This is a genomic window from Bacillus sp. WC2507 (assembly GCF_052656125.1).
Map to the genome: position 1 here is coordinate 1823860 of NZ_JBQXPN010000001.1, position 115343 is coordinate 1939202.

Below are 115343 nucleotides of genomic sequence, written 5' to 3' on the forward strand. Positions count from 1 at the left end.
CAAAATTATTTCCAGGGGCACGAGTCATTCGAATGGATGTAGATACGACAAGTCGCAAAGGAATGCATGAAAAATTATTAAAGGCGTTCGGGGAAGAAAAAGCAGATATATTACTTGGAACACAAATGATTGCGAAAGGATTAGATTTTCCTAAAGTAACGCTTGTCGGGGTTTTAACTGCAGATACGATGCTTCACTTACCTGATTTTCGAGCGAGTGAAAAGACCTATCAGTTATTGACGCAAGTAAGTGGACGAGCAGGCAGACATGAATTACCAGGGGAAGTTATAATTCAAACCTATACGCCAGAACATTACAGTATAGAGTTAGCAAAGAACCAACAATATGATGTGTTTTTTGACCAAGAAATGCAAATGAGACGAACAAGACAATATCCACCTTATTACTATGTTGTACTTGTAACAGTATCTCATCCGGAATTATTAAAGGCCGTGCAAGTGACGGAAAAAATTGCCATGTATTTACGGTCGCACTGCACAGAGCAAACGATGGTGTTAGGACCGGTTGCTTCAGCAATTCCAAGGATAAAAGATAGATATCGTTATCAATGCATGATAAAATACAAACGGGAACCAAACTTAAAGAACGTGCTCAAAATGGTAAATGAACATTATCAAGCAGAAATGCAAAAAGAGCTACAAATCTCAATTGATTTTAATCCAACAATGTTAATGTAGCGGAGGGAAATATGGCAGTTTTAGAAATAGTAAAGCATCCAAATGAAGTGTTAGAAACACCATGTGAAAGAGTAATTAACTTTGATAAAAAGTTAGTGAAATTGTTGAAAGATATGCATGAAACAATGTTAATTGCGGACGGAGTCGGTTTAGCTGCGCCTCAAGTAGGTGTAAGCTTGCAAGTTGCGGTAGTTGATATCGGTGATGATACGGGGAAAATCGAGTTAATCAATCCATCGATACTAGAAAAACGTGGTGAACAAGTAGGTCCCGAAGGTTGTCTAAGCTTCCCGGGACTTTATGGTGAAGTAGAACGTGCGGATTATATTAAAGTACGTGCGCAAAATCGCCGAGGTAAAGTATTTTTACTAGAAGCAGAAGGATTTTTAGCACGTGCAATTCAACATGAAATCGATCATTTACACGGTGTGTTATTTACATCGAAAGTGACAAGATATTATGAGGAAAACGAATTAGAATAGGTATTAAAAGGAGCGGTTTTTAAATGATAAAAGTAGTATTTATGGGAACACCGGACTTTTCAGTGCCGGTGCTTCGTCGTCTTATCGAGGATGGATATGACGTAGTGGGTGTTGTAACACAACCTGATCGTCCGGTAGGTAGAAAAAAGGTTTTAACGCCTACTCCAGTTAAAGTTGAAGCGGAGAAACATGGTATTCCGGTGCTACAGCCACTGAAAATTCGTGAAAAAGACGAATATGAAAAAGTATTAGCACTAAAGGCGGATTTAATTGTAACAGCTGCGTTTGGTCAGATTGTACCAAACGAAATTTTAGAAGCACCAAAGTACGGATGTATTAATGTCCATGCATCATTACTTCCAGAGCTTCGCGGTGGTGCACCGATTCATTATGCGATCATGGAAGGAAAAGCGAAAACAGGCATTACAATTATGTATATGGTAGAAAAATTAGATGCTGGTGATATCTTAACGCAAGTAGAAGTGGAAATTGACGAGCGTGAAACGACGGGCTTGTTATTCGATAAGTTAAGTGAAGCAGGAGCACATCTTCTATCTAAAACAGTACCTTTATTAATTCAAGGTAAGCTAGAACCAATTAAACAAAATGAAGATGAAGTAACGTTCGCATATAATATAAAACGTGAGCAAGAGAAAATTGATTGGACAAAAACAGGTGAAGAAGTATACAATCACATTCGCGGATTGAATCCATGGCCAGTTGCTTATACAACTTTAGCAGGACAAGTTGTTAAAGTATGGTGGGGAGAAAAAGTACCTGTAACGAAATCAGCTGAAGCGGGTACAATAGTAGCTCTTGAAGAAGATGGATTTGTTGTTGCAACAGGGAATGAGACAGGTGTTAAAATCACTGAATTGCAACCTTCTGGTAAAAAACGTATGAGTTGTTCGCAATTTTTACGTGGCACAAAACCTGAAATTGGAACGAAGTTAGGAGAAAATGCATGAGACCAAACGTTCGTGAGTTAGCTCTTGATGGCTTAATCCAAGTAGAAAAAAGTGGTGCATACAGTAACTTACTTTTAAATAATCTAATTGAAAAAAATGCAATTGATAGAAAAGATATTGGTTTGTTAACTGAAATTGTATATGGAACGATTCAACGTCGTGACACATTAGATTATTATTTACAGCCTTTTTTAAAAAAGAAGGTTGAGGCGTGGGTAAGAGTATTACTTCGCTTATCTTTATATCAAATGATTTATTTAGACCGAGTGCCCGAAAGAGCGGCTATTCATGAAGCAGTTGAAATTGCAAAGCGTCGCGGGCATAAAGGGATTGCTGGTATGGTGAACGGTGTATTACGTTCGATTCAGAGAGAAGGGGTACCTTCTGTAGATGAAATCAAGGATCCAGTAGAACGTTTGGCAATTGCAACAAGTCATCCAGTTTGGCTTGTTCAAGACTGGGCTTCTGAATATGGTTTAGAGACAGCAGAGAAAATGTGTGAAGTGAACATGTTACCCCCAGTACCAACAGCGCGTGTAAATGTTGATAAAATAACAGTAGAAGAAGCAATTGAGTTGTTGGCTAGTGAAGGTATAGAAGCGAAGCGCGGCGATTTATCAGAGGATGCAATTCAAATTGAAAGAGGGAATGTAGCGCATACAGATGCGTTCAAAAAAGGGTTTCTTTCTATTCAAGATGAAAGTTCTATGCTTGTAGCACGCGTTTTAGAACCGAATGAGGGAGATGTAGTTCTTGATAGTTGTGCTGCTCCGGGCGGAAAAACAACGCACATTGCAGAGCGATTAAAAGGAACTGGTCAAGTCATGTCTCTTGATTTACATGCACACAAAGTACGTTTAATTAAACAACAAGCAGAGCGACTTGGTCTAGAGAATGTCGAAACAAAAGCACTAGATGCTAGAAAAGCACAAGAACAATTTGCGAATGAAACGTTCGATAAAATATTAGTAGATGCACCATGTTCTGGATTTGGTGTAATTAGACGTAAACCTGATATTAAGTTAGGTAAAGATAAAGGCGATAGTGAAAGATTATCGACGATTCAACTTGCAATACTAGAAAAAATAGCACCATTGTTAAAACAAGGTGGTCGCCTTGTTTATAGTACGTGCACAATTGAAAAAATAGAAAATGAACAAGTAATAAAGCAATTTTTAAAAGAGCATCCTGAATTTGAATGGGATACTACGATAAAAGATCGCATGCCAGAAAAGTTAAATCCGTATATTGATGAAGGTCAAGTACGAATTTTACCGCATTATTTTGCAACAGATGGCTTTTATATTGCTTGTTTAAGGAAGAAGGTGTAGCATCGTGGAAACGACTGTGAGAAAACAAAAGAAAAATCTAGAAACGAAAAAACCATCAATTTATTCTTTACAACTTCATGAAATGCAAGATTGGTTAAAGGAACAAGGAGAACCAAAATTCCGTGCAGGACAAATCTTTGATTGGCTATATAAAAAACGTGTAAAAAATTATGAGGATATGTCGAATCTTTCTAAAGGATTACGCGATAAATTGTCGAATTCCTTTGATATTACTACTTTAAATACATTGGTAAAACAAACATCTTCTGATGGAACTATTAAATTCTTATTCCAATTATATGATGGTTATTCTATTGAAACAGTGTTAATGCGACATGAATATGGAAATTCTATTTGTGTAACAACACAGGTTGGATGCCGTATTGGTTGTACGTTCTGTGCATCTACACTTGGTGGGTTAAAACGAAACTTAGAGGCTGGAGAGATTGTAGCGCAAGTAGTAGAAGTGCAACGTGCACTTGATGAAACAGAAGAACGTGTAAGTTCGCTTGTTGTTATGGGAATTGGAGAGCCGTTTGATAATTACGACAACTTAATGTCATTCTTACGCATTGTAAACCATGAAAAAGGAATTCATATTGGTGCAAGACATATGACAGTTTCAACAAGTGGAATTGTTCCAAAAATTTACAAGTTCGCTGAAGAAGATATGCAAATTAATTTTGCGATTTCATTGCATTCTGCAAATACAGAGTTACGTTCAAAATTAATGCCGATTAACCGTGCTTATAAGCTACCAGACTTAATGGAAGCTGTTAAATACTATGTAAATAGAACAGGGCGTCGTATTACGTTTGAATATGGCTTATTTGGAGGGGAAAATGACCAAGTTGAGCAAGCTGAAGAACTTGCTGCGCTTTTAAAAGGTGTAAAATGTCATGTAAACTTAATTCCGGTAAACTACGTACCTGAACGTGATTATGTACGTACGCCACGTGAACAAATTTTCTTATTTGAAAAAACGTTAAAAGATCGTGGAGTGAATGTAACGATTCGCCGTGAACAAGGTCATGATATTGATGCAGCCTGCGGTCAGTTGCGTGCGAAGGAGCGTAAAGAAGAGACGAGGTGACGAGATGAAAGCCGTGTTTCTATCGGATAAAGGAAAAGTTCGTCAACATAATGAAGATAGTGCAGGAGTTTTTCACAATTTAGATGGAAATATTTTAGCGGTAGTAGCAGATGGAATGGGAGGTCATCGAGCTGGTGATGTAGCTAGCTCGATGACCATTCAATTATTCCATGATTATTGGAAGCAAACGCATAATATGAATGAACCAAAAAAAGTAGAAGAGTGGTTACATACGAGTGTTGGGATTATTAATGAGCGTATATATGAGTACTCTAAGCAACATGTAGAATGTAATGGTATGGGAACAACACTTATAATAGCGATTTGTACGCCAAACTTTGTGACAATAGGTCATATAGGAGATAGTCGTTGTTATATGGTATCAGAGGGAGAAATCTCGCTTGTAACGGAAGATCACTCACTTGTAAATGAACTTGTGAGACATGGTGAAATTTCAAAAGAAGACGCAGAATATCACCCGAAAAAGAATGTTTTGTTAAGAGCATTAGGAACAGAAGAAAAAGTCGGATTAGATGTTAAAACATTGGTGCTTGAGGAAGATGATCAGTTACTTCTTTGCTCTGATGGATTATCTAACAAAGTTTCTATTGTGGATATGCAACAAATTTTACAGTTAAATGAACAGCTTGAAACTAAGGGACAATGTCTCATTCAATTGGCGAATGATCGTGGCGGAGAAGATAATATCACCCTTGTTCTTATTGATTATGCGGGTTCGACAAACGAAAGTAGGTGAAGTGCAACGTGCTGATTGGAAAACGCTTAAATGACCGTTATAAGCTGCTGAAAATGATTGGTGGCGGTGGAATGGCCAATGTGTATTTAGCTCATGATGATATACTGGGCCGGGATGTAGCGGTAAAAATATTAAGACTCGACTACTCAAATAACGAAGAGTTTATTAAACGTTTCCATCGAGAAGCGCAGTCTGTTACAACGTTGTCGCATCCAAATATTGTGAATATGTATGATGTCGGAGAAGAAGATGGTATATATTATCTTGTAATGGAGTACGTACCAGGACAAACATTGAAGCAATACATAATTGAGCGAGGAATGTTACCTATAGGAGAAGCTCTTGATATTATGGAGCAATTAACATCCGCCATGGCACACGCCCATCATTTTGAAATTGTGCACCGTGATATTAAACCGCACAATATTTTAATTCGAGCTGATGGAGTAATAAAAGTAACAGATTTTGGAATTGCGACAGCTACAAGTGCAACAACAATTACACATACAAATTCGGTACTTGGTTCGGTACATTACTTATCACCAGAACAAGCGCGTGGCGGGATAGCAAATAAACAATCAGATATTTATTCCCTGGGGATCGTTATGTTTGAGTTGTTAACAGGAAGACAACCGTTTTCTGGCGAATCTGCTGTTGCTATAGCTTTAAAACATTTACAAAGTGAAATTCCGTCTCCAAAAAGATGGAATGAAAATATTCCGCAAAGTGTCGAAAATATTATATTAAAGGCAACTGCGAAAGATCCGTTTCATAGATATCAATCTGCCAATGCGATGAAACGAGATATTGAAACTGCGCTATATCCAGAGAGGATAAATGAGCAGCCATTTTACATACCGGAAGATATGGAAGCGACAAAAGCGATTCCCATTATTCAACAAGAACAATTATTCGAAAATGTAACTGATGAAACGATTGTTTTAAAAGTAAGTAAAATGGATGAACAGGTAAGAAAAGAAGAAACGGAATTAAATAAGAAGAAAAAACGAAGTAATAAATGGCTCAAAGTTTTAATTACGACATTTTTACTTTTAGCGATTGGAATAACGTTAGCGCTTACTGTTATTCCGGGATTCTTCATTCCAAAAGATGTAAAAGTCCCTGATGTGGCTGGTATGAAATATACGACAGCAGTAAATACACTAGTTGAAAAAGGTTTTGAGATTACGGAACCTAATATTGTATATACAGACGATGTTGAAGCCGGTGATGTGATAAAAACAGATCCTGTGGCAGGAAGAGTCGTGAAAGAAAACTCTAAAATTACTATCTATCAATCAGGTGGAAAAAAGAAAAATAAGATGAGTGATCTCACAGGAAAAGATTTTGAGAGTATAAGGAATGAATTAGAAGAAAAATATAAACAAGTTACAATAAATTATATTGAAAATGATAGGCCAAAAGGTGAAATCGTAGAGCAAATTCCAACGCCTGATCAAATGGTAGTAGAGGCGGAACAAGAACTGAAAATTTGGGTAAGTAAAGGTCCTTATCAAATTAGACCAGGTGATTTTTCGGGATGGACTGAAAATAGCGTAAATGGTTATTTGAATGAGAGAAAACTAACTCCAGATATAAAACGAGAGTATTCCGATACTGTTGATAAAGGACTTGTAATTTCGCAATCTCCAAAACCAGGAACGCCGTTAAAAGAAGGAGATAAAGTGACGATTATCATCTCAGAAGGTCTTAAGCCGAAAGTAACGAAAACAGTGAAAGTGGATAATATTTCTATTCCGTATGAGTCTTCTATAATAGGTGAGAAAAAACCGCAAACAATAGAAATTTATAAAGAAGATATGCAACAAAAAATGGATAGACCAATTGAAACTAGAACAATTTCAGAGTCGGCAACTATTTCATTAGAATTTGTAATTCAAGAAGGTACAAAAGGACACTATAAAATTGTACGAGATGGTGTAACGATTATCGACAAAGAAGTACCATACCCAACTCAATAATAATGAATTCCATTTTCTTTCTAGAGAGGATGGAATGTATTACTCTTGCCTGTTATGCTTTCTACATATAGTGGACTGTATAACAGGCAAAAATATATGATTCAAAAAGCTATAAAAGTGATACTGTTATAAATAATATTTTACATTTGATGGTAGATTAAATATATTAACTTGTATATATGACAGGTTTTGAAATAAGTATTTAAAGAATTTTAATCCATTCAATATTAATTACAGCCTCACTTTATACAAAATAAAGGAGAATTATATGCCAGAAGGAAAAATTGTAAAAGCTCTAAGTGGGTTTTATTATGTGCAGCATGAAGAAGGGATTACACAATGTCGCGGGCGTGGTGTGTTCAGAAAAAATAAAATTACACCACTGGTAGGAGACCAAGTTGTTTTTCAAGCAGATAATCCAAGCGAAGGATACGTGCTTGAAGTATTTGATCGAAAAAATGAACTTGTTAGGCCTCCTATTGCTAATGTTGATCAAGCAATTCTCGTTTTCTCTGCAGTAGAACCGGATTTTAATCCGGGACTGTTAGATCGATTTTTAGTGCTGATTGAATATCATAACATTAAGCCGATTATTTGCATTAGTAAGATGGATTTAGTGGATGAAAAAATGAGAGATGCTGTTGAATCTTATGCGAATGACTATCGTGAGATGGGATATGATGTATTATTTACATCTATAAATACCTCGGAAAGTATTGATATTTTAAAACCATTCTTAGAAGGCTGTGTTTCTGTTGTTGCAGGGCAATCTGGTGTTGGAAAATCTTCTATGCTTAACGTTTTACGTCCAGATTTAGAACTGAAAACGAATGATATTTCCTCACATTTAGGACGCGGGAAACATACGACAAGACACGTGGAATTAATTGCGGTTGGAAGCGGACTAGTTGCAGATACACCTGGTTTTAGTTCACTTGATTTCATAGATATAGAGGTAGAAGATCTTACATATTGTTTTCCAGAGTTGAAAGAAGCGAGCCAATACTGTAAATTTAGAGGGTGTACACATCTTTCTGAACCGAAATGTGCTGTAAAGGCTGCGGTTGAAGAAGGGAAAATTACAGAATATCGTTATAAGAATTATAAACAATTCGTAGAAGAAATTAAGAGAGAAAGCCGAGGTATTAGTTATGATTAAAATTGCACCATCGATCTTATCAGCAGATTTTTCAAAATTAGGGGAAGAGATTAAAGATGTAGAAAAAGGCGGAGCGGATTACATTCACGTCGATGTAATGGATGGACATTTCGTACCAAATATTACGATTGGACCATTAATTGTAGAGGCTATCCGTCCGATTACATCGTTACCATTAGATGTACATTTAATGATTGAAAATCCAGATAACTATATCCCGACTTTCGCAAAAGCGGGAGCGGATATTATTACTGTTCATGTAGAGGCGTGCCCTCATCTGCATCGTACAATTCAGTTAATTAAATCTCATGGCATTAAAGCGGGAGTTGTGTTAAATCCGCATACGCCAGTTTCAACGATTGAGCATGTATTAGAAGATATAGATATGGTATTACTTATGACAGTAAACCCTGGATTTGGTGGACAGAAATTTATCCATTCTGTATTACCGAAAATTAAACAAGTTGCAGAAATGGTTAAAGAGCGCAATCTAGAAGTGGAAATTGAAGTTGATGGTGGTGTAAACGCTGAAACAGCAAGACTTTGTGTTGAATCAGGAGCAAATGTACTTGTAGCTGGATCAGCAGTATACAATCAAAAAGACCGCGGTGAAGCAATTCGTGTCATTCGTGGATAATGAATGAACGAGTCTTTATCCCAGTGAATCTTCTAGTGTAGTAAGTGTTCACTATTTACAAAGGATAGAGAAAAAATATGTAAAAAGGCAATCTACCGAATGGCAGATTGCCTTTTTACAATAGAAGGGGAAGGAAACATGATTATTCATATTTTAGCGGGCGGACCTGCGGAATATTGTGCAGATTTTTCTCGATATGAAAATGAGAAAGTAGTGTGGGCGGCAGTTGATAGAGGAGTATATCGTTTATTAAAAGGAGGAATTACTCCAGCTGTTGCGTTTGGGGATTACGATTCGGTCACAGAAGAGGAATTAGTATGGATGGACCAGCAAACAAATGACTTACATATTGTTCCTCGTGAAAAAGATCAAACAGATTTAGAAATTGCGATTAACTGGGCGTTAGAACAAAATCCGACATTGATTCGTATTTTTGGTGCCACCGGTGGAAGGCTGGATCATGGTTTAGCAAATATACAGATGCTTTTAAGAGGGTTAGAAGTAGAGATAGAAATGTGTATTGTAGACAATAAAAATGAAATAAGCGTGAAAAAAGTGGGTACACATATAATTGAAGACAATAAAAATTTCCCTTATGTATCTTTTGTGCCAGTTACTGAAATAGTGGAAGGGATTACATTACTTGGTTTTAAATATCCTCTAACTAATAAAACAATAGAATGGGGATCAACACTTTGTATTAGTAATGAACTCGTTGAGGAAAAAGGTACTTTTTCATTTACTTCTGGCATATTAATGGTGATAAGAAGCACTGATTAAAGAAACAATTTTGCTCCTTACATCATATAGTGAACAAGTGGAGTAATGGGGATTAGGAGGGAAACCATGAGATTTTATACAATTAAGTTACCTAAATTTCTTGGTGGAATTGTTCGTGCCATGTTAAATACCTTCAAAAAAGATTAAAAAAAGCACCTATTACCGGGTGCTTTTTCCATTGTCATAGTAAAAAAAGAGCCTAGCGGCTCTTTTTTTTATTATTAAACACGTTCGATTTTGCCAGATTTTAATGCTCTAGCAGAAACGTAAACACGTTGAACTTTTCCGTCGATGCGTACGCGAACTTTTTGAAGGTTAGCGCCCCATTTACGTTTTGTAGCGTTCATTGCGTGAGAACGAGAGTTACCAGAACGAGCTTTTCTTCCAGTGATAGCACAAACACGAGCCATTTATATTTCCCTCCCTTGATACCTTACCATACGTAATTTTTCAATGTTAGTCTTTTTTGCGATGCTAAAAACACTACTATAATTTAACACAACTAAAAAGAGAATGCAACACCGTAGAAAAAAGAAATCAAGAAAAATTACTTGACACCATATGTCGATGATGAAAAGTTGAAATCAAGAAAAATTACTTGACATATTATAGTGGTACATGTTGTATAATAACAATGGACTATTTTGCTCATCATAAAAAATGTGATTTAAAACATAAAATATGAGAGTGAAAAGAAAGAACGATGGAATTTTCTTTAAAAAGATTATATGATAGTAACTAAAGTAGTCTAGCTCACTTTCACCATTTATGAAGGGGGAAACGAGATGTCAATTGAAATTAAAACGAAGTATGGTCAAATTGATATTAGTACAGATGTAATTGCAACAATTGCTGGAGGTGCCGCAGTAGATTGCTACGGTATCGTAGGTATGGCATCAAAAAATCAATTAAAAGATGGTTTAACAGACATTTTACGAAAAGAAAATTTCACTAGAGGTGTTATTGTTCGTAAAGATGAAGATGAAGTACATATTGATATGTATATTATTGTGAGCTATGGTACGAAAATTTCAGAAGTAGCACATAACGTGCAGACGAAAGTGAAATATACATTAGATCAAACTGTAGGACTAGCAGTAGATTCTGTAAACATCTACGTACAAGGAGTTAAAGTAATAAACTTGTAATGTGCATTAAGGAGGAAAATCTGTGTCAATTCAAAAAATTGATGGGAAACGTTTATCACAAATGATCATGCAAGGAGCGAATAATTTAACAAATAATGTTCAGCTTGTTGATGCATTAAACGTATTTCCAGTTCCAGATGGCGATACCGGTACAAACATGAACTTATCGATGACTTCAGGCGCACGTGAAGTGAAAGAAAACCCTTCACAGCACGCTGGTAAAGTCGGTGTAAGTTTAGCCAAAGGATTATTAATGGGAGCTCGTGGTAACTCTGGTGTTATTTTATCTCAGTTATTCCGTGGTTTCTCTAAATCCATTGAACAAAAAGAAGAATTAACAACAGTTGATTTTGCTGCAGCTTTAGATGCTGGGGTAGAAGCGGCTTACAAAGCGGTTATGAAACCGATTGAAGGAACGATTTTAACGGTTGCAAGAGAAACGGGTAAATATGCAGTGACAGTTGCGAAAAAACAGCGCGACTTTGTTTTGTTTATGGAAGACGTTGTGAAAGAAGCGAATGCATCGTTAAATCGTACGCCAGATTTATTACCTGTATTAAAACAAGTTGGCGTTGTAGATAGCGGTGGTAAAGGTCTTGTTGTTGTATATGAAGGATTTTTAGCTGACTTAAAAGGAGAAACGATTTCTTCTAATGTATCTGCCCAACCATCTATGAATGACATGGTACGCGCAGAACATCACCGTAGTGTACAAAGCCAATTGAGTACAGAAGATATAAAGTATGGATATTGTACGGAATTCATGGTGAAATTAGAGCCTGAAAAAATGAAGGAACATAATTTCTCTGAACAAAAATTCCGTGAAGATATTAGTGTATACGGAGATTCACTGCTTGTTGTATCAGATGATGAGGTTGTTAAGGTTCATATTCATGCGGAACATCCTGGAGATCCTATGAATTATGGACAACGCTATGGTAGTTTAATTAAGATTAAAGTAGAAAATATGCGTGAACAGCATACAGCTTTATTAGATGAGCCTGCTATGATGCCTGAGCCGACTAGCCAGTCTAAAGAGAAACAACCGTATGGTATCGTAACTGTAGCTATGGGATCTGGTATCAAAACTTTATTTGAGAGCATTGGCGCGACGAAAGTAATCGAAGGTGGCCAAACGATGAATCCAAGTACGGAGGATATTGTGAAGGCGATTGAAGAAGCGAACGCTGAAAAAATCATTATTTTACCGAACAACGGAAATATCGTGATGGCAGCAGAACAAGCAGCGTCAGTTGTTGATCAAGAAGTGATTGTTATTCGTTCAAAAACAGTTCCTCAAGGTATGGCTGCAATGTTAGCATTTAATCCAGTTGGAACGTTAGAAGAGAATGAAGAAAACATGAAAGAAGCTTTATCTCATGTGAAAACCGGTCAAATTACGTATGCTGTACGTGATACGGAAATTGATGGTGTAGCAATTCAAAAAGATGATTTCATGTGTATTGCAGATGGAAAAATCGTATCAACAAATGCTGCAAAAGTAGGAGCTGCGAAGCAATTACTAGAAGCACTTATTGATGAAGATTCTGAAATTGTAACGATTCTACAAGGTGAAGATGCAACTGACGAAGAAGTAGCTGAGTTAGTTGAATTTGTAGAAGAGAATTTTGAAGATGCAGAAGTAGAAGTACATGCTGGAAACCAACCGGTGTATTCGTTCATCTTCTCTGTAGAATAAGCAAAAATTCATTTTGAAGATAAATGGATTACTTACTTGCTAATGGATAAGAAGTAATAATATGAAGTTTATTACTAGTTTTTATTCAAAAGGCTAGCATATTGAAGATAAAAAAGAGCCTTGCTGCTAATAGTGAGGCTCTTTTCTTTCGTGTTGCTTATGAGGGATTTGAGTAGTTTCTCTTAGAATGCCTATGATAGAATATATAGGGTGAAAGAGAGCGATTACAGATGTCCATCATGTTAATGGATAATGAATCAAAGAAAATAATGTGACGGAGCGTGAGAATCTTGAATGAAGTTGTACAAGTTCCTGTTACGGATGTAAAGGGAATCGGAGGAGAAACATCTGAATTACTACACGAGATGGGAATTTATACAGTTTCTCATCTATTAGAACATTTTCCGTACCGTTATGAAGATTATGCGATGAAAGATCTTGCTGAAGTAAAGCATGATGAACGTGTAACAGTTGAGGGGAAAGTTCATAGTGCTCCTTTGCTGCAATATTATGGGAAGAAGAAGTCTCGTCTTACGGTTCGTGTCCTCGTCGGTCGTTATTTAATTACAGCTGTATGTTTTAATAGGCCGTACTATAAGCAGAAGTTAAGTTTGGATGAAACGGTAACGATTACTGGTAAATGGGATCAGCACCGTCAAACGATTGCGGTATCAGAGCTTCATTTTGGACCGGTTGTACGTCAACAAGAAGTAGAGCCTGTATACTCAGTAAAAGGGAAACTTACAGTAAAACAGATGCGCCGTTTTATTGCACAAGCGTTAAAGGAGTATGGAGATTCTATAGTCGAAGTGTTACCAGATGGATTGCTAAGTCGATATAAATTATTGCCGCGTTATGAAGCGCTTCGGGCGTTGCATTTTCCAGCAGGGCAGGAAGATTTAAAACAAGCACGTCGCCGTTTTGTATATGAGGAGTTTTTCTTATTTCAGCTGAAAATGCAAACGTTACGAAAAATGGAGAGGGAAAATTCGAAAGGGACGAAAAAAGAAATTCCTTTAGCAGAATTGCAAGAGTTTATCGATGCACTTCCGTTTCCGTTAACTGGCGCGCAACGCCGGGTTGTAGATGAAATTATGAAAGATATGACATCTCCATATCGGATGAATCGTCTGTTGCAAGGTGATGTAGGTTCTGGGAAAACAGTCGTTGCAGCGATTGGCCTTTATGCAGCGAAATTAGCACATTATCAAGGTGCTTTAATGGTTCCTACAGAAATTTTAGCAGAACAACATTATCAATCGCTCGCAGAGACGTTCTCGCACTTTGGTATGCAGGTTGAATTGTTAACAAGTTCTGTTAAAGGTGTAAGACGTCGAGAGATTTTGGCGAAATTAGAACAAGGGGAAATAGATATCCTTGTCGGAACACATGCTTTAATTCAAGATGAAGTTATCTTTCATAGGTTAGGTCTCGTTATTACTGATGAACAACATCGATTTGGTGTAGCGCAGCGACGAGTTTTAAGGGAGAAAGGTGAAAGTCCAGACGTATTATTTATGACGGCGACCCCAATTCCACGTACGTTAGCAATTACTGCATTTGGAGAGATGGATGTCTCTATAATCGATGAGATGCCAGCTGGTAGAAAGGTAATTGAAACATACTGGGCAAAACATGATATGTTAGACCGGGTTCTCGGTTTTGTGGAGAAGGAGATAAAAAAAGGAAGACAAGCATATGTAATTTGTCCCCTTATTGAAGAATCTGAGAAACTTGATGTACAAAATGCTATCGACTTACATAGTATGCTGACTCATCATTATCAAGGGAAATGCCAAGTCGGATTAATGCATGGAAGACTATCATCTCAAGAAAAAGAAGAGATAATGGGACAATTTAGTGAAAATAAAGTGCAAATTCTTGTGTCGACAACAGTTGTTGAAGTAGGTGTGAACGTACCGAATGCGACTGTAATGGTTATTTATGACGCGGAGCGTTTCGGTTTATCACAGCTCCATCAGCTTAGGGGGCGTGTTGGACGTGGTAGTGAACAATCATATTGTTTATTAATCGCGGATCCGAAATCGGAAACAGGAAAAGAGCGAATGCGTATTATGACCGAAACGAATGATGGATTTGTATTGTCAGAAAAAGATTTAGAGTTAAGAGGTCCTGGAGATTTCTTTGGAAGTAAGCAAAGTGGTTTACCAGAATTCAAGGTTGCTGATATGGTACATGATTATCGAGCGTTAGAAACAGCGAGACAAGACGCGGCGTTACTAGTAGATTCAGAAGCGTTTTGGCATAATGATCAGTATGCTGCGCTACGTACGTATCTTGACGGGACAGGTGTGTTCCAGGGAGAGAAGCTCGATTAAAGAGAGGCAACAAAAGTTTTTGTTGCATTCTACTTTTAATGATTATATACTACTGTTAGTACCTAGTCATAAAAAACGGATGGTGCGGTATGAAAAAAAGAAGAAGTAAAAAAGAAAGACAAGAATTATTACAACAAACAATAGAAACGAATCCTTTTATTACGGATGAAGATTTAGCAGAAAAATTTCAAGTGAGTATACAAACCGTACGTCTTGATCGTATGGAATTATCTATTCCTGAATTAAGAGAAAGAATTAAACATGTAGCTACAAAGCAACATGAAGAAGATGTGAAATCTTTACCGTTAGAAGAGGTTGTCGGCGAAATTATCGATATAGAATTAGATAGACATGCGATTTCTATCTTTGAAGTGAAGGTAGAACACGTATTTAAAAGAAATCAAATTGCCCGTGGGCATCATTTGTTTGCACAAGCAAACTCACTAGCTGTTGCGGTTATTGATGAAGAATTAGCTTTAACTGCAAAGTCTACCATTCGATACATTCGTCCTGTAAAATTAGGGGAGCGTGTTGTTGCAAAAGCGCGCGTTGAAGATGTAGAGAATGATAAAGGACGGACCGTTGTCAAAGTGCGTAGCTTTGTTGGAGAAGAACTTGTTTTTACAGGCACTTTTGAAATGTATCGATCTAGTAATTATAGTGAGGAAGGTAACAACTTATGAAAATCGCAATAGATGCAATGGGCGGCGATCATGCTCCGAAGGCTGTCGTATTAGGAGCAATGAAAGCTATTAAAGAATATTCTGATTTACATATTACGTTAGTAGGGAAAGAAGAGGAAATTCGTCAATACTTAACGAATGAAGAACGAATTACTATACTTCATACAGATGAAAAAATCGAATCGACAGATGAACCAGTAAGAGCGGTTCGTCGAAAAAAACAAGCTTCAATGGTACTCGCAGCGCAGCAAGTGAAAGACGGCGTTGCGGATGCTTGTATATCAGCTGGTAGTACAGGAGCTTTAATGGCGGCTGGATTGTTTATTGTAGGTCGTATGGAAGGAATTGAGCGACCGGCTTTATCCCCTACAATGCCAACTGTTGATGGAGAAGGTTTTGTTATGTTAGATGTTGGAGCGAACGTTGATGCAAAACCAATTCATTTATATCAATATGCAGTAATGGGATCTGTATACGCTGAGAAAGTAAGAGGAATTAAAAATCCTCGCGTTGGACTTTTAAATGTTGGAACAGAGGATGGTAAAGGAAACGAGCTTTCAAAACAAGTCTTTGCAATGCTTAAGGATGCCCCAATTCATTTCGTTGGGAACGTTGAATCAAGAGATTTATTGCAAGGTGTAGCAGATGTTGTTGTATGTGATGGTTTTACAGGGAATGTAGCGCTGAAATCATTAGAAGGAACAGCACTTGCATTATTCTCTATGTTAAAAGAGCAGTTAATGAGTTCGTTTACGAGCAAATTAGCAGCAGCGGTATTAAAGCCAAAACTTATGGTATTAAAAGATAAAATGGACTATTCGGAGTATGGGGGAGCGGCATTATTTGGATTGAAAGCTCCTGTCATTAAGGCTCACGGTTCTTCTAATGACCAATCAATATTTAGTGCGATTCGTCAAACGAGAGAAATGGTAGCGAAAGAAGTTATTCCTACTATTTCAAGCGTAATGGAGAAAGAGCCACTCCAATAAGAGGAGGATTTGAAATGGGAAAACTAGCATTTCTTTTTCCGGGCCAAGGTTCACAGGCAGTTGGAATGGGTAAACAGTTAGCAGAGAATAATAAAGAGGTTGCAAATGTGTTTGCAAAAGCAGATGAGGTGTTGCAAGATTCACTTTCAGAAGTGATTTTTGAAGGGCCGCAGGAAAAGCTTACGTTAACGACAAATGCGCAGCCTGCTTTATTAACAACGAGTTTTGCTCTTTTGACAGCTTTAAAAGAGTATGATATTACACCAGACTTTGTTGCAGGGCATAGTTTAGGTGAATATAGCGCTCTTGTAGCAGCGGGTGCATTAACTTTTGAAGACGCTGTATATGCTGTAAGGAAACGTGGGGAATATATGGAAGAAGCTGTTCCTGGCGGAGAAGGAGCAATGGCGGCTATTTTAGGTGCTGATCCACATATGCTGAAACAAGTTACAGAAGAAGTAACAAGTGAAGGATATGCAGTACAAATTGCTAATATGAATAGTGTGAAGCAAATTGTGATTTCTGGAACAAAGCAAGGAGTAGAGATTGCCTCTCAAAGAGCGAAAGAAAATGGTGCAAAGAGAGCAATTCCGCTTAAGGTAAGTGGACCGTTCCACTCTTCGCTTATGAAGCCAGCAGCGGAGAAATTCCAAAGTGTCCTAAATGAAATTACAATTCAAGATACGAATATTCCTGTTATCGCAAATGTAACAGCAGACGTTATTACAAGTGGTGCAGATATTCAAGAAAAGCTAATCGAACAGCTCTATTCGCCTGTCTTATGGTACCCATCCATTGAATACATGGTGAGCCAAGGGGTAGATACATTTATTGAGATTGGACCTGGGAAAGTACTTGCTGGACTTATGAAGTCGATTGATTCATCAGTGAAAGCATATGCGATATACGATGAAGAGACGTTAAAAGATACCATTTCAAATTTGAGAGGAGAAAACTGATGTTAAAAGGGAAAGTAGCATTAGTAACTGGCGCTTCACGTGGGATTGGTCGTGCGATTGCGATTGATTTAGCGAAACAAGGGGCAAGTGTTGTAGTAAATTATGCTGGTAATGAGCAAAAGGCAAATGAAGTAGTTGATGAAATAAAGAAATTAGGCTCGGATGCAATTGCAGTAAGAGCAGATGTTGCAAATGCTGAAGACGTTACAAATATGGTGAAACAAACTGTAGATGCATTTGGACAAGTTGATATTCTTGTGAATAATGCAGGTGTAACAAAAGATAATTTATTAATGCGTATGAAAGAAGAAGAATGGGATACAGTTATTAATACAAACTTAAAAGGTGTATTCTTATGTACGAAGGCAGTATCTCGATATATGATGCGTCAACGTCATGGACGTATTATTAATATCGCTTCTGTTGTGGGAGTAACAGGTAATCCAGGACAAGCAAACTATGTTGCTGCTAAAGCGGGTGTAATTGGATTAACAAAAACATCAGCAAAAGAGTTAGCAAGCCGTAACATTACTGTAAATGCAATTGCCCCTGGGTTTATTGCGACAGATATGACTGACGTATTAGATGAAAATATAAAAGCTGAAATGTTAAAATTAATTCCTGCAGCACAGTTTGGTGAAGCGCAAGATATCGCAAATGCTGTAACGTTTTTTGCTTCTGATCAAAGCAAATATGTTACAGGTCAAACGTTAAATGTTGATGGCGGTATGGTAATGTAATAAAAGAATCGATTTCAACTAGTTTTTTTGGACAATATTTAATATAATATTTGAGGGGAGGTGAATGGAATGGCAGATGTTTTAGAGCGTGTAACAAAAATCATCGTTGATCGTTTAGGAGTAGAAGAAACTGAAGTAGTACCAGCTGCAAGCTTCAAGGAAGATTTAGGAGCAGACTCCCTAGATGTAGTAGAACTTGTAATGCAATTAGAAGACGAATTCGAAATGGAAATTTCTGATGAAGATGCTGAAAAGATTGCTACTGTTGGCGATGCTGTGACTTACATAGAGAGTCATCTATAATGCTTGAGCGAAGTCCCGTTTTTTAGCGGGGCTTCTCGGCTTATATCTGGAGGGACCTATGCCGTACCGAAAATATAGAGAAAAAAAATACGAAACAAAATATCGTGAAGCATTTAAAGTATTTCAAGAAAAGATAGGTATTACGTTTACAGATGAAAAATTATTGATTCAAGCATTTACGCATTCATCGTATGTGAATGAGCATCGAAAAAAACCACATGAAGATAATGAGCGTCTCGAATTTCTTGGAGATGCAGTATTGGAACTTACTGTATCACAGTATCTGTTTCAAAAATATCCGACAATGAGCGAAGGAGAGTTAACAAAACTACGTGCAGCTATTGTATGTGAACCATCTCTTGTTCGTTTTGCAAACGAGTTGTCATTTGGTAACCTTGTTTTATTAGGAAAAGGTGAGGAAATGACAGGTGGACGTGAACGACCAGCTTTATTAGCGGATGTCTTTGAAGCGTTTATTGGTGCCCTTTATCTTGATCAAGGGCTAGAGACAGTATGGGAATTCTTAAAAGAAATTGTATACCCTAAAATTAATGAAGGTGCTTTTTCTCATGTGATGGATTATAAGAGTCAATTACAAGAATTGATTCAGCGTGATGGTAGTGGCAATATTGAGTATCAAATTTTGCAAGAAAAAGGCCCAGCTCACAATCGAGAATTTGTGTCACGTGTTACGTTAAATAACGTGGCTTTAGGTCTTGGTAGTGGCAAGTCGAAAAAAGAAGCAGAGCAACAAGCTGCTGCAGAAGCGTTGAAAAAGTTAAAAGAACAACTATAAGGAATCCCCCTTTGAATGAGGGGGATTCCTTGTGCATAGAATGAAACTTTCCTTTCGCTTGTAAATGAAAGGAAAGGAAATCCGTATAATAGCTTGTTTTTGTATAAACAAGCTATTATAGCAACGGAGAATAGGAGGAAGGCCTTTCGTGTTTTTAAAAAGATTAGAAATAGCGGGATTTAAGTCTTTTGCTGAGCGTGTATCTGTTGACTTTGTCCCAGGTGTAACGTCTGTAGTAGGACCTAATGGAAGCGGGAAAAGTAATATTACTGATGCCATTCGCTGGGTACTGGGTGAACAATCTGCAAAATCATTACGTGGTGCAAAGATGGAAGATATTATTTTTGCAGGCAGTGATACGAGAAGAGCAGTTAATGTTGCTGAAGTAACAATAACTTTAAATAATGAAGATCAACGTTTACCGATTGAATATAATGAGGTGTGTGTAACGCGTCGTGTATCTCGTTCTGGTGATAGTGATTTTTATATTAATAAACAATCATGTAGATTGAAAGATATTATTGATTTATTTATGGACTCTGGTATGGGAAGAGAAGCTTTTTCGATTATTAGCCAAGGGAAAGTTGAAGAGATTTTAAGTAGTAAATCAGAAGAACGTCGTGGTGTATTTGAAGAAGCTGCGGGAGTGCTGAAATACAAACTTCGTAAAAAGAAAGCTGAAGGAAAATTAGCAGACACACAAGAAAACTTAAATCGTGTACAAGATATCATTCACGAATTAAGTAGTCAAGTAGAACCTTTGGAAAGACAAGCTTCTATTGCGAAAGATTATCTCGAGAAAAAAGAAGAATTAGAAAAAGTAGAAGCGGCGCTTATTGTACATGAAATTGAAGAATTACATGAGAAATGGGAAGCGCTTCGAAATCAGTTTGGGCATAATAAAAACGAAGAAGCAAAAATGTCAACGCATTTACAAAAAGGTGAAGAAGAGCTAGAGGAATTACGAGGACAATTACAAGCAGTAGATGAGTCTGTAGATTCCTTACAAGAAGTACTTCTTCTCTCTAGTAAAGAGCTAGAAAAGTTAGAAGGACAGCGTGAGTTATTAAAAGAGAGAAAACAAAATGCAACGACGCATTGTGCACAACTCGAACAGTTAATTGTTGAATTAACAGAGAAAGCTACAAGTTATGATGGCGAAATTGAATCAGGTACAGAAGTGTTGATGCAATTTGTAAATCAAGTAAAAGAGTTGGAGACAAAATTGCATGATAATGAGCAATTGCTTGCAACTTTTGCTGACAATTTAGAGGAACAAATTGAGAATTTAAAAGGTGACTATATTGAACTTTTAAATCAACAAGCTAGTCATCGCAATGAGTTATCTATGATTGAAGAACAATCTAAACAACAAAGCTCTAAAAATGAACGCCTTGATGAAGAAAATGCGAAATATGTAGAAATTCGTATGGAAATTACAGCGAAAAAGACGAAGCTTGTGGAAAGTTATGAACAAGTGAAAGAAAAAGTAGCTGGTATCCTTTCGAATATACAAAAGACCGAAGTGGCACTTGGGAAATGCAAGACGCAGTATAGCGAAAATGAAACAAAACTGTATCAAGCGTATCAATTTGTACAACAGGCACGTTCTCGAAAAGAAATGCTAGAAGAGATGCAAGAAGATTACTCTGGTTTCTATCAAGGAGTACGTGAAGTATTAAAAGCTAGAGAAAATAGTTTGCAAGGTATTGAGGGTGCTGTTGCAGAACTGCTAACGGTGCCGAAAGAATATGAAATTGCAATGGAAATTGCTCTAGGTGCAGCGATGCAGCATATTGTCGTACAAAAAGAAGAACATGCTCGTAATGCAATTGCGTTTTTAAAACAAAATAAACATGGACGAGCAACGTTTTTACCGCAAGCTGTAATTAAAAGTAGATCGTTATCATTTGAACAATTACGTATTGTAAATCAACATCCATCGTTTGTAGGTGTGGCGGCAGAACTTGTACAATATAACAATAAATATGAAAATGTAGTTTCGAATTTATTAGGTACTGTTATTGTCGCGAAAGATTTACGCGGGGCGAATGAGTTGGCGAAACAACTGCAATACCGTTATCGCATTGTAACAATCGAAGGTGATGTAGTGAACCCTGGCGGTTCTATGACAGGTGGAGCGGTAAAACAGGCGAAATCTTCTTTATTAGGACGTCAACGTGAACTAGAAGAGTGGACGAACAAGTTAACTGATATGGAAGAAAAAACAACGAAGTTGGAAAACTTTGTTAAAGCAGTAAAGCAAGAGATTCAAGAAAAAGAAGTGCAAATACGTGAACTAAGGCAAAGTGTAGAAACAGAGCGTGTAGATGAACAGAAATTAAGAGAAGAAATTAATCGCTTAGAATTAGAGGAACATCGTATTAATGATCGATTATCTATTTACGATTTAGAGATTGAAGGATTCTTACAAGATCAAGTGAAGATACAAGGGCGTAAAGAAGAGCTAGAAAAGATTTTAGCAAATCTTCAAGCGGAGATTACGGAATTAGATAATAAAATTGTCGCTTTAACAAAACAAAAAAGTGAGCAACATTCTTCGAAAGAAAAAGTTCAAAAAGAAATGACTGAGTTAAAAGTGTTGGCAGCTGAAAAGCAACAACGCTTATCTAATCAAAAAGAAAAAGTTGAACGATTGACGAAGGAAAAAGAAGAAACGGATGCAACGCTTGTCAAAACGAAAGAGGATTTAGCATTCTTAAAACAAGAAATGACATCGAATTCAAGTGGTGAAGAACAAATTACAAATATGATTGAGAAGAAAGCATATGATCGTAATCAAACTTCAGAGTTAATCCGCTCTCGTCGTGAACAACGAGTATCGTTACAAGAGAGAGTAGAACATTTAGAGCGTAATCTGAAAGAAACAACAGGTAAACATAAATACATTCTTGAGATGTTGAAAGATCAAGAAGTAAAAATAAACCGACTTGATGTAGAGTTGGAAAATAGATTACAACATTTACGTGAAACATATACGATTTCATTTGAAGCAGCAAAACTGAAGTATACAATGATGATGCCTGCCGAGGATGCGCGTAAAAAGGTGAAACTAATTAAACTATCCATTGAAGAGCTAGGCACAGTGAATTTAGGAGCAATTGATGAGTATGAGCGTGTAGCAGAGCGTCATACATTCTTACTAGAGCAAAAGGATGATCTAGAAGAAGCGAAAACGACATTGCACCAACTTATTACCGAAATGGATGAAGAAATGAAAAAACGCTTCTCTACTACGTTTGAAGGAATTCGAATGGAGTTTCAATCGGTATTCTCTGAATTATTTGGAGGCGGTAGAGCGGATTTAGTCATGACGAATCCAGAGGACTTATTAAATACGGGTATTGATATTGTAGCGCAACCGCCAGGGAAGAAACTGCAAAACTTAGGTTTACTTTCAGGTGGAGAGCGTGCTTTAACAGCGATTGCGCTGTTATTTGGTATTTTAAAAGTGCGCCCAGTCCCATTCTGTGTACTAGATGAGGTAGAGGCAGCTCTTGATGAGGCGAATGTTGCCCGCTTTGCGCAGTATTTAAAGAAATTTAGTGATGAGACACAGTTTATTGTAATTACACATAGAAAAGGTACAATGGAAGAGTCTGACGTATTGTACGGTGTAACAATGCAAGAGTCAGGGGTATCTAAACTTGTTTCTGTTCGTTTAGATGATGGAGAAGAACTAGTTGCAAGTAAATAGGAAGGATGGGACAGTATGAGCTTTTTTAAAAAATTAAAAGAAAAAATTTCTAAACAAACAGATACGGTAACAGAGAAATTTAAAAACGGGTTAGAAAAAACGAGAAATTCGTTTGCAGATAAAGTAAATGATTTAGTTTATCGTTATCGTAAAGTAGATGAAGATTTCTTTGAGGAATTAGAAGAAATTTTAATTGGTGCAGATGTCGGCGTTTCGACGGTAATGGAATTAATTGATCAATTGAAAGAAGAAGTCCAACGTCGTAATATCCAAGATCCAAGAGAAGTACAGGCTGTTATTTCAGAAAAATTAGTAGGGATTTACAAAGGTGACAGCGAGTTTAGCAACGAAATTAATATGCAAGAGGATCAATTAACAGTTGTTTTATTTGTCGGTGTTAACGGAGTAGGGAAAACGACGACAATTGGTAAACTAGCACATAAATTCAAATCAGAAGGTAAGTCTGTCCTATTGGCGGCAGGAGACACATTCCGTGCTGGAGCGATTGAACAATTAGAAGTATGGGGCGATCGCGTTGGTGTAGAAGTGATTAAACAAGGATCAGGATCTGATCCAGCGGCGGTTATGTATGACGCTGTACAAGCTGCGAAAGCACGTAAAGTAGATGTATTACTATGTGATACAGCAGGACGTTTGCAAAATAAAGTGAACTTAATGAAAGAGTTAGAGAAAGTGAAGCGTGTAATTGAGCGCGAAGTACCAGGAGCTCCTCATGAAGTATTACTTGTTATTGATGCAACAACAGGACAAAACGGTCTAAGTCAAGCAAAAACATTCCGCGAAGCAACGAATGTTACTGGTATTGTTTTAACGAAGTTAGATGGTACTGCTAAAGGTGGTATTGTATTAGCGATTCGAAATGAAATGGATGTACCGGTGAAATTCGTTGGATTAGGGGAGCAAATGGATGATCTGCAACAGTTTGATCCAGAACAGTATGTGTATGGTTTATTTGCGAACTTAGTAGAAACAGAAGAAGTATAAGTGAAAGAAGCGGTATTTTCCGCTTCTTTTTCTATAAAAATATGTGATGTTAAGAAAAAAACTTGACACTCTTTTGTACTCCATGTAAACTAATTCATGTAAAGGGAAATCACTTAACAAAGGATGATCCAACATGCTCGAAAAAACAACGAGAATGAACTATTTATTTGATTTTTATCAATCGTTGTTAACGCAAAAACAAAGAAGTTATATGTCGCTTTATTATCTAGATGATTTATCTCTTGGTGAAATTGCGGAAGAATTTGATGTAAGTCGCCAAGCCGTGTATGATAACATTAAACGGACTGAAGCGATGCTTGAAGAATATGAAGATAAATTAGTATTACTTCAAAAGTTTCAAGAGCGACAGCGACTTGTTGCAAAGCTAAAACAGCTAATCAGCGAAGAAGAGCATGTGAATGAAGAAATGAAACAAGTTGTTGAAGCTATCGAAAAATTAGATTAGGAGGGCGGCAATATGGCATTTGAAGGATTAGCCGACCGACTTCAACAGACAATGCAAAAAATCCGCGGCAAAGGAAAAGTTTCTGAAGCCGATGTGAAAGAAATGATGAGAGAAGTTCGTCTAGCTCTTTTAGAAGCGGACGTTAACTTTAAAGTAGTAAAAGATTTTGTAAAGCGTGTGTCTGAACGTGCTGTCGGACAAGATGTAATGAAAAGTTTGACACCTGGACAACAAGTAATTAAAGTTGTACAGGAAGAACTTACAGAACTTATGGGCGGAGAGCAAAGCAAAATTGCTGTTGCTAATAAGCCACCGACTGTTATTATGATGGTTGGTCTGCAAGGTGCAGGTAAAACAACGACGACAGGTAAGCTTGCGAATTTGCTTCGTAAAAAGCATAATCGTAAACCGATGCTTGTTGCAGCGGATATTTACCGTCCAGCAGCGATTAAACAGCTTGAAACATTAGGGAAGCAATTGGACATGCCTGTATTCTCTTTAGGAGATCAAGTAAGTCCTGTTGAAATTGCGAAACAAGCGATTGCAAAAGCAAAAGAAGATCATCACGATTATGTTTTAATCGATACAGCAGGTCGCCTGCATATTGATGAAGAACTAATGGATGAATTAGCGAAAGTGAAAGAAGTTGCGAAACCGGATGAAATTTTCCTTGTTGTCGATGCGATGACGGGGCAAGACGCGGTAAATGTTGCGCAAAGTTTCCATGAACAGTTAGGTTTAACAGGTGTTGTGTTAACGAAATTAGATGGTGATACGCGCGGTGGTGCTGCATTATCTATTAAGGCTGTAACAAATACACCGATTAAATTTGCTGGTATGGGTGAAAAACTAGATGCAATTGAAGCGTTTCATCCAGAGCGTATGGCATCCCGTATTTTAGGGATGGGAGACGTCTTAACATTAATTGAAAAAGCACAAGCTACAGTTGATGAAGAGAAAGCAAAAGAACTTGAGCAAAAAATGCGTACGCTTTCGTTTACGCTTGACGATTTCCTAGAACAACTTGGACAAGTGCGTCAACTTGGACCGCTTGATGAATTGTTAGGAATGCTTCCTGGTGCAAATAAAATTAAAGGGCTAAAAAATGCGCAAGTTGATGAAAAACAAATTGGGCATATTGAGGCAATTATTCGTTCTATGACTAAATTAGAGCGAGAACAACCGGAAATAATCAATGCTAGTCGCAAAAAACGCATTGCCAAAGGTAGCGGTACAACGGTACAAGAAATCAATCGTTTAATCAAGCAATTTGATGATATGAAAAAGATGATGAAAACGATGACTGGAATGCAAAAAGGTAAGAAAAAAGGACTAGGTGGATTGAAGTTTCCATTCATGTAAGGAAAAAAGATGGCTCTGTTAAGAAAAAATACTTTACAAAGCAATAGTCTTTTTGCTAATATAATTATCTGTGTGAAATAAATTCGGAGGTGCTTTATAAATGGCAGTTAAAATTCGTTTAAAACGTATGGGAGCTAAAAAAACTCCTTTCTATCGTGTAGTTGTTGCAGATTCTCGTTCTCCTCGTGACGGACGTTTCATTGAGGAAATCGGTACTTACAATCCGGTTGCTCAACCAGCTGAAGTTAAGATCAACGAAGAAGCAGCATTAAAATGGTTAGGAAATGGTGCTAAACCATCTGATACAGTTCGTAACTTATTCTCTAACCAAGGTATCATGGAGAAATTCCACTTATCTAAACAAGGTAAGTAATTGAGGCAATGACTATGAAGAAGTTAGTCGAGACGATTGTCAAGCCTCTTGTCGATCATCCTGAAGATGTAAAAGTTACACAGGAACTTTACAACGGAGAGATAAAGTATCGATTAACTGTACATCCTGAGGATGTTGGAAAAGTCATTGGAAAGCAAGGGAAAGTTGCGAAAGCAATTCGAATGCTCTTGTATTCAGTGGGACATCATAATGATGAAAAAGTAACACTGGAAATTCAATAAACGTAAAAAGGGCGAGGAGTTATTTCCTCTCCCTTTTTTAACATTTAAAGAGAAGTTGCATGTTCCATATGTGAAATGGAGATGCTTAATTTATATAGAAACCAGGGGTGACATACTGTTTATGACAAAATGGTTTAATGTAGGGAAAATTGTAAATACTCATGGCGTAAGAGGAGAAATTCGTGTTATTTCTCGTACTGATTTTCCAGAAGAGCGATATAAAGTAGGAAACACTTTATACATATCGAATGAGAAAAGTACAGACTACCTTCCGGTGAAAGTAACTTCTCATCGTCAACATAAGACATTTGATTTATTAACATTTGAAGGATACAACAATGTTGATGAAGCAGAGAAATTTAAAGGTTCTTTAATAAAAGTACCAGAAGAGCAGTTAGGCGAACTAGCTGAAGGCGAATACTATTACCATGAAATTATTGGTTGTAGCGTTGTAACGGAAGAAGGAGAAGCGTTAGGAACAATAAAAGAAATTTTATCTCCTGGTGCAAATGATGTTTGGGTAATTAAACGTCCAAAAGGTCAAGATCTGTTAATTCCTTATATTGATGATGTTGTACTTCAAGTTAACATTGAGAATAAATTAGTAACCATTCATGTAATGGAAGGGCTGCTATAATGAAAATTGACATTTTAACATTGTTTCCAGATATGTTTACGGGTGTGTTTGGATCTTCAATTTTAAAGAAAGCACAAGAAAAAGAAGCAGTAGAGCTTCGTGTTGTCAATTTCCGTGATTATACAACAAGTAAGCATAATAGCGTAGATGATTATCCATATGGTGGTGGCGCTGGGATGGTATTAACCCCTCAGCCTATCTTTGATGCAGTGGAAGAGTTAACGAAGGAAACAGCCCGTAAACCGAGAGTTGTCTTAATGTGTCCACAAGGAGAACGTTTTACGCAGAAGAAGGCAGAAGAGCTTGCTGAAGAAGAGCATGTTATTTTTGTATGTGGTCATTATGAAGGGTACGATGAACGAATTCGTGAGCATCTCGTAACTGATGAAATTTCTATTGGTGACTACGTATTAACGGGCGGAGAGTTAGCCTCTATGGTTATTACTGATAGTGTCGTACGTCTCCTGCCAGGAGTACTAGGAAATCATGCTTCACAAGTCGAGGATTCGTTTAGTACAGGTTTATTAGAGCATCCTCATTATACACGTCCAGCTGATTTTCGTGGTATGAAGGTACCGGATGTACTAATGTCAGGAAATCATAAAAATATTGATGAATGGCGACACAAAGAATCACTACGTCGTACGTACACGCGTAGACCGGATTTACTGGAAGAACGAGAATTGTCTAAGCAAGAAGAGAAATGGCTAGAACAGATTAAAGAAGACAAGTAAGGGCTTGATATATTTTCTATTGCAACAGTCCTAGCAATATGCTATTATAACACTTGTGCTACTGAAATCAGTGGCCGTATTAACGATGTTCCGCTGTAATTTATTAAGACTTTATAAGAGCATCTGTTTAAAGGAGAGAATTTAATATGCAACAATTAATCGCAGAAATTACAAAAGGCCAATTAAAAACTGACCTTCCTTCATTCCGTCCTGGAGACACTTTACGTGTACACGTAAAAGTAGTTGAGGGAACTCGTGAAAGAATTCAGCTTTTCGAAGGTGTTGTAATTAAACGTCGTGGTGGCGGAATCAGTGAAACATTCACAGTTCGTAAGATTTCTTACGGTGTAGGTGTTGAGCGTACATTCCCAGTTCACACGCCAAGAATCGCGAAAATCGAAGTACTTCGCCGTGGTAAAGTACGTCGTGCTAAGTTATACTACTTACGTAACCTTCGCGGTAAAAAAGCACGAATTAAAGAAATTCGATAAGACATGTATGGGAGCTTGTAAATACACAAGCTCCCTTTTTCCAATCTATATAAAATTTTGATATAATACGAGCAGCTTACATAATCGTGGAGGGGAAATGCATGAAGAAAGAAAAGAGTTCACTTTGGGAATGGATCAAAGCAATTTTGATTGCTGTTGTATTAGCGGGTGTTATTAGACAGTTTTTCTTTGCGCCAATTCTCGTAGATGGAGTATCGATGGCATCTACTTTACATGATCGCGATCGAATGATTGTCAATAAAATTGGTTATCACATAGGAGATCCGAAACGATTTGATATTATCGTATTCCGAGCAACGGAAGATAAAGATTATATTAAGCGTATTATCGGCCTACCAGGCGATGAAATAGAGTACCGTAATGATAAGCTATATGTTAACGGAAAGGCTTATGAGGAGCCGTATTTAGACAAGCAGAAAAAACAAATTGCTGACGGACCGCTTACATATGATTTTACTCTTGAAGAAATGACAGGGAAGAAAACTGTTCCAGAAGGTCAATTATTTGTTTTAGGCGATAATCGTCGTTTTAGTAAAGATAGCCGTTCGATTGGTACCATTTCAATGGACCAAGTGATTGGAAAAGCAAATATACTATATTGGCCGTTAAAAGATGCTCGTATTGTGAAATAAAAGAAAAAGAAGGTGGCAACATGGTAATTCAGTGGTTCCCGGGACATATGGCAAAGGCTAGACGCCAAGTAACAGAAAAATTAAAGTTAATTGATGTTGTAATTGAGCTTGTAGATGCTCGATTACCTTTATCTTCTCGAAATCCAATGATCGATGAGATTATTACACATAAACCGAGGCTTGTTGTTTTAAATAAAGCGGATATGGCAGATGATCGTTTAACAAAGCAATGGATCGCATATTTTAAAGAAAAAGGCCATATGGCAATTTCAATTAACGCACAAGCTGGCCAAGGTATGAAGGAAATTGCAGCCGCTTGTAAAGTGTTGGTGAAAGAGAAATTTGATAAAATGGTTGCGAAAGGTATTAGACCGAGGGCGATTCGTGCATTAATTGTAGGTATACCGAATGTTGGTAAATCTACGTTAATTAATAAGTTGGCGAAGAAAAATATTGCTAAAACAGGAGATCGTCCTGGTGTGACAACAGCCCAACAATGGATTAAAGTTGGAAAAGAAATGGAACTGTTAGATACACCTGGTATTTTATGGCCTAAATTTGAAGATCAACTAGTGGGTCTTCGTTTAGCAACAACGGGCGCAATTAAAGATTCAATTTTAAATTTACAAGATGTTGCTGTTTACGCTTTACGTTTTATGGAGAAACATTATCCAGAACGTTTGAAAGAGCGATATAATTTAAATGAGATTCCAGAAGATATTGTGGAGTTATTTGATGCAATTGGAAAAAATAGAGGCTGTTTAATGGGCGGCGGAATGATTGATTATGATAAAACATCTGAGCTTGTCCTTCGTGAGCTTCGTGGTGGAAAACTTGGGAAAATGACGTTTGAAACACCAGAAGAGTTTGCAGAGCAGACAGAAGATGCAGAAAAAGTAGAAGAAGTATAAGACGTGCGTTTGTACGTCTTTTCTTTTTTGTATATAAAGGGAGTGGCATGAATGCAAAAAGTGACTATTCAAGAAGCGGAACGTTTACTGCAAGAAATTATGAGTGAAGAAGATGACCGCTTTCAAATATTAATGAAAGATGAGCGAAAAGGGGTACAAAAGCTTATTTTGAAGTGGCATAAACAAAAAGAGTTAGCGCAGAAAGAAAAAGAAAAGTTTTTCGAAATGTCCAAGTACGAGATTGCATTACGTGAAAAAGGGCTCACATATATTGCAGGTATAGATGAAGTAGGGCGTGGGCCGCTAGCTGGGCCTGTCGTGACGGCGGCTGTTGTCCTTCCGGAAGATTGTTATATTCCAGGGTTAAATGACTCGAAAAAGCTGAGTGAGGCGAAGCGAGAGCGTTTTTATGATGAAATCAAAGCACAAGCAATTGCAATTGGAGTTGGAATTGTATCACCACAAGTTATTGATGAAATAAATATTTATCAAGCGACGAAACAAGCAATGTTAGATGCTGTTGCGAATTTATCTTGTGCACCAGAATATTTATTAATTGATGCGATGAAACTTCCTACACCAATTCCACAAACATCCATTATTAAAGGTGATGCGAAAAGTATTTCTATTTCAGCTGCATCCATTGTTGCGAAAGTAACGAGAGATCGTATGATGAAAGAGCTTGGAGAAAAGTATCCTGCATATGGATTTGAACAACATATGGGATATGGAACAAAACAACATTTAGAAGCGATTGAAGCGCATGGAGTATTAGAAGAACATCGGAAATCGTTTGCGCCAATTAAAGATATGATTCAAAAATAAGCTGTGTTTTCATAGCTTATTTTTTATTTTGACATATAAACATTACTATTTTCCAAAAAGAATAAAGCGATTTCAGTTTTCTGACACTTTATTGTAGACAGCGTGCCAATCATCTTATACAATGGCAATGTAATGTTTTTTAAACATTAAAAAACTTTTCGAGTAAAACAGGAAAACAGGGGAGGATGGGACCATGAATATCCATGAGTACCAAGGTAAGGCAGTCCTTAGAAGCTATGGGGTTAGCGTTCCGAACGGGAAGGTTGCATTTACAGTAGAAGAAGCTGTAGAAGCAGCGAAAGAATTAGGAACGGATGTATGTGTAGTAAAAGCACAAATTCACGCTGGTGGACGCGGCAAAGCTGGCGGAGTAAAAGTTGCAAAAAATTTAGATGAAGTTCGTACATATGCAGAAAGCATTTTAGGAACTACACTTGTGACACATCAAACAGGTCCTGAAGGTAAGGAAGTAAAACGCTTACTTATCGAAGAAGGTTGCGATATTAAAAAAGAATATTATGTAGGTCTTGTTTTAGATCGTGCAACTTCTCAAGTTGTTTTAATGGCATCTGAAGAAGGTGGAACAGAAATTGAAGAAGTAGCAGAGCAAACACCTGAAAAGATCTTTAAAGAATATATTGATCCAGCAGTAGGCTTACAAGGCTTCCAAGCGCGCCGAATCGCATTTAACATCAATATTCCAAAAGAGCTTGTAGGACAAGCTGTGAAGTTTATGATGGGCTTATACCGTGCGTTTATTGAAAAAGATTGCTCTATCGCGGAGATTAACCCACTTGTTACAACAGGTGACGGTAAAGTTATGGCATTAGATGCGAAATTAAACTTTGATTCTAATGCTTTATATCGCCATAAAGACATTTTAGAACTTCGTGATCTTGATGAAGAAGATGCAAAAGAAATTGAAGCTTCTAAATATGACTTAAACTACATTCCTTTAGATGGAAATATCGGTTGTATGGTTAATGGTGCAGGTTTAGCGATGGCTACAATGGATATCATTAAACATTACCATGGCGATCCAGCTAACTTCTTAGATGTTGGTGGCGGTGCGACTGCTGAAAAAGTTACAGAAGCATTCAAAATTATCCTTTCTGACAAAAATGTAAAAGGTATTTTCGTTAACATTTTTGGTGGCATTATGAAGTGTGATGTTATCGCAGAAGGTGTTATTGAAGCAACGAAACAAGTAGGTCTTGAATTACCTTTAGTTGTACGTCTTGAAGGTACAAACGTAGAGTTAGGTAAGAAAATTTTAAATGAGTCTGGCTTAAATATTGTTGCAGCAGAATCTATGGCAGACGGTGCACAAAAAATTGTTTCACTAGTGGGCTAATAGAAAGCGGGGGAGAAAAATGAGCGTATTAGTTAATAAAGATACAAAAGTTATTGTTCAAGGTATTACAGGTTCTCAAGGGTTATTCCACACAAAACAAATGATTGAATACGGTACGAAAATTGTCGGTGGTGTAACGCCAGGTAAAGGTGGCACTGATATTGAAGGTGTACCAGTATTTGATACTGTAGAAGATGCAGTGAAAGCAACAGGCGCAAACGCTTCAGTTGTATACGTTCCACCCGCTTTTGCGGCTGATGCAATTATGGAAGCAGTTGATGCAGAAATTGACTTAGTAGTATGTATTACTGAAGGAATTCCTGTATTAGATATGGTAAATGTAAAGAGATATATGGCTGGTAAACATACACGTTTACTTGGACCAAACTGTCCAGGTGTTATCACGCCTGATGAATGTAAAATCGGTATTATGCCAGGATACATTCATAAAAAAGGTCATGTAGGTATCGTATCCCGCTCTGGTACATTAACGTATGAGGCTGTACATCAGTTAACACAAGAAGGTATTGGCCAATCTACTGCTGTAGGTATCGGCGGGGACCCAGTTAACGGTACAGACTTTATTGATGCGTTAAAAGCATTTAATGAAGATGAAGAAACACATGCTGTAATTATGATTGGTGAAATCGGTGGTACAGCGGAAGAAGAGGCAGCTGAATGGGTGAAAGCTAATATGACAAAACCTGTTGTAGGCTTCATTGGTGGCCAAACAGCGCCTGCTGGCAAACGTATGGGCCATGCTGGTGCAATCATTTCTGGTGGTAAAGGAACTGCTGCTGAAAAGATTAAAACGATGGAAGCTTGTGGTATTAAAGTAGCGGAAACTCCAGCGGTTATGGGTGAAACGCTAATCTCTGTCTTAAAAGAAAAAGGTCTATTTGAGACTTGTAAAAACTACTAATCTGTTGAAAGACACCTTCTTGCTTGAAGGTGTCTTTTTACACACTTCTTGTTTACATAATAAAAATTATGGGTAAGGAGAATTAGGATGAAAAGAGAACGATTATTACATCTTCATTATTTTTTAGCAGATCATTGGAAGGCGATGGAAAGACTACTATATGTCGATCCAGAATTGAAGGGAATATACACTTTTAATGCAAAACAAATGGAATACTACACTGGAATATCCTCGAAAAAATCTTCAGAATTAGTAAATTTTCTTCAAAGTTCAAATCTCTTGCAATATATATCTTATTTAGAGAAAAATCGAATCTTTTATATGACTATATGGGATGAAGATTATCCACAATTATTACGTGAAATACAGGATCCACCCTTTGTGTTATATGGAAAAGGAGAGAAGGATTTTCTCAATAGAGTGAATAAATTAGCGGTTATTGGAACGAGGGAACCGACTTTATATGGACATGAGAGTTTAAAATTTATTTTACACCCCTTATTAGAAAGGGAATGGCTTATTGTCAGTGGGTTTGCAAGAGGGATAGATACAATGTCTCATGAAATAACAGTAAGACAGCATTGCCCGACTATAGCAATACTAGGACATGGATTATCGTATATGTATCCAAAAGAGAATAGACATTTATATGGAACGTGGAATGAATATATATTGTTATTAACAGAGTATCCGCCGCACTATGCACCGAAAAAATGGTATTTTCCAAAAAGGAACCGGATTATTAGTGGTATAAGTAAGGGTGTTTTAGTTGTAGAAGCGAAATCAAGAAGTGGAACACTTATTACTGCGGACCTTGCTTTAGAGCAAAATAGAGAGGTATTTGCACTTCCTGGACCTATATTTATAGATAGTGCATCAGGAACGAATTATCTGATTCAACAAGGAGCAAAACTAGTAAGAAATGCAGAAGATATCTTGGAAGAGATTATAAATTAACCTTATATTTTTATGTTTTTATTAAACAATTATTGACAAATGGTAGATAGGCGCTGTATGGTATATTCATTCTTGATTGACAAAAACAAGAGAAATCAATAAGATTGATGAAGACTTGAATCCACCTCTTAAGGAGGCACTAGCATGTCAGATTACCTCGTAATCGTGGAGTCGCCTTCTAAGGCGAAGACCATTGAGAAATATTTAGGGAAAAAATACAAAGTTGTCGCGTCTATGGGACACGTTCGCGATTTACCTAAAAGTCAAATGGGGATAGAAGTAAAGAACAACTTCACCCCGAAGTATATTACCATTCGTGGTAAAGGTCCCGTCTTAAAAGACTTAAAATCAGCGGCAAAAAAAGCAAAGAAAGTCTATCTCGCGGCCGATCCAGACCGCGAAGGGGAAGCAATTGCTTGGCATTTAGCTAATACGTTAAATGTGGACGTTGAATCAGATTGCCGAGTTGTGTTTAATGAGATTACAAAAGATGCAATCAAAGAGTCATTTAAACATCCTCGTGCGATTAATATGGATTTAGTAGATGCACAACAAGCAAGGCGTATACTAGATCGTCTTGTTGGTTACAATATTAGTCCTTTATTATGGAAGAAAGTAAAAAAAGGATTAAGTGCAGGACGCGTACAATCTGTAGCAGTTCGTTTAATTATTGAACGTGAAAGAGAAATTCAAAGCTTTGAGCCTGAAGAATTCTGGACAATTAAGACGGAATTTGTGAAAGGGAAAGACACATTTGAAGCAAGCTTTTACGGTGTAGATGGTGAAAAAGTTCAATTAACGAATGAAACGCAAGTGAATGAAATAATTGAACAGATGAAAGATAATGCGTTTTCAGTTGAAAATGTAACGCGAAAAGAGCGAAAACGTAATCCTGCATTACCGTTTACAACATCTTCCTTGCAACAAGAGGCAGCGCGTAAGTTAAACATGCGAGCAAAGAAAACAATGATGCTCGCGCAGCAATTGTATGAAGGGATAGATCTTGGAAAGCAAGGGACTGTAGGTCTTATTACGTATATGAGAACTGACTCAACACGTATCTCAGAAACAGCTCAAACAGAGGCGCGTACTTACATTACTGAGTCGTTTGGTGCGGAATACATAGGAACAGAAAAGAAGAAAGAAACGAAAAAGTCGAACGCGCAAGATGCGCATGAGGCAATTCGTCCTACTTCGGTAATGAGAAGGCCAGAGGAACTAAAGAGTTTCTTAAGTCGTGATCAACTTCGGTTGTATAAACTGATTTGGGAGCGATTTGTTGCAAGTCAAATGGCGTCTGCTATAATGGATACTGTGACAGCTAGACTCATTAATAACAATGTTCAGTTCCGTGCAAGTGGATCGGTTGTAAAGTTTCCAGGATTTATGAAAGTGTATGTAGAGTCGAAAGATGACGGGGCTGAAGAAAAGGATAAAATGTTGCCACCTTTAGAAGTAGGGGAAACGGTATTTTCCAAGGATTTAGAACCGAAGCAACACTTTACACAACCTCCGCCGCGCTATACAGAGGCTCGTCTAGTAAGAACACTTGAAGAGCTTGGAATTGGAAGACCGTCGACTTACGTACCGACACTTGAAACGATTCAAAAACGTGGATACGTAGGTTTGGATAATAAACGCTTCGTTCCAACTGAACTTGGTGAAATAGTAATTGAACTTATTTTAGAGTTTTTCCCAGAAATTATTAACATTGAATTTACTGCTAACATGGAGCAAAGTCTTGATGAAGTAGAAGAAGGAAATGCGAATTGGGTAAAAATTGTTGATGATTTCTACGTAGGCTTTGAACCGCGTTTAGAAAAAGCGGAAAAAGAAATGCGTGAAGTAGAAATTAAAGATGAACCAGCTGGGGAAGACTGTGAATTGTGTGAGCACCCAATGGTCTTTAAAATGGGTAAATACGGGAAATTTATGGCTTGTTCGAATTTCCCAGATTGTCGTAATACAAAACCGATTGTGAAAGAAATCGGTGTTACTTGTCCGAAGTGTGATAAAGGTCAAATTATTGAACGTCGTAGTAATAAAAAGAAACGTCTTTTCTATGGGTGCGGTACGTATCCAGAGTGTGACTTTGTATCTTGGGATAAACCAATTGGTCGTAAATGTCCGAAGTGCGAAGGTATGCTTGTAGAGAAGAAGTTGAAAAAAGGCGTGCAAGTACAATGTATTTCGTGTGATTATGAAGAAGAACAACAAATGTGAGCGTAACTGCTCACATTTTTTTCGGGAAGAAAAGGAAAGGTGATATATATGACAACACAAGTAGTAAACGTCATTGGCGCAGGTCTTGCAGGAAGTGAAGCAGCTTACCAAATTGCAAAACGAGGTGTCCAAGTAAAATTATATGAAATGAGACCAGTAAGGCAAACGCCGGCTCATCACACAGATAAATTTGCAGAGTTAGTATGCAGTAACTCGCTTCGCGCAAACACATTAACAAACGCTGTTGGTGTTATTAAAGAAGAAATGCGTTTAATGGACTCTGTTATTATTCGTGCAGCTGATGAGTGCTCTGTACCAGCAGGAGGGGCTTTAGCTGTAGATCGTCATGAATTTGCGGCAAAGGTAACAGAGTATGTGAAAAACCATCCGAACGTAACTGTGATGAATGAAGAAATTACTGAAATTCCAGAAGGACCTACTGTTATCGCGACAGGTCCACTTACGTCTCCTGATCTTGCTGCACAATTAAAAGAATTAACAGGTGAAGATTATTTTTATTTCTATGATGCTGCAGCACCGATTGTTGAGAAAGACAGCATTGATATGAATAAAGTATATTTAAAGTCTCGTTACGATAAAGGTGAAGCTGCATATTTAAACTGCCCAATGACGGAAGAGGAATTTGACCGTTTTTACGAGGCTTTAATTGCTGCTGAAACAGTACCTTTAAAAGAATTTGAAAAAGAAATTTTCTTTGAAGGTTGTATGCCGGTAGAAGTTATGGCAAGTAGAGGAAGACAGACGCTAGTATTTGGACCGATGAAACCTGTTGGATTAGAAGATCCGAAAACAGGAAAAACGCCATATGCTGTTGTTCAGTTACGTCAAGATGATGCAGCAGGAACGTTATACAATATCGTAGGTTTCCAAACGCATTTAAAGTGGGGACCACAAAAAGAAGTGTTACAGTTGATTCCAGGACTGGAAAACGCAGAGATTGTACGTTATGGTGTAATGCATCGTAATACTTTTATTAATTCACCTAACTTGCTTCGTCCAACATATCAATATAAACAACGTGATGATTTATTCTTCGCTGGTCAAATGACTGGAGTAGAGGGATATGTTGAATCAGCGGCGTCAGGATTACTAGCGGGTATTAACGCTGCTCGACTTGTGAAAGGTGAAGAACCGGTTGTATTACCGCCTGTAACTGCAATGGGAAGTATGGCGAATTATATTACTGCGACAAACGCGAAAAACTTCCAGCCAATGAATGCAAACTTCGGTTTGTTTGCACCGTTAGAGAAGAAAGTTAAGAGGAAAGCAGAACGAAATGAAGCATATGCAACACGCGCTTTAGAAACAATTCAAAATTTTGTAAATATTTAGTTAAATTTCTTGCAAAGGCTACTAAGTTGTGATACGATTTAGTAGCCTTTATTGAGGTGAATTATGTGAATGTGAAGAAATTGTTACAATTATTCGTTGGATATTTACAAATTGAAAGAAATTATTCAAAATATACAATTGCAAGTTATCAAAATGATTTAGAACATTTTGTGCAATTTATGGAGCGAGAAGGCATATCCTCTTTTTTAGATGTTACATACGCGGATGTTCGTTTGTACTTAACGACGTTGCACGATGAAAAGTTAGCCCGTAAATCTGTCGCAAGAAAAGTATCAAGCTTACGAAGTTTATATCGTTTTTTGATGCGTGAAGGTTATCGGAAAGATAATCCTTTTGCACTTGCGTCACTCCCCAAAAAAGAATTGTCAATCCCAAAGTTTTTATATGCTGAAGAATTAGAGGAATTATTTGAAGTTTCTGATACGGAAACGCCGCTAGGTCAAAGGAATCAAGCTTTATTAGAGTTGATGTATGCGACTGGGATCCGTGTGAGTGAATGTGTCAATTTACAACTTACCGATATTGACTTCGCGGTGGGAACAATTTTAGTAATGGGAAAAGGAAAAAAACAAAGGTATATTCCGTTCGGAAGCTATGCGCAAGATGCTTTAATTACTTATATAGAGAACGGGAGAAAACAGTTAGCTCACAAAACTGAAGAACACTCTCATATGGTATTTTTAAATGCGAAAGGCACGCCGCTAACAAGTCGAGGGGTACGCTATGTATTAAACGAACTCATTAAGAAGGCTTCACTGACAATGCGGATAAGTCCCCATATGTTAAGGCATACATTTGCTACACACATGTTAGATGAAGGGGCGGATTTACGTACTGTACAGGAACTACTCGGTCATGAGAATTTGTCGACGACACAAATTTATACGCATGTCTCTAAAGAAAGATTGCGTTCTGTCTACATGAAGCATCACCCGCGGGCATAAATTGCTTTTAAAGCTATAAAAACATATAAAGGAGTTTTTTCTATGGGAAATTTCCACGCTACAACGATATTTGCAGTTCATCATAATGGAGAATGTGCAATGGCTGGAGATGGTCAGGTGACAATGGGAAATGCAGTTGTAATGAAACATACAGCTCGTAAAGTCCGTAAACTTTTCCAAGGGAAAGTTTTAGCTGGCTTTGCAGGTTCCGTTGCTGACGCATTTACTCTTTTTGAAATGTTTGAAGGGAAATTAGAAGAGTACAATGGGAACTTGCAGCGTGCTGCAGTTGAAATGGCAAAACAATGGCGTGGCGACAAAATGTTACGTCAGCTAGAAGCGATGCTCATTGTCATGGATAAAACAACTATGCTTCTTGTTTCAGGTACAGGAGAAGTGATTGAACCGGATGATGGTATTTTAGCGATTGGATCTGGTGGGAATTATGCGCTTTCTGCAGGTCGTGCTTTAAAGCAATATGCAAGTGAACATTTAACAGCGAAGCAAATTGCGAAAGCGAGTTTAGACATTGCTGGCGATATTTGTGTTTATACAAACCACAATATAATTGTGGAAGAATTGTAGAATCGTAAGGGAGGCATTTTATATGCATTTACATTTTACTCCGCGTCAAATTGTGGAAAAATTAGATCAATACATTATCGGTCAAAAAGATGCGAAGAAAGCGGTTGCTGTAGCTTTAAGAAATCGATACCGTCGAAGTAAATTAGCTGAAAATCTACGTGATGAAATTGCACCTAAAAATATTTTAATGATTGGACCGACAGGTGTTGGTAAAACAGAGGTAGCACGACGAATGGCGAAACTCGTTGGAGCACCTTTTATTAAGGTTGAAGCTACGAAATTTACAGAAGTTGGATATGTAGGTAGAGATGTAGAATCGATGGTACGTGACCTTGTGGAAGCGTCGGTCCGTATCGTAAAAGAAGAAATGGTAGTGAAAGTTCAAGACAAAGCAGAAGAACAAGCGAACCAACGTCTTGTTGAAATTTTAGTGCCGAGTCCGGAGAAACAATCTGGATTTAAAAACCCATTAGAAATGCTATTTGGCGGTGCTCAAAATTCGAATCAAACATCTGATGCACAGGAAGATGTTGAAATCGAAAAGAAACGTCAAGATGTAGAAAGAAAGCTTGCTGCAGGACTTCTTGAAGATGAAATTGTATCGATTGAAGTGACTGAGCAACAGTCTTCCATGTTTGATATGTTACAAGGAACTGGCATGGAACAAATGGGAATGAATTTCCAAGATGCATTAGGAAGTTTTATGCCGAAAAAAACAAAAAAACGTAAACTTTCTGTGAAAGAAGCAAGAAAACTCTTGACAAATGAGGAAGCACAGCGCTTAATTGATATGGATGAAGTTACACAAGAGGCTGTTTATCGTGCTGAACAGCTCGGGATTATTTTTATCGATGAAATTGACAAAATTGCTGGTAAGCAGTCGAATAGCGTAGATGTATCACGTGAAGGTGTGCAACGTGACATTTTACCAATTGTAGAAGGATCGAATGTTGCGACAAAATACGGATCAGTAAAAACGGATTATATTTTATTCGTTGCAGCTGGAGCGTTTCATATGTCTAAACCGTCAGATTTAATTCCGGAACTGCAAGGGAGATTTCCGATTCGAGTAGAATTAACAAAATTATCGACAGATGATTTTGTTAAAATATTAATCGAGCCTGACAATGCGTTAATTAAACAATATATGGCTTTATTAGCGACTGAAGGTATAGAAATTGAATTTTCAGACGAAGCTATTCGTAGGATTGCTGAGATTGCTTATCAAGTTAATCAGGATACAGATAATATTGGAGCAAGAAGACTTCATACGATTATGGAGAAGCTCCTTGAAGATTTATCGTTTGAGGCATCTGAAATTACGTTAGAGAAAATAACGATAACACCTCAATACGTTGAGGAGAAATTAGCAACGATTGCTAAAAATAAAGATGTGAGCCAGTTTATTTTGTAATTGTGTCATCAGGTGACTCGCCCTAGTTTCCAAGTGATGAAAAAATATGTGAGTAACATGTAGGAGGAACTTTTGAAATGGAATTATTAGCAAAAACAAGAAAATTAAATGCGTTATTACAGAGCGCAGCAGGAAAGCCTGTAAACTTTAGAGAAATGTCTGACACAATGTGTGAAGTAATCGAAGCGAACGTATTCGTAGTAAGCCGTCGTGGTAAATTACTAGGTTATGCAATTCACCAACAAATTGAGAATGAGCGTATGAAACAAATGCTTGCAGAGCGTCAATTCCCGGAAGAATACACACAAAGCTTATTCAACATTACAGAAACATCTTCTAACTTAGATGTAAACAGTGCTTACACAGCATTCCCAGTAGAAAATAGAGAATTATTCGGTCAAGGTTTAACTACAATCGTACCAATCGTTGGTGGCGGTGAGCGTCTAGGTACATTAGTGTTAGCTCGTCTTGGTCAAGAGTTCTTAGATGATGATTTAATCCTTGCTGAATACAGTTCAACTGTAGTAGGTATGGAAATCTTACGTGAAAAAGCGGAAGAAATCGAAGAGGAAGCACGTAGTAAAGCTGTTGTTCAAATGGCGATCAGCTCATTATCTTACAGTGAGTTAGAAGCAATTGAGCATATCTTCGAAGAATTAAATGGAACAGAAGGTTTACTTGTTGCAAGTAAAATTGCTGATCGCGTAGGAATTACTCGTTCTGTAATCGTAAATGCACTACGTAAATTAGAAAGTGCTGGTGTTATTGAATCTCGCTCTTTAGGTATGAAAGGAACATACATTAAAGTGCTAAACGACAAGTTTCTACAGGAACTTGCTAAATTAAAAACAAACTAATTTATATAAAAACTCTCCTCGGTTGAGGAGAGTTTTTTGTTTTTTTAAGAGAATGATTTTGCTTACGTAAGGCGTCGTGACAACGTTCATTAGAAAACTATTAATTAACCTTCACCGCCTTGCTTAAAGGAAGTGAAGGTTGGGAATACTAGAATTCGAGCGTGAAAAAAAGAAAGTTTTACATTGTTCGCATTTTCGACTTGATTGTAATATTTCAGTATGATATAGTAAGCAGTGGTGTCAGTACAAAGTACACACGTTTACTGATTTAAGTGTTGGTGCTACGTTTGTAGTTTCGCTTAGAGATGAAGTAAACGGAGGATATCAAAAACCATTTAGGAGGAACTAAATTATGTCAGTAATTTCTATGAAGCAATTGCTTGAAGCTGGTGTTCATTTCGGACATCAAACTCGTCGTTGGAACCCAAAAATGAAGCGTTACATTTTCACAGAGCGTAACGGTATCTACATCATCGACTTACAAAAAACTGTGAAAAAAGTTGAGGAAGCTTACAGAACGATGCGTGACATCGCTGCTGAAGGTGGAGACATCTTATTCGTAGGTACTAAAAAACAAGCACAAGAAGCTATTAAAGAAGAAGCAACTCGTGCTGGTATGTACTTCGTTAACCAACGTTGGTTAGGTGGAACTTTAACAAACTTCCAAACAATCCAAAAGCGTATCAAGCGTCTTAAAGACATCGAAAGAATGCAAGAAGATGGTACTTTCGAAGTACTACCTAAGAAAGAAGTTGTTCAACTTAAAAAAGAGTTAGAGCGTCTTGAGAAATTCTTAGGCGGTATTAAAGATATGAAAGGTCTTCCAAGTGCATTATTCGTAGTAGACCCTCGTAAAGAGCGTATTGCAGTTGCTGAAGCGCGCAAATTACACATTCCAATCATCGGTATCGTTGATACAAACTGTGATCCAGACGAAATCGATCACGTTATCCCAGCAAACGATGATGCAATTCGTGCTGTAAAACTTCTTACATCTAAAATGGCAGACGCGATCCTTGAAGCAAAACAAGGTGAAGAAACTGTTACTGCGTAACAAATTTGGAAAGGTGATAAGGGGTTCGGCCTTTTATCACCTTTTTTAAGGTATAAACACCTTTTTAAAAAGGTATAAATACATATTTTAGGAGGATGAAAAATATGGCAATCACTGCACAAATGGTAAAAGAACTTCGTGAAAAAACAGGCGCAGGTATGATGGACTGCAAAAAAGCTTTAACTGAAACTAATGGCGACATGGAGAAAGCAATTGACTTCTTACGTGAAAAAGGTATTGCAAAAGCTGCTAAAAAAGCAGACCGCATCGCTGCTGAAGGTTTAACTTTCATCGAAACAAACGGTAACGAAGGTTTAATCTTAGAATTAAACTCTGAAACTGATTTCGTTGCGAAAAACGAAGGTTTCCAAGCGTTAATTAAAGAATTAGCTGCTCACTTATTAGCTAACAAACCAGCTAACATTGAAGAAGCTATGGCTCAAACAATCGAAGGCGGCAAAACAGTAGAAGAGCACATCAACGAAGCAATCGCTAAAATTGGTGAAAAACTTACACTTCGTCGTTTCGAAATCGTATCAAAAACTGATGCAGATGCATTCGGCGCTTACCTACACATGGGTGGACGTATTGGTGTATTAACAGTTCTTGAAGGTTCTACTGATGAAGCTGCTGCTAAAGATGTTGCAATGCACATCGCTGCAGTTAACCCTAAATACATCGACCGCGATGCTGTAACAGCTGAAGAAGTTGAGCATGAGCGTCAAGTATTAACACAACAAGCATTAAACGAAGGCAAGCCTGAAAAAATCGTTGCAAAAATGGTTGAAGGCCGTCTAGGCAAATTCTTCGAAGAAATTTGCTTACTTGACCAAGCATTCGTTAAAAACCCTGATATGAAAGTTCGTCAGTTCGTTGAGTCTAAAGGCGGAACATTAAAAGGATTCGTTCGCTACGCTGTTGGTGAAGGTATCGAAAAACGCGAAGACAACTTTGCTGAAGAAGTAATGAACCAAGTAAAAGGTAGCAACTAATAAAGATTAGGGAACACATTGTGTTCCCTTTTTTAAAATAAAGATGTAAGCAATTGGAGGTTCATTATGAGTAAACCGAAATATAATCGTGTCGTATTAAAGCTAAGCGGAGAAGCGTTAGCTGGCGAACAAGGATTTGGAATTAACCCATCTGTTATTAAATCAGTTGCGGAACAAGTGAAAGAAATTGCAGAACTTGATGTAGAAGTTGCTGTTGTTGTTGGTGGCGGAAACATTTGGCGTGGGAAAATCGGAAGTGAAATGGGAATGGATCGTGCTGGAGCAGATTACATGGGTATGTTAGCAACAGTTATGAACTCATTAGCTCTTCAAGATAGCCTAGAGAACATTGGAATTCAAACTCGTGTTCAAACTTCAATCGAGATGCGTCAAGTAGCAGAGCCTTACATTCGTCGTAAAGCAGTTCGTCATCTAGAGAAAAAACGTGTTGTGATCTTTGCAGCAGGTACAGGTAACCCATATTTCTCTACAGATACAACGGCAGCACTTCGTGCAGCGGAAATCGAAGCAGACGTTATCTTAATGGCGAAAAACAATGTAGATGGCGTATATAATGCAGATCCATCTCTTGACCCAACAGCTACGAAATACGAAACACTTACTTACTTAGATGTATTAAAAGAAGGTTTAGGTGTAATGGATTCAACAGCTTCTTCTTTATGTATGGACAATGATATTCCATTAATTGTATTCTCGGTTATGGAAAAAGGTAATATTAAACGTGCCGTTTTAGGCGAAAATATTGGAACAGTTGTAAGGGGGAAATAAATATGGGACAACAAGTATTGAAGTCTTCAAATGAAAAAATGGAAAAAGCAGTTGCTGCTTACTCTCGTGAATTAGCAACAGTTCGTGCAGGTCGTGCAAGCTCGTCTGTATTAGATAAGGTACAAGTTGATTACTATGGTGCACCAACACCTGTTGTGCAATTAGCGAACATTACAGTTCCAGAAGCACGTTTACTTGTAATTCAACCTTATGATAAAACTTCTATCGGTGATATTGAAAAAGCAATCTTAAAAGCAGATTTAGGCTTAAATCCTTCTAATGATGGAACTGTAATTCGTATTGCATTCCCTGCATTAACAGAAGAGCGTCGTCGTGATCTTGTAAAAGTTGTGAAAAAATATGCTGAAGAAGCAAAAGTTGCTGTTCGTAACGTACGTCGTGACGGTAACGATGATCTTAAGAAGCTTGAAAAAGCTGGCGATATTACAGAAGATGATTTAAGAGGATATACTGAAGATATCCAAAAAGAAACAGATAAATATATTGCAAAAGTTGACGAAATCGCAAAAAACAAAGAAAAAGAAATCATGGAAGTGTAATAGCGATACCTTCGCAAATATGACCCTCTTCTTAAGGGGGTCTTTTTACACTTTTAGGCATACGTCTGCTTGCTGGAGGGTATGAATGATGTTTAAAAACTTTCCTTTTTTTAAAAGTAAAAAGGTCGCATCGTTTGATCATCTCGTTGAAAAAGTGAAAAAAGGATACATCCCAGAACATATTGCTATCATTATGGATGGTAATGGAAGATGGGCAAAGAGGAGAGCGATGCCTCGTATTGCGGGACATCATGAAGGCATGCAAGTTGTAAAGAAAATCACAAAATTTGCAAGCAAACTTAATGTGAAAGTATTAACTCTTTATGCTTTTTCAACTGAGAACTGGAAAAGACCGAAAAAGGAAGTTGACTATTTAATGAGGCTTCCAGAAGAATTTCTAGGTACATTTTTACCAGAATTGATTGAAGAGAACGTTCAAGTTCGAGTAATAGGACAACAAGATCGTCTTCCTACGCATACACGCAGAGCGATGGAAAAGGCCATGGAAGATACGAAAGAGAATACGGGATTAATTCTTAATTTCGCGTTAAACTATGGAAGTCGAGATGAAATCGTTTCTGCTGTGCAACATATGGTGAAAGATAGTGAGGAAGGAAAAATTCGTGTTGAAGATGTAAGTGAAGAAATGCTTTCTTCCTATTTAATGACGAGTTCTTTACCTGACCCAGAGTTGTTAATCCGTACGAGCGGAGAGCTACGGATTAGTAATTTCATGTTATGGCAAATTGCATATTCGGAATTTTGGTTTACAGATGTGTATTGGCCAGATTTTACCGAGGAACATTTGCTAAATGCAATTACAGACTTTCAGCATAGAGGGCGCAGATTCGGAGGCGTGTAGAAAGAGAGGGTTTGGTAGTGAAACAGAGAATTATTACTGGAGTGGTTGCTGCCGCGCTATTCATTCCCATCGTAATTTACGGTGGCGTGCCTTTTACGGTTTTAGTGTATGCACTTGCTTCTATAGGTTTATATGAATTAATTCGTATGAATAAGCTTACGCTTATTTCAGTACCAACAGTTTTAGCTGCAGTATTATTATGGATTATTTTAATTCCAAGCAGTGCATCAGAACTGTTTACGCAGATTGGATTAGGTAAATTAGAAATCACATTTGTGATTGTTTTATTACTTTTATCATATACAGTCCTTTCTAAGAATACATTTACTTTTGACAATGCTTCATTTTTACTAATGGCAACAACATATGTTGGAATGGGATTCCTATATTTGAATGAAACGAGAATATTAGGAATTAAATATGTGTTTTGTGCATTATTTGTTATATGGGCTACTGATTCAGGCGCATATTTCGTAGGAAAGGCATTAGGAAAGAGGAAATTGTGGCCAGAAATTAGTCCAAATAAAACGATTGAAGGTTCATTAGGCGGCATCGTTTGTGGAATTGTTGTGGCACTCGTTTACAATATGTTCTTCCCAGTTGAGGCTAATGTAGGGATTTTAATTGTGTTGACAATTATCATTTCTATTTTTGGACAAATTGGTGATTTAGTACAGTCTGCATTTAAACGTCATTATGGCGTAAAGGATTCAGGTACAATTTTACCTGGACATGGTGGTATATTAGATCGAACAGATAGTTGGTTATTCGTTTTACCAATTCTCTACTTCTTATTACAATACAATTAATAAATGAACGAGGGGTTGGAGTCATGAAAAACATTAGTTTATTAGGTGCAAGCGGATCAATTGGTACACAAACTTTAGATGTATTACGCTCGCACCCAGACCAATTCCGTCTCGTTGCTTTTTCTGTAGGGAAAAATATTGACTACGCAGTAAAGGTAATTCAAGAATTTTCTCCGCAAATCGTCTCTGTGCAAAGAGAGGAAGATGTTTTAAAATTACAAGCTGTCTCTGGTAATACAAAAATTGTATATGGTAGTGAAGGGCTCTTAGAAGTAGCATTACATCCAGATGCGGAGATTGTAGTAAATGCTGTTGTAGGTAGCGTAGGGTTGTTACCAACACTTCGTGCAATTGAGGCGAAAAAAACAATTGGAATTGCAAACAAAGAAACGTTAGTAACTGCAGGGCATCTTGTAATGGAAGCGGCACGAAAACATAATGTTTCGTTACTTCCAGTAGATAGTGAACATTCAGCTATTTTTCAATGTTTGAATGGTGAAAATGAAAAAAGAATTTCTCGACTAATTATTACGGCTTCTGGTGGAAGTTTCCGTGATAAAACGAGAGATGAATTGCATCATGTGACCGTAGAAGATGCGCTTAGACATCCAAACTGGTCAATGGGTTCGAAAATTACAATTGATTCTGCTACAATGATGAATAAGGGACTAGAAGTAATTGAAGCACATTGGCTTTTTGGTATCCCTTATGAGCAAATCGATGTTGTTTTACATAAAGAAAGTATTATCCATTCTATGGTTGAATTTGAAGATCGTAGTGTAATGGCACAGCTTGGCTCACCTGATATGCGAGTACCAATTCAATACGCACTTACATATCCTGATCGATTACCTCTTTCAGACACAAAGCAGTTGAATTTATGGGAAATGGGTACATTGCATTTTGAGAAAATGAACCAAGAACGTTTCCGTTGCTTGCGTTTTGCGTATGAAGCTGGAAAAGCAGGTGGAAGTATGCCAGCTGTAATGAATGCAGCGAATGAAGTAGCTGTTGAAGCTTTTTTACAAAAGAGAATTGGTTTCTTAACAGTGGAAGACCTCATTGAAAAAGCAATGAACCATCACAATGTCATTGCACGTCCGAGCTTAGAGGAAATTCTGGAAATTGATGCAGCCACAAGACGGTTTGTGATGGAACAAATTTAGCAAAGGTGGTTATGGAATTGAATACAGCGATTGCCTTTATATTAATTTTCGGTGCACTCGTATTTTTCCATGAGCTAGGGCATCTATATTTCGCAAAAAGAGCAGGTATTTTATGCCGTGAGTTTGCGATTGGTTTTGGTCCGAAAATATTCTCATTTGAAAAGAATGAAACGGTGTATACGATTCGATTACTGCCTCTTGGTGGCTATGTAAGAATGGCTGGCGAGGATGCAGATACAGTTGAATTAAAGCCTGGGAAAAAGGTTGGCCTCGTATTAAATGAAAAAGACGAAGTTGCGAAATTAGTTTTTGATGGATATGAAAAGTATCCAAATGTTCGCGTTATTGAAGTGGAACAAGCTGATTTAGAGCATAATCTAACAATTTCGGGCTATGAAGAGTACGAGGAAGAGCTTCAAACATTCCGAGTGAATGAAAAGGCTCGTATTATTACTGCTGGTGAAGAAATTCAAATTGCTCCGTATAATAGGCAGTTTGGCTCTAAGAAATTGGGACAACGTGCTTTAACAATCTTTGCAGGTCCTGCAATGAATTTCATTTTAGCATTTGTTATTTTTGTGATTCTTGGATTTGTACAAGGTGTTCCTGTTGACAAGCCAATGGTCGGAAAAGTGATGGAGAATAGTGCAGCTGAGCAAGCTGGATTAAAAGAAAATGATGCAATTCAAGCGATCGATGGGAAAAACACCAGTACATGGAAAGATGTTGTTACCATTGTACGTGAAAACCCAAATAAAGAAATTACGTTACAAGTAAAGCGTGATAATGAACAGTTTAATGTAAAAGTAACGCCGACGCTCGATAAAGAAGGAAAAGACGAAGTAGGTAGAATTGGTGTTTACTCTCCTGTAGAGAAAACAGTGATGGGTTCTATTAAATCAGGTTTTGAACAAACATACCAATGGACGAAACTAATTTTTGAGTCTCTTGTGAAATTAGTAACTGGTCAATTCTCTATTAATGAGTTGTCAGGTCCAGTAGGAATTTATAATCTAACAGATCAAGTTGTAGATTATGGATTTACGCGTGTATTAAGTTTAGCGGCAGTGTTAAGTATTAACCTTGGTTTATTTAATTTACTACCAGTCCCTGCTTTAGACGGTGGACGTTTGTTCTTCTTCTTAATTGAAGCGTTACGCGGGAAACCGATTGACCGTCAAAAAGAAGGAATGGTTCACTTTATTGGTTTTGCATTATTAATGTTACTTATGTTAGTTGTAACTTGGAATGACATTCGTAAGTTTTTCTTGTAAAATAAAGTGAAACTTATAATGAAATAGAGCTCGTAGAATAAAATCCCTCACCTAACTCGAGGTGAGGGGTTTTACTGCGTGTAAGAGTAAAATGAAGAGGTGCGAATAAATGAAACAAAGTATGGTATTCAGTCCTACATTACGTGAAGTTCCAGCTGATGCGGAGATTAAGAGTCATCAGTTATTACTTCGTGCAGGTTTTATGCGTCAAAATGCTTCTGGTATTTATAGTTTTCTACCATTTGGATTAAAAGTACTACACAAAGTAGAACGTATCGTTCGAGAAGAAATGGAGCGCGCAGGTGCTGTAGAATTATTAATGCCAGCGATGCAAGCTGCAGAATTATGGCAAGAATCAGGCCGTTGGTATTCTTACGGATCTGAATTAATGCGTATGAAAGATCGTAATGCTCGTGAATTCGCATTAGGAGCGACACATGAAGAAGTAATTACGGATCTTGTACGTGATGAAGTGAAATCGTATAAAAAATTACCGTTAACATTATACCAAATTCAAACAAAATTCCGTGATGAACAAAGACCTCGTTTTGGTTTATTACGTGGAAGAGAGTTTCTAATGAAAGATGCATACTCTTTCCATGCTACACAAGAGAGCTTAGATGAAGTGTACGATCGCTTATACAAAGCATACTCTAACATTTTTGCTCGTTGTGGCTTGAATTTCCGTGCAGTTATTGCTGACTCTGGAGCGATGGGCGGAAAAGATACGCATGAATTTATGGTATTATCTGAAGTTGGTGAAGATACAATTGCATACTCTGATACATCTGATTATGCAGCGAACATCGAAATGGCTCCTGTTGTAGCTACGTATACGAAGAGTGACGAAGCAGAAAAAGCACTTGAAAAGGTAGCAACACCAGACCAAAAAGCAATTGAAGAAGTATCTGCATTCTTAAACATTGAAGCTGACAAGTGTATTAAGTCTATGGTATTTAAAGTAGATGAGAAATTAGTAGTTGTACTTGTTCGTGGTGATCATGAAGTAAACGATGTAAAAGTGAAAAATGTATACGGCGCTTCAGTTGTTGAGCTTGCTTCTCATGAAGAAGTGAAAGAATTATTAAATTGTGAAGTTGGTTCATTAGGACCGATTGGTGTAACAGGTGACATCGAAATTATCGCTGACCATGCTGTAGCATCAATTGTCAACGGATGTTCAGGAGCAAACGAAGAAGGATTCCATTATGTAAATGTAAATCCAGAACGTGACTTTAAAGTGAGTCAATATACAGATTTACGCTTCATTCAAGAAGGAGACCAATCTCCAGATGGAAACGGAACAATTCTTTTCGCACGCGGAATTGAAGTTGGTCATGTATTCAAATTAGGAACTCGTTATAGTGAAGCAATGAACGCAACATTCCTAGATGAAAACGGAAAAACACAACCACTTATTATGGGTTGTTACGGTATCGGTGTGTCTCGTACAGTGGCAGCAATCGCAGAGCAGTTTAATGATGAGAACGGTTTAGTTTGGCCAAAAGCTGTTGCACCGTTCCATGTACATGTAATTCCAGTAAATATGAAATCTGATGCACAACGTGAAATGGGTGAGAGCATCTACAACTCATTACAAGAGCAAGGATATGAAGTATTACTAGATGATCGTGCAGAACGTGCGGGTGTTAAATTTGCAGATGCAGATTTATTCGGCCTTCCAGTTCGCGTGACAGTTGGTAAAAAAGCAGACGAAGGTATTGTAGAAGTGAAAGTACGTGCTACAGGCGAGTCTGAAGAAGTGAAAGTAGAAGAACTTCAAACATATATTGCAAATATTTTAAAATAAGAAGAGGTACCTCGTAATGAGGTACCTTCTCTTTCTTTGTAAACGTATTTTGTAAAAGAAGAAGGGAGAAATCTTTCTTTGTAGTACGTTTCACTTTATAATAGCAAATGGAAGGAGAGTGCTTATGTCTTTAACAAATGAACAACAAGAGCGATTTCAAATTTTACTCCAGCAGTTGCAAATACCAGATGACCTTATAAATCAATATTTACAAGGCGGTGGTATTGAAAGGCTCGTTATTGATAAAGCGAATAAAAGTTGGCATTTTGATTTACAAGTGCCACGTATTTTGCCTACAGAAGTATATGAATTGCTAGAAACAAAGCTTAAGCAATCATTTTCTCATATTGCAAGAACAACATTTGCATTAGAAACAGAGAATAAACAATTTACAGAAGAAGAGGTAAGAGCGTATTGGCCGCTTTGTACGGAACGAATTACATTTTCACCTATGTTTGCTTACTTAAAGAAGCAGCTTCCGCAGGTGAATGGCGTGAAGTTGCTAATAAATGTGAATAATGAGCTGGAATCTACTGCTTTAAAGAAAAACGTTGCGAAACCAGTAGGTGATCAATATGAAACTTTTGGATTCCCGCGTTTTCAGTTAGACACACATATACAGCAAAATACAGAAGAAATGCAAAAGTTTCGTGAGCAAACGCAGCAAGAAGACCGCGAGCGTGTTATACAAGCTATGGAAGAAATGGCGAAGAAGCAAGCTGAAGAAAGCAGCGTTGTGCATGAAGGGCCGATCACACTCGGGTATCTTATTAAGCCAGATGAAGAGATTACACCGATGCGAGAAATTCAAGATGAAGAAAGAAGAAAAACGGTTCAAGGATATGTCTTCCATGTGGAAACAAAAGAGCTTCGTAGTGGACGTACGTTATTAACTTTAAAAATAACGGATTATACAGATTCTATTATGATCAAAATGTTCTCACGTGATAAAGAAGATATTCCAATGCTACAATCCTTGAAAAAAGGAATGTGGGTGAAGGCTCGTGGTTCTGTCCAAAATGATACATTTGTTCGAGATTTAGTAATGATTGCAAATGACATTAATGAAATAACAGGACCGTCTCGTAAAGATAAAGCGCCAGAAGGCGAAAAACGTGTAGAGCTTCACCTTCATACGCCAATGAGCCAAATGGATGCTGTTACTCCTGTTTCTAGACTTGTTGCCCAAGCAGGTAAATGGGGACATGAGGCTATTGCGGTTACAGACCATGCTGTGGCTCAGTCGTTCCCGGAAGCATATTCTGCGGGGAAAAAGGCTGGAGTTAAAGTTATATACGGTGTAGAAGCGAATTTAGTTAATGACGGTGTACCAATAGCGTATAACGAAGCGCATCGTTTACTTGCAGAGGAAACGTATGTTGTCTTTGACGTTGAGACGACAGGGTTATCAGCTGTATACGATACAGTCATTGAGTTGGCTGCTGTAAAAGTAAAAGGTGGCGAAATTATTGATCGCTTCGAATCGTTCGCAAATCCGCATCAACCATTATCGGCGACGATTATTGAATTAACAGGTATTACAGATGATATGTTAACGGATGCGCCAGAAGTGGACGAAGTGTTTAAAAAGTTTGAGGAATGGATGGGCGACCATACACTTGTTGCTCATAACGCAAGCTTCGATATGGGCTTTATTAACGTAGGTTTTAAAAAGGCTGGACTAGAAAAAACGAATAACCCAGTTATTGATACGTTAGAACTTGCAAGATTCTTATTCCCGGAAATGAAAAACCATCGATTGAATACGATGTGTAAAAAGCTTGATATTGAATTAACGCAACATCACCGTGCGATTTATGATACAGAAGCAACAGGATACTTACTTGTGAAAATGTTAAAAGATGTGATTGAAAAGGGATTTGAATATCACGATCAATTAAATGATAGTATGGGGCAAGGGGATGCGTATAAGCGTGGACGTCCAAGTCATATGACGTTACTTGCCACATCAGATGTAGGATTGAAAAATTTATATAAACTTGTTTCCTATTCTCACCTAAATTACTTTTACCGTGTACCACGTGTACCAAGGTCACTATTAAAAAAATACCGTGAAGGGATTTTAGTAGGAACGGCTTGCGATAAAGGTGAAGTGTTTGAGGCAATGATGCAAAAAGCTCCTGAAGAGGTAGAAGAAATTGCGCAGTTCTATGATTACATTGAAGTAATGCCTCCAGAGGTGTTACGTCATTTAGTAGAGCGTGAACTTGTTCGAGATGAGGGGCAATTAAAAACAATTATTTCTAATTTAGTAAAACTAGGTGAGACGTTAGATAAACCAGTTGTTGCTACAGGAAACGTGCATTATTTAGACCCAGAGGATGCGATGTATCGCAAAATTTTAGTCAGTTCGCAAGGCGGAGCCAATCCGTTAAACCGACATTCATTACCGCCTGTACATTTCCGTACAACGGATGAAATGTTAGAGTGTTTTTCATTCTTAGGTGAAGACACAGCGAAAGAAATTGTTGTCACGAATACACAAAAGGTTGCATCGTTAATTGGTGACGTTCATCCAGTAAAAGATGATCTATATACACCGAAAATTGAAGGTGCAGATGATGAAACGCGTGACATGAGTTATAAAATGGCGCGTAGCATTTATGGTGAAGAGTTACCTGAAATTGTAGAAGCACGTTTAGAAAAAGAGTTAAAAAGTATTATTGGGCATGGATTCGCCGTAATTTATTTAATTTCACATAAGCTTGTGAAAAAATCGTTAGTAGACGGATATCTAGTAGGTTCGCGTGGATCGGTAGGTTCATCATTCGTTGCGACGATGATGGAAATTACAGAAGTAAATCCATTACCACCGCATTATGTATGTCCGAATTGTAAGCAATCAGAATTCTTTAATGACGGTTCGGTAGGTTCTGGTTTCGACTTACCAGATAAAGAGTGTCCGGTATGCAATATTCCATATGTAAAAGATGGACATGATATTCCGTTCGAAACGTTCCTTGGATTTAAAGGAGATAAGGTACCCGATATTGATTTGAGTGTGACACGTTCTTAACTGAAAAGGTTAAGCACTAGCATCTGCTAGTAGAACTGCTATTCCAAAGTATGGAATGATGGAGTAACGTCCTGAAACATACTCACTGAAGCTACGGCAAGCGATAGCGATATTGCAAACATCAACATCGTTTGAAGCCCGTTAAAGTAGGCTGAAGTTCATCCTAACGTAAAAGACGAGGAAAGGGAGATATAAATCTTCTGTGAATGATAGGTCTGGTGTCTATAAAATTCCTATGGTTAGAATCAGTAGAATGACTGGGACGAACCCTCGACTGACTTTTCGTGAATGTCACGTTATAGAAATATAACGGGGTCCAAAGAGGACTTCCAAGTGTGGATGAGTAAGCGTTTGGTTATGAAAATCCATACTGTGTTACAGGCACAGTCAAGCTTGGCGGAATTTAGGGGGAACCTAAGGGGATTATGTACAGATAAGAATAGTGGAACGTGTGAAGCTTTCGACATAAGAGAAGATTGCACTTCGATGACGATGGTATGTGGAAAGGCAGATGCTATAACACATTTTACGAAAGTGGCAGTAGTGCCGTAGTACCGCTTAATGAAATGCCGAAGATGACTGAATAACCAATAAGTCGGAGGATAAAAACATTTCAGAGGGAAGGGCACAAGTCGTTAACGTCGAAAACAAAACCTACAAAAGTCAGATTGGTGTATGACCAAAGAGAAACGAAAACTTCATAAGGAAGTGATTAGTTGGCTGACTTGATGATTCAAAAGTTAAGAAACAATGAATATTTTGGCTTGCAATCAATTTTTGATCATCTTTATGAAGAAAGCAAAAAGGGTCGATATTTCAAAAATATTTATGAGTTGATTATTTCTGAAGAAAATATTCGATTAGCCTTTCGTAATTTAAAAAGCAATACAGGTAGTAAAACGAAAGGTACAAATGGACACACAATAAAACATCTTAATAAAATAGATGCCGACAAGCTAATTAGATTAACGAAGAAGAGATTGGAAAACTACATGCCACATGCAGTAAGACGTGTGTTTATACCAAAGCCAAACGGAAAAATGCGACCTCTAGGGATTCCAACGATTGAAGACCGATTAATTCAGCAAATGTTCCTGCAAATTTTGGAACCGATTGTTGAAGCGAAGTTTCATCCGCAAAGCTATGGTTTTCGACCAAAACGAAGCACTCATGACGCTTTAGCTAGGTGCTATCACATGGTCAATCACAGTCATCAACATTTTGTAGTGGACATAGATATTAAAGGTTTCTTTGATAACGTTAATCATAAAAAGCTAATGAGGCAACTATGGACAATTGGAATACATGATAAAAAAGTTTTATACATCATCAAAAAGATGCTGAAGGCGGAAGTTACAGGTGAAGGCATTCCTGTTAAAGGGACTCCTCAAGGTGGTATTTTATCTCCATTGCTAGCCAACGTTGTATTAAATGAACTTGACTGGTGGGTATCAAACCAATGGGAAACAAAACCAACAAGAGTACCTTATAAATTAAAACGTAATAAAACGGATGCACTTAAAAAGACAAGGTTAAAACCAATGTATCTAGTAAGGTATGCAGATGATTTTAAAATCTTCACAAATTCCTACGAAAACGCTAGAAAGATTAAAATAGCGGTTGAAAAATGGCTCAAGGAAAGATTGGGGCTTGAGATAAGTGAAGAAAAAAGTAAAATCACAAACTTACGGAAAAACGGTACCGATTTTTTAGGAATTCGATTTAGAGCAGTTCAGAAGGGAAATGCTAAAACTGGTTATATTGTAAATTCTAAAATGGACCCGAAAGCAAAAGGCAAAGTATTGGGTGTCATTAGGCATCAATTAGTGAAACTAAGAAAAAGTCCTACTCCAGAAAAAGTAATGAACTTTAACTCGAACATTCTCGGTTTGCATAATTACTACAAAATTGCGACCAGAATTTCTCAAGATTTTAATGAGATAAGACATAAAGTTCATCCAAATATAAAATCATTGATGTTTAGAAACATCTTTGTTTATACAAAGGAAACGAATAATATCATTGATAAGTTTTATGGAGATTATAATTGTCCAAGGTTTAAAAGTAATGGATTACTGGTCTATCCTATTGAAGCAATTCGACATGATATACGAGGTCAAAGAGACCCTAACTTCTCTGTTTATAATAAAAAGGATAGGGCATCAATTCATAAAGAAATAAAACGTGTGTCTGTGCGGGAAATCGAAATGTTTCGTAAAGGAATATATAAAACAAAAAGTGTTCTGTATGAAAATAATCGCTTAAGTAAATATGTCGCGCAAAAAGGATGTTGTGGCATAACGGGAGAACGATTGACTCCTCATAATGCTATATGTCATCACATCAAGCCAACAGGGCAAGGTGGTAGTGATGAATGTCACAACTTGATTATTATTAATAGGAAATATCATATGTTAATTCACAATAAAGACCCTCTTGCAAATGAAGATTATAAAAAAATGCTAGGCAAATTCGATAAGAAAGCATTAAGTAAATTAAATAAGCTGAGAACGGAAGTAGGAAATCCAAAACTCAGCTTATAAATTTCGAAAAAGTTAACGATGGAACGCCGTGTGAGTGTGAAAGCCTCATGCACGGTGTGGAGTGGGGGAAAAGTTGGAGATAATATCAAATGCTTACCTATCACTATACTTCTCCGGAGAATACCAACCACGTGCCCATAATTATACGAAAATACTGTTCGGTGAAGATTATGTATACCGTGCGGGTACAATAGGTACAGTTGCGGAAAAAACCGCGTATGGGTATGTAAAAGGTTATGCAAATGATCATAATTTAACGATTCGAAATGCAGAGATTGATCGCTTAGTAGCAGGATGTACCGGCGTAAAACGTACGACTGGACAGCATCCAGGTGGTATTATCGTTGTGCCAGATTACATGGACATCTTTGATTTCTCACCAATTCAGTTTCCGGCGGATTCAATAGGGGCTGAGTGGAGAACGACACACTTTGATTTCCACTCGATCCATGATAATTTATTGAAACTTGATATACTAGGACACGATGATCCGACTGTTATTCGTATGTTACAAGATTTAAGTGGTATTGATCCGAAAACAATCCCAACGGACGATCCAGAAGTAATGAAAATCTTCTCAGGCCCGGAATCGTTAGGGGTAACGGAAGAACAAATTAACTGTAAAACAGGTACACTTGGTATACCAGAGTTTGGTACGAAATTCGTAAGGCAGATGTTAGAAGAGACGAAACCTACGACATTCTCTGAGTTAGTCCAAATTTCTGGACTATCACATGGTACGGACGTATGGCTTGGTAATGCAAACGAGTTAATTTATAACGGTACATGTACGCTGAGTGAAGTTATCGGTTGTCGTGATGACATCATGGTATATTTAATCTATCAAGGTTTAGACCCATCATTAGCCTTCAAAATCATGGAGTCAGTTCGTAAAGGTAAAGGTGTACCAGAAGAATGGGAAGAGGACATGAAAAGTAATAATGTACCAGGTTGGTATATTGATTCATGTAAGAAAATTAAGTACATGTTCCCTAAAGCCCATGCGGCTGCTTACGTACTTATGGCTGTACGTATTGCATACTTTAAAGTACATTTCGCGCTTCTATTCTATGCGGCATACTTTACAGTTCGTGCAGATGACTTTGACGTAGAGGCGATGGCGAAAGGTTCAGCAGCTATACGTGTAAGAATTGACGAAATTGCGCAAAAAGGTTTGGATGCAGCGCCGAAAGAGAAAAGTTTATTAACAGTACTAGAAATGACACTTGAAATGTGTGAGCGTGGATACTCATTCCAAAAGGTTGATTTATACCGTTCGCATGCAACAGATTTTATTATTGATGGGGATACTTTAATTCCTCCATTTAATGCAGTGCCTGGACTTGGTACAAACGCAGCTTTAAGTATTGTAGAAGCACGAAAAAATGGAGATTTCTTATCAAAAGAAGATTTACAGCAGCGCAGTAAGGTTTCGAAAACAATTATTGAGTATTTAGATAGTCAAGGTTGCTTAGGCGATCTACCTGATCAAAACCAGTTATCACTGTTCTAATAGGCAGGAAAAGTCTTTGCAAATCAACATTTGCTATGGTATACTATTAACCGAGATAACCATGTCATGTATATTGTGTGAAAAGAAGAGTGGGGAAACCCACTCTTTCGTGTTACTATCTACGTTTTATTGATGTAGAGAGGTAAGAAATTTCTGTCGTATATACATATTTTGTTACAAGTTTTACTTCTTAAATTTGGTAATACTAAGACAGATATTCCCTGCTAAACGGCAGGGGCTTTTGTTAGCTAACGAGAAAGAATAAGATGGACCGTTTTTATGAACGGGGTCTTTTCTTGTAAATGGTACATGGCGGCAGGAAGGAGGCTGTTTATGGATAAGAAAGTCACAGAAGTTGTAGAAGCATTTGCGCAGCCGATCGTTGAAGAGTTAAATCTTGAACTTGTAGATGTAGAGTATGTGAAAGAAGGACAAGACTGGTTCTTACGCGTATTCATCGATTCTGAAAAGGGAGTCGACATTGAAGAATGCGGTGCGGTAAGTGAACGTTTAAGCGAAGCTTTAGATAAAGAGGATCCAATTCCTCATCTTTACTTTTTGGATGTATCATCTCCTGGAGCAGAACGCCCATTAAAGAAAGAGAAAGACTTCCAGCAAGCGGTAGGAAAGCAAGTGGCAATAAAAACATATGAGCCGATTGATGGTGAAAAGATGTTTGAAGGGAAGCTACTTTCTTACGATGGTACTACAATTACACTATTATTAACAATTAAAACACGTAAAAAAGAAATCCAAATTCCAATGGATAAAGTTGCAAATGCGCGACTTGCTGTTACGTTTTAGTTAGAAGGGGGATCTTCATGAGCACTGAGTTGTTAGATGCCTTGCTCGTATTAGAGTCAGAAAAAGGAATTAGCAAAGATATTATTATTGATGCGATTGAAGCAGCGTTAATCTCTGCTTATAAACGCAATTTTAACCAAGCACAAAACGTTCGTGTGAGCTTTAACCCAGAAGTGGGAACAATTCAAGTTTTAGCACGTAAAGACGTTGTTGATAACGTGTTTGATCCACGTCTTGAAATTTCTGTTGAGGAAGCAAGACAAATTAATCCAAACTATCAAGATGGTGACGTACTAGAAATTGAAGTAACACCAAAAGATTTCGGTCGCATTGCAGCACAAACTGCAAAACAAGTTGTAACACAACGAGTGCGTGAAGCAGAGCGTGGTGTTATTTACTCTGAGTTTAGTGACCGTGAAGAAGATATCATGGTGGGTATTGTACAACGTCAAGATGCTCGTTTCATCTATGTAAGCTTAGGGAAAGTAGAAGCTTTATTACCTGTAAGTGAGCAAATGCCAAACGAACAGTATAAACCACATGATCGCATTCGTGTATTCATTACGAAAGTAGAAAAAACAACGAAGGGACCACAAATTTACGTATCACGTACACATCCTGGTCTTTTAAAACGTTTATTCGAAATGGAAGTTCCTGAAATTTATGATGGAACTGTTGAAATTCGTTCTGTAGCACGTGAAGCAGGAGATCGTTCTAAAATTTCTGTACATGCAGAGAACATTGATGTTGATCCAGTAGGTTCTTGTGTAGGACCGAAAGGACAACGTGTACAACGCATTGTAGATGAACTAAAAGGTGAAAAGATTGACATCGTTCGCTGGTCAAATGATCCAGTAGAATATGTTGCAAATGCTTTAAGCCCATCACAAGTTGTTAAAGTGCTTGTAGATGAAGAAGAAAAAGCAACAACTGTTGTTGTTCCAGACCACCAGCTTTCATTAGCTATCGGTAAGCGTGGACAAAATGCACGTCTTGCAGCTAAATTAACAGGCTGGAAAATTGATATTAAGAGTGAGTCTGATGCGAAACAACTTGGTATTGTAACAGAAGAAGATAGCGTAATCGCATTCGGATTCGATTCAGCTGAAGACGAAATCGAATAGAGGTGATGAGTGTGAGCAATCGAAAAGTTCCGTTACGAAAATGTGTTGCAACGCAAGAAATGAAATCAAAACGAGAGCTCGTTCGCATTGTTCGTTCCAAAGAGGGAGAAGTGTCCATTGATTTAACTGGAAAGAAATCAGGACGAGGTGCTTATTTATCAAAAGATAAAGAAAGTATTCTTCAAGCCCAAAAGAAAAATGTTTTGGAACATCATCTAAAAGCGAAAATCGACGGTTCTCTATACGAAGAGCTTCTTGAGCTTGTTGAGAAGGAGTCGAAATAAGTGTCCGATTGGAAATCGTTTTTAGGACTAGCAAACCGGGCTCGGAAAATTATTTCGGGTGAAGAACTTGTTTTAAAAGAAGTACGAAGTGGCAAAGCAAAGCTTGTATTGCTATCTGAAGATGCGTCAGCAAATACAACAAAACGTATCACGGATAAAACAACGTATTACAACGTACCAATGAGAAAGGTCGAAAATCGACAACAATTAGGGCATGCGATTGGGAGAGATGAGCGAGTCGTTGTAGCTGTGTTAGATGAAGGCTTTGCGAAAAAGCTGCGTAGCATGCTCGATACAAATTACCGGGGGTGAAGGTATGAGTAAAATTCGAGTGCATGAATATGCAAAACAACATAATATCTCAAGTAAAGATCTTATGACAAAACTAAAAGAAATGAATATCGAGGTTTCGAATCATATGACAATGTTAGACGATGAAGTAGTAAACAAATTAGATAATGAATATCAAGCAGAAAAACCTTCTGTTGCAGATGAGTTTGAAGTAGAAGAAAAAGTTGTTCGTAGCAAAAAGAACAGCAATAAGAAGAAGAAAAAAGGCAAAGGGAACGAAGACAAACGTCAAGATAACTTTGCTGGAAGACAACAAACGCAAACTGTAGAAACACCAGATAAAATCACTTTTTCTGGAAGCCTTACAGTAGGTGAGCTTGCTAAAAAGTTAAGCAAAGAGCCGTCTGAAATTATTAAGAAGCTCTTCATGATTGGAATTATGGCAACAATTAACCAAGACTTAGATAAAGATACAATTGAGTTAATTGCTACTGATTACGGTATTGAAGTAGAAGAAGAAGTAGTTGTAAGTGAAACTGAATTTGAGACATTCATCGATGAGCAAGATGATGAAGAAAACTTAAAAGAGCGTCCAGCTGTAGTTACAATTATGGGACACGTTGACCATGGTAAAACAACTTTACTTGACTCTATTCGTAATTCAAAAGTAACTGCAGGCGAAGCAGGTGGAATTACTCAACATATTGGTGCATACCAAGTTGAAGTAAATGATAAGAAGATTACATTCTTAGATACACCTGGTCACGCGGCATTTACAACGATGCGTGCTCGTGGTGCGCAAGTAACGGATATTACAATCCTTGTTGTTGCAGCTGATGACGGTGTTATGCCACAAACAGTTGAAGCAATTAGCCATGCGAAAGCAGCTGGAGTACCAATTATTGTAGCTGTGAATAAAATGGATAAACCAGCGGCAAATCCTGATCGTGTAATGCAAGAATTAACAGAATACGAATTAGTTCCAGAAGCTTGGGGCGGAGACACAATTTTCGTACCAATTTCTGCAATTCAAGGCGAGGGAATTGACAACTTGCTAGAAATGATTCTTCTTGTAAGTGAAGTAGAAGAATATAAAGCAAATCCAAATCGTTATGCAACTGGTACTGTAATCGAAGCACAGCTTGATAAAGGTAAAGGAACTATCGCGACATTACTTGTTCAAAACGGTACGCTTCGAGTTGGAGATCCAATCGTTGTTGGTACTTCATTCGGACGTGTTCGTGCAATGGTAAGTGATATTGGTCGTCGTGTAAAAGTTGCTGGTCCATCAACTCCTGTTGAAATTACAGGTTTAAATGAAGTACCACAAGCGGGAGATCGTTTCATGGCATTCGCTGATGAGAAGAAAGCTCGTCAAATCGGTGAATCACGTGCACAAGAAGCGTTACTTGCTCAACGTGGTGAGAAATCTAAATTAAGCCTTGAAGATTTATTCCAACAAATCCAAGAGGGCGATGTAAAAGAAATTAACTTAATTGTGAAAGCAGACGTACAAGGTTCTGTAGAAGCAATGGCAGCATCACTTCGTAAAATTGATGTTGAAGGCGTAAAAGTAAAAATTATCCATACAGGCGTAGGTGCGATTACAGAATCTGATGTTATTTTAGCTTCTGCATCTAATGCAATTGTAATTGGATTTAACGTACGCCCTGATGTGAATGCGAAGCGTACAGCTGAATTAGAGAATGTTGATGTTCGTTTACACCGTATTATCTATAAAGTAATCGAAGAAATCGAATCAGCAATGCAAGGTATGCTGGATCCAGAATTCGAAGAAAAAGTAATCGGTCAAGCGGAAGTACGCCAAACATTCAAAGTAACGAAAGTTGGAACAATCGCAGGTTGTTACGTAATTGACGGTAAAATTACACGTGATAGTGGCGTGCGTATTATCCGTGATGGCGTAGTAATTTTCGAAGGACAACTTGATACGTTAAAACGTTTCAAAGACGACGTAAAAGAAGTTGCACAAAACTATGAGTGTGGTATCACAATTGAGAGATATAATGATCTTAAAGAAGGGGACATCATTGAAGCGTACATTATGGAAGAAGTGAAGCGATGATTATCGCTTCACTCTCATTCGAGTGTATGATTTACGATGTGCATTCTTTAAAAGAGAAACGAGCAATTTTGCAACGAGTGCTAACACGTGTGAAGCAGCGTTATAACGTAGCTGTTTCAGAAGTAGGGCATCAAGATGTATGGCAACGTACAGAAATTGCAATTGTTTCCGTATCCTCAAATCGTGTTATTTGTGAAAAAGAAATGAATCGTGTACTTGAGTACATCGATTCATTTCCTGAAATTGAACGTACGATAACACAATTGGAATGGTACTGAATGAGGTGAAGAGTTATGAAATTACGTGCAAACCGTGTAGGCGAGCAAATGAAAAAAGAATTAGGCGACATCATCAGTCGTAAAATTAAAGACCCACGTGTCGGTTTTGTTACAGTAACAGATGTACAAGTGAGTGGAGATTTACAAATTGCTACTGTGTATATTTCTGTTTTAGGTGATGAAGAACAGAAAGAAAGTACATTAAAAGGTTTAGCGAAGGCAAAAGGCTTCATTCGTTCAGAAATTGGCCAGCGTATTCGTCTTCGTAAAACACCGGAAATTTCCTTTGAGTTTGATGAGTCTATCGGATATGGTCATCGAATTGATACACTTTTACATGAAATTAATAAAGACGGTAAACGTGAAGAATAATGGATAGACATTTGTCTATCCATTTTTTCAATGCAAAATAAATTTTGGGTAATTACTATGAAAGAATTATGATGAGGTGAACATATATGGAAGGTGTAGTATTATTACATAAGCCAAAAGGCATGACATCACATGATTGTGTATTTAAATTAAGAAAGATATTGCGTGAGAAACGAATTGGGCATACAGGAACATTAGATCCAGATGTAACAGGGGTATTACCCATTTGTGTTGGACGCGCAACAAAGATTGCACAATTTTTAACAAGTGAAACGAAAACATATGAAGGTGAAGTAACACTTGGATTTTCAACGACAACTGAAGATGCTTCTGGTGAAGTTGTTGAAACGAAAAATGTAGATCGTGTGATTACTCGTAAGGAAGTGGAAGGGGTTCTTGCGGCATTAACAGGTACGATTGAGCAAATGCCTCCGATGTTTTCAGCTGTAAAGGTTAACGGAAAAAAACTATATGAATATGCAAGAGCAGGACAAGAAGTTGAACGTCCAGTTCGTACAATAACAATTCATGAGTTTGCATTACTTGATGACCGTGAAGTGTTTGAAGGGGAAAATGTTTCATTTCGTTTCCGTGTAACGTGTAGTAAAGGAACATATGTAAGAACATTAGCAGTAATGATTGGTGAAAAACTTGGTTTTCCATCACATATGTCTCACCTTGTAAGAACGGCTTCTGGGGAATTTTTATTAGAAGACTGCATATCATTTGAAGAAATTGAAGAAAACGTGCAAAATGGAACAGTAGAGTCTATCTTCATTTCAATTGATGAAGCATTAAGTAAGTTCCCGAAAATGGTTGTAGATGAAAAGCAAGCAGAGAAAATAAAAAATGGTATGTTCTTAAAGAACGAATTAGAAACAACAGCACCATTTATTACAGTATTTGATCAAAATGATCGTTGCTTAGCAATTTATGAGCATCATCCAAAACACCCTGGCATGCTAAAGCCGATGAAAGTACTTGTGAATAATCAAGAACTAAAGCTATAATGAATTATTGGAAGGATTATTACAGAAAAAGGTGAATTCAAGCGTGAAACTTATTCATTTAACTCATCCACATGAACAAAATAAATTAGAATTACCACCTACTGTAATGGCATTAGGATTTTTTGATGGCATTCATTTAGGACATCAATGTGTAATTCGAACTGCGAAAAAAATAGCGGATGAACGGGGATATAAAAGTGCAGTTATGACATTTTATCCTCACCCATCTGTTGTTTTAGGGAAAAAGGATGCGCATGTGGAGTATATTACACCGATGCGTGATAAAGAGAAAATAGTCGAAAGTTTAGGAATCGATATATTATATGTTATTAAATTTGATGAATCATTTGCGGGTTTATTGCCACAACAATTTGTAGATGATTATATTATTGGTTTAAATGTAAAGCATGTAGTAGCAGGATTTGATTATTCATATGGACGTTTAGGAAAAGGGAAGATGGAGACTTTACCATTTCATGCAAGAGGGGAGTTTACACAGACTGTGATTGAAAAAGTTGAATTTCAAGAAGAGAAAGTAAGTTCTACAGCATTACGAAAGTTAATTCGAAATGGCGAAATGGAACAAATTCCATCTATTTTAGGTAGAGCGTATACAGTCGGAGGAACAGTTGTACACGGTGATAAACGTGGACGTCAAATTGGTTTTCCAACAGCTAATGTAGGTTTAAGTGATGAGTATCTATTACCACCTGTAGGTGTTTATGCCGTGAGATTAAAAGTTCACGATGAATGGTACGATGGTGTATGTAATATTGGATATAAACCAACGTTTAAGGATGATGAGCGTCAATTATCTATTGAAGTGCATTTATTTGAATTTAACAACGACATATATGATCAAAGTGTTACGGTAGAGTGGCATATGCATATAAGAGAAGAGAAGAAATTCAATGGCATCGATGAGTTAGTTGAACAAATTGCAAAAGATAAGAAAACAGCACAAGAATATTTTGCGAACGGAAAGAATATACTTGCTTTTTCAAATGAAAAGTAGTATTCTATGTTATGTACTTTATGACAACCATTGCTTGGCATTGCGACTCACCGACGCTTGCTAGGTAATTGGGGGTTTAATTAATAGGAGGTGAAATAGGATGGCTTTAACACAAGAGCGTAAAAATGAAATCATTGCACAATTTAGAACTCATGAGACTGATACTGGTTCTCCAGAGGTTCAAATTGCTGTCCTAACGGAGCAAATTAACACTCTAAACGAGCACTTACGTACTCACAAGAAAGATCATCATTCACGTCGTGGTCTATTAAAGATGGTTGGTAAACGTCGTAACTTACTAACTTACCTTCGTAATAGCGATATCACACGTTACCGTGAATTAATCACAAAGCTTGGCTTACGTCGATAGTCAAAGAAGCGGGAATATTCCCGCTTTTTTGTTAGGTAAAAATATATCTTCTACCCTTTATAGCTTACTTCATTTTCGGTAATACTAGAGGTAGAATATTGTGATATACTATCCATTTACATAGAAGAATTGAATACTTTAAATTGAGAGGGGTACTTAAATGAGTCAAGAAAAGCAAGTCTTCTCGATAGATTTAGCTGGTCGTCAGCTAACAGTTGAAACAAGTCAGCTTGCGAAGCAAGCGAACGGAGCAGTATTAGTAAGATATGGCGATACAGCGGTTCTATCTACAGCAACTGCATCAAAAGAACCAAAAAATGTAGATTTCTTCCCACTTACAGTAAACTATGAAGAGCGTTTATATGCAGTCGGAAAAATTCCTGGCGGTTTCATTAAACGTGAAGGTCGTCCGAGTGAAAAAGCAATTTTGGCAAGTCGTTTAATCGACCGCCCAATTCGTCCACTTTTCGCAGATGGTTTCCGTAACGAAGTACAAGTTGTCAGCATAGTAATGAGTGTTGATCAAGATTGTTCTTCTGAAATGGCAGCTATGCTTGGTTCTTCATTAGCGTTATCGATTTCAGATATTCCATTTGAAGGCCCAATCGCGGGTGCGACAGTTGGTCGTATTAACGGCGAATTCGTTATTAATCCAACAGTAGAACAGCAAGAACAAAGTGATATTCACCTTGTTGTGGCTGGTACGAAAGATGCAATTAACATGGTTGAAGCAGGAGCAGATCAAGTGCCTGAAGAAACAATGTTAGAAGCAATTATGTTTGGACATGACGAAATTAAACGTCTAATTGCATTCCAAGAAGAGATTGTACAAGCTGTAGGTAAAGAGAAATCAGAAGTGAAACTTTATGAAGTTGATGCTGATCTTAATCAAGCTGTACGTGAAATGTCTGAGAAGGATATGCATGCTGCAATTCAAGTACATGAGAAACATGCACGTGAAGATGCAATTAACGAAGTGAAAAAGCGTGTAATTGAGCATTACGAAGCGCAGGAAGCTGACGCTGATACATTAGGACAAGTAAGTGAGATTTTATATAAAATTGTAAAAGAAGAAGTACGTCGTCTTATTACAGTTGAAAAAATCCGCCCAGATGGCCGTAAAGGTGACGAAATTCGTCCATTAGCATCAGAGGTTGGCATTTTATCTCGTACACACGGTTCTGGTTTATTCACACGTGGACAAACACAAGCATTAAGTATTTGTACATTAGGCGCATTAGGCGATGTGCAAATTTTAGATGGTCTTGGTGTAGAGGAATCAAAACGCTTTATGCACCATTACAATTTCCCATCATTTAGTGTTGGTGAAACAAGACCGATGCGTGGACCAGGTCGTCGTGAAATTGGTCACGGTGCACTAGGAGAACGTGCTCTTGAGCCTGTAATTCCATCTGAAAAAGATTTCCCATATACAGTACGTCTTGTATCTGAAGTTTTAGAATCAAATGGTTCTACTTCACAAGCAAGTATTTGTGGTAGTACTTTAGCAATGATGGATGCTGGTGTTCCACTTAAAGCTCCAGTTGCAGGTATTGCAATGGGTCTAGTTAAAACTGGTGAGCATTACACAATTTTATCTGATATTCAAGGTATGGAAGATCATTTAGGTGATATGGACTTTAAAGTAGCAGGTACAGCAAAAGGTGTAACTGCACTGCAAATGGACATTAAAATCGATGGTTTATCTCGTGAAATTTTAGAAGAGGCATTACAACAAGCGAAAGTTGGTCGTGTGCACATTCTAAATCATATGTTATCTGTTATTGCAGAGCCACGTACTGAATTATCAGCTTACGCTCCAAAAATTATTACAATGACAATTAACCCAGATAAAATCCGTGACGTTATTGGGCCGAGCGGTAAACAAATCAATAAAATTATTGAAGAAACTGGCGTTAAAATTGACATCGAGCAAGATGGTACAGTATTCATTTCTTCAATCAATCAAGAAATGAATGACAAAGCTAAGAAAATTATCGAAGATATCGTTCGCGAAGTACAAGTAGGTGAAATCTACGAAGGAAAAGTGAAACGTGTTGAGAAATTCGGTGCTTTCGTTGAATTATTCAGCGGTAAAGATGGATTAGTTCACATTTCAGAACTTGCACTTGAGCGTGTAGGTAAAGTAGAAGACGTTGTGAAGATCGGTGATGTAATTACAGTTAAAGTTATCGAGATTGACAAGCAAGGTCGTGTGAATCTATCTAGAAAAGTATTGCTAAAAGAAGAGCAAGAAAAAGAAGCTGCTAAAGAAGAAAACAAACAAGAGCAGCAATAAGTAAAAGCCAGTTTATCTGGCTTTTTTTGTTATGTAAAAAATATGATTTACATATATTTTTATGTCAGTATAGGTATAGTTTTCATTATAACGCTCAAATTAACAAAGATAAGAAGAAAAATGGTTTTTATATAGTTAATGGGAGGGTTTATATGAAAGCTCGTATATTGGCATACATATGTATATTATTTTTATATGTCAGTGTAGGCTCTTATTCCGTTTTTGCACAGGATAACTTATATGAAGAAATTCAAAAACATGCAAAACAATATGAGATTGCACCTCAAAATGCGATGATTGATAAGATATGGAAAGCAACACCGGGATATAATGGAAGACAAGTTGATATTGAAGCATCATATAGTAATATGAAGAAACTAAAGAAATTTGATCAAAAACATCTTGAATTCAAGGAAGTATCACCGAGTGTCCACTTAGAAGATTTACCATCAGCCCCAATTTATAGGGGACATCCAAATAAAAAGATGGTGGGGTTAACAATAAATGTGGCATGGGGAAACGAGTATTTACCTCGTATATTAGAGGTATTGAAAAAACATGATGTGAAGGCGACTTTCTTTTTAGAAGGACGCTGGGTGAAAGAAAATTTGCGATTTGCAAAAATGATTGTCGATGCAAATCAAGAAGTCGGAAATCATTCTTACACACACCCTAATATGAAAACGCTATCGTCTGATGAAATACGAGATCAGTTACAAAAAACAAATCGAATGATCGAAGCAGCTACGAATCAAAAGGTGAGATGGTTTGCTCCGCCGAGTGGAAGTTTTCGGGATGAAGTCGTGAAAATTGCAGATGATTTCCAAATGGGAACGATTATGTGGACTGTAGATACAATTGATTGGAAGCGACCTGATCCAGATGTACTATTGCAGAGAGTGATGAGAAAAATACATCCAGGTGCTATCGTATTAATGCATCCAACTTCATCTACAGCAGAAGCATTAGATACAATGATTACAAAATTAAAGGAACAAGGATATAAAGTAGGGAATATAACAGAATTACTGGATGAAAAACGTGTGGATTAAATACATTTGCATGACATTCATCCTTAAACTTGTTATCATTAAATAATAGCACTTATTTAGAGAAACTGGCAGTAGGAGGAAAGTTTTTGATTAAAAAATATACTTGTAAAAATGGTGTAAGAATCGTTATGGAGAATATACCAACCGTAAGATCGGTTGCGATTGGCATTTGGATCCATGCGGGATCAAGAAATGAAAATGAAAAAAATAACGGGGTTTCCCACTTTTTAGAGCATATGTTCTTTAAAGGAACAGAAACACGTAGTGCACGCGAAATTGCAGAATCATTTGATAGCATTGGTGGGCAAGTGAATGCTTTTACTTCAAAAGAATACACTTGTTACTATGCAAAAGTGCTAGATGAGCATGCTAAATATGCTTTAGATGTATTAGCAGATATGTTCTTTAATTCAACATTTGATGAAGAGGAACTGAAAAAAGAGAAGAATGTCGTATGTGAAGAAATTAAAATGTACGAAGATGCTCCAGATGATATTGTGCATGATATGTTAACGAAAGCAACATATGAAACGCATCCGCTTGGATATCCTATTTTAGGAACAGAAGAAACGCTGGATACGTTTACAGGTGATACGCTACGCCAATATATCAAGGATCATTATACACCTGAAAATGTAGTTGTTTCAGTTGCAGGAAATATTGATGAAGCCTTCTTACAAACGGTAGAGCAATATTTCGGTAGTTATGAAGGAACAACAAACCGTGAACAAGTACATAGCCCAATTTTCCATTTTAATAAGGTAGCACGTAAAAAGGAAACAGAACAAGCTCATTTATGTTTAGGATATAAAGGCTTACAAATGGGACATGAAGATATTTATAACTTAATTGTATTAAATAATGTTTTAGGCGGTAGTATGAGTAGCCGTTTATTCCAAGAAGTACGTGAGCAACGTGGGTTAGCCTACTCAGTATTTTCTTACCATTCTTCTTATGAAGATACAGGAATGTTAACACTGTATGGTGGAACAGGTAGCCAACAACTAGATACACTGTATGAAACAATGCAAGAAACATTAGAAACATTGAAAAATACAGGTATTACTGAAAAAGAGCTTATTAATAGTAAAGAGCAATTAAAAGGAAACTTAATGTTAAGTTTAGAAAGTACGAATAGTCGTATGAGCCGTAATGGTAAAAATGAATTGCTTCTTCGTAAGCACCGTTCACTTGATGAAATCATTGAAAGTGTAAACACTGTAACAAAAGAAAATGTTGATGAGTTAATTCGTAACATGTTTACAGATGAATTCTCTGCAGCATTAATTAGTCCAGATGGAAAACTTCCAAAAGGAATAAAACTATAATTGCTTTATATGAAGTATGTAAAAATAACCGTATCTCTTTTAAAAGAGATACGGTTATTTTTTTGGGATGTACAGAATAGGTAGTAATTATGGATAACTTAAATTAATAATTTCGGTAGGGGGAGAGTATATGCGTCTAAGTGAATTAAGTGGTAAAGAAATCGTGAATTTAGAAAGAGCAGAAAAAATGGGGGTTTTAGGTTATGTGGATTTAGAGATTAATGAGAAGGATGGCCAAATACAGGCTCTTATCATACCTGCTGGGAAATGGGGAGGTTTTAAAAAGGAACCACAAGAAGTAAGAGTAGCGTGGAGTCAAATTAAGAAAGTTGGGCATGATATGATCCTTTGTGATATTACGGATCGTTCAAATTCGAAGTGAAAGATGGCCATTTTGGTCATCTTTTTTTGTATGTATATATAAAGCTGATAAATCATATGTGCTTTTTGTTTTTCAATCACCTCAAACTCGTACATTACATAAGATGTGGAGGAAAAAGAAAAAGTAGGCACTTTTCTTATAAATGACAGAAAAAGAAGGTGAATTAGGGAATGTTGACTGAGATGCATATTGCTGTCATAGGAGGAGATGCAAGACAGCTAGAAGTAATTCGCAAGCTAGTTGAATTGGATGCGAAACTTTCATTGATAGGGTTTGATCAGTTAGATCATGGTTTCACAGGGGCAGCAAAAGAAAGTATACAAAATTTAGATTTCACTTCTGTAGATGCAATTATTTTGCCAGTTGCAGGTACAAATGCCAAGGGAGAAGTAGATACTATTTTTTCAAACGAAAAAGTTTCTATAACGAAAGAACAAATTGAAAATACACCAGAACATTTTACTATATATTCAGGTATTGGCACGCCTTACTTGGAAAATCTCGTATCTACTACAAACCGCAAACTTGTTAAATTATTTGATCGTGATGATGTGGCAATCTACAATTCTATTCCAACTGTAGAAGGTACATTAATGATGGTAATTCAACATACCGACTATACAATTCATGGTTCCAATGTAATGGTTTTAGGATTTGGTAGAACAGGGATGAGTGTTGCCAGAGCATTTCAATCATTAGGAGCCCATGTCAAAGTTGGAGCAAGACGATCGGAACATATTGCACGTATTACAGAAATGATGTTTTCTCCTTTTCATATGCAGGACATTGAGAAAGAAGTAGGGAATATCGATATTGTCATTAATACAATTCCGCATCTCGTTGTGACAGCGAATGTCATTTCAAAAATGCCAGCTCATACGTTAGTAATTGATTTAGCTTCTAAACCAGGTGGTACCGACTTTAGATATGCGGAAAAAAGAGGGGTCAAAGCGCTATTAGCACCTGGGTTACCGGGTATTGTTGCTCCAAAAACAGCAGGACAAATTTTAGCGAACGTTCTTTCTCAGTTACTGGCAGAAGATGTAATCGCAAGAAAGGAGAATGGGGAATGAATTTAAAAGGGAAAAGAATAGGGTTTGGTTTTACTGGATCACATTGTACGTACGAAGAAGTTATGCCTCATTTAGAAAAATTAATTGCTGAGGGAGCAGAAGTACGTCCTGTTGTTTCTTATACTGTTCAATCAACAAATACGAGATTTGGCGAAGGAGCAGAGTGGATTAAAAAGATTGAAGAAGTAACAGGCTTTAAAGCGATTAATTCAATCGTTGGCGCAGAACCACTAGGACCTAAAATTCCACTAGATTGCATGGTAATTGCACCACTAACAGGAAATTCAATGAGTAAATTTGCAAATGCAATGACAGACTCTCCAGTATTAATGGCAGCGAAAGCGACGCTAAGAAATGGCAAGCCTGTCGTATTGGCTGTTTCGACGAATGATGCTTTAGGGCTTAATGGGGTAAATCTAATTACACCAACAAGGTGACGACAAAGCATAAACGCTTATATGTCGCCATCTTGAGGGAGCTTAGGGTAAAGCACAAGTTCGAAATCATCGAGCCTTTGCCACTTTTCCTTTTTATAAACAGCCTTTTCTAAAACTGACTTTAGGAGGCTGTTTTTCTTTTTGGGATCATCTGTTTTAAAGTAAAGATCAAGAACATGCTCCACTTGAGGTATTGTATCTTTCTTCACTTTTTCCTTCTTAATTTCAGTTTTAATTTCTTTCTTTAAGTTTTCCACCGTGGAAGTAATTTCAGTAATGCGATCAGAAATTACATTCGAACGTTCTAAAAACATATCGACTGTGTAAACACCACGCTCTAATAAATCATGTAAATTATTTTTTTGTTTTTGGACATCCACTAATTCTTTATCAAGCTTGCGTAATGCAGCTACATTCATTTGAATAACTTGTGTCTCTTTTAATTTGTCATCTTGCTTATGTTTTTCAAAATCAGCTTTATAATTGATGTACCATTCTTTTAATGCCTCAAGTAAACGCTTCTCAATTAATTCCGTATAGCTTGATTTGTTTTCGCAACCGCGATGCTTACAATCCATCGTTTCTTTTCGGTTCTTCGGATAACGTTGGACCATACTATAACCACATTTACTACATTTAATAATACCAGCTAGTGGATTTTTAATTCCATTCGTATTGTAAGGAACGTGATACCTTGAATTTAATTTTTCTTGTACTTGTTCAAACAAGCTTTCGGGTATGATAGGCTCATGTTTTCCATCAGCAATAATCCAATCTGATTTATCTTGTCTTGCACAGCTACGTTTTACAGCATCAGGCCGTTTTACTTCTTTTCGCTTTTGCCATGTTACTTTTCCGATGTACACATTGTTTTTTAATATATCCAAGATGCTATAAGGATTCCATTCATTACCTAACTTACTTTTGTAGCCAAGATCATTTAACTTGCTTCTAATTGCATTCGCACCCATATCCTCATTTGCGTACCAATCAAATATCATTCTTACAACAGAGGCTTCTTCTGAATTAATTGTTAAAGTACGCTCTCGTTTATTTAAACGGTGTATATCATATCCGAATGGTGCATGTGTACCAAGGTAATTACCAGCCTCTACACTAGCAACACGGCCTCGTTGCATACGACGTGTAATAATCTTTAATTCCTTACGTGCCATAAATGCTTCAAATTCGCTATATTCTTCGTCCCACTCATCATTAAGGTCATAAGTCTTCCTAGGTGTCATAATCTTCGTATTCGAGCGTTTAAACGTCTCTAAAATGATTCCTTGCTCTTTCATACCACCACGTCCTAAACGGTCCATATCCATGCAAAGAACGGCATCATATTTGTTATCTTCAATTTCTTCAAGCAGAGCTAGCATTTCAGGACGTTTCACTAAGCTCTCACCAGAAACGATTTCCTCACGTACAGATAAAACATTTAAGTTCATTTCCTTGGCAATTTTCAGCAGGGTAGTGCGGTGCTTTGCTAAAGTTTCACCTTCACCACGTGCCTCGGCTTCGAGATCGGCACGGGATTTTCTTAGGTAGATTGCGGTTTTCATGATTAGACCTCCTTATATAGTTAATTCATATACGAGAAATGTATATATAAGAAGTAGAAATGGCTATTTAAAGTAGCGAAAGTAATGACATGTTTGATTTAAGAAAGCATTTAAGATTCTTCGTCGTTTTCCGATACTTTAATATTTCGATGATTGTTCTGCTTTGAAATGGTTAGCAACTAATATGGCAGTACTAACAAATCAGCAGCATACAAATATAGAAAGCACTTCAAGAGGTGACACCATGAGCCAACAAGAAAAATATGCCGCGTCTTATAAATTTGGGAAAACGAAAGTTTATATTGTGGCTCCAGAGCCGAAAACCAAAAAGGATATTGATAAAATCCTTCGAGCATATTACAAGGCTAGTTGGGCCATCATTGATGAATTGCAAACGAAAGAAAATATTGAGGAGTAATTCCTCTTTTTTTGTATAGAAAATAGACAGGTTATGTGTACTAATAATTTTGACGTTTATTTAATTTGATGTGGAGAAGAAAGATACAGTAATAAAGAAATATTGTGATTAGTTTATTATAGGAAAGTGTTTTGTTTCTAGAGTGGACAATCTGCATTTCTATGAATCTCCATCTTGGCATGATAAAGATGTGGCTGGTTCTGTGGGGGAGTATTAGGATTTACGATTGATGCGAAGATAAGTGTAAATGGTTCGTATCAATGTAAAGTGCATAATAGTTATTGGCGAGTGTTCTATATTACGGCTAGTGATGCGTATGTGAATGTGCGGTCTTTTTCGTGCTGTATGTAACATTATTTACTTGTTATTTTTTTCGGTTGTCAATTTTGTGTGCTCATTTATTCAAATGTGTATTAGATTTCGTAATGTAATAGTTTCTATTTCAAGAGAGATTTCATCTTCATCATAATTATTAACTATGAAAGTTTTATATTTTTGAATATCTGCCCAAAAATATTCGAACTTATTTTTTTTGTTTTTCTTTTTCTTTTTCTTTAACCCATACTAAAATTAATTCTTGTAGTTCATCGGTTTCGATGTTGCAAGAGTAGTTTTCATCTTCTATATATCGATGGATAATTTTTGTGAAGTCATTACGTATTTCTAAATCACAACTATTTCCACCTAATTCTAGAGAATCAACTTCGCAGTTCAATACTTTATTTATACGAGATAGCCAAAACACACCGTCACTATTTTGAATATCATTTTCTAAAAATTCCCCTACCAACGATATATTTTCAGGAAGTTTAATCATCAAAAGATTAAAAGGTCCTTGATAAAATTCATATGTGTATTTCATATATTAAAGATCATCCTTTCAATGGTTAACGTAATGGAAAGGCCGAAATAACGCGATTCCTTGAATCAATGAACATCATAATTTCTATACCATGTGGCGTTCTACCAATGTATCTATTACCTCGTCCCGGATATTCCTTATTAGTAAAATGATATTCCGTCGTGTAAATTACCTTGTCATTAATACCCCCTATTAAAGCAAGGCTGTTTTCAATGCTTCCTCAAGCATTGTATTGAAATCATTATATGTTTCCATCACTGTACCAGATGGTTTATCAAGTTCTAAGTAAGTACCATCAGATAGTTTTTTACAAAACCATGCAATATCTGAATCTCCAAGGAAAAGGTACTCTTTTTGAAATTCATTTTCATACCAAATCTCATTGGTTTCTATAAGCCCGCAAATTGATTCGTCCCTTTCTATATCTAACAAATAAGAGTCAACTCCATAAAGTACTAGCCCGTTAAAATCTAATCCATTTACAGTTTTGAGAAATTCCTCATATTCACTCGGTAAGTCAATATTAAAATTCTCTTTCATATGTTCTTTTAATTTCTGAACTTCACTATCTGTTGCTGGTGTATTCAGTTTATCATTAAAACTTTTCTCTATTTTTTCAATATCTACAATCAGATTTTTCCACATATAAAAATCCCTTTCTAAGTTTATTTTATTTTTCCTTAGGGTAGATGTTGTATTTTTGGATAGGCCAGCTTACGTCTACACTATCTCCATCTTGTAAGTATCTAGTTAATATACGTTGTGTATTAGTTATAGCTTTATGATAGGAATGATTTTGTATTAAAGTTAAATCTTTAAATGCATTTGTTCCTCCTAGATGATATTAATAACTGTATCATTATATCAAAAACTGGAGATGTAGAAATTTTTTCTTCCATTGTGAAATAGTAGAGTAGTGTTGTGAGGACATAGAAAAACTGTCTGTTAAGGGGCTGTCTTCTTTTACGCTTCTATATTTGTTCCTTCTGCTACCACTGTTTGCTCTAACTATTTATCTTGTTCTTTTAAATTCATCTTTCTCCGCCCTTAGAATCTAGCAAAATAGGATAATAACTAATTAAAAAAGACAATAATTCTATTTATAAAACTATCCACTAAGTTATTACCTTAATTAACCTTTAGAATCCTCATCGTCCATAATATATTCGATATCTTCATCTGTAAATTCATTGCCTTTAAATACTGGATGCCCATTTGGATCGAGCATACCCATCACTTTTTTATCCTTATCAGACACAATTAGTGTATAGTCCTCCATAAGAAAAGGGTTTTTTGGTAAATCCACTAATATTCTCCAAGCTGGTCTTATATCATCGTTGTTTCTATTTTCTTTCTCAATTTTAAATGTATAAGCCTCATCAAAGAAAAGATGGTTGATATCTTCATTAACTACTCCATCTAATTTGTTTTTCTTATGATAATGTTTAGCAATTTCTATTGCTTCCTGAGGTTTTAACATCACATCTACATTAATTTCATTTATTTTCCTATAATGTCTTGAAAAATCTTCTTGCTTTAATCTTATATAATTTTGAAATTCTTCAGTAGACAATTGTTTAAACTCTTCATCAGACATATTTTTATACTTATCTAAAGACATATAATATTCTCCTTTCTATGAATTTCCTTCTTGGCAGGGTAAAGATGTTGCTGGTACTTTAGATGCAGGATTAGGATTTACCATTGATGTAAAGGTAAGTGTGAATGGTTCGCCACAATACAAAGTACACAATAGCAAGGGCAAAACATACTATGTAACTGCAAAGGAAGCTTATGTACATGTGAAGTAAGAATTACAAAAGAGCATCCACTTAAAGGATGCTCTTTTGTATAATATATTCTTTACAGTTTGCTTATTGATTCTATTTAAGTTACTATACTTATCTACTAAAAATCTTGAAAGACGTTAATCCAATTAAAGCTAACTATTCAACGGTATCAATATAGCCACTAACAGATTGTATGATACCATAGTCAACTTTAAGATTCATACATACAGAACCTGATATATTAATGTTAAATTTCCCATCTTTGTCTAATTCAATATTAATATCTCCTCTGTACTTATCATTAGAAGATTTCAATGTTAATTCCTGTATATCAAAAAAATCTAGTTGGACAAATACAGTATTATAGTTTAAATCTTTCCATTTTTTTGGAGGTTTATCTGCGAATTTAGGTATATTAAAATTTATAGAAATTTTTTTACCTTCATCTTCAATGTTAACTGCTACAATACGTACATCTAACAATGAAGGAGCTTCGTTATATAAATTTGATATAAATCTATTTCCCTCTAAATTACTGTACCACATATAATTACCTCTATATTATTTATTAAATGGATAATGCTCTTGTGTGCCTTCAAATTTACCGGTTCGCGGTTTATCTGCAGGTCTCACATTAAAATGCGGTCCCTGTCCACCTTTAGAGTGGCCTGCACTATGATCCTGAATTATTACTTTTTTTCCATCTTTATTAGTAAAATGATATTCCTTCGTGTAAATTACCTTACCATTCTATAGGTGTTAAATTTAAACAGTGTATTTAATAATATGTTCTCATTTAAATGTTCAATTTATTTAATAATTTTTCTATTCTCTTTAATTCATTATTACTCTGTTCTACAAGATATTCATCAGGACATTCTTTCAATATATCAAAAAAGTTTTCTGCTCCTTTTAATAAAGTTAATAATAATTCATCTTTATTAAAACATGTTTTTTCTCCTGCAATAGATAATAAAATTTGCTCTTGCGAAATAACCTGCATTTTTACCTCTAAAGGTTGGTCTGGAAAATAAAAACTTACATCGTTTTGATTTTCAAACAATTCTTCAATTGCATTTATGAAATATGACCATAACTGATCAATCATATCCCATTCTTTAAATCCTAAAATATTATTTCCGTAATAGTTTATTATTATTGCACCTTCCATATAATCAAAATCAGCAACTAGTTCTAAACATTTCGTATTATCAAAATCTATGAAATATTCAAGAAAGTTACTTTCAATATTATCTAATGAAGTTATTATTTTATCATTTTTTATATATGATTTTACACTAATCATATTAACGTCTCCTCGGATTTCTATTTAGGATATAATTGTCCTATTCTGCCATTTTTAAATCCAACAATATATGTTATTCCATCTACTTTTCCCTCAATTTGATACATACCTTTTGTTCCTTTAGAAATAATCGTATCTCTATTCTTACTGATAACTTCTCCTGCTATATTTTGTATATCGGATATTGACAAATCTTTGTTTAAAAATGATTGTTCTTTTTTTACTGAACCATCCCAATAATCTGGATGATGTCTTTCTAAAACATGTTTCATGCCTTTTTTATCAAACATTATTTTGTTTCCATCAACATTCCATTTTTTTGATGTGTAATTATCTAAATCATTAATAATTTTTTCTGGTTTTGCAGCTTTACTTGGCCCTTTACCACCAGCAGAAGACGAAGAAGACTCGAATTTTTGAAGAGTATCCTTGGCATTTTGAATCGATTTATCCCAAACCAATCCACCATGTACAACAGCACCAACACCAGCCGCTGTAGCAGCTGCATCTAATGGAAGAACAATTGGTGATGCTAACCCACCACTTCCTACTTCTGCGGCGAATGTTAAGAAATTAGCCCCACCTATGACCGAAATACCTTCAAAAATTTCTACAATAGATCCTGCCGTTGATATAACATGTCCAGTAAATCTTCCAGCTTGATAAGTTGCTTCGCTTTCTAATTTATCATTATCAGGTGGTGTTAGTCCAATATAGTCTTCAGCTACTGCACTACCAGCGCCTTGTATAAAGTCCCAAGCACCTTCATAAATATCTTCGACACCATGTTTAAACTTATCTAGTAAAGATTCATCTTTTTTCTCACTATTTAATGGACCACACATTGCTCCTTCTTCAATTGAACTACCATTTAAAAGATTGTCGGCCTGACGCTTCCTATCTTCTTCAATCGCCTGAATGGAAGTCGTCCACTCCATATTCAACCCTTGGGTACTAAACGTGCCACTTGCAGGACTAAAGCCTTTTCCACTTTGGACTTCGGCAAGACCAGTAGCAATACTAGCTGCTAGTTGAAGGGCCGTGCTGTAGTTATTACTGGATGTATAATTGAATTCATATAAATGCTCTAGTTTTTCTTCAAGTTTTTTTCTCATCGCAACTAAAACAGCCACAATTGCGTCTATTCCAGGCATTGGCATTGGCATAGCTACATCTATCGCTTCTATACTTGCAATCGATTGATTGATTTCCTGTATTTGTTCTCTTATTTCTTGTTCGATAACATCTGTTGAAGCTACTTGTGATTGAAAATCGTTTGGAAAGGCATTATTTTGACGGATTAATTCTTCACATAAGTAAATGATTCCTTGCGCTAAAGGACGAAAGGTTTGTATAAAAAATGATTTTGCACTGCTATACGTTTGTCCTTGTAGAACAGTATCAATTGCAAAAGCGTCGATCGACCGAATGGCTTGTTCCATACCTTGAATGGTAGCCGTACATACAGCATTCATGCTTTGAGTTTGGCTTTGTACTTCTCCCAAATACATATTTAAACTCATGCATTAAACCTCCCTTGCTAATTGTTGTTGCTGGTAGGATAGGTCGTCTTCTAAATCACTAAGGTCTCGTCTTTCTTTAAGCAATGTTTCTTTTTGATTTTCCAATTCGAATGTAAGTTTTCGTTCGATGTGTTGTGCTTCTTGACGCATATTCATAAAAAAATGAGATAATTCTCTATCGCCGTGCCAAGTTTCTAGAATTCGGTTAAATAAACGATTACTTCGATTTCTCCATTCGTGAAAATCTGCTTCCGCGTGTTCTTGAGTTTGAATTGCAGATTGATTCCGATCCTGTTCTTTGAATACACTTTGTAATTTTTGATTCAATTGATTGATTTGTTTTTCAATATCTTGACTCATCTTTTTCCTCCTACCGTTTTACTTTTACGAAGGTGGTCACATTAGCGAAAAGTGTTGTGAAGCTCGTGATCCATTCTCTCAAACTCTTTGGCTACCGAATGAATATTATCGATCGCTTGTTGAAAGGCAGTGGAAAATTGTTTCGTAAAATCTAACCTTTGTTGATTCGCTTCTTGTGCTTTGGAATTAACAGATATTGTAGTACGCGCCGCCTTTGTTATAGAACGATTTGTTGCACTTTGGATGGTATCCGACGCTGCTCTCATCTGCGTAGCGATTTGTTGTGCCGATTGAAAATTACTTTGAAATTGTCCCATCGTATAAACCCTTTCTATATTTCTATGAACGTATTAAAGAAGGGGAGTGTCTAGTATGTATGTCCATTATCCTATTGTTCTTTATAGGAACCCTCCTGGGAAAATATTGCAGATATAATTATAACAATAAATGGTTAAAGTTTCCTCAAAAAAAATGTATTTTACAACATATGTGTTTGTTATAGTTCTCAATAGGTAATGTAGTATAACGTAGAGGTAAAACACTAATGGGAAAGTAATAAATTGATGCTAATGATTTATGTATACAATTTAGATAATTAAACAAATTTAATTTCTCATGTTGTTTACATATATAATAGAAGGTAATGAAAAAACTACACATTTTCATTGTTGCTACCATGTTGGCGTCAACCTCATGCGCCTAATGGCAACAAAAAACATCTACTTCGTCCCATTCGGTCAAGATGCACCAGAAAAAAAACCGAACTCAATGGTAGCTCGCATGGAATTGCTGGAAGATACAGTATTAGAAGCGCTACAAGGAAAGCAATTGCAACCGGTTGTCGTAGAAAAATTCAGATATATGAATTAAAAAACGAAAAAAAACGGACAATTTTTGATGAAACCATCATTCTTACTGTAGAATATGATAAAATTAACGTTATTAAGATTAGAAGGGGTATTGTATACTCCTTCTGATTCTAAGTTATAGAAGGATTGGTATCTAGAAAGGGGCATAGTGATGGAAAAGCAAAAAACTTTTCATGTCGCTGTAGTTGGAGCAACCGGCGCAGTTGGTGAACAAATGTTAAATACTTTAGAGAAACGAGAATTTCCAATCGGGAAGTTAACGTTACTTTCATCTAAACGATCTGCAGGTAAGAAACTTGTATTTAAAGGCGAAGAATTTACAGTTCAAGAGGCAACTCCTGAAAGTTTTGAAGGAGTAGATATCGCACTATTTAGTGCTGGTGGATCTGTATCAAAACAATTAGCGCCAGAAGCAGCAAAGCGCGGTGCGATTGTTGTTGATAATACAAGTGCATTCCGTATGACAGAAAACGTGCCACTTGTTGTACCTGAAGTAAATGAAAACGACTTAAAAGAACATAATGGTATTATTGCAAATCCAAACTGTTCTACAATTCAAATGGTAGTAGCTCTTGAGCCAGTTCGTCAGCAATATGGTTTAAAACGAGTAATCGTTTCCACATATCAAGCTGTATCAGGTGCTGGTGCGGCAGCGATTGAAGAACTTCATGAACAATCACAAGCAATCTTAAATGGTGAAGAAGTGAAGGCAAATGTTTTACCTGTATCAGGTGATAAGAAACATTTCCAAATTGCTTTCAACGCGATTCCACAGATTGATAAATTCCAAGATAATGGATTTACGTTTGAAGAAATGAAAATGATTAATGAAACGAAAAAAATTATGCATATGCCTGAATTAGAAGTAGCGGCAACATGTGTACGTTTACCTGTTGTATCAGGTCACTCTGAGTCTGTTTACATCGAAGTGGAAAAAGAAGGCGTAACAGTAGAAGAATTCAAGAGCTTACTTGCAAATGCGGAAGGTATTGTTCTGCAAGATAATCCAGAAGAGCAGTTATATCCAATGCCAGCTACTGCAGTAGGTAAAAACGAAGTATTCGTTGGAAGAATCCGTAAAGATTTAAATAACGATAAAGGATTCCATCTTTGGGTCGTATCTGATAACTTATTAAAAGGCGCTGCATGGAATTCTGTTCAAATTGCAGAGCGCTTAGTAAAATTACAATTAGTGTAAACGGCTAAGAGAAGGTGCAAAATATGAAAATTATTGTTCAAAAATTTGGTGGCACATCCGTACGTGATGAAAATGGACGTAAGCATGCGCTTCATCATATAAAAAAATCGCTAGATGCGGGTTATAAAGTAGTTACTGTCGTATCTGCTATGGGCCGTAAAGGTGAACCATATGCAACTGATACTTTGTTAAGTCTTGTAAATCAAGAGGAATCTCGCATTTCTAATCGTGAGCAAGATTTATTATTATCATGCGGAGAATTAATTTCAGCAATCGTCTTCTCTAACATGTTAAATGAGAACGGTATAAAAGCAGCAGCGTTAAATGGTGCACAAGCTGGTTTTGTAACAAATGATGATTTTACGAATGCTAAGATTATTGAAATGAATTGCGATCGTATACATGAAGAATTAGAAAATCTAGATGTAATTGTCGTTACAGGATTCCAAGGGCAAACGAAAAAAGGTGATACGACAACACTTGGACGCGGAGGCAGCGATACTTCAGCTTCAGCATTAGGTGTTGCGCTTCATGCTGAATACATCGATATTTTCACAGATGTAGAAGGTGTTATGACCGCGGATCCTCGCATTGTAAAAGATGCACGTCATCTTCAAACGGTAACGTACAATGAAATTTGTAACATGGCATATCAAGGTGCAAAGGTCGTTCATCCACGTGCAGTTGAAATTGCGATGCATGCCAAAGTACCACTTCGTGTACGTTCTACGTATTCTGATAGTGAAGGTACGCTTATTTCGGCATCGGATGGTGCTACAAAAGGCCGTGATGTAGAAGAACGTCCTGTTACAGGTATCGCTCATGTGCCAAATGTGACGCAAATTAAAGTGCTTGCAAAAGAAACGGCATACGATTTACAACAGCATGTGTTTAAAGAAATGGCGAATGAAGGAATAAGTGTCGATTTAATTAACATTTCACCTACTGGGGTAGCTTATACGGTGAGTGATAATGTATCAAGTCGTGCAGTTGAATTATTAAAAAACCTTGGATATGAGCCAATTGTGACAGAACATTGTGCCAAAGTATCTATTGTAGGAGCTGGAATGGCAGGATACCCAGGGGTTACTGCGAAAATCGTTACAGCTTTAGCAGAAAAAGGTATTCAAATTCTGCAATCGGCAGATAGCCATACGACAATTTGGGTTCTTGTAAAAGAAACGGATTTAGTGGAGGCTGTAAATGCATTACATAGTGCGTTTGAGCTTTCAAAAGAAAAGCAACTGGAACAATAAGGAGTGAGACCATGATAGATTTTGGGACAATTGCAACCGCGATGGTAACTCCGTTTGATAAAAACGGAAATATCGATTTTGCAAAGACAACGAAATTGGTAAATTATTTAATAGATAACGGTACAACAGCAATCGTGGTAGGAGGAACGACAGGAGAATCTCCTACATTAACTTCAGAAGAAAAAGTAGCGTTATATCGCCATGTCGTATCTGTTGTCGATAAAAGGGTGCCCGTAATCGCTGGAACAGGTAGTAATAATACGCATGCTTCTATTGACTTAACTAAAAAGGCAACAGAGGTTGGTGTTGATGCAGTAATGCTAGTAGCACCGTATTATAACAAACCGAGTCAAGAAGGAATGTATCAGCACTTTAAAGCAATCGCTGAAAGCACGCCGCTTCCGGTTATGCTATATAACGTTCCAGGACGATCTATTGTACAAATCTCCGTTGATACAGTTGTTCGTTTATCAGAAATAGAAAACATTGTTGCGATTAAAGATGCAGGCGGCGATGTGTTAACAATGACAGAAATCATTGAAAAAACAGCGGACGACTTTGCGGTATACAGCGGTGATGATGGTTTAACGTTACCAGCTATGGCAGTTGGAGCGAAAGGTATCGTTTCTGTAGCATCTCATGTTATTGGAAATGAAATGCAAGAAATGATTGCAGCATTCCAAGCGGGCGAATTTAAAAAGGCGCAAAAATTACATCAATTACTTGTAAGAGTAACGGATTCATTATTTATGGCGCCAAGCCCAACGCCAGTAAAAACAGCGTTACAAATGGTTGGATTAGATGTAGGCTCTGTACGTTTACCACTTCTTCCATTAACAGAAGAAGAAAGAGTAACGTTACAATCTGTTATGCAATCTATCCCTCGTTAATAAAAAATGACCTAGTGTAGAACTAGGTCATTTTTTTATGGTAAGAAAATCTTTGCGCTCTTTTCTTACCTATATGTGTTCTTATAGGATCATTTAACCGCTTCTTCAGTATGAATTGCAACATGTATAAGAAAATAATCGTACCCCTTTAAATGAATTAAAAAATCATAGTTATTATAGAATGAACATTTGTATAAACGTAGTAAACTACCGATTCTGTTTTTTAGAGAAATTCCCTCAAATATGACGTAATTCATAAAAAAACTCCAGTTTGTAAGTGTTTTTATTCGATTCTAGAAAAATAAGTCTTGAAAATCCATATTATGAAATTAATTTAGCCTATTTATGGCTATTTCTTCAAACTAATATGGAGTATAAAATCGAAGTAAATAAGTTCGATACTTTTGGTGATATTCCATTCTTTTACCTATTCTTTCGCACGATTTAACTTGTGTTCTATTTCTTGTATCAGGTATAATATGGCTAAGTAGCTTAGTACGGGTATGCTTAGCAAAATTGGTAAAAATTATAATTTGATTACATTTTCATATCATATCGAATAAGATATTTGATTTATATAATGAAAGAGAGGTGAAACCTGGTTTAAAAAATAAACAAGGACATGATATCGCATAACGGTAAGGACATTCGTCTTGGACGGTGAATATATGGTGGTTGTAGAGTTTCCCCTGGTGTCTCTACAATTTTAGTGAAATCAGTGTTTGAAAGATTTTTAAACCAGGCAACAACATGAAGAGAAAAGAGAATGAGTCTGTTAAAGTATTTGCTCTTGGTGGAGTAGGTGAAATCGGGAAAAACATGTACTGTGTTGAAATTGATTCTGAAATCTTTATTGTAGATGCAGGGTTAATGTTCCCAGGAGATGAAATGTTTGGAATTGATATCGTTATTCCTGATATTACATATTTAGTGGAAAACCAAGAGCGAGTAAAAGGTTTATTTATTACTCACGGTCATGAAGATCATATTGGTGGTATTGTTTACGTACTTCGTAAATTATCTATTCCAGTGTATGCAACGAAATTAACAGTAGGACTTATACAAGAAAAACTTGGCGAAGCGGGTATGTTAGGCCGTGTAGACTTAAAAACAATCGACTCAAATTCAACAGTAGAGTTTAATACTACAACAGTGTCATTCTTTGGAACGACACATAGTATTCCAGATTCTGTTGGTGTTTGTTTCCATACATCAAAAGGTGCTATCGTATATACAGGAGACTTTAAATTCGATCAAACTCCAATTGGAAATAGTGGAGCAGACCTTGGGAAAATGGCACAAATCGGAAATGAAGGCGTACTATGCTTATTATCTGATAGTACAAATGCTGAGCGTCCAGGCTATACAGGTTCTGAAAAAGAAGTTGGTGTAGAAATTTCTAAAGTGTTCTACGGCGCAGAAGGACGTATTATTGTTGCTTCATTTGCATCGAATGTACATCGTATTCAACAAGTATTTGATGCAGCTGCTGAAACAGGGCGAAAAGTAGCGGTTGTAGGACGTAGTATGGTGAAAGTAGTAGATATCGCAAGACGTCTTGGTTATTTAGATGTTCCAGAAGGTATGGTTATTTCACTACAAGAAGTAGATAATTTCCCAGAGAAAAAGGTAGCTATTTTAACGACAGGTAGCCAAGGTGAACCGATGGCAGCCCTTTCTAGAATGGCGAAGCAAGCTCATAAACAAATTTCAATTCGTAAAGGTGATACGGTTATTATTGCGGCTTCTCCAATACCGGGTAATGAAATATCTGTATCGAAAATTATTGACTTGTTATTTAGAGCTGGAGCTGAGGTTGTTTATTATGGTGAAAGAAAAGTTCACGTTTCAGGTCACGGTAGCCAAGAAGAATTAAAATTAATGTTAAATTTAATGAAACCGAAATATTTTGTACCCGTACATGGTGAGTTTCGTATGCAAAAAGCACATGCATATTTAGCTGAAGATGTAGGTATTGCAAGAGAGAATATCTTTATCGTAGAAAAAGGCGATGTGATTGCTTTTGGTGACGATGAAGCAAACTTAGTTGGCAAAGTACAGGCTGGTAATGTGTTAATTGATGGATTAGGTGTAGGTGACGTTGGTAATATCGTTCTTCGAGATAGAAAAATGTTATCTCAAGATGGAATATTAGTAGTTGTTGTAACACTTGGTAAAGATGAAAAGAAAATTATCTCTGGTCCAGAAATCATTTCACGTGGTTTTGTGTATGTTCGTGAATCAGAAGCGTTAATTGACCGCTCTACAGAGATTGTACGTATGATTGTTGAGCAATCGATTAAAGAGTATTCAATTGAATGGTCTATGTTAAAACAAAATATTCGTGAATTATTAGGGCAGTTCTTGTACGAAGAGACAAAGAGAAAACCTATGATTTTACCGATTATTATGGAAGTATAAAAAAGATCACCTTTACGGGTGATCTTTTTTCTTTTTTAACTCTATCGAATGAAATTTATAACTTAAGAAATAATAGTTATATACGAGTGAAAGGGGATGCGATATGACAGAACGTGATCGTTATACAAATGAAGGGAAAGAGGCTGAGCCGAAAGAAACTGGGAAAGAAGCTTCAATAGTGGAAAAAATTCAACAGCTTGGACAAACGAATGTACCGCAAATGAATGAATCGCGTATTCATTGTTTAACAATCATTGGGCAGGTGGAAGGTCATGTTCAGTTGCCACCGCAAAATAAAACAACAAAATATGAGCATATTATTCCGCAAATTGTTGCGATAGAACAAAATCCGAAAATTGAAGGTTTGCTTTTAATATTAAACACAGTTGGAGGTGACGTTGAAGCAGGGCTAGCAATTTCTGAGATGGTAGCTTCGCTTTCGAAGCCAACGGTATCTCTTGTTCTGGGTGGGGGACATTCTATCGGTGTACCAATTGCCGTCTCTACGGATTATTCATTTATTGCGGAAACTGCGACGATGACAATTCATCCCATTCGTCTAACAGGTCTTGTGATCGGTGTGCCGCAAACATTTGAGTATTTAGATAAAATGCAAGAAAGAGTCATACGATTTGTGACGAAGCATTCAAAAGTAACGGAAGATCGTTTTAAAGAGCTTATGTTTGCGAAAGGGAATTTGACGCGAGATATTGGGACGAATGTAATTGGTGGAGATGCAGTGAAGTATGGTCTTATAGATGATGTCGGTGGTATTGGAAATGCGATCCGAAAATTAAACGAATTAATAGATGCTCACGGACATGATAGTACAGAAGGGACAATGTTACAATGATTTTATATACAATTATGCCAGAGCAACTTGTATATCCAGCCGATTATTCGCAATGTGAAAGCCAAAAAGTTGTAAATATAAACGGTGTTGAATTAATGGTTTCTGAAGAAGAACATGGGTGTTATTCTATTGTACGTGTGTTAAGTACGGATCCGCTTCACTACTTAGAATTTGAGCCTGGCCAGAAAATAACCTTTTAGCAAAAAGAAGGATTTTGTTTAGAAGCTATGGTATAATATAAAAAACAAGACGGTTGAGCAGCCATGAGAGGGCTGCTTTCTTCTGTTTATTTAACAATTTACAAGAAGTGTAAAAATAGAAGAGATAAGACCTGAAAAAATAGAGAAAACAGACATATAAGTATAGTTTTTTTTAGGAAGTCCTACTTATATGTAGAACACGGGGTGAAGAAATGGCAAAACAAAAGCAAAGAGGGACGAAGGCAAAAGCAAGACGCACGATAAAGCCAACTTTGTATTATGAAATCGTCGGTTTAACTCTTTTTGCACTTTCAATCATTACGATTTTACAGCTAGGCGTTGTAGGGAAATCGTTTGTGTTATTTTTTCGCTTCTTCTTTGGTGAGTGGTACATAATTGGTGTGTTAGGTGTAATAGCTTTATCGGTTTCGTTCGTTATCAAACGTGGATGGCCGAACCTTTTAAATAAACGGTTAATCGGTTTTTATTTAATAGTATTGGCGATATTAATGTTTAGTCATATTACATTATTTAACCTTCTTACGAAAGATGGAGCAGTGCAAAATACGTCTGTTATTGTGAGTACGAAAGATAACTTCTTTCTTGAAATGAAAAAGGGTCCAGATAGTGTTCATTTAGGCGGTGGTATGTTTGGGGCGCTTATGTTCGCGACATGTTACTTCTTATTTGATGAAGTAGGTGCTTATATTATTGGCATTATTTTAGTGATTCTCGGCATACTTTGTATAACAAATAAGCATATTGGGGAAGTGCTTGCCCCTGTAGGAAGAATTCTTAGAAGTCAACTTGAAGTAATGCAAGGGGATTATAAAGATTGGAGATCCAAAAGGACGGCTGAACAAACAGAAAAGAAAAAAACAACAAGAAGCACAAGGAGCAAACGTGCTGCAGAACAAGAAGAAATTATTGAGCCGATGGAAGAAATCTCAATTGATCCTCCAATAATTTCGAATTTCACTGAGAATTATCCAGTAAATGAAGAAGAGGATAAACGAATTCGTGAAGAACAGGAAGCAGAGTTGATAACTTCACCGTCTATTGAAGAGGCTCCGCCTGTTGAAGAATCTAAGAAAAAGCGTGGAGAAAAGATTGTAGAATCTTTAGAGGCGGAAACAAGTGCCCCGCCAATGCAATTTTCAAATGTAGAAAATAAAGATTACAAGCTTCCTGCAATTGATATATTAAAATTTCCTAAGAATAAGCAAGTTACAAATGAAAATGCAGAAATTTATGAGAATGCTCGTAAATTAGAACGTACATTCCAAAGCTTTGGAGTGAAAGCGAAAGTAACAAAAGTACATAGAGGTCCTGCAGTTACAAAATATGAAGTGTATCCTGATATGGGAGTAAAGGTAAGCAAAATCGTCGGTTTAAGTGATGATTTAGCACTTGCTTTAGCTGCGAAAGACATTCGTATTGAAGCACCTATTCCCGGGAAATCAGCTGTAGGGATTGAAGTTCCGAACTCAGAAGTTTCTATGGTAACGCTTAGAGAGGTTCTTGATTCTAAGGCTAATAATCATCCGGAAGAGAAGTTGTTAATTGGTCTTGGACGAGATATTACAGGTGAAGCTGTATTAGCCCGTTTAAATAAAATGCCCCATTTACTAGTAGCTGGTGCGACAGGTAGCGGGAAAAGTGTATGTATTAACGGTATTATTGTTAGTATTTTAATGCGTGCAAAACCACATGAAGTAAAATTAATGATGATTGATCCGAAAATGGTAGAGTTAAATGTATATAACGGTGTGCCTCACTTATTAACACCAGTTGTAACTGATCCAAAAAAAGCATCACAAGCTTTGAAAAAAGTCGTGAGTGAAATGGAACGTCGTTATGAGTTATTTGCTCATAGTGGCACGCGTAATATTGAAGGATACAATGATCATATTAAAGAACATAATAGTCAATCGGAAGCGAAACAACCGGAATTACCTTATATTGTAGTAATTGTGGACGAGTTAGCAGATTTAATGATGGTTGCTTCATCGGATGTAGAGGATGCAATTATGCGCTTAGCACAAATGGCCCGTGCGGCTGGTATTCATTTAATTATTGCAACGCAGCGTCCATCAGTTGATGTTATTACGGGAGTTATTAAAGCGAATATCCCATCACGTATTGCATTTGCGGTATCTTCTCAAACAGATTCTCGTACAATTCTTGACGGTGGTGGTGCAGAGAAACTACTAGGTCGAGGAGATATGCTGTTTATACCAATTGGTGCATCCAAGCCTGTACGTGTACAAGGTGCATTTTTATCAGATGATGAAGTTGAGAGAGTTGTAGAATATGTTATTGGTCAGCAAAAAGCGCAATATCAAGAAGATATGATTCCGCAAGACGTTCCTGATACGAAGCAGGAAGTAGAAGATGAACTATATGATGAAGCAGTTCAGCTCGTAGTAGAAATGCAAACAGCATCTGTTTCTATGTTGCAACGTAGGTTTAGAGTTGGTTATACGCGAGCTGCCCGTTTAATTGATGCAATGGAAATGAATGGTGTAGTAGGTCCGTATGAAGGTAGTAAACCACGAGAAGTGCTCATTAATGATGTGCAAGAAAAAAGTTCATAAAAAAAGCCTAATTGTTTTTACAATTAGGCTTTTTTATATACTGGTTTTGTTATATACTATATTCAGCGATAAAGAAAGGGCTTACATTTAAAGTGATTCTTTAGAATACGAATACTTTGGTGTGGTTTTTTGTGAACGTTCGATATTTAATGTAGAAAAATGTTAAATTTTGTTGACACGTATGGGAGCAAGTGGTAAGATTACTTCGAAAAGAATCACTGCCTCATATAATCTTGGAGATAAGGTCCATAAGTTTCTACCTGGCAACCATGAATTGCTGGACTATGAGGGGAAAAGTGTGTAACAAAGGATGTAAGAGATCTTTGTGCCGAACTTTTTCTCGAAATGAGGAATGTTTATGGTGCAAAGTTTTTTTTATGCAGTAAAGAGTGAAAATTTAATCTTAAAAAATTATTAATATTTATTCGACAATTATGCTTATTTTTAGTATTTAGTGATTTTATTATGTTGTAAGTTGAAAAAAGAGAAAAGAAGTCTTACATCAGAGGTCGAATAATTGAAATGCGGGGGAGTCTTATGTCAGTAAAATCCGATAGTCGTCACCTATATTTACGGGTGATTGATCACATCAAAGAAAAAATTAAAGATGGAGCTTACAAAGAAAGACAGAAGCTACCATCAGAGTTTGATTTAGCGAAAGAACTTGGCGTAAGTAGAGCGACTTTAAGGGAAGCGCTGCGTATTTTAGAAGAAGAAAATGTTGTCATTCGTAGACATGGTGTAGGAACATTTGTAAATGCCAAGCCGTTATTTTCGTCAGGGATTGAACAACTTTCTAGTATTACAGATATGATTTCTAGTGTGGGGAAAACACCAGGAACTATCTTTTTATCATCATCTACAACAAGTTTAACAGAAGAAGAAAAAGAGAAGTTTAATAGTGAAGATGGTTTTAATGCAGTGATGATTGAGCGTGTACGTACAGCAGATGGGGAACCTGTTGTATATTGTATCGATAAACTTGCAAAAGAAATATTGCCGGATTTATCGGGATACAATGAAGAATCGTTACTAACGGTGATACATAATAACACGCATAAGCGCATAACATATGCGGTTGCTCATATCGAGCCAATTGGCTATCATCCGAAAATCTCACCGATTTTAGAATGTGAGCCAGAAACAGCACTGCTAGTATTGAAACAAATGCACTATGATCAAAATGATGAGCCAATCTTATATTCTATCAATTACTTTAGAGCTGATAAGTTTAGCTTCCACGTACTAAGAAAACGTATGTAGGTAAGTTCCTTTTTAGGGAGGTGACAGCAAGAAGTTAGGGACAGCAGCGTATAAAAAAATAGACAAATCATTTCAGGAGGGGTTTCTAGTATGAAGAAAAAAACAGGTCTTTTATTATCATTAACATTAGCAGCAAGTGCGGTTTTAGGTGCATGTGGTAACTCGGATAAAGCGAGTAGTGACAAAAAAGGGGATAAAGAGTTTAAGGTTGGTATGGTTACAGATGTTGGGGGCGTTGATGACAAATCATTCAACCAATCTTCTTGGGAAGGATTAAAAAAGTTTGGTAAAGATAATGGATTAAAAGAAAAGACAAATTATCGTTACCTACAGTCTGAAAAAGAAGCAGATTATATTCCAAACTTAAAGAAATTTTCAAAAGATAAGTATGATTTATCTTTCGGAATTGGTTATAAATTAGAAGGTGCAATTAAAGAAGTAGCAAAAGAATCTCCAAAACAGCAATTCGCAATTGTTGATACGGTTGTAGATGCACCGAACGTAACAAGCATTACATTTAAAGATCATGAAGGATCATTCCTTGTAGGTGCGGTAGCAGCTATGTCAACAAAATCGAATAAAGTAGGATTTGTTGGTGGAATGAAGAGTGATTTAATTAGTAAATTTGAAAATGGATTTAAAGCTGGTGCAAAGGCAGTAAATCCAAACATTGAAATCGTATCTGAATATGCAGAAGCATTTGATAAACCTGAAAAAGGTACAGTTCTTGCTTCAGCAATGTACGGTCAAGGTGTAGATGTAATTTATCATGCTGCTGGTGGTACAGGTAACGGTGTGTTCACTGAAGCGAAAAACCGTAAGAAAAAAGGTGAAAATGTTTGGGTAATCGGTGTTGACCGTGACCAACATCAAGAAGGTATGCCTGAAAATGTAACATTAACTTCAATGATAAAACGTGTTGATGTAGCTGTAGAAAAAGTAGCTAAAGAAGCAAAAGATGGAAAGTTAAAAGGTGGAAAAATTGAAGCGTTTGGCTTAAAAGATGACGGTATTGGTATTTCAAAAACAACTGATAACGTGAAAAAAGTTAACCCTGAAATTTTAACAAAAGTAGAAGAATTTGAAAAGAAAATTACAGACGGTGAAATTAAAGTACCGGCTACAGATAAAGAGTATAAAGAATATGAAGCTTCTCTAAAAAAATAAATAGAGAAATAGCAAAGGTTAGTTCATAGAACTAACCTTTGTATGTATAAAACTTCCGAATTGTTTAATAAGTTAATAGTGTAATAGGGGAATGTTCCCTGTTAAAAGGAGGAACACAATGGAATACGTAATTGAAATGAATAATATTACGAAAGTATTCCCAGGCATTGTAGCGAATGATGATATTACGCTGCAAGTAAAGCAGGGTGAGATACATGCTTTACTTGGAGAAAATGGTGCAGGGAAATCCACATTGATGAATGTACTATTTGGTTTGTACCAACCAGAACAAGGTGAAATTAAAATTAAAGGAAAGTCTGTAAACATTACCAATCCGAATGTGGCAAATGACCTTGGTATTGGAATGGTTCATCAGCACTTTATGCTTGTTCATAATTTTACAGTTACAGAGAATATTATTCTCGGAAATGAACCGAAGAAAAAAGGGAAAATTGCTGTTGAGGAAGCTGCGAAAGAAATTCAAAAACTGTCTGAACAATACGGCTTAGCTGTAGATCCATATGCGAAAATACAGGATATTTCAGTTGGTATGCAACAGCGTGTTGAGATTTTGAAAACACTTTACCGCGGTGCAGAAATTTTAATATTTGATGAACCGACAGCTGTGTTAACACCACAAGAAATTCATGAGCTAATTCAAATTATGAAAAAGCTTGTGCAAGAAGGAAAATCTATTGTTCTTATTACACATAAGTTGAAAGAAATTATGGAAGTTTGCGATCGTTGTACGATTATTCGTAAAGGAAAAGGGATTGGAACGGTTGACGTTGCAAATACGGATGAAAATAAACTTGCAGAATTAATGGTCGGACGTCAAGTGAATTTTAAAACAGAAAAAATAGACGCGAAGCCAAAAGAAGAGGTACTTTCAATTGCAAACCTTGTTGTTCACGATGCACGTCAACTACCTGCTGTAAAAGGCCTTGACTTAACTGTTCGTGCGGGGGAAATTGTTGGGATTGCAGGAATTGATGGAAACGGACAAAGTGAATTAATAGAAGCAATTACTGGTTTACGAAAAGTTGAGTCAGGTTCTATTGCAATTAGAGGAAAAGAAATAACAAATTGGCCTGTTAGAAGAATAACAGAAGAGGGAATTGGTCATATCCCAGAAGATCGTCATAAACACGGACTCGTTCTTGATTTTTCTGTTAGAGATAATATAGTTCTGCAAACGTACTATAAAAATCCGTTTTCAAAGAAAGGGATTTTAAATTTCAGCAAAATTACAGAAAAAGCAAAGGCTCTTATTGAACAGTTTGATGTACGTACACCTAGTGAGCAAACGTTAGCACGCGCTCTATCTGGGGGGAATCAACAAAAAGCAATTATTGCACGTGAAGTAGACCGTGATCCAGATTTATTAATCGCGGCACAGCCAACACGTGGTTTAGATGTAGGAGCAATTGAATTTATTCATAAGAGATTAATAGAGCAAAGGGATAAAGGAAAAGGTGTATTACTTTTATCACTAGAGTTAGATGAAATCTTAAATGTTAGCGATCGAATTGCTGTTATTTATGAAGGGAAAATTGTAGCAATAGTTGATGCGAAAGAAACGAATGAACAACAGCTTGGATTGTTAATGGCTGGAGGAACAAAGAAGGAGCAGGTGGGTACCAATGGCTAAAAAACTTTTAACAGAGCGAACGATAAATATTTTAGTCCCAGTACTATCCGTTATTTTCGGCTTACTTGTAGGAGCAATTGTAATGCTAGTTAGTGGCTATGACCCAATTGTTGGTTATAGTGCACTTTGGACAGGTATGTTCGGTAGCGCAAGTGCGATTGGTGAAACGCTTCGTACAATGATACCGCTTATTCTTGCTGGTTTATCGGTGGCGTTTGCATTTCGTACAGGTTTATTTAATATCGGGGTAGAGGGTCAATTGTTAGTTGGTTGGCTTGCGGCGGTTTGGTTCGGTTATGCAGTCTCACTACCAGCTTTCCTTCATATTCCATTATCTATTTTATTCGCAGCATTGGTAGGCGGAATTTGGGGCTTCATTCCGGGATATTTAAAAGGGAAGTTTCAAGTGAATGAAGTTATTGTAACCATTATGATGAACTATATCGCGTTGTATGTAACATATGACATTATTAAGCGTTTCTTACATGCGGGTAATGACAAAACGTATGATATTAAAGAGAGTGCGTCACTATCTTCAGACTGGCTTGCTTCTATTACTGATGGTTCACGTCTACACTGGGGAATTATTGTAGCAATTTTAATCGCTATTTTAATGTGGTTCTTATTAGATAGAACAACTTTAGGTTACGAATTAAAGTCGGTAGGATTTAATCAGCATGCTTCTCAATATGCAGGTATGAAAGTTTCTCGTAATGTAGTATTCTCCATGACAATTGCTGGTGCATTTGCGGGGATTGGTGGAGCGATGGAAGGATTAGGAACATTCCAGAGTATGACAGCGATGTCTTCGTTTACAGGAGTAGGATTTGACGGGATTGCTGTAGCATTACTTGGAGGGAATAATCCGTTTGGTATAATCCTTTCAGCTTTATTATTTGGTGGTTTGAAAAGTGCTTCCCCTCAAATGAACTTTGAGGCAGATGTACCATCAGAGCTTATTAATGTAATTATTGCATGTATCATCTTCTTTGTTGCATGTAGTTATGTGTTAAGATGGGCGCTTACACGCATGAGCAAGGAGGGGAAATAAATGAGCTTTTTAGATATATTAGCCATTCTTGTGACGGGTACGTTATATACATCAGCACCTATAATTTTCACAGCATTAGGTGGTGTATTTAGTGAACGATCGGGTGTTGTAAATATCGGATTGGAAGGACTAATGCTATTTGGTGCATTTATTGGAGTAGTTACAAATTTATTAATGGGTGATACTTGGGGAACGATGACTCCATGGATTGCGTTATTATTTGCGGCAATTGGTAGTGGATTATTTGCATTACTTCATGCGGTAGCCTCTATTACATTCCGAGCGGATCAAGTTGTAAGTGGTGTAGCAATTAACTTTTTATCTCTTGGTTTAACAGTATTTGCAATTAAGAAGATTTTTGATAAAGGACAGACTGACTTTATTCAGTATCGTATTGAAAAGATTGATATTCCAGGTCTTTCGGATATTCCAGTTTTAGGGAAAATATTTTTCTCGAACGTACCAATAACGTCGTATATTGCCATTATTTTAGCATTCGTTGTTTGGTATGTTATTTATAAAACACCGTTTGGTCTTCGTCTACGTGCTGTTGGTGAACACCCAATGGCAGCGGATACGATGGGGATTAACGTATATAAAATGCGCTATATTGGAGTCTGTATATCAGGAGTGTTTGCTGGAATTGGTGGAGCGATTTTTGCAATGTCAATTTCTAATAACTTCTCAGGGGCAACGATTACAGGACAAGGTTTCTTAGCTTTAGCTGCTATGATTTTTGGAAAGTGGAATCCACTAGGCGCACTAGGTGCAGCTCTATTCTTTGGTTTTGCGCAATCTCTTAGTGTAACAGGTGGAACAATTCCTGTATTAGATCAAATCCCAAGTGTTTTATTAACGATATTACCATATGTATTCACAATATTAGCGCTTGTTGGTTTTGTAGGTCGTTCTGAAGCTCCGAAAGCATTAGGAACTCCTTATGAAAAAGGAAAACGATAAGTATAAAAAAGCTCGCACATTAGTGCGGGCTTTTTTACATAGAATATATGTAATACGGAATTTTACTATGTTCCTTACATATTACAGTTTTTAGAAAGAGTCGAATGTAAGTATAGTGAGGAAGAAAAGTTGATTTTTCATTTCTAAAAACTGTATATTGAAGAGGAATATTCCTATATACGTAAAGGAGGGCTATAAATGAAAATGATGGAACAACAGTTACATGAGTTAGGTGGTTTACGAGTACATATTATTCCAACTGATAAATATAAAACAAATACTTTTGTATTTCGTTTGAAAGCACCTTTAAATGAGGAGACGGTGACAGAGCGTGCCCTATTGCCATACGTATTGCAAAGTGCGACAGAAAAGCTTCCTTCTGTAATTCGTCTTCGTCAATATTTAGAAGAATTATACGGATCTTCTTTGGCAGTAGATGTAAGTAAAAAGGGAGAAGACCATATCATCTCTATTTATGTAGACATTGCAAATGAAGTATATTTACATGATGCACCACCGTTATTTGAAAAAGCGCTTTCTATGTTATCGGATATCGTTTTACATCCAGCAACAGAGGGGAACAGTTTTTTACCTTCTATCGTAGAAAGTGAAAAGAGAGCGCTCTTGCAACGAATTGAAGCTACGTATGATGATAAAATGCGCTATGCAAACGAGCGTTTAATTGAAGAAATGTGCAAAGTAGAACCGTATCGATTAAGTGCAAATGGAAAAAAAGAGAGTGTTGCATCTATTACAAATGAAAGTTTGTATCAATATTATCAAAAAGTGTTAGCGGAAGACGAAATGGATCTATACATTATTGGTGATATTTCAGAAAATGCAGTTGATCTTGTAAGTAAGTATTTTTCTATTTCAGCACGTCCTGTGAGAGAGCGAAATGTACTTCTTCATAAGAGAAATAATGAAGAAAAAGAAGTTGTTGAAAAACAAGAATTAAAACAAAGTAAATTACACATCGGTTATCGTACGTTTATTACGTATAAAGACGAAGATTATTTTGCACTGCAATTGTTCAATGGATTGTTTGGAGGATTTTCTCATTCAAAGTTATTCGTTAATGTTCGCGAAAAAAATAGTTTAGCGTACTATGCAGCATCCCGCTTTGAAAGTCATAAAGGCTTATTGTTTGTCATGTCAGGAATCGAAGCGAAAAATTATGAAAAAGCAGTTGAGATTATTAAAGAACAAATGTTGGCGATGCAAAATGGTGATTTTTCTGAAGAAGAGATGCATCAAACAAAAAGTGTTATTCAAAATCAAATATTAGAGGCGATTGATACGCCGCGCGGGTTTGTGGAAATGCTGTATCATGGTATTATTTCAGACCGTACGCGTCCTGTTGAAGAATGGCTTACAGGTATTGAAAGTGTGACGAAAGAAGAGATTGTGAAAGTTGCTAAAAATATTGAATTAGATACAATTTACTTTTTACATGGAACGGAGGGAGAATAAATGGAGAAAATTGTTTATGAGCAATTAAAAGAGACACTCTATTATGAAAAACTTCCTAATGGATTAGATGTATATATTTTACCGAAGCAAGGATTTAATAAAACATTTGCAACGTTTACGACAAAATATGGTTCTATGGATAATACATTCGTACCACTAGATAAAGAAGAAATGATTCGTGTGCCTGATGGAATTGCTCATTTTCTTGAGCATAAATTATTTGAAAAAGAAGATCACGATGCTTTCCAATTGTTTAGTAAACAAGGGGCATCGGCAAATGCTTTCACATCTTTCACAAGAACAGCTTACCTGTTTTCGTGTACATCAAATGTAGAACAAAATTTAAATACACTGTTAAACTTCGTACAAGAGCCTTACTTCTCTGAAAAAACAGTTGAAAAAGAGAAGGGGATTATTGGGCAAGAAATTCAAATGTATCAAGATAATCCAGATTGGCGCTTATACTTTGGGTTAATTGATAGCTTGTTTGTAAAGCACCCAATTAAAATTGACATTGCAGGGACAATTGAGTCTATTAGTAAAATTACGAAAGACCTATTATATGAATGTTATGAAACATTTTATCACCCGAGCAATATGTTATTATTTGTTGTGGGGGCAATTGATCCAGAGAAAACAATGGATTTAGTACGTGAAAATCAAGCGAAAAAAGATTATAAAAACCAGCCAGAAATTGTACGTTCGTTTGAGGAAGAACCAAATGAGGTAAATGAAAAGAAGAAAATTATTTCAATGCCTGTACAAACACCGAAATGTTTAGTTGGTATTAAAGCCACAAATTTAAAAGAAAAAGGGAAAGCCCTTTTAAAACAAGAAATTGCGCTTACGTTACTTTTAGATTATTTATTTGGGAAAAGCTCCGTTCATTACGAATCTTTATATAATGAAGGACTTATTGATGATTCGTTCTCGTATGATTATACGGAAGAGAATAACTTCGGTTTTGCAATGGTTGGCGGTGATACAAAGAAACCTGATGAGCTGGAAGAGCGTTTGAAAGGTATTTTATTAAACACAAATTATGATCAATTAGATGAGGCGGCATTAGAACGAGTAAAGAAAAAGAAAATAGGTGGCTTTTTACGCTCCCTGAATTCACCGGAATATATTGCAAATCAATTTACACGATATGCGTTTAATGAATCGAGTCTGTTTGAGGCATTGACTGTATTAGAAAGTCTAACTGTTCAAGATTTACAAGAAGTAGCTAAATTATTACTATCAGAAGAGAAAATGAGTGTTTGTCAAGTTTTACCGAAAAAATAAAAGGTTTCATAATAATACCCTCATCTTATCATTGATAAATTGTAAGATGAGGGTATTATTTATTTGTAGGATAAAGATTTTGATGGGATAAGAGAGGAATTATATGAAAAAGTATGCATTAGTAACTGGAGGAAGCGGAGGGATTGGCTCTGCTATTTCAAAACAATTAATTCAAGATGGATATACAGTATATGTTCATTATAATAACAGTGAAGAGAAAGTGAATGAGTTGCAGAAAGAATGGGGTGAAGTGATTCCTGTTCAAGCGAATTTGGCTTCTAGTGATGGGGCAGAGCAATTGTGGGGACAAATTGAACATCCTCTTGATGTTATCGTATATGCAGCTGGGAAGAGTATCTTTGGACTAGTAACAGATGTAACGAACGATGAATTGAATTATATGGTAGAACTTCAAGTGAAGAGCATCTATAAACTATTATCAATGGCGCTGCCATCTATGATTCAGCGGAGAAGCGGTAATATTGTACTTATTTCGTCTATATGGGGACAAATTGGCGCATCATGTGAAGTACTTTACTCGATGGTAAAAGGTGCACAAAATTCATATGTGAAAGCTTTAGCAAAAGAAGTTTCATTAAGTGGATTAAGGGTTAACGCGGTGGCACCAGGTGCAATTGAAACGGAAATGTTACATGTATTTTCAGAAGAGGATAAGAATGAAATTGCTGAAGAGATTCCGCTAGGGCGATTAGGATTACCAGAAGAGGTAGCGAAAACAGTGTCATTCCTCGTATCACCAGGAGCATCTTACATAACTGGACAAATTATCGGAGTGAATGGCGGTTGGCATTGCTAAAAAATTCTTACATAAAAAATGAAAAACTGCACAAATTAAGCATGATTCTATTACTAAGTAGTGAGGTGCTTACACATGTCAGTTTTAGATAATTTTGATCAATGGAAGAGCTTTTTAGGAGAACGTTTAGAACAAGCATCAGGAAAAGGTCTTGATGGTGGTGCTGTATCAGATATGGCATTCCGTGTTGGTGATTATTTAGCAAATGAAGTAGAAGCGCGAAACGATCAAGAGAAATTATTGTCTGAGCTATGGAAAGTTGCTGATGAACAAGAGCAACATACAATTGCAAACTTAATGGTGAAGTTTGTACAACATAAGTAAAAAAATAGAGAGGAGAATCTCCTCTCTATTTTTTTTGTATAATAATAACGCGGGATAGATTATACATTTAGCTTCCCTATTAAGGTGAAATCATATAATATAGTACGTAGGTGTAAAGTAAGCAAGGGGAGTGATCTTGGATGATTGAATGGTATTTTGAATATGAAATACATAAAAACCGACCTGGCTTGCTTGGTGACGTTTCTTCGTTAATCGGTATGCTCGGCATTAATATTGTCACAATTAATGGTGTAGATAATGCACGACGTGGATTACTCCTTATGTGTGATAATCAAGAGCAAATCTCTAGACTTGAATCAATTTTAAATACGATGGATAACATAACGGTAACGAAATATCGTCCGCCAAAGCTAAGAGATAAGCTAGCAGTTAGACATGGTAGGTACATACAACGAGATGCAGATGATAAAAAGACATTTCGTTTTGTACGTGATGAATTAGGGTTACTTGTAGATTTTATGGCTGAAATTATGAAAAAAGAAGGCCATAAACTAATCGGGATACGAGGAATGCCTCGTGTCGGAAAAACAGAATCCATTGTTGCCGCAAGTGTTTGTGCAAATAAAAGATGGCTATTTGTATCATCTACTCTTATTAAGCAAACTGTTCGTAGTCAATTGATTGAAGATGAGTATAGCGACGACAATATTTTCATCTTAGATGGAATCGTGTCAACAAAGCGTGCTAACGAAAGGCATTGGCAGCTTGTTCGTGAAATTATGAGATTACCTGCAACGAAAGTTGTGGAACATCCTGACGTATTTGTGAGTCAGTCAGAATATACATTGGATGATTTTGATTATATTATCGAGTTGCGTAACGATTATGATGAAGAAATTCAATATAATTTAGTAGATGAAATTGAGCAAGGTACGCAAAATAATTTCTCTATGTTTGACTTTTAAAGAAATATTGAGGTGTTAGTAGTGACGGAATTAGGACAAAAGCTGAAAGAAGCAAGAGGAACGAAAGGCTTGTCTATTGATCAGCTGCATGAGAGTACAAAAATTCAAAAACGCCATTTAGTAGCGATTGAGGAAGGCAATTATGATGTATTGCCAGGAGCTTTTTATGCGCGTGCATTCATTAAACAATACGCAGAGGCGGTTGGGTTAAATGGAGAGGAACTGCTTGTAGAATATCAGAGTACGATACCACAATCTGAAAAACGCGATGTTCCACAAGTATCAACTGGACAAAAAACACAAGAAACAATGCAAAAAACTTCATCATGGCCAATTGCAGATCATATGCCGAAAGTTTTAGTTGCGCTATTAGTAATTGCATTTGGAGTGGTAATTTGGTTTGTTTTCCAAGCGTTAACTGGAAAAGGTGATGAGAAAGTTCCGAATGCTCAAAGTGAGAAAATTGAAGTTAAAAAAGCAGAAAACTCTCCGCTAGATACGAAGAAAGATGAAGTGAAAGCAGAAGAGCCGAAAAAAGAGGAACCAAAAAAAGAAGAGCCTAAGAAAGAAGAACCAAAGAAAGAGGAACAGCCAACTGGACAACAAGAAGTGAAAGTAGTTGGAACAACTGGTAAAGTATCTACTTTGGAAATTCATAATAATAAAACATTAGAACTGGAAATATCGGGTAAAGGTGCGAGTTATGTAGATGTTAAAGATGATGCTGGGAATGTGATTCTAAACACTACAGTACAAGAGGGCCAAATAGAAAAACATAATGTATCAACAGTAAAAGAAGTGCGACTTAATATTGGAAATGCAACGAATGTTGAAGTTAAACTGAATGGCCAAGTGGTCGCTTACCCATTGGATCCAGAAAAAGAACTTCACCAAAGATTGGTGATAAAAAACCAAGGGATAGAGCAACCTGCACAATAACAGTCATCGCTTCGATGACTTTTTTCAATGAACAAATGTTTTTGATATGATGGAGGAATAGCTGTGAATTTACCAAACAAAATTACAATATCTAGAATCTTCTTAATTCCAATTTTTATGGTAATTATGTTAGCACCCTTTGATTGGGGTTCATACACAATTGGTGATGTTGATTTGCCAATTCAACATTTAGTAGGAGCACTTATCTTTATTGTTGCTTCGGCTACAGATTGGATTGATGGACATTACGCAAGAAAGTATAATCTTGTAACGAATTTAGGGAAATTTCTTGACCCGTTAGCGGATAAATTACTTGTTTCGGCAGCACTTATTACATTAGTTGAGATGCAATACGTACCTGCTTGGATTGTTATTATAATTATAAGTCGAGAGTTTGCAGTAACAGGTTTACGCCTTGTACTTGCTGGAACAGGGGAAGTAGTTGCGGCAAATCAGCTAGGGAAAATTAAGACATGGACACAAATTATCGCGATTGCAGCATATTTATTACACGATGTACCTTTAAATTTAATCCATATTCCGGTGGCTGATATCTTTATATGGATTGCATTAATCTTTACTGTTATTTCAGGGTGGGATTATTTCTGGAAAAATAGAGCTGCTTTTGTAAACTCAAAATAGAAGTTTATGGGGGAATTGGGATGAATGCTGAAATTATTGCGGTTGGAACTGAATTATTACTTGGACAAATTGCAAATACAAATGCCCAGTTTTTATCCGAAAAGTTAGCTTCAATTGGAATTAATGTGTACTACCATACTGTAGTTGGAGATAATAACAAGCGATTACAGCAGGCGATTGAAGTTGCGGAAGAACGTGCTGACATGCTTATTTTTACAGGTGGATTAGGCCCGACAAAAGATGATTTGACGAAAGAAACGATATCTTCTAGTTTGGGTGAAGAGCTTGTGTATGATGAAAAGGCATTAGCCTCGATAAGCGATTACTTTAAGCGTACAGGTCGCGAGTTCACAGAGAATAATAAAAAGCAGGCGCTCGTTTTGAATGGAGCAACTGTATTTGCGAATGATCACGGCATGGCACCTGGTATGGGGTTAAATAAGAACGGGAAAGTTTATATTTTATTACCAGGACCACCGAAAGAGATGAAGCCGATGTATATAAGTTATGTAGAGCCTTTTTTACGTAATTTTACAACAGGAGAAAACATTTATTCTCGTGTGCTTCGCTTCTTCGGGATTGGGGAATCTCAATTAGAGGTGAAAGTTCAAGATTTAATTGATGGACAAACGAACCCGACAATCGCGCCCCTTGCGAATGATGGAGAAGTGACACTACGTTTAACTGCCAAACATCAAAATGCTGATGAAGCGGCGAAACTCATTCAGCATATGGAAGATTTGATTTTAGAAAGAGTAGGAGAATTTTTCTACGGGTATGATCAAGAGTTTCTGCATGATAAGGCGATAGAGTTATTGAAGAAAAAAGGATTAACTTTAGCGTGTGCAGAAAGTTTAACCGGTGGTCTCTTCGGCAATCAAGTAACAGAAAGTGCTGGTGTGTCTTCAGTATTTAAAGGCGGTGTCATTTGTTATCATAATGATGTGAAGCAACATGTTTTACATGTACCTGAGGAAGTATTGTCTACTGATGGTGCAGTTAGTAAAGAATGTGCTCGTTATCTTGCTGAAAATGTTAAGGGCTTATTAAAAGCGGATATCGGAATTAGTTTCACTGGGGTAGCAGGACCAGATGCTTCAGAACATAAAGAGCCGGGAACAGTATTTGTTGGATTGGCGATTAAGGATGAGTCAACTGTAGTCTTTCCTCTTCATTTAAGTGGAAGTCGTCAACAAATTAGGGAACGTTCGGCGAAATATGGATTTTATCATTTGTATAAAAAGCTAGAAGAGATGTGAGTCTCTTCTAGCTTTTTTTAATGCTTAAATGCAGTTTTATTAATTGGAAAATAAAAAAATCGAATAAATGTTCGATTTTTGTTGGCAAATTGAATTGAAAATAGGTATAATAAGATTAGCAATTCAGTTAAGGAGGAATTTTGAATGAGTGATCGTCAAGCGGCGTTAGATATGGCGTTAAAACAAATAGAGAAGCAATTCGGTAAAGGTTCAATTATGAAATTAGGAGAACAAGCGGAGCGTAGAATTTCTACAATTTCAAGTGGTTCTTTAGCACTTGATGTGGCACTAGGGGTAGGCGGATACCCACGTGGCCGTATTATCGAAATTTATGGACCAGAAAGTTCAGGTAAAACAACAGTTTCATTACACGCAATCGCTGAAGTACAGCGTCAAGGTGGACAAGCAGCGTTTATTGATGCGGAGCATGCAATGGATCCTGTATATGCACAAAAATTAGGCGTTAACATAGATGAATTACTATTATCACAACCTGATACAGGGGAGCAAGGACTAGAAATCGCAGAAGCACTTGTACGAAGTGGCGCGGTTGATATTATCGTAATTGACTCTGTAGCAGCTCTTGTACCGAAAGCTGAGATTGAAGGAGACATGGGTGACTCACACGTAGGTCTACAAGCTCGTTTAATGTCTCAAGCACTTCGTAAGCTGTCAGGTGCAATCAATAAATCAAAAACAATCGCAATCTTTATTAACCAAATTCGCGAAAAAGTTGGGGTTATGTTCGGAAATCAACTACAAGTTGCTTAATCGTAAAGATTAAGGAGTTTACCATGGGTTTCCCTTGCTAGTGATAGCATGTTAAAAAACCTTGTGAACCTTATTGCCTAAGGGTGTAACTATTCATATAGTTGCTAACGGTGAAGCCCACCATTATTTAGGGTAATACCGTGCCAAGCTCCATAGTGATATGGGGAAGGTGTAGAGACTACCGAAAAGGACTTTTAGTTAACTGAGTAGGGTACGGCAGATGATAGGCTACTGCTGGAAGTGCAAGGCTCTCTGTAAAGAGATGAAGAGATAGTCCGGACTATAGAGATGGAAAATCTATAGATAGTGCCAGAAACAACTCCAGGTGGTCGTGCGTTGAAATTCTATTCAACAGTTCGTCTTGAAGTACGTCGTGCGGAGCAATTAAAGCAAGGTAACGACATCGTTGGTAATAAAACGAAAGTAAAAGTAGTTAAAAATAAAGTAGCACCACCATTCCGTGTTGCTGAAGTTGATATTATGTACGGAGAAGGTATTTCAAGAGAAGGTGAAATCTTAGATATGGCTTCTGAACTTGATATCGTTCAAAAGAGTGGTGCTTGGTACTCTTATAATGAAGAGCGTTTAGGACAAGGTCGTGAAAATTCGAAGCAATTCTTAAAAGAGAATACGGATTTAAGAGAGGAAATTGCCTTCTTTGTTCGTGATCATCACGGAATTGGTGAAGACTCTGGTGCTGAAGACACGGAAGATTCAAATCTTCAAGATTAAAAAATAAAAGACACGGTTCCGTGTCTTTTATTTTTTAATCATTATGAAAGCGTTGTATATCGTTGGAGATAAAATATTTAATCTGCCTAAAAGGCTATGTATAAAGAGGGATATATGCATGTTTTGTATGCATAAACTGGAATTTACTAAGGTTTTCCAGGATAATATGCTGTCTTCTTTTTAAATTCATATATGAATTAGGGCTGAAGGTAAAGAAAGTAAAAGTAGACAACGCTTGACAATGAAAATTGCGATAGATACAATGAGAATGTATATTTTTTCTTATATACGAAACACTCTTCTCAAGAAGAGAAGTAATATTCGGAGTAAGACTTAAATCTTGCCGAAATAATAATATGACATTTTAATTGTGAAATGAAGAAAGTCCCTTAAAAAAGTGGGACGACGGTCTTTGCTGTATGTTGGTATTCAATGTACATGCCGACAGTCTTTTTTCATTCATAGCAAGGGGAGGTGAAATCATGAGTAGTACTACAGTTTGGATACTCATCTCCATTTTGCTTGCAACAGTCGGTGCAGTTGTTGGCTTTTTTGTTCGAAAGTCTATTGCCGAAGCGAAGATTAATGGTGCAGCTAATGAAGCGAAACGTATTATAGACGAAGCGAATCGTGAGGCTGAAGCACTTAAGAAAGAAGCGCTTTTAGAAGCAAAGGATGAAATTCATACACTTCGTACAGAAGCTGAATTAGAAATTCGTGACCGTAGAAGCGAATTACAAAAACAAGAAAATCGTTTAATGCAAAAAGAAGAGAACCTTGATCGTAAAGACGAAACGCTCGATAAACGCGAGCTACAGTTAGAAAAGAAAGAGGATTCTCTTGTAGCGAGACAACAACAGATTGAAGAGTTGGAAAGCAAAGTGGGAGAGTTAGTTCAAAAGCAACAAACAGAATTAGAGCGCATTTCCAATCTGACACGCGAACAAGCGAAAGCAATTATTCTTGGTAAAGTAGAAAGTGAAGTTTCTCATGAAATTGCCGTAATGGTAAAAGAAAGTGAAGTTCGTGCGAAAGAAGAAGCGGATAAGAAAGCAAAAGAAATCTTATCTCTTGCAATGCAAAGATGTGCAGCTGATCATGTTGCTGAAACAACCGTTTCGGTTGTAAATCTTCCAAATGACGAAATGAAGGGACGTATTATCGGACGTGAAGGTCGAAATATTCGTACGTTAGAAACGTTAACAGGTATTGACCTTATTATCGATGATACACCAGAAGCGGTTATCCTTTCTGGATTCGACCCAATTCGTCGTGAAACAGCTCGTATCGCTCTTGATAAACTAGTACAGGACGGACGTATTCACCCAGCGCGTATTGAAGAGATGGTCGAAAAATCAAGACGTGAAGTGGACGAGTATATTCGCGAAGTCGGAGAGCAAACAACGTTTGAAGTGGGTGTTCACGGATTACATCCAGATTTAATTAAGATTTTAGGTCGTTTAAAATACCGTACAAGTTACGGACAAAACGTCTTAAAACACTCTATGGAAGTTGCGTATTTAACTGGACTTATGGCAGCAGAGCTTGGTGAGGATGAAAAGCTAGCAAGACGTGCTGGTCTATTACATGATATCGGTAAAGCGATTGACCATGAAGTAGAAGGTAGCCACGTTGAAATTGGTGTTGAACTCGCAACGAAATATAAAGAGCATCCTGTAGTTATAAACAGTATTGCATCTCACCATGGGGACACAGAACCAACTTCTATCATTGCAGTTTTAGTTGCAGCAGCAGATGCATTATCAGCTGCAAGACCTGGAGCTCGTAGTGAAACACTTGAGAACTATATTCGTCGTCTTGAAAAGTTAGAAGAGATTTCAGAGTCTTATGAAGGCGTAGAAAAATCTTTCGCAATTCAAGCAGGACGAGAAGTTCGTATTCTGGTAAAACCAGATACAATTGATGATTTAGAAGCTCATCGTTTAGCTCGTGATATTCGAAAACGTATTGAAAATGAACTGGATTACCCAGGACATATTAAAGTAACTGTTATTCGTGAGACACGTGCAGTGGAATACGCAAAATAAAGTGGTGAAACACCACTTTATTTTTTTGTGTTGGAATTGGTTAAAATAAAGGGAATTAGTATACAAGTGCAACAAACTTATAATAAATATATTGTAAGGAAATCACTTGAAGCTATAGTAATAAAAAATGTAGTACATAGGAAGGGTAAGACATATGAGAATATTATTTGTTGGGGATGTAGTAGGATCTCCTGGTAGAGGTATGATTCAACAATACGTACCGGCATTAAAGAAAAAATATACACCTACAGTAACCATTATTAATGGAGAAAATGCAGCAGGTGGACGTGGAATTACGGAAAAAATATATCGAAACTTTTTAGAATGCGGGGCACAAGCGGTTACACTTGGAAACCACGCGTGGGATAACCGTGAAGTATTTGAATTTATTGATGACGCAAAATATCTTGCAAGACCAGCTAACTTCCCAGAAGGAACTCCAGGAAAAGGACTTATCTTTGTGAACTGTAATGGAACAGAAGTTGCAGTCATTAACTTACAAGGACGTACATTCCTTCCTCCGATTGATTGCCCATTCCGTAAAGTGGATGAATTAATTAACATTGCAAAAAAACGTACGAATATTATCTTTATTGATTTCCATGCGGAAACTACAAGTGAAAAACAAGCGTTAGGTTGGTATGTAGATGGTCGTGCTACAGCGGTAGTAGGTACGCATACACATGTTCCTACAGCAGATAATCGTATTTTACCAAGCGGAACGGCATATATCACGGATGTTGGTATGACAGGACCGTACGATGGGATTTTAGGTATGGATCGAGAAGCGGTATTGAAGAAGTTTTTAACAAACTTACCAGTACGATTTGAAGTGACAAGTGGTAGAACACAATTAAGTGCAGTGCTAATTGATGTGGATCCTAATACAGGGAAAGCTAAGAAAATTCAGCGTATCTTAATTAATGATGATCAACCATTTTTTGAGTAATTCCTGGATAAAATTTAGATAATTTATTATTTTTTAATTTTTTAGAAAAATTACGGAAATTTAGCAGGAATACGCGTCATTCCTCGTGAATATAAGTTAAAGTGAAATAATTGCTAATACTTTTTATAGAAACGAGGAGGAAACGCGGAATGGAAATATTAAAAGTTAAAGCAACGTCGGTCCCTAATTCTGTAGCTGGTGCACTTGCAGGTGTTATTCGCGAACGCGGAACAGCAGAAATTCAAGCCATTGGTGCAGGTGCATTGAACCAAGCGGTAAAGGCAGTAGCAATTGCAAGAGGATTTGTAGCGCCTAGTGGTTTGGACCTAATTTGTATCCCAGCGTTTACAGATATTATGATTGATGGGGAAGAGCGTACAGCAATAAAATTAATTGTAGAACCTCGTTAAGTTTAAACAACCTGTTTGCAGTATGCAAACAGGTTGTTTTTATAATGGAGGAATGGAAATGAAAATTTTTGATGCTCATTGTGATGTACTCTTTCAGTTATGGAGTGCACAGGGGGAAAAGAATTTTAAAAACGATTCGCAATTACATATTACATTTGAACAGTTAAAGAGAAGAAAAGGAAGTATACAATGTTTTGCTATATATGTGCCAGAAACGGTGCTATATGAAAAACGATTTGAAGCGGCATTACAAATGGCAGATATTTTTTATAATGAAATTTTATCACTACCGGGTGTGAAGTTTATTCAGACAAAAAATGATATTAGCATGTTAAAACAGGACGAGATTGGAGCGATATTAACATTAGAAGGATGCGAAGCAATTGGAAAAGATGCAATGAAATTACGGTTGTTTTATCGCCTAGGAGTACGTTCTTTTGGACTGACATGGAATTATGCCAATTTATTAGCTGATGGTGCGCTGGAGACACGTGGGGCGGGTTTAACGACATTTGGTAAACATGTTGTACAAGAACTTAATACGCTGCATGTATGGACCGATGTGTCTCATCTGAATGAAAGAAGTTTTTGGGATGTTATAGAAATTGCCAAAAATCCTATTGCCTCCCACTCAAATTGTACGAAACTTTGTCAGCACCCACGTAATTTAAACGATGAACAACTTAGAGCTCTTATAAAGCGAAATAGCATGATCGGTGTCACTTTCGTACCACAGTTTCTAACAAGTGAAAAACAAGCGCATATAGCAGATATAGTAAGACATATCGAATATATTTGTTCATTAGGTGGAGAGAACAATATAGGATTTGGTTCCGATTTTGATGGGATATTAGAAACAGTTGTAAATGTATCAGCGTATAGAGAGTATGAAAATGTAATGAATGAGCTTTGTAAACACTATGCTGCATCTACTGTAGAGCGATTTTTATATGATAATTTTGTTGAACATATAAGCTTTTAAGATTTTTGTTTTGAAAATACAAAAAAATCAGAATTAATTCATTTGATATTATTGCTTTTTTTAAGACCTAATACTAGAATGAAAAACAAAATAGTTTTATACTAAAGATTCAGGGAAATCAGAAGAGGCATAATTTGCGTCCGTTGTAGTTTATTTGTATAAAAAATGCTAAACTATTACTGTAAAAAAATACACTACAATGAATGCAGCCAAAAGGGGTGTAGGAGATGATTAGTCAACTTTCATGGAAAGTTGGAGGCCAACAAGGTGAAGGAATTGAAAGTACAGGAGAAATCTTCTGTATTGCATTAAACCGATTAGGATATTACCTATACGGTTACCGCCACTTCTCATCACGTATTAAAGGCGGCCATACAAATAATAAAATTCGTGTAAGTACAACAGAAGTACGCGCGATCTCAGATGATTTAGATATTTTAATTGCTTTTGATCAAGAAACAATTGATTTTAACTTCCACGAACTACGTCCAGGTGGAATTGTAGTTGCGGATGCGAAATTTAATCCAACAATACCTGACAATACAGATGTAAATCTATATGTGATACCGTTTACAGATATTGCTTCAGAATTAGGTACATCATTAATGAAAAACATGGTTGCTGTTGGGGCATCAAGTGCGGTATTAGGGCTAGACGAGACAGCTTATTTAGATGTTGTTGAAGAGATCTTTGGTCGTAAAGGAGAGCAAGTCGTTCAAAAGAATATGGATGCAATTAAACGTGGCTCTCAATATATGAAAGAATTGCTAGGTGAGAAAGTGAACATGATGCAGCTTGAAAAAGCTGATGGTAAGAAACGCATGTTTATGATTGGAAACGATGCAATCGCATTTGGTGCGGTAGCTGGTGGTGCTCGCTTTATGTCTGCATATCCAATTACACCTGCATCTGAAATTATGGAATACTTAATTAAAAAATTGCCAAAAGTTGGCGGGACAGTAATCCAAACTGAGGATGAAATCGCAGCTTGTACAATGGCAATCGGTGCAAACTATGCTGGTGTTCGTACATTAACTGCATCTGCTGGTCCAGGTCTATCTTTAATGATGGAAGCGATTGGTTTAGCGGGTATTACAGAAACACCATTAGTAATTGTTGATACACAACGTGGTGGTCCAAGTACAGGATTACCAACGAAACAAGAGCAGTCTGATTTAATGGCGATGATTTACGGTACGCATGGTGAGATTCCAAAAATCGTAATGGCACCAAGTACAGTTGAAGAAGCTTTCTATGATATTGTAGAAGCATTTAACCTTGCTGAAGAATATCAAGTTCCTGTTATTTTCTTAACAGATTTACAGCTTTCTTTAGGGAAACAAACGGTAGAACCGCTTACGTTAGATAAAGTGGAAATTCGTCGCGGTAAGCTTGATTTAGAGGCGGAATTACCAGAACGTGAAAATAAAGCATATTTCAAGCGTTATGAAGTAACTGAAGATGGCGTTTCACCACGTGTTTTACCTGGTATGAAAAATGGTGTTCACCATGTTACAGGTGTAGAACATGATGAAACTGGTAAACCATCTGAATCAGCAATAAACCGTAAAGATCAAATGGACAAACGTTTCCGTAAAATGGAGAACTTGAAGTTTAATACCCCTGTTTATAAAAATGTTAAGCATGAAGAAGCAGACGTATTGCTTGTTGGATTTAACTCAACTCGTGGTGCGATCGAAGAAGCAATGGAGCGCTTAGAACAAGAGGGTATGAAAGTAAACCATGCTCATGTGCGTTTAATTCACCCGTTCCCAACAGCTGAAATCGATCCACTTGTGAAAAATGCGAAGCGTGTTGTAGTGGTAGAAAACAATGCAACAGGTCAGCTTGCTAACATTATGAAAATGAATCTTGGTAACGGTGAGAAAATTTCTAGTCTTTTAAAATATGATGGAAACCCATTCTTGCCAAAAGAGATTTACAACGAATGCAAAAAAGGGGTTGTATTAAATGGCAACATTTAAGGACTTTCGTAACAGTGTAAAACCAAACTGGTGCCCAGGTTGCGGAGACTTCTCGGTGCAAGCTGCAATTCAACGTGCGGCAGCTAACGTTGGCTTAAATCCAGATGAACTTGCTGTTATTTCTGGTATCGGCTGTTCAGGTCGTATTTCAGGGTATATTAATTCATATGGTGTGCATAGTATTCACGGACGTGCCCTTCCGATTGCACAAGGTGTGAAAATGGCAAATCGTGATTTAACAGTTATCGCATCAGGTGGTGACGGTGATGGATTTGCGATTGGTATGGGACATACAATCCATTCTATTCGTCGTAACATCGACATTACGTACATCGTAATGGATAACCAAATCTATGGATTAACAAAAGGGCAAACTTCACCACGTAGTGAAGCTGGATTTAAAACGAAAAGTACACCACAAGGTTCAATTGAACCGTCACTAAATGTTATGGAAATGGCTTTAACAGCTGGTGCAACATTTGTGGCGCAAAGCTTTTCAAGTGATTTAAAAGAATTAACACAAATTATTGAAGCTGGTATTAACCATAAAGGATTTTCATTAATTAACGTGTTCAGCCCATGTGTTACTTACAATAAAGTAAATACTTATGATTGGTTTAAAGAGAATTTAACAAAACTAAGTACAGTAGAGGGATATGATCCATCTAATCGCATGATGGCTATGCAAACATTAATGGAAAATAACGGATTAGTAACAGGTTTAATTTATCAAAATACAGCACAACCTTCATACCAAGAACTTGTAAAAGGCTATAGTGAGAAGCCTTTAGTGCAATCTGATTTAAATATGGATCAGAAAATGTTTGATGAACTTGTTGCTGAATTTATGTAATGTAAGAAGAAAAGGTTGCCGCTTGGCAACCTTTTTTTAATGAGGAAAAATAAAAGGTAGTTATATTTACTTAGAAAATTCAGAATGGTAAAATAATATATAAATCGTTGTATGAAAATAGCGAGTTCATTGCTAATGAAATGTAAGATAAGACAGATCCTATTTCTTGTTAAAATTGGCGAAACGCTTCATACTATGGTAATGTTTATAGGGATAAAGCAATATGCTTTTGGTAGGACAAAAAGAAATACGAAAAGGGAATGTCTATTTGTGTGGGGAAGACTTCATTCTTATAGATGATTAGATTGGTTACTCAAGTTTCAAAGGACAAGTTATCTCTCAAGCTATCTAACCATTTTTGAGGTGAGTTTAAGCGCATTAAAATGGACTATAGAGTGTGTATAGTTAAGGGTGAAAGGAGATTACCGATGAACGAGCAACAACGATTAGCAAGTCAACAAGCAAATTCCTCTACGAAAAAAGAAGAGAAAGATTATAGTAAATACTTTGAAAATGTATACCAACCACCTTCCTTAAAAGATGCAAAAAAGCGAGGGAAAGAAGAAGTTAAAATTGAACGGGATTTTGGCTTACCTGAAGAGTTTCGCAATTTTGGTACAGGAAGAAAGTTCTATATTCGTACATATGGTTGTCAAATGAATGAGCATGATACGGAAGTAATGGCGGGTATTTTCACCGCGCTTGGATATGAACCAACTTTTTCAACTGAAGATGCAGATGTAGTATTATTAAATACTTGTGCCATTCGTGAAAATGCTGAAAATAAAGTGTTCGGTGAACTAGGTCATTTAAAGTCATTAAAACGAAGAAATCCGGACCTTTTAATTGGTGTATGTGGTTGTATGTCTCAAGAGGAATCTGTTGTAAATAAAATTATGCAAAAAAATCAGCATGTAGATATGGTGTTTGGAACGCATAATATTCATAGATTACCGTACATTCTAAAAGATGCAATGTTTTCTAAGGAGACGGTAGTTGAAGTTTGGTCAAAAGAAGGGGACGTAATTGAAAACCTTCCGAAAGTACGCCGTGGTGATATTAAAGCCTGGGTAAATATTATGTATGGCTGCGATAAGTTCTGTACATATTGTATCGTACCGTATACACGCGGAAAAGAGCGAAGCAGACGTCCAGAAGATATCATCCAAGAGATTCGTCATTTAGCTGCAAATGGTTATAAAGAAATTACGTTACTTGGACAGAACGTAAATGCATATGGTAAAGACTTTGAAGATTTTGAATACGGTCTAGGCGATTTAATGGACGAACTCCGTAAAGTGGATATTGCCCGTATTCGTTTTACAACGAGCCATCCACGTGATTTCGATGATCATTTAATTGAAGTGCTTGGAAAAGGTGGAAACTTAGTAGAACATATTCACTTACCAGTTCAATCTGGAAGCACAGATATGTTAAAAATTATGGCGCGTAAATATTCACGTGAGCATTATTTAGAACTTGTAAGAAAAATTAAGGAAGCCATTCCAAATGCAGTATTAACAACTGATATTATCGTCGGTTTCCCAAATGAAACAGATGAGCAATTTGAAGAAACGATGTCGTTATATCGTGAAGTAGGATTTGATACTGCCTTTACCTTTATTTATTCTCCGCGCGAAGGTACACCAGCTGCAAAAATGAAAGATAATGTACCGATGGAAGTGAAAAAAGAACGTCTTCAACGCTTAAATACACTAGTAAATACGTTGGCAATTGAAAAGAATAATCGTTACAAAGGTCAAATTGTAGAAGTGTTAGTTGATGGGGAAAGTAAAAATAATCCAGAAGTACTTGCAGGTTATACTCGTACGAATAAACTTGTAAACTTCGTCGCTTCAAAATCTTTAATTGGTCAGCTTGTAAAAGTAAAAGTAACGGAAGCAAAAACTTGGTCTCTTAACGGGGAATTAGTTGAAGAGCCGATTGAGGTGGAATTATAGATGAAAGCATATTCGAAAGATGAAATTGTTGAACAAGCGAAAGAATTAGCAAAAATGATTTCTGAAACAGAAGAAGTTGATTTCTTTAAGAAAGCAGAGGCGCAAATTCATAAAAATGAAAATGTAAAGCGTGCAATTGATGAAATTAAAGCGCTGCAAAAGCAAGCAGTAAACTTGCAACATTATGGGAAATGGGAAGCTTTGAAAAAAGTAGAAGCTGAAATTGATGCCCTGCAAGATAAGTTAGATAGTATCCCAGTAGTACAAGAATTTAAATCTTCACAAACATACGTAAATGACTTACTACAGCTAGTTGCAAGTACGATTTCTAACAACGTAACAGATGAAATATTAATTTCAACTAATGGCGATGTATTGAAAGGTGAAACGGGTGCAGCGGTAGAAAGTAAAAAAGGAAATTGTGGTTGTTAAAGAGATGTCATACTGACATCTCTTTTTTTTAGTGGGTTAACGTAAGTTCTTCTCGAAAAAAGAATGACACATTCCGCTATTGTCACGCATATGATTAAGTGAATAGTGATTGAGGAGGGTTACGAATGTCCGAATTTAGAGAGATTATT

106 protein-coding genes, 9 pseudogenes and 1 riboswitch (2 of these 116 only partly in view) are annotated in these 115343 nt (G+C 36.8%); of the genes and pseudogenes, 104 read left to right on the forward strand and 11 right to left on the reverse strand.

The window, feature by feature from the left end; translation table 11 throughout:
• From priA to spoVM, 11 genes and pseudogenes are all read left to right on the forward strand, one after another.
• Positions 1-698, forward strand: the 3' end of a protein-coding gene (gene priA / locus ACUN28_RS09840; protein WP_016086584.1) for a primosomal protein N'. 1708 nt of this gene lie to the left of the window's left edge; 698 of the gene's 2406 nt are visible here — the last part of the coding sequence; the start codon falls outside the window, past its left edge; the stop codon is at positions 696-698.
• Between the two features lie 11 nt (positions 699-709).
• A complete protein-coding gene (def, locus tag ACUN28_RS09845) occupies positions 710-1180 on the forward strand; it encodes a peptide deformylase (RefSeq protein ID WP_000279468.1) in 471 nt (156 codons plus the stop codon).
• Positions 1181-1203: 23 nt separating this feature from the next.
• Positions 1204-2148: a methionyl-tRNA formyltransferase gene (fmt, locus tag ACUN28_RS09850; RefSeq protein ID WP_016086585.1), complete on the forward strand. Its 945-nt coding sequence runs from the start codon at positions 1204-1206 to the stop codon at positions 2146-2148.
• Positions 2145-3479: a 16S rRNA (cytosine(967)-C(5))-methyltransferase RsmB gene (gene rsmB, locus ACUN28_RS09855; protein WP_016086586.1), complete on the forward strand. Its 1335-nt coding sequence runs from the start codon at positions 2145-2147 to the stop codon at positions 3477-3479. Before fmt ends, rsmB begins: the two co-directional genes overlap by 4 nt.
• Before the next feature lie 4 nt (positions 3480-3483).
• The gene (gene rlmN / locus ACUN28_RS09860; RefSeq protein WP_016086587.1) at positions 3484-4572 is read left to right on the forward strand and encodes a 23S rRNA (adenine(2503)-C(2))-methyltransferase RlmN; all 1089 of its coding nucleotides are present in this window, start codon (positions 3484-3486) and stop codon (positions 4570-4572) included.
• 4 nt (positions 4573-4576) lie between these two features.
• Positions 4577-5329, forward strand: a complete 753-nt coding sequence (locus ACUN28_RS09865) for a Stp1/IreP family PP2C-type Ser/Thr phosphatase (RefSeq protein WP_016086588.1) — start codon at positions 4577-4579, stop codon at positions 5327-5329.
• Positions 5330-5337: 8 nt separating this feature from the next.
• A complete protein-coding gene (prkC, locus tag ACUN28_RS09870) occupies positions 5338-7311 on the forward strand; it encodes a serine/threonine protein kinase PrkC (RefSeq protein WP_016086589.1) in 1974 nt (657 codons plus the stop codon).
• A 268-nt stretch (positions 7312-7579) separates the two neighbouring features.
• Positions 7580-8460: pseudogene (gene rsgA / locus ACUN28_RS09875) on the forward strand (ribosome small subunit-dependent GTPase A).
• A gap of 2 nt (positions 8461-8462) precedes the next feature.
• Positions 8463-9107, forward strand: coding sequence for a ribulose-phosphate 3-epimerase (gene rpe, locus ACUN28_RS09880; RefSeq protein ID WP_016086591.1), 645 nt, complete (start codon positions 8463-8465; stop codon positions 9105-9107).
• A gap of 99 nt (positions 9108-9206) precedes the next feature.
• On the forward strand, positions 9207-9887 hold the full coding sequence (locus ACUN28_RS09885; protein WP_016086592.1) for a thiamine diphosphokinase: 681 nt from the start codon (positions 9207-9209) through the stop codon (positions 9885-9887).
• A gap of 66 nt (positions 9888-9953) precedes the next feature.
• The gene (gene spoVM, locus ACUN28_RS09890; protein ID WP_001213599.1) at positions 9954-10034 is read left to right on the forward strand and encodes a stage V sporulation protein SpoVM; all 81 of its coding nucleotides are present in this window, start codon (positions 9954-9956) and stop codon (positions 10032-10034) included.
• Positions 10035-10108: 74 nt separating this feature from the next.
• Here spoVM and rpmB read toward each other — a convergent pair whose 3' ends face one another.
• Entirely contained in the window at positions 10109-10297 is a 189-nt protein-coding gene (gene rpmB / locus ACUN28_RS09895; protein ID WP_000124776.1) for a 50S ribosomal protein L28, read from the reverse strand.
• Between the two features lie 375 nt (positions 10298-10672).
• Here rpmB and ACUN28_RS09900 point away from each other — a divergent pair, with 375 nt between their 5' ends.
• The 58 genes and pseudogenes from ACUN28_RS09900 to dpaB form a co-directional block, all read left to right on the forward strand.
• On the forward strand, positions 10673-11035 hold the full coding sequence (locus ACUN28_RS09900; RefSeq protein ID WP_000021109.1) for an Asp23/Gls24 family envelope stress response protein: 363 nt from the start codon (positions 10673-10675) through the stop codon (positions 11033-11035).
• A gap of 22 nt (positions 11036-11057) precedes the next feature.
• Positions 11058-12734 (forward strand): DAK2 domain-containing protein, encoded by a 1677-nt coding sequence (locus ACUN28_RS09905; protein ID WP_016086593.1) that lies wholly within the window; start codon positions 11058-11060, stop codon positions 12732-12734.
• 290 nt (positions 12735-13024) lie between these two features.
• Entirely contained in the window at positions 13025-15073 is a 2049-nt protein-coding gene (gene recG, locus ACUN28_RS09910; RefSeq protein ID WP_016086594.1) for an ATP-dependent DNA helicase RecG, read from the forward strand.
• Between the two features lie 89 nt (positions 15074-15162).
• Positions 15163-15756: a transcription factor FapR gene (fapR, locus tag ACUN28_RS09915; protein WP_000747352.1), complete on the forward strand. Its 594-nt coding sequence runs from the start codon at positions 15163-15165 to the stop codon at positions 15754-15756.
• On the forward strand, positions 15753-16745 hold the full coding sequence (gene plsX, locus ACUN28_RS09920) for a phosphate acyltransferase PlsX (RefSeq protein WP_016086595.1): 993 nt from the start codon (positions 15753-15755) through the stop codon (positions 16743-16745). The genes fapR and plsX overlap by 4 nt, the downstream gene beginning before the upstream one ends.
• A gap of 14 nt (positions 16746-16759) precedes the next feature.
• Positions 16760-17704, forward strand: coding sequence for an ACP S-malonyltransferase (gene fabD, locus ACUN28_RS09925; protein WP_016086596.1), 945 nt, complete (start codon positions 16760-16762; stop codon positions 17702-17704).
• Positions 17704-18444: a 3-oxoacyl-[acyl-carrier-protein] reductase gene (gene fabG, locus ACUN28_RS09930; protein WP_016086597.1), complete on the forward strand. Its 741-nt coding sequence runs from the start codon at positions 17704-17706 to the stop codon at positions 18442-18444. Before fabD ends, fabG begins: the two co-directional genes overlap by 1 nt.
• A gap of 69 nt (positions 18445-18513) precedes the next feature.
• The gene (acpP, locus tag ACUN28_RS09935) at positions 18514-18747 is read left to right on the forward strand and encodes an acyl carrier protein (RefSeq protein ID WP_000786062.1); all 234 of its coding nucleotides are present in this window, start codon (positions 18514-18516) and stop codon (positions 18745-18747) included.
• Between the two features lie 58 nt (positions 18748-18805).
• Complete coding sequence (gene rncS, locus ACUN28_RS09940; RefSeq protein ID WP_016086598.1) at positions 18806-19543, forward strand: ribonuclease III; 738 nt, start codon at positions 18806-18808, stop codon at positions 19541-19543.
• 148 nt (positions 19544-19691) lie between these two features.
• Positions 19692-23261, forward strand: a complete 3570-nt coding sequence (gene smc, locus ACUN28_RS09945; RefSeq protein WP_016086599.1) for a chromosome segregation protein SMC — start codon at positions 19692-19694, stop codon at positions 23259-23261.
• Positions 23262-23276: 15 nt separating this feature from the next.
• Positions 23277-24266, forward strand: coding sequence for a signal recognition particle-docking protein FtsY (ftsY, locus tag ACUN28_RS09950; protein ID WP_016086600.1), 990 nt, complete (start codon positions 23277-23279; stop codon positions 24264-24266).
• A 133-nt stretch (positions 24267-24399) separates the two neighbouring features.
• The gene (locus ACUN28_RS09955; RefSeq protein WP_000891061.1) at positions 24400-24732 is read left to right on the forward strand and encodes a putative DNA-binding protein; all 333 of its coding nucleotides are present in this window, start codon (positions 24400-24402) and stop codon (positions 24730-24732) included.
• Positions 24733-24744: 12 nt separating this feature from the next.
• Positions 24745-26094, forward strand: a complete 1350-nt coding sequence (gene ffh / locus ACUN28_RS09960) for a signal recognition particle protein (protein ID WP_000863460.1) — start codon at positions 24745-24747, stop codon at positions 26092-26094.
• Between the two features lie 100 nt (positions 26095-26194).
• Positions 26195-26467, forward strand: a complete 273-nt coding sequence (gene rpsP / locus ACUN28_RS09965; protein ID WP_000268750.1) for a 30S ribosomal protein S16 — start codon at positions 26195-26197, stop codon at positions 26465-26467.
• 14 nt (positions 26468-26481) lie between these two features.
• A complete protein-coding gene (locus ACUN28_RS09970; protein WP_000737397.1) occupies positions 26482-26709 on the forward strand; it encodes a KH domain-containing protein in 228 nt (75 codons plus the stop codon).
• Positions 26710-26830: 121 nt separating this feature from the next.
• The gene (rimM, locus tag ACUN28_RS09975) at positions 26831-27346 is read left to right on the forward strand and encodes a ribosome maturation factor RimM (RefSeq protein WP_000170282.1); all 516 of its coding nucleotides are present in this window, start codon (positions 26831-26833) and stop codon (positions 27344-27346) included.
• Positions 27346-28080, forward strand: a complete 735-nt coding sequence (gene trmD / locus ACUN28_RS09980; protein ID WP_016086601.1) for a tRNA (guanosine(37)-N1)-methyltransferase TrmD — start codon at positions 27346-27348, stop codon at positions 28078-28080. The genes rimM and trmD overlap by 1 nt, the downstream gene beginning before the upstream one ends.
• 146 nt (positions 28081-28226) lie before the next feature.
• A complete protein-coding gene (gene rplS, locus ACUN28_RS09985; protein WP_001186516.1) occupies positions 28227-28571 on the forward strand; it encodes a 50S ribosomal protein L19 in 345 nt (114 codons plus the stop codon).
• A gap of 101 nt (positions 28572-28672) precedes the next feature.
• On the forward strand, positions 28673-29224 hold the full coding sequence (gene lepB, locus ACUN28_RS09990) for a signal peptidase I (protein ID WP_000711857.1): 552 nt from the start codon (positions 28673-28675) through the stop codon (positions 29222-29224).
• A 20-nt stretch (positions 29225-29244) separates the two neighbouring features.
• On the forward strand, positions 29245-30135 hold the full coding sequence (gene ylqF / locus ACUN28_RS09995; protein ID WP_016086602.1) for a ribosome biogenesis GTPase YlqF: 891 nt from the start codon (positions 29245-29247) through the stop codon (positions 30133-30135).
• Between the two features lie 51 nt (positions 30136-30186).
• Entirely contained in the window at positions 30187-30960 is a 774-nt protein-coding gene (locus ACUN28_RS10000) for a ribonuclease HII (protein WP_016086603.1), read from the forward strand.
• 193 nt (positions 30961-31153) lie between these two features.
• Positions 31154-32314 carry an ADP-forming succinate--CoA ligase subunit beta gene (gene sucC, locus ACUN28_RS10005; RefSeq protein WP_016086604.1) on the forward strand — a complete coding sequence of 387 codons (1161 nt, stop codon included), beginning with the start codon at positions 31154-31156 and terminating at the stop codon, positions 32312-32314.
• A 19-nt stretch (positions 32315-32333) separates the two neighbouring features.
• Positions 32334-33236: a succinate--CoA ligase subunit alpha gene (gene sucD, locus ACUN28_RS10010; RefSeq protein WP_000115178.1), complete on the forward strand. Its 903-nt coding sequence runs from the start codon at positions 32334-32336 to the stop codon at positions 33234-33236.
• An 87-nt stretch (positions 33237-33323) separates the two neighbouring features.
• Positions 33324-34193: a DNA-processing protein DprA gene (gene dprA, locus ACUN28_RS10015; protein ID WP_016086605.1), complete on the forward strand. Its 870-nt coding sequence runs from the start codon at positions 33324-33326 to the stop codon at positions 34191-34193.
• A 144-nt stretch (positions 34194-34337) separates the two neighbouring features.
• Positions 34338-36416: a type I DNA topoisomerase gene (topA, locus tag ACUN28_RS10020; protein ID WP_016086606.1), complete on the forward strand. Its 2079-nt coding sequence runs from the start codon at positions 34338-34340 to the stop codon at positions 36414-36416.
• 48 nt (positions 36417-36464) lie between these two features.
• Positions 36465-37769, forward strand: coding sequence for an FADH(2)-oxidizing methylenetetrahydrofolate--tRNA-(uracil(54)-C(5))-methyltransferase TrmFO (gene trmFO / locus ACUN28_RS10025; protein ID WP_000211997.1), 1305 nt, complete (start codon positions 36465-36467; stop codon positions 37767-37769).
• A gap of 65 nt (positions 37770-37834) precedes the next feature.
• Complete coding sequence (xerC, locus tag ACUN28_RS10030) at positions 37835-38734, forward strand: tyrosine recombinase XerC (protein ID WP_001101238.1); 900 nt, start codon at positions 37835-37837, stop codon at positions 38732-38734.
• Positions 38735-38776: 42 nt separating this feature from the next.
• Positions 38777-39319 carry an ATP-dependent protease proteolytic subunit HslV gene (gene hslV / locus ACUN28_RS10035; protein ID WP_000526271.1) on the forward strand — a complete coding sequence of 181 codons (543 nt, stop codon included), beginning with the start codon at positions 38777-38779 and terminating at the stop codon, positions 39317-39319.
• 22 nt (positions 39320-39341) lie between these two features.
• Positions 39342-40733 carry an ATP-dependent protease ATPase subunit HslU gene (gene hslU, locus ACUN28_RS10040; RefSeq protein ID WP_016086607.1) on the forward strand — a complete coding sequence of 464 codons (1392 nt, stop codon included), beginning with the start codon at positions 39342-39344 and terminating at the stop codon, positions 40731-40733.
• Positions 40734-40810: 77 nt separating this feature from the next.
• Positions 40811-41590 carry a GTP-sensing pleiotropic transcriptional regulator CodY gene (gene codY, locus ACUN28_RS10045; RefSeq protein ID WP_000421290.1) on the forward strand — a complete coding sequence of 260 codons (780 nt, stop codon included), beginning with the start codon at positions 40811-40813 and terminating at the stop codon, positions 41588-41590.
• Between the two features lie 352 nt (positions 41591-41942).
• Positions 41943-42644, forward strand: coding sequence for a 30S ribosomal protein S2 (rpsB, locus tag ACUN28_RS10050; protein ID WP_000111485.1), 702 nt, complete (start codon positions 41943-41945; stop codon positions 42642-42644).
• Positions 42645-42748: 104 nt separating this feature from the next.
• Positions 42749-43636 carry a translation elongation factor Ts gene (tsf, locus tag ACUN28_RS10055; RefSeq protein WP_001018584.1) on the forward strand — a complete coding sequence of 296 codons (888 nt, stop codon included), beginning with the start codon at positions 42749-42751 and terminating at the stop codon, positions 43634-43636.
• Between the two features lie 66 nt (positions 43637-43702).
• The gene (pyrH, locus tag ACUN28_RS10060) at positions 43703-44425 is read left to right on the forward strand and encodes a UMP kinase (protein WP_000042667.1); all 723 of its coding nucleotides are present in this window, start codon (positions 43703-43705) and stop codon (positions 44423-44425) included.
• Between the two features lie 2 nt (positions 44426-44427).
• Entirely contained in the window at positions 44428-44985 is a 558-nt protein-coding gene (frr, locus tag ACUN28_RS10065) for a ribosome recycling factor (RefSeq protein ID WP_000531504.1), read from the forward strand.
• An 85-nt stretch (positions 44986-45070) separates the two neighbouring features.
• On the forward strand, positions 45071-45847 hold the full coding sequence (gene uppS / locus ACUN28_RS10070) for an isoprenyl transferase (protein WP_000971311.1): 777 nt from the start codon (positions 45071-45073) through the stop codon (positions 45845-45847).
• 17 nt (positions 45848-45864) lie between these two features.
• Positions 45865-46656, forward strand: coding sequence for a phosphatidate cytidylyltransferase (gene cdsA, locus ACUN28_RS10075; protein ID WP_016086608.1), 792 nt, complete (start codon positions 45865-45867; stop codon positions 46654-46656).
• Positions 46657-46679: 23 nt separating this feature from the next.
• The gene (dxr, locus tag ACUN28_RS10080) at positions 46680-47822 is read left to right on the forward strand and encodes a 1-deoxy-D-xylulose-5-phosphate reductoisomerase (protein WP_016086609.1); all 1143 of its coding nucleotides are present in this window, start codon (positions 46680-46682) and stop codon (positions 47820-47822) included.
• Between the two features lie 17 nt (positions 47823-47839).
• On the forward strand, positions 47840-49096 hold the full coding sequence (gene rseP, locus ACUN28_RS10085; RefSeq protein ID WP_016086610.1) for an RIP metalloprotease RseP: 1257 nt from the start codon (positions 47840-47842) through the stop codon (positions 49094-49096).
• A gap of 109 nt (positions 49097-49205) precedes the next feature.
• On the forward strand, positions 49206-50906 hold the full coding sequence (locus tag ACUN28_RS10090; protein ID WP_016086611.1) for a proline--tRNA ligase: 1701 nt from the start codon (positions 49206-49208) through the stop codon (positions 50904-50906).
• A gap of 124 nt (positions 50907-51030) precedes the next feature.
• Positions 51031-53928, forward strand: a pseudogene (locus tag ACUN28_RS10095) (PolC-type DNA polymerase III); the annotation flags it as partial.
• 743 nt (positions 53929-54671) lie between these two features.
• A complete protein-coding gene (gene ltrA / locus ACUN28_RS10100; protein ID WP_179886386.1) occupies positions 54672-56486 on the forward strand; it encodes a group II intron reverse transcriptase/maturase in 1815 nt (604 codons plus the stop codon).
• A 97-nt stretch (positions 56487-56583) separates the two neighbouring features.
• Positions 56584-57999 (forward strand): annotated as a pseudogene (locus ACUN28_RS10105) (PolC-type DNA polymerase III); the annotation flags it as partial.
• Positions 58000-58332: 333 nt separating this feature from the next.
• Entirely contained in the window at positions 58333-58803 is a 471-nt protein-coding gene (gene rimP / locus ACUN28_RS10110; protein ID WP_000359095.1) for a ribosome maturation factor RimP, read from the forward strand.
• Positions 58804-58820: 17 nt separating this feature from the next.
• Complete coding sequence (gene nusA, locus ACUN28_RS10115; protein ID WP_016086615.1) at positions 58821-59927, forward strand: transcription termination factor NusA; 1107 nt, start codon at positions 58821-58823, stop codon at positions 59925-59927.
• 11 nt (positions 59928-59938) lie between these two features.
• Complete coding sequence (rnpM, locus tag ACUN28_RS10120) at positions 59939-60211, forward strand: RNase P modulator RnpM (RefSeq protein WP_000071127.1); 273 nt, start codon at positions 59939-59941, stop codon at positions 60209-60211.
• Entirely contained in the window at positions 60212-60523 is a 312-nt protein-coding gene (locus ACUN28_RS10125; protein ID WP_016086616.1) for a YlxQ family RNA-binding protein, read from the forward strand.
• A gap of 4 nt (positions 60524-60527) precedes the next feature.
• On the forward strand, positions 60528-62588 hold the full coding sequence (gene infB, locus ACUN28_RS10130) for a translation initiation factor IF-2 (protein ID WP_016086617.1): 2061 nt from the start codon (positions 60528-60530) through the stop codon (positions 62586-62588).
• Positions 62585-62866 carry a DUF503 domain-containing protein gene (locus ACUN28_RS10135; RefSeq protein ID WP_000582364.1) on the forward strand — a complete coding sequence of 94 codons (282 nt, stop codon included), beginning with the start codon at positions 62585-62587 and terminating at the stop codon, positions 62864-62866. The genes infB and ACUN28_RS10135 overlap by 4 nt, the downstream gene beginning before the upstream one ends.
• Positions 62867-62881: 15 nt before the next feature.
• A complete protein-coding gene (gene rbfA / locus ACUN28_RS10140; protein WP_016086618.1) occupies positions 62882-63238 on the forward strand; it encodes a 30S ribosome-binding factor RbfA in 357 nt (118 codons plus the stop codon).
• A gap of 86 nt (positions 63239-63324) precedes the next feature.
• Complete coding sequence (gene truB / locus ACUN28_RS10145; RefSeq protein WP_016086619.1) at positions 63325-64248, forward strand: tRNA pseudouridine(55) synthase TruB; 924 nt, start codon at positions 63325-63327, stop codon at positions 64246-64248.
• A 43-nt stretch (positions 64249-64291) separates the two neighbouring features.
• Positions 64292-65263: a bifunctional riboflavin kinase/FAD synthetase gene (gene ribF, locus ACUN28_RS10150; protein ID WP_016086620.1), complete on the forward strand. Its 972-nt coding sequence runs from the start codon at positions 64292-64294 to the stop codon at positions 65261-65263.
• A gap of 100 nt (positions 65264-65363) precedes the next feature.
• Positions 65364-65633: a 30S ribosomal protein S15 gene (gene rpsO, locus ACUN28_RS10155; protein ID WP_001229392.1), complete on the forward strand. Its 270-nt coding sequence runs from the start codon at positions 65364-65366 to the stop codon at positions 65631-65633.
• A 160-nt stretch (positions 65634-65793) separates the two neighbouring features.
• A complete protein-coding gene (gene pnp, locus ACUN28_RS10160) occupies positions 65794-67932 on the forward strand; it encodes a polyribonucleotide nucleotidyltransferase (protein WP_016086621.1) in 2139 nt (712 codons plus the stop codon).
• 152 nt (positions 67933-68084) lie between these two features.
• The gene (locus ACUN28_RS10165) at positions 68085-68984 is read left to right on the forward strand and encodes a polysaccharide deacetylase family protein (protein WP_016086622.1); all 900 of its coding nucleotides are present in this window, start codon (positions 68085-68087) and stop codon (positions 68982-68984) included.
• Between the two features lie 86 nt (positions 68985-69070).
• Positions 69071-70312, forward strand: coding sequence for a M16 family metallopeptidase (locus tag ACUN28_RS10170; protein WP_000593006.1), 1242 nt, complete (start codon positions 69071-69073; stop codon positions 70310-70312).
• Between the two features lie 130 nt (positions 70313-70442).
• Positions 70443-70694, forward strand: a complete 252-nt coding sequence (locus tag ACUN28_RS10175; protein ID WP_016086623.1) for a YlmC/YmxH family sporulation protein — start codon at positions 70443-70445, stop codon at positions 70692-70694.
• A gap of 170 nt (positions 70695-70864) precedes the next feature.
• Positions 70865-71767 (forward strand): dipicolinic acid synthetase subunit A, encoded by a 903-nt coding sequence (gene dpaA / locus ACUN28_RS10180; RefSeq protein ID WP_000954736.1) that lies wholly within the window; start codon positions 70865-70867, stop codon positions 71765-71767.
• Positions 71764-72189: pseudogene (dpaB, locus tag ACUN28_RS10185) on the forward strand (dipicolinate synthase subunit B); the annotation flags it as partial. The gene dpaA and the pseudogene dpaB, both read left to right, overlap by 4 nt.
• Positions 72190-72221: 32 nt before the next feature.
• Here the strand turns inward: dpaB and ACUN28_RS10190 are convergent.
• Positions 72222-73769 (reverse strand): recombinase family protein, encoded by a 1548-nt coding sequence (locus ACUN28_RS10190; RefSeq protein ID WP_016086624.1) that lies wholly within the window; start codon positions 73767-73769, stop codon positions 72222-72224.
• A 184-nt stretch (positions 73770-73953) separates the two neighbouring features.
• Here ACUN28_RS10190 and ACUN28_RS10195 point away from each other — a divergent pair, with 184 nt between their 5' ends.
• Both ACUN28_RS10195 and ACUN28_RS10200 read left to right on the forward strand, forming a co-directional pair.
• Positions 73954-74187 (forward strand): hypothetical protein, encoded by a 234-nt coding sequence (locus tag ACUN28_RS10195; RefSeq protein WP_071742778.1) that lies wholly within the window; start codon positions 73954-73956, stop codon positions 74185-74187.
• 115 nt (positions 74188-74302) lie between these two features.
• Positions 74303-74538: pseudogene (locus ACUN28_RS10200) on the forward strand (N-acetylmuramoyl-L-alanine amidase).
• A 172-nt stretch (positions 74539-74710) separates the two neighbouring features.
• On the opposite strand, the gene ACUN28_RS10205 reads toward ACUN28_RS10200, so the two are convergent.
• From ACUN28_RS10205 to ACUN28_RS10215, 3 genes are all read right to left on the reverse strand, one after another.
• Positions 74711-75049, reverse strand: coding sequence for a hypothetical protein (locus ACUN28_RS10205; protein ID WP_016086625.1), 339 nt, complete (start codon positions 75047-75049; stop codon positions 74711-74713).
• Between the two features lie 192 nt (positions 75050-75241).
• On the reverse strand, positions 75242-75694 hold the full coding sequence (locus tag ACUN28_RS10210) for a YrhA family protein (RefSeq protein WP_016086626.1): 453 nt from the start codon (positions 75692-75694) through the stop codon (positions 75242-75244).
• A gap of 487 nt (positions 75695-76181) precedes the next feature.
• Positions 76182-76670 carry a hypothetical protein gene (locus tag ACUN28_RS10215; protein WP_016086627.1) on the reverse strand — a complete coding sequence of 163 codons (489 nt, stop codon included), beginning with the start codon at positions 76668-76670 and terminating at the stop codon, positions 76182-76184.
• Between the two features lie 13 nt (positions 76671-76683).
• Here ACUN28_RS10215 and ACUN28_RS10220 point away from each other — a divergent pair.
• Positions 76684-76860: pseudogene (locus tag ACUN28_RS10220) on the forward strand (N-acetylmuramoyl-L-alanine amidase); the annotation flags it as partial.
• Between the two features lie 135 nt (positions 76861-76995).
• Here the strand turns inward: ACUN28_RS10220 and ACUN28_RS10225 are convergent.
• Genes ACUN28_RS10225 through ACUN28_RS10250 form a run of 6 tightly spaced genes read right to left on the reverse strand, consistent with a single transcriptional unit; the run spans position 76996 to position 80345 of the window.
• Entirely contained in the window at positions 76996-77385 is a 390-nt protein-coding gene (locus ACUN28_RS10225; RefSeq protein ID WP_016086628.1) for an Imm50 family immunity protein, read from the reverse strand.
• Positions 77386-77400: 15 nt separating this feature from the next.
• Positions 77401-77577 carry an HNH/endonuclease VII fold putative polymorphic toxin gene (locus tag ACUN28_RS10230; RefSeq protein ID WP_080118162.1) on the reverse strand — a complete coding sequence of 59 codons (177 nt, stop codon included), beginning with the start codon at positions 77575-77577 and terminating at the stop codon, positions 77401-77403.
• 58 nt (positions 77578-77635) lie between these two features.
• The gene (locus ACUN28_RS10235) at positions 77636-78145 is read right to left on the reverse strand and encodes a hypothetical protein (RefSeq protein ID WP_016086629.1); all 510 of its coding nucleotides are present in this window, start codon (positions 78143-78145) and stop codon (positions 77636-77638) included.
• 20 nt (positions 78146-78165) lie between these two features.
• A complete protein-coding gene (locus ACUN28_RS10240; protein WP_016086630.1) occupies positions 78166-79668 on the reverse strand; it encodes a T7SS effector LXG polymorphic toxin in 1503 nt (500 codons plus the stop codon).
• A gap of 3 nt (positions 79669-79671) precedes the next feature.
• A complete protein-coding gene (locus tag ACUN28_RS10245; RefSeq protein ID WP_016086631.1) occupies positions 79672-80028 on the reverse strand; it encodes a DUF3958 family protein in 357 nt (118 codons plus the stop codon).
• Between the two features lie 41 nt (positions 80029-80069).
• Complete coding sequence (locus ACUN28_RS10250) at positions 80070-80345, reverse strand: TIGR04197 family type VII secretion effector (protein ID WP_016086632.1); 276 nt, start codon at positions 80343-80345, stop codon at positions 80070-80072.
• A gap of 364 nt (positions 80346-80709) precedes the next feature.
• On the opposite strand from ACUN28_RS10250, the pseudogene spoVFB reads away from it, so the two are divergent.
• The 32 genes and pseudogenes from spoVFB to cotE form a co-directional block, all read left to right on the forward strand.
• Positions 80710-80898, forward strand: a pseudogene (spoVFB, locus tag ACUN28_RS10255) (dipicolinate synthase subunit B); the annotation flags it as partial.
• Positions 80899-81048: 150 nt separating this feature from the next.
• Complete coding sequence (gene asd / locus ACUN28_RS10260) at positions 81049-82095, forward strand: aspartate-semialdehyde dehydrogenase (protein WP_000414854.1); 1047 nt, start codon at positions 81049-81051, stop codon at positions 82093-82095.
• Between the two features lie 23 nt (positions 82096-82118).
• Positions 82119-83351, forward strand: a complete 1233-nt coding sequence (gene dapG / locus ACUN28_RS10265; RefSeq protein ID WP_016086634.1) for an aspartate kinase — start codon at positions 82119-82121, stop codon at positions 83349-83351.
• A gap of 11 nt (positions 83352-83362) precedes the next feature.
• The gene (dapA, locus tag ACUN28_RS10270; RefSeq protein WP_000564777.1) at positions 83363-84241 is read left to right on the forward strand and encodes a 4-hydroxy-tetrahydrodipicolinate synthase; all 879 of its coding nucleotides are present in this window, start codon (positions 83363-83365) and stop codon (positions 84239-84241) included.
• A 750-nt stretch (positions 84242-84991) separates the two neighbouring features.
• Complete coding sequence (locus ACUN28_RS10275; RefSeq protein ID WP_000823084.1) at positions 84992-86662, forward strand: ribonuclease J; 1671 nt, start codon at positions 84992-84994, stop codon at positions 86660-86662.
• Positions 86663-86765: 103 nt separating this feature from the next.
• Positions 86766-87515: a translocation-enhancing protein TepA gene (tepA, locus tag ACUN28_RS10280; RefSeq protein WP_016086636.1), complete on the forward strand. Its 750-nt coding sequence runs from the start codon at positions 86766-86768 to the stop codon at positions 87513-87515.
• Positions 87512-87715: a YlzJ-like family protein gene (locus tag ACUN28_RS10285; RefSeq protein ID WP_000605020.1), complete on the forward strand. Its 204-nt coding sequence runs from the start codon at positions 87512-87514 to the stop codon at positions 87713-87715. Before tepA ends, ACUN28_RS10285 begins: the two co-directional genes overlap by 4 nt.
• A 212-nt stretch (positions 87716-87927) precedes the next feature.
• Entirely contained in the window at positions 87928-90312 is a 2385-nt protein-coding gene (locus tag ACUN28_RS10290) for a DNA translocase FtsK (protein ID WP_016086637.1), read from the forward strand.
• A 203-nt stretch (positions 90313-90515) separates the two neighbouring features.
• Positions 90516-90617, forward strand: a riboswitch (purine riboswitch).
• A gap of 232 nt (positions 90618-90849) precedes the next feature.
• Positions 90850-91575, forward strand: coding sequence for a GntR family transcriptional regulator (locus tag ACUN28_RS10295; RefSeq protein ID WP_000114176.1), 726 nt, complete (start codon positions 90850-90852; stop codon positions 91573-91575).
• Positions 91576-91665: 90 nt separating this feature from the next.
• A complete protein-coding gene (locus ACUN28_RS10300) occupies positions 91666-92742 on the forward strand; it encodes a BMP family lipoprotein (protein WP_000730596.1) in 1077 nt (358 codons plus the stop codon).
• A 118-nt stretch (positions 92743-92860) separates the two neighbouring features.
• Positions 92861-94393 carry an ABC transporter ATP-binding protein gene (locus ACUN28_RS10305; protein ID WP_000456926.1) on the forward strand — a complete coding sequence of 511 codons (1533 nt, stop codon included), beginning with the start codon at positions 92861-92863 and terminating at the stop codon, positions 94391-94393.
• Positions 94386-95444, forward strand: a complete 1059-nt coding sequence (locus ACUN28_RS10310; RefSeq protein WP_001085254.1) for an ABC transporter permease — start codon at positions 94386-94388, stop codon at positions 95442-95444. The genes ACUN28_RS10305 and ACUN28_RS10310 overlap by 8 nt, the downstream gene beginning before the upstream one ends.
• Positions 95445-96404 (forward strand): ABC transporter permease, encoded by a 960-nt coding sequence (locus tag ACUN28_RS10315; protein WP_000008857.1) that lies wholly within the window; start codon positions 95445-95447, stop codon positions 96402-96404. It abuts the gene before it with no gap.
• A gap of 198 nt (positions 96405-96602) precedes the next feature.
• Positions 96603-97877: an EF-P 5-aminopentanol modification-associated protein YfmF gene (gene yfmF / locus ACUN28_RS10320; RefSeq protein WP_016086638.1), complete on the forward strand. Its 1275-nt coding sequence runs from the start codon at positions 96603-96605 to the stop codon at positions 97875-97877.
• Positions 97878-99164, forward strand: coding sequence for an EF-P 5-aminopentanol modification-associated protein YfmH (gene yfmH / locus ACUN28_RS10325; protein ID WP_016086639.1), 1287 nt, complete (start codon positions 97878-97880; stop codon positions 99162-99164).
• A gap of 103 nt (positions 99165-99267) precedes the next feature.
• A complete protein-coding gene (gene ymfI, locus ACUN28_RS10330) occupies positions 99268-99981 on the forward strand; it encodes an elongation factor P 5-aminopentanone reductase (RefSeq protein ID WP_016086640.1) in 714 nt (237 codons plus the stop codon).
• Positions 99982-100056: 75 nt separating this feature from the next.
• Positions 100057-100305 (forward strand): DUF3243 domain-containing protein, encoded by a 249-nt coding sequence (locus ACUN28_RS10335; RefSeq protein ID WP_000114455.1) that lies wholly within the window; start codon positions 100057-100059, stop codon positions 100303-100305.
• Positions 100306-100445: 140 nt separating this feature from the next.
• A complete protein-coding gene (locus ACUN28_RS10340) occupies positions 100446-101231 on the forward strand; it encodes a DUF3388 domain-containing protein (RefSeq protein WP_000574107.1) in 786 nt (261 codons plus the stop codon).
• A 21-nt stretch (positions 101232-101252) separates the two neighbouring features.
• Entirely contained in the window at positions 101253-102170 is a 918-nt protein-coding gene (locus ACUN28_RS10345; protein ID WP_016086641.1) for a helix-turn-helix domain-containing protein, read from the forward strand.
• 63 nt (positions 102171-102233) lie between these two features.
• Complete coding sequence (pgsA, locus tag ACUN28_RS10350; RefSeq protein WP_001052973.1) at positions 102234-102812, forward strand: CDP-diacylglycerol--glycerol-3-phosphate 3-phosphatidyltransferase; 579 nt, start codon at positions 102234-102236, stop codon at positions 102810-102812.
• Positions 102813-102832: 20 nt separating this feature from the next.
• Entirely contained in the window at positions 102833-104071 is a 1239-nt protein-coding gene (gene cinA / locus ACUN28_RS10355) for a competence/damage-inducible protein CinA (RefSeq protein WP_016086642.1), read from the forward strand.
• Positions 104072-104215: 144 nt separating this feature from the next.
• A pseudogene (gene recA, locus ACUN28_RS10360) lies at positions 104216-104824 on the forward strand (recombinase RecA); the annotation flags it as partial.
• Between the two features lie 327 nt (positions 104825-105151).
• Positions 105152-105574, forward strand: a pseudogene (locus tag ACUN28_RS10365) (recombinase RecA); the annotation flags it as partial.
• A 482-nt stretch (positions 105575-106056) separates the two neighbouring features.
• Entirely contained in the window at positions 106057-107622 is a 1566-nt protein-coding gene (rny, locus tag ACUN28_RS10370; protein WP_016086643.1) for a ribonuclease Y, read from the forward strand.
• Positions 107623-107776: 154 nt separating this feature from the next.
• On the forward strand, positions 107777-108571 hold the full coding sequence (locus ACUN28_RS10375) for a TIGR00282 family metallophosphoesterase (RefSeq protein ID WP_016086644.1): 795 nt from the start codon (positions 107777-107779) through the stop codon (positions 108569-108571).
• A 149-nt stretch (positions 108572-108720) separates the two neighbouring features.
• Positions 108721-108981, forward strand: a complete 261-nt coding sequence (gene spoVS / locus ACUN28_RS10380; protein ID WP_000404341.1) for a stage V sporulation protein SpoVS — start codon at positions 108721-108723, stop codon at positions 108979-108981.
• Between the two features lie 58 nt (positions 108982-109039).
• Positions 109040-109963, forward strand: a complete 924-nt coding sequence (locus ACUN28_RS10385; RefSeq protein WP_016086645.1) for a dipeptidase — start codon at positions 109040-109042, stop codon at positions 109961-109963.
• 227 nt (positions 109964-110190) lie between these two features.
• Complete coding sequence (locus tag ACUN28_RS10390) at positions 110191-111948, forward strand: 2-oxoacid:acceptor oxidoreductase subunit alpha (protein ID WP_000625413.1); 1758 nt, start codon at positions 110191-110193, stop codon at positions 111946-111948.
• Complete coding sequence (locus ACUN28_RS10395; protein ID WP_000190154.1) at positions 111935-112801, forward strand: 2-oxoacid:ferredoxin oxidoreductase subunit beta; 867 nt, start codon at positions 111935-111937, stop codon at positions 112799-112801. The genes ACUN28_RS10390 and ACUN28_RS10395 overlap by 14 nt, the downstream gene beginning before the upstream one ends.
• A 428-nt stretch (positions 112802-113229) precedes the next feature.
• Positions 113230-114762 (forward strand): tRNA (N6-isopentenyl adenosine(37)-C2)-methylthiotransferase MiaB, encoded by a 1533-nt coding sequence (gene miaB, locus ACUN28_RS10400; RefSeq protein WP_016086646.1) that lies wholly within the window; start codon positions 113230-113232, stop codon positions 114760-114762.
• Complete coding sequence (locus tag ACUN28_RS10405; RefSeq protein WP_016086647.1) at positions 114763-115194, forward strand: RicAFT regulatory complex protein RicA family protein; 432 nt, start codon at positions 114763-114765, stop codon at positions 115192-115194. It begins immediately after the preceding gene.
• A gap of 125 nt (positions 115195-115319) precedes the next feature.
• Positions 115320-115343: the start of an outer spore coat protein CotE gene (gene cotE / locus ACUN28_RS10410; protein ID WP_001288800.1), read on the forward strand. It continues 519 nt past the right edge of the window; the window shows 24 of its 543 coding nt (coding positions 1-24); it begins with the start codon at positions 115320-115322; its stop codon lies off the right edge, out of view.

What these genes read in the sequence shown, in the direction of transcription:
- tsf (WP_001018584.1), top strand. Translation starts at nt 42,749, where the DNA reads ATGGCAATCACTGCACAAATGGTAAAAGAACTTCGTGAAAAAACAGGC.
- ACUN28_RS10215 (WP_016086627.1), bottom strand. Translation starts at nt 76,670, where the DNA reads ATGTCTTTAGATAAGTATAAAAATATGTCTGATGAAGAGTTTAAACAA.
- sucC (WP_016086604.1), top strand. Translation starts at nt 31,154, where the DNA reads ATGAATATCCATGAGTACCAAGGTAAGGCAGTCCTTAGAAGCTATGGG.
- dxr (WP_016086609.1), top strand. Translation starts at nt 46,680, where the DNA reads ATGAAAAACATTAGTTTATTAGGTGCAAGCGGATCAATTGGTACACAA.
- ACUN28_RS10175 (WP_016086623.1), top strand. Translation starts at nt 70,443, where the DNA reads ATGCGTCTAAGTGAATTAAGTGGTAAAGAAATCGTGAATTTAGAAAGA.
- ACUN28_RS10195 (WP_071742778.1), top strand. Translation starts at nt 73,954, where the DNA reads ATGGCAGTACTAACAAATCAGCAGCATACAAATATAGAAAGCACTTCA.
- ACUN28_RS10225 (WP_016086628.1), bottom strand. Translation starts at nt 77,385, where the DNA reads ATGTGGTACAGTAATTTAGAGGGAAATAGATTTATATCAAATTTATAT.
- pnp (WP_016086621.1), top strand. Translation starts at nt 65,794, where the DNA reads ATGAGTCAAGAAAAGCAAGTCTTCTCGATAGATTTAGCTGGTCGTCAG.
- ACUN28_RS10375 (WP_016086644.1), top strand. Translation starts at nt 107,777, where the DNA reads ATGAGAATATTATTTGTTGGGGATGTAGTAGGATCTCCTGGTAGAGGT.
- rpe (WP_016086591.1), top strand. Translation starts at nt 8,463, where the DNA reads ATGATTAAAATTGCACCATCGATCTTATCAGCAGATTTTTCAAAATTA.
- ACUN28_RS10300 (WP_000730596.1), top strand. Translation starts at nt 91,666, where the DNA reads ATGAAGAAAAAAACAGGTCTTTTATTATCATTAACATTAGCAGCAAGT.
- ACUN28_RS10090 (WP_016086611.1), top strand. Translation starts at nt 49,206, where the DNA reads ATGAAACAAAGTATGGTATTCAGTCCTACATTACGTGAAGTTCCAGCT.
- rpsP (WP_000268750.1), top strand. Translation starts at nt 26,195, where the DNA reads ATGGCAGTTAAAATTCGTTTAAAACGTATGGGAGCTAAAAAAACTCCT.
- ACUN28_RS10385 (WP_016086645.1), top strand. Translation starts at nt 109,040, where the DNA reads ATGAAAATTTTTGATGCTCATTGTGATGTACTCTTTCAGTTATGGAGT.
- ACUN28_RS10000 (WP_016086603.1), top strand. Translation starts at nt 30,187, where the DNA reads ATGCAAAAAGTGACTATTCAAGAAGCGGAACGTTTACTGCAAGAAATT.
- spoVS (WP_000404341.1), top strand. Translation starts at nt 108,721, where the DNA reads ATGGAAATATTAAAAGTTAAAGCAACGTCGGTCCCTAATTCTGTAGCT.
- truB (WP_016086619.1), top strand. Translation starts at nt 63,325, where the DNA reads ATGGAAGGTGTAGTATTATTACATAAGCCAAAAGGCATGACATCACAT.
- infB (WP_016086617.1), top strand. Translation starts at nt 60,528, where the DNA reads ATGAGTAAAATTCGAGTGCATGAATATGCAAAACAACATAATATCTCA.
- ACUN28_RS10315 (WP_000008857.1), top strand. Translation starts at nt 95,445, where the DNA reads ATGAGCTTTTTAGATATATTAGCCATTCTTGTGACGGGTACGTTATAT.
- rpsO (WP_001229392.1), top strand. Translation starts at nt 65,364, where the DNA reads ATGGCTTTAACACAAGAGCGTAAAAATGAAATCATTGCACAATTTAGA.
- ACUN28_RS09865 (WP_016086588.1), top strand. Translation starts at nt 4,577, where the DNA reads ATGAAAGCCGTGTTTCTATCGGATAAAGGAAAAGTTCGTCAACATAAT.
- ACUN28_RS09955 (WP_000891061.1), top strand. Translation starts at nt 24,400, where the DNA reads ATGCTCGAAAAAACAACGAGAATGAACTATTTATTTGATTTTTATCAA.
- uppS (WP_000971311.1), top strand. Translation starts at nt 45,071, where the DNA reads ATGATGTTTAAAAACTTTCCTTTTTTTAAAAGTAAAAAGGTCGCATCG.
- fabG (WP_016086597.1), top strand. Translation starts at nt 17,704, where the DNA reads ATGTTAAAAGGGAAAGTAGCATTAGTAACTGGCGCTTCACGTGGGATT.
- ACUN28_RS10295 (WP_000114176.1), top strand. Translation starts at nt 90,850, where the DNA reads ATGTCAGTAAAATCCGATAGTCGTCACCTATATTTACGGGTGATTGAT.
- fmt (WP_016086585.1), top strand. Translation starts at nt 1,204, where the DNA reads ATGATAAAAGTAGTATTTATGGGAACACCGGACTTTTCAGTGCCGGTG.
- ymfI (WP_016086640.1), top strand. Translation starts at nt 99,268, where the DNA reads ATGAAAAAGTATGCATTAGTAACTGGAGGAAGCGGAGGGATTGGCTCT.
- asd (WP_000414854.1), top strand. Translation starts at nt 81,049, where the DNA reads ATGGAAAAGCAAAAAACTTTTCATGTCGCTGTAGTTGGAGCAACCGGC.
- dapA (WP_000564777.1), top strand. Translation starts at nt 83,363, where the DNA reads ATGATAGATTTTGGGACAATTGCAACCGCGATGGTAACTCCGTTTGAT.
- ACUN28_RS10310 (WP_001085254.1), top strand. Translation starts at nt 94,386, where the DNA reads ATGGCTAAAAAACTTTTAACAGAGCGAACGATAAATATTTTAGTCCCA.
- ffh (WP_000863460.1), top strand. Translation starts at nt 24,745, where the DNA reads ATGGCATTTGAAGGATTAGCCGACCGACTTCAACAGACAATGCAAAAA.
- hslU (WP_016086607.1), top strand. Translation starts at nt 39,342, where the DNA reads ATGCATTTACATTTTACTCCGCGTCAAATTGTGGAAAAATTAGATCAA.
- ACUN28_RS10275 (WP_000823084.1), top strand. Translation starts at nt 84,992, where the DNA reads ATGAAGAGAAAAGAGAATGAGTCTGTTAAAGTATTTGCTCTTGGTGGA.
- ACUN28_RS09970 (WP_000737397.1), top strand. Translation starts at nt 26,482, where the DNA reads ATGAAGAAGTTAGTCGAGACGATTGTCAAGCCTCTTGTCGATCATCCT.
- ACUN28_RS10210 (WP_016086626.1), bottom strand. Translation starts at nt 75,694, where the DNA reads ATGTGGAAAAATCTGATTGTAGATATTGAAAAAATAGAGAAAAGTTTT.
- ACUN28_RS10190 (WP_016086624.1), bottom strand. Translation starts at nt 73,769, where the DNA reads ATGAAAACCGCAATCTACCTAAGAAAATCCCGTGCCGATCTCGAAGCC.
- ftsY (WP_016086600.1), top strand. Translation starts at nt 23,277, where the DNA reads ATGAGCTTTTTTAAAAAATTAAAAGAAAAAATTTCTAAACAAACAGAT.
- dprA (WP_016086605.1), top strand. Translation starts at nt 33,324, where the DNA reads ATGAAAAGAGAACGATTATTACATCTTCATTATTTTTTAGCAGATCAT.
- miaB (WP_016086646.1), top strand. Translation starts at nt 113,230, where the DNA reads ATGAACGAGCAACAACGATTAGCAAGTCAACAAGCAAATTCCTCTACG.
- rsmB (WP_016086586.1), top strand. Translation starts at nt 2,145, where the DNA reads ATGAGACCAAACGTTCGTGAGTTAGCTCTTGATGGCTTAATCCAAGTA.
- ACUN28_RS10245 (WP_016086631.1), bottom strand. Translation starts at nt 80,028, where the DNA reads ATGAGTCAAGATATTGAAAAACAAATCAATCAATTGAATCAAAAATTA.
- dapG (WP_016086634.1), top strand. Translation starts at nt 82,119, where the DNA reads ATGAAAATTATTGTTCAAAAATTTGGTGGCACATCCGTACGTGATGAA.
- hslV (WP_000526271.1), top strand. Translation starts at nt 38,777, where the DNA reads ATGGGAAATTTCCACGCTACAACGATATTTGCAGTTCATCATAATGGA.
- trmFO (WP_000211997.1), top strand. Translation starts at nt 36,465, where the DNA reads ATGACAACACAAGTAGTAAACGTCATTGGCGCAGGTCTTGCAGGAAGT.
- ACUN28_RS10405 (WP_016086647.1), top strand. Translation starts at nt 114,763, where the DNA reads ATGAAAGCATATTCGAAAGATGAAATTGTTGAACAAGCGAAAGAATTA.
- rpmB (WP_000124776.1), bottom strand. Translation starts at nt 10,297, where the DNA reads ATGGCTCGTGTTTGTGCTATCACTGGAAGAAAAGCTCGTTCTGGTAAC.
- ACUN28_RS10250 (WP_016086632.1), bottom strand. Translation starts at nt 80,345, where the DNA reads ATGGGACAATTTCAAAGTAATTTTCAATCGGCACAACAAATCGCTACG.
- frr (WP_000531504.1), top strand. Translation starts at nt 44,428, where the DNA reads ATGGGACAACAAGTATTGAAGTCTTCAAATGAAAAAATGGAAAAAGCA.
- lepB (WP_000711857.1), top strand. Translation starts at nt 28,673, where the DNA reads ATGAAGAAAGAAAAGAGTTCACTTTGGGAATGGATCAAAGCAATTTTG.
- ACUN28_RS10305 (WP_000456926.1), top strand. Translation starts at nt 92,861, where the DNA reads ATGGAATACGTAATTGAAATGAATAATATTACGAAAGTATTCCCAGGC.
- rny (WP_016086643.1), top strand. Translation starts at nt 106,057, where the DNA reads ATGAGTAGTACTACAGTTTGGATACTCATCTCCATTTTGCTTGCAACA.
- ACUN28_RS10395 (WP_000190154.1), top strand. Translation starts at nt 111,935, where the DNA reads ATGGCAACATTTAAGGACTTTCGTAACAGTGTAAAACCAAACTGGTGC.
- rimP (WP_000359095.1), top strand. Translation starts at nt 58,333, where the DNA reads ATGGATAAGAAAGTCACAGAAGTTGTAGAAGCATTTGCGCAGCCGATC.
- ACUN28_RS10285 (WP_000605020.1), top strand. Translation starts at nt 87,512, where the DNA reads ATGATTTTATATACAATTATGCCAGAGCAACTTGTATATCCAGCCGAT.
- def (WP_000279468.1), top strand. Translation starts at nt 710, where the DNA reads ATGGCAGTTTTAGAAATAGTAAAGCATCCAAATGAAGTGTTAGAAACA.
- spoVM (WP_001213599.1), top strand. Translation starts at nt 9,954, where the DNA reads ATGAGATTTTATACAATTAAGTTACCTAAATTTCTTGGTGGAATTGTT.
- nusA (WP_016086615.1), top strand. Translation starts at nt 58,821, where the DNA reads ATGAGCACTGAGTTGTTAGATGCCTTGCTCGTATTAGAGTCAGAAAAA.
- sucD (WP_000115178.1), top strand. Translation starts at nt 32,334, where the DNA reads ATGAGCGTATTAGTTAATAAAGATACAAAAGTTATTGTTCAAGGTATT.
- ACUN28_RS10240 (WP_016086630.1), bottom strand. Translation starts at nt 79,668, where the DNA reads ATGAGTTTAAATATGTATTTGGGAGAAGTACAAAGCCAAACTCAAAGC.
- acpP (WP_000786062.1), top strand. Translation starts at nt 18,514, where the DNA reads ATGGCAGATGTTTTAGAGCGTGTAACAAAAATCATCGTTGATCGTTTA.
- ACUN28_RS10135 (WP_000582364.1), top strand. Translation starts at nt 62,585, where the DNA reads ATGATTATCGCTTCACTCTCATTCGAGTGTATGATTTACGATGTGCAT.
- ACUN28_RS10290 (WP_016086637.1), top strand. Translation starts at nt 87,928, where the DNA reads ATGGCAAAACAAAAGCAAAGAGGGACGAAGGCAAAAGCAAGACGCACG.
- ylqF (WP_016086602.1), top strand. Translation starts at nt 29,245, where the DNA reads ATGGTAATTCAGTGGTTCCCGGGACATATGGCAAAGGCTAGACGCCAA.
- dpaA (WP_000954736.1), top strand. Translation starts at nt 70,865, where the DNA reads ATGTTGACTGAGATGCATATTGCTGTCATAGGAGGAGATGCAAGACAG.
- yfmH (WP_016086639.1), top strand. Translation starts at nt 97,878, where the DNA reads ATGGAGAAAATTGTTTATGAGCAATTAAAAGAGACACTCTATTATGAA.
- rpsB (WP_000111485.1), top strand. Translation starts at nt 41,943, where the DNA reads ATGTCAGTAATTTCTATGAAGCAATTGCTTGAAGCTGGTGTTCATTTC.
- plsX (WP_016086595.1), top strand. Translation starts at nt 15,753, where the DNA reads ATGAAAATCGCAATAGATGCAATGGGCGGCGATCATGCTCCGAAGGCT.
- ltrA (WP_179886386.1), top strand. Translation starts at nt 54,672, where the DNA reads ATGATTCAAAAGTTAAGAAACAATGAATATTTTGGCTTGCAATCAATT.
- ACUN28_RS10390 (WP_000625413.1), top strand. Translation starts at nt 110,191, where the DNA reads ATGATTAGTCAACTTTCATGGAAAGTTGGAGGCCAACAAGGTGAAGGA.
- trmD (WP_016086601.1), top strand. Translation starts at nt 27,346, where the DNA reads ATGAAAATTGACATTTTAACATTGTTTCCAGATATGTTTACGGGTGTG.
- fapR (WP_000747352.1), top strand. Translation starts at nt 15,163, where the DNA reads ATGAAAAAAAGAAGAAGTAAAAAAGAAAGACAAGAATTATTACAACAA.
- rncS (WP_016086598.1), top strand. Translation starts at nt 18,806, where the DNA reads ATGCCGTACCGAAAATATAGAGAAAAAAAATACGAAACAAAATATCGT.
- ACUN28_RS10335 (WP_000114455.1), top strand. Translation starts at nt 100,057, where the DNA reads ATGTCAGTTTTAGATAATTTTGATCAATGGAAGAGCTTTTTAGGAGAA.
- yfmF (WP_016086638.1), top strand. Translation starts at nt 96,603, where the DNA reads ATGAAAATGATGGAACAACAGTTACATGAGTTAGGTGGTTTACGAGTA.
- codY (WP_000421290.1), top strand. Translation starts at nt 40,811, where the DNA reads ATGGAATTATTAGCAAAAACAAGAAAATTAAATGCGTTATTACAGAGC.
- cinA (WP_016086642.1), top strand. Translation starts at nt 102,833, where the DNA reads ATGAATGCTGAAATTATTGCGGTTGGAACTGAATTATTACTTGGACAA.
- ACUN28_RS10205 (WP_016086625.1), bottom strand. Translation starts at nt 75,049, where the DNA reads ATGAAATACACATATGAATTTTATCAAGGACCTTTTAATCTTTTGATG.
- pyrH (WP_000042667.1), top strand. Translation starts at nt 43,703, where the DNA reads ATGAGTAAACCGAAATATAATCGTGTCGTATTAAAGCTAAGCGGAGAA.
- fabD (WP_016086596.1), top strand. Translation starts at nt 16,760, where the DNA reads ATGGGAAAACTAGCATTTCTTTTTCCGGGCCAAGGTTCACAGGCAGTT.
- rplS (WP_001186516.1), top strand. Translation starts at nt 28,227, where the DNA reads ATGCAACAATTAATCGCAGAAATTACAAAAGGCCAATTAAAAACTGAC.
- rbfA (WP_016086618.1), top strand. Translation starts at nt 62,882, where the DNA reads ATGAAATTACGTGCAAACCGTGTAGGCGAGCAAATGAAAAAAGAATTA.
- topA (WP_016086606.1), top strand. Translation starts at nt 34,338, where the DNA reads ATGTCAGATTACCTCGTAATCGTGGAGTCGCCTTCTAAGGCGAAGACC.
- ACUN28_RS10340 (WP_000574107.1), top strand. Translation starts at nt 100,446, where the DNA reads ATGATTGAATGGTATTTTGAATATGAAATACATAAAAACCGACCTGGC.
- rimM (WP_000170282.1), top strand. Translation starts at nt 26,831, where the DNA reads ATGACAAAATGGTTTAATGTAGGGAAAATTGTAAATACTCATGGCGTA.
- ACUN28_RS09885 (WP_016086592.1), top strand. Translation starts at nt 9,207, where the DNA reads ATGGCAGATTGCCTTTTTACAATAGAAGGGGAAGGAAACATGATTATT.
- ACUN28_RS10235 (WP_016086629.1), bottom strand. Translation starts at nt 78,145, where the DNA reads ATGATTAGTGTAAAATCATATATAAAAAATGATAAAATAATAACTTCA.
- tepA (WP_016086636.1), top strand. Translation starts at nt 86,766, where the DNA reads ATGACAGAACGTGATCGTTATACAAATGAAGGGAAAGAGGCTGAGCCG.
- ACUN28_RS09900 (WP_000021109.1), top strand. Translation starts at nt 10,673, where the DNA reads ATGTCAATTGAAATTAAAACGAAGTATGGTCAAATTGATATTAGTACA.
- ACUN28_RS10165 (WP_016086622.1), top strand. Translation starts at nt 68,085, where the DNA reads ATGAAAGCTCGTATATTGGCATACATATGTATATTATTTTTATATGTC.